Origin of the sequence: Lactiplantibacillus dongliensis, from assembly GCF_005405105.1 — a bacterium.
Classification (GTDB): Bacteria; Bacillota; Bacilli; order Lactobacillales; family Lactobacillaceae; genus Lactiplantibacillus; species Lactiplantibacillus dongliensis.
Map to the genome: position 1 here is coordinate 1 of NZ_BJDK01000004.1, position 115,343 is coordinate 115,343.

A 115,343-nucleotide genomic window follows, 5' to 3' on the forward strand; every position below is an offset into this window, starting at 1 on the left:
CCGAATAGCTACTCGTTACGATAAGCTAGCGCACGTCTTTCTGTCAGCAGTATACGTTGCCTCAATTTGTATTTTACCTAGGGTCTGTTTGAAAACATCTTTTTTAGGTATAATCTTTGTAAAAACGAATTGAGGTTTTACCATGACAGTGCCTAAACGTTATGAACTTGAAGATGACCAGTGGGAACGCATTGCTTCACTATTTCCACCATATCGAACTGGACGACCATCCAAAATTGATGACCGAACTGCCTTTAACGCCATTCTCTGGGTTATGCGCAGTGGTGCGGCATGGCGTGACTTACCAGAACGTTATGGTGCTTGGCAGACAGTCTATAGTCGTTTCCGCCTCTGGGTTGAGTCTGGGCTCTTCGAACGTATCTTTGAAGAACTCATTGATGATCCAGATATGGAAAATCTTAGCTTAGATTCGACGATTGTTCGAGCTCATCAAAAAGCAACGGGAGCAAAAAAAACGCCAAGTGTCTGGTCGAAAATCAAGCCATTGGACTAAGCCGTGGTGGTCGTACGACGAAGATTCATGCGGTCGTGGATGGCTTAGGCAATCCGGTCCGCTTTTTACTAACAGGCGGTCAGGTACACGATAGTCGTGCGGCTAAAACCTTGTTGGAATCACTGGACCTGTCCGACTCTAATGTCATTGCGGACAAAGCCTATGGGACCACTGAGTTGCGACAATATATCACAGCGGAATCGGGGACCTACACCATCCCGCCAAAAGAGAATGCCAAAAACAAATGGGACTGTGATTATTACGTTTACTGTGAGCGCCATTTGATTGAGAACTTCTTCAATCTGTTAAAGAATTATCGCCGAATAGCTACTCGTTACGATAAGTTAGCGCATGTCTTTCTGTCAGCGGTATACGTTGCCTCAATTTGTATTTTACTTAAGTAGTTTTCAAACGGGCCCTAATATATTAAATTTAGAAAAGGGAACGAAGCAATATGCATTTTAGCTTTTAAAACAAGCCCTAGCCACTTACCCACCGATAATCTACAAAATGTCCTGGGTCTTGAAAATTTATCACACAGGCATAATTACCTACAGCCGTGGCATTTTTGGGTATATCTTTAGTAACAACGCTTCCCGCCCCAATGGTGACATTATCTTCTATTGTCACATGTTCTACAATGCAAACGTTAGGCCCTATATATACATTATTCCCTATTTTTGCTGGTGTTTCTGAATTTGAACCGATAGTTGTAAACTGACTTAAATTTACATTATTTCCGATAACAGTTCTACTATTCACAACTATTGGCCCTCCATGACCTATATATAATCCAAAACCGATATTCGTAGAGTAGTGTATTCGAACTATGTTATGTGTATAATCTAAATGCCATAATATTTTACCGAGTAAACCTTTCAAACCACTTGTGTGTCCCCAACGAATGGAACATTGAAATCTGAATGTTCCGTTAAAAATATAAGCAAATATAAAAGTACTTAATTTAGAATTACCATAACATCTGAATAAATCACTCTTAATATATTCATTCAAAACTTCTCCTCCTAACCCATTATTCTACACGTACGTTATACAAATTGGTGTTTCCACTTAGAAATTTGACTAAACGGAATCCTAATATCCATTTCTTGATCACTATTGATAAACTCTTGCACTTTGTCAATTTGCCGATAACTTATAGTTGGTAAATTAGTATCCTTAGCAATTTCTCGTGCTCGATTATCCATTTCTATAATCAATGTTCTTCTGCCATGCTGTAACGCTCTAATGCCTGCATGTAGTCTAGTTCCAATATAATCAACTGAGTCATCCAGTGCATCATCATATGACTGTAAATTTGGGGCAATAAACTCAACCTTACTACTATTTCCTAAATTTAATTTTTGAAATATTTCAATATCTCCAGGAGATTGAATCCATAGTTTTACTCTTGAATAATTTTTTATTAAATCTGTCATCAGACGTTCATACACTTTCATATACTCCGGAGTCTGGCAATATTCCGTCACAGTTGTAACTACGGTATCAGCCTTTCCTTTAGGTATTCTATTTAAATGATCCGGAGTTAATTCCCACATGGTTACACATGCAGTATTGATGGACTCAATACCCATGTCTTGCAGTCTCTTTTGAGTATACGAGTCACGAACCGAATGTAGAAACCGTGAACTAAGCGCATGCTTATAAATTTCCTTTTGTGCAACCTTTAAAGGTAAATCAATTAGTCTGTTTTTTCTCCCATATGACTGCCATCCTAAACCAATCCCAACTGAGCCTTCAACAGAGTAGTCTCTCACCCCGATATGCCATTGCGCATGATTTCTTCCCAGAAATCTATCTGTTAACAAATTCGTTCCTCCAATAAAGCTATATTCAGCTTTTTTCTGGATTGCTTTTGAATTTTTACCGATTGTATCATGTGTGCTCGTACTTACAAAGAAGCTATTTGGAAACATTTGCCTTAACTGCTTTTTTACTGCATCCATGATAATAAAATCACCTAAATTTCCAGTTGTCACACTAGTATCAAACAAGAAAACTGTATTATACATCTTTTCCTCCCAAAATTACTTTCTCTATTTACTCGTCAACCTTGCGTCAAATATTGGTCTAAGATTCACAAAAACAAGAATGATTTCCAATACTACCAACAGGCTATACATAACCAGTGAGTTTGTCCGACAAAAGAACTGTAATACCGACATTAAGAACAAAATAAATAGTGAACTAAATAATAATTGCCAATTTACATGTATGAAAATGTATTTTCTTATATCTCTCAATCTAATGAATGCCACAAAAGCGAAACCAAGTGCAGCACCAATTCCTGCACCTTGTAATCCTAACGTTGGTATTAATAAAAAGTTTAAAAATACATTGGCAATCATTCCATAGATTGTGGTTTTCATAATTCCCGCTGTTTTCTTAGTTGCCAAGTAAATTGTTCCCAAAAAACTAGATAGGTTTGAAAAAAAAGTAGCAAATAATAACGATGGAACTACCTTCCATGCAACAAAGTATGTGTTTGCTACATATACTGACATAATTGGTTTTAGAATTATCAGGATTCCTCCAATTATAACTACTGATAATCCAATATTAGCGTTAAATACATTTGAAAAGAATCTTTCATCACGATCGCTCTCATACTCTTCCACCGCTGATATCTGCCAAGCTTGTGAAAACACTGTATATAAAACGTTAATCATAGTAGGTAACTTGGTTGCAACTGCGTACAATCCGTTAGCTGCCAATCCTACAAATCCAACAATAAAATATCTACTTGCATCATTCGTAAAAAACCAGAAAAAAGCATTAGGAATCAGGGGAATACTATATCTAAACATACTTTTCAGCATATGCAAACTAAAGTTATTGAATCGGAAGTAGTGCCAAATTTTTGTTGTAAACACCATGAACGCAACAGAAATAGCAGCAGATATAATCAGGGCAACCAAATATCCTTGCACAGCGGTGTGCTTATAAACAATTAACCATGTACCTACGAACGCCATCACGACTGAGCTAACAAGCCCATTTATTGCAAAAACACGTACAAAACCAATACCACGAACAAAGTTTTGCAATAGGTTCTGAATTAAGCCTATGCTCAAATATAAAATAATATAAACAACATACGACACTTTAAAAAACAACAAAATAGGATACATTGCAAAAGTTATCAAAATCATAAACATAGTAAACAAAAATCCAGTAGATAACACTTCGGCCTGATTGATTCGTTTTTCCATTGCAAATCTAAATACTGCATCTGCAATACTCAGGGCTACCACAGGTAACAACATATTGACAGTGGTCGTAATCAAATCTACATGTCCAAAATCTGTCGTCGACATGTACCTAGTAAAAATTGGTATTAGAATAAAACTAATAAGTTTACTTCCTAAATTTCCAATTGCAAAAATTCCAATATTGTTTACCAACCGCTTAACCTTATTATTTAACATATTTAATATTTACCACTTTACTTTTCTACTAAAGTATTACTTCATTAACTGATCAATTGTGCTTTCCACTTGTCTGGTTGAATGTTCAACGTCAAAGCCAGCTTTAGCAACCTTTCCCTTCTCACTTTGACGACAAATTTTGCTCTCAGCTATAATTGTACTAGCCCACTTCTCTATTCCTTCATTTAACCCTAAAAATTGAACATTTCCAGTAATATCAGCTTCTTGTGAAATGTTACTGGAATACACACAGTGCAATCCTGACGCTTGCGCTTCAACTCCAGAAATCGGTAGTCCTTCAAATATAGAGGGTAAAATAAAAACATCCATCGCCTGTAAATACTCATTAACATTCACCACTTCACCCATAAACTTCACATTCGAAGTAATCTTCAATAATTCCGCTTTTTTTATCATATCTTTCTTGAGCGGACCTACACCAATAAGCACTAGTATTGCATTCGGTTGAGTTTTTAAAATTTCTTTGAATACATCCAATATAAACGTGTGATTCTTGGTCGTTGCAAAACGACCCACATGTCCGACAACTATCTGATTAGGCTCTATTCCTAATGCAAGCCTCATTCGTCCCCGTACGTTCCTATTGAAGTCATAGTCATCGATTTCCAGGCCATTTGTAATTAACTTATAGTCATGTTTTTGAGCATGCTTTTTCCCAAACATCCACACAGCTGCCTTATCCGAACATGCGAATTTTGCGCTTGCAATCAAATTAATTGCAACTCTCCCAAGGGCATTCATTACTTTTAAGAAATAGGTTTCATCATCTTGAAAGGAGCTGTGCGAATGTATAATAATCTTTTTTTGTCCAGCTAGTCTACAGATCAACGGGTATGTGAATATATCTGCAGGCTTATTTAGATTAAAATAGGCAATATCATAATTTTTTCTCACATTTTTGAAAACTCTTAATGCGAAAATCAATGTATTAATTTTTGCTGGCAATTTAGTATTAACTTTCATCAATGCTATCTTATGCCCACCAGCAGCCTTATATCGATCATCAAAAAAATCATGACTCATATATTTAACAATAAATTGCAAATTATACCTACTCTTATCTATATGTTCATACAGGTTCAAAGAATACTTTTCTTTACCACCACTACTCAATCCAAAAACTAGATAAAAAATATTTACCATTACTTACTCCTATTGTCATTATGCACTTAGCTATTAACGAATAATATATCAGCTCATCTATCACTGATACACTTTTTGATATTCCTCTGCCATAACTAAATCAGAAAAATATACATTCCAGTATTCTTCACTTCCCGGACACCATTCGATTACACCAGCATCAACTGCAAGCATGATTTCCTGAAGTTTAATTTCATCATCTATTCTAAAAAGACGATATAATTTTGAATCCAACAAACTTGCTATTTCTCTATGTGGACCGATGTCACTCAATATCAGATTACAATCAGCCGATAATCCTTCAATAATCGACATAGGCAACCCTTCAGACAAAGAAGCCGAAATCATCCAATGTGCCTTCTTAATATATTTTTCAGGATTAGCAACTTGTCCCGTAAAGTGAATCTTACTCGATTGAAACTTCTCACTAAGCTTCTCATATAGTGGTCCGTCACCTACCACGGTCAGTTTAAGACGACTTAATTTACTTTCCACTTTTGAAAAATTTTGAACAACATATTCAGTGTTTTTCCTGGTACTCAACGTTCCTAGACACAAAAGCTCAATCTTTTGATTTTTTTCTGGAACATCTTTCACACAATTGATCTTTCCAGTTCCATTATGGACTGTCAGTAGACATTCTTTACTTATCCTTAATGAAATTTGAGATTTTATGTAGCTAGAACAACAAGCTATTTTGTCCATCTTTCTCCAATAGCTAAATTGCCTTTTTGCCATACTTTTCCCAATGATGCGCCCATATGTAGAAACATAATCCACTTCAGGATTATTATGTGCAGTACTTACTTTTAAACAATTGGAGTCACATCCTGCAACCAACTTATCTGCCCTAATACCATGACTGTGAAGAACGTCAAATGAATTTGATTCAAGGTACCTTTGAAAATTCTCTTTTCCTTTATAAATAAACTCAATCCTAGAGAGGTTCAAACTTTCCACCACAATGGGTAGTGTAGAGAATTTTTTCCATTCGTTCCCATCAGTCTCTGGAGAGAGCGTGAGTACCCTAATGTTATTTACCTTACTCAATCTTTTACACAACGAATATAATACATTTACTGGGCCAGTATTCTTCAAGGTCGATATGACATACAAAATTTTCAAATGTTTTTCTCCTATATGTTCTCAATTTAACTCACTCTAAACCGATTTTTCATTACAAGATAAACAAAGCTACTTGGAAGTAAAAGCAGTATTGCGAACAACTTATTGGGCACTTTCCTAATTATAGTAAAAATGCTAACCTTATTTCTAAACGAGAAAATCATATATACCATGATAAATTTCAACTTCCAATACATGGGTGTTTCAATTGACAGCCTTTTTTCAGCCAGCTTCATGACCCCAATGGGATTATCCCACATTATTCGTTTTGAATTAAGCGTCAATCCATCCTCATCGTACTTAGTTGTATATATACCTTGTTGGACAAAAATTGCATCATATACCCTGCCGATATCAATCCATACATAGTCTTCTGAAAGAAACCTTTCATTTTTAAATTTTGGAAAGGCATGCTTTCTTAAAACACTCGTTTTGAATGTTTCCGCATAATCTCCCATCAATCCATTACCGTATCTATATGCGACCAAATTTGCGCGAACATTATCATGCGGAACTTTTCGTAAAGGAGTTCCATCACTGGAGAAACGTTCAAACACGATTATACCTAATTTTCGATCACTAGCTCGACCTTCAACTTTCCATTGTTGAATTATTCTACTGATCATTTTCGGATCAGCAACATCATCTGAATCAACAATAATTGTAATCTCACCAGCTGCCATTTGAACCCCATAATTCAATGCAATATGTTTTCCCGAATTTTGATGCAAATATTTAATTTTCCTTTTAAAGCCACAATTTGATGCCTCTATAAGCTCTAACCCTTCATAAGTATTATCATTGCTACTATCATCCACAATAATCCATTCGAAGCTTTCATTCGTTTGCTTTTCTAAACTTTGAAATAACCGAAGTATTTTATCTTTTCTGTTATAGACAGTAGTAATAATAGAAACAAGCATACTATTCACACCTTTCAACCTAAGATTGAATGATACGGAATAAAGACTTGTAATCCCGCATGTACAAAAAACAAATACCAAACTGCCATAGAGAATACACTGAAAGTGATTATTTGCATCATACCTTTAAACATTCTCTGAAAGATCAATGGGACAAGTATTATTTCAAACGTGTTTAAAACAGTGGATACACGCCCAGCAGCTGCTGGAAGCGTATTAAATAGTATTAATATAAGTGTACCAGTCAGGTAAACAACTATAACTTTTTGTACATTCTCGACAGAAGCTGTAATTCCCATAGTCTTTTGCTCTCCACTTTGAATGTTATGCTGGAAGAAAAAGTACAGACAAAGCATTCCAATAGCTAGTTGAAACCAAATCACTGGGTTTGCGAGTCCAGACCCACTTCCTGTAAACACTGTATTTGTCAAGTAATCTGAGTATGAATTAAATATATTCGCATGGCTTTGTAAGAAACCGCCTGCAAGTTTGGATAAAATAACAGCAAATATGGTAACAATTGGGAAACTAACTATATTTACTTTCTTTTTAAATACTTTCACTATTACGTAAGCCACAAAAAAGACCAACGCAACTTTTTGAAATAGGCTCGCAATTAAAGTTACAATTGCAAAATACACGAAGTGGTGCTTCAGAAGCAAATAAAACGCTAGTAAACATATCACAGCAGCGAGTGATGCACGTATCTGACCAAGATCTCGAGTAAAATAAAATCTCGAAAAATAATATAAGAGCGCCATTGATCCCAACTGTGGCTGCTTCAAAAGCACCAAAAATAATGTGAACAGGCTAAAAGTAATCAGACTAAAAAAAATCAGAAATCCATTAAAGCTCAATGAAAGCTGTACTGCTATCCAATTTAAAATTAAATACCCAATTTCAAAGTGTCCAATTGAAGATAAAGCAATACCATTTTGTATTTCCGCATACACATCCTGATAACTAGAAAAATCGAAGCCAACCTGTACGCGCATTCCCGCAAATAACGCTAATACAACTCCAGCTAGAATCATAGGAATATAGGACTTAAAACTCCAACTAAGAATGGTCAAAATTACAACAACCGCAAAAATTGAAAGATATACTGGCATCTAAACTCTTCCCTTTCTTAGCAAATTATTATAAATAAATTGCCGCAGCCAAGTTGGACTAATACCTACAACAACTGCAGATAAAACTCCAATACAAAAACTCTGCCTATCAATTAAACCTCCCTTAAGAAAATGTACCCGTGCGTGGTAATTCTGTTTAATATATTTCAATCCCCCACGTCGTTTTTGTAAAGAAACAACTCTTGCAGCAACCAATGGGATAGAAATATTTGCAATAGATTTCTCATCTGCCTGTAGCGCTCTTAACCATAAATCATAATCTTCAAAACCTATCACTTCACGGTAACAACCAATTTTCTGCACAAAACTTTTTTTAAACATTACGGTCATATGATTTAGAGGATTTCTTTTCTTGGCAAACTTTTTTATTTGGTTTGGATCAGTCGGAACTACACGGTAATCAATTACATTTTCCCAGTTAGTGTTAAATTCTTGTATAACACTACCAACTATTTTCACATCATGATGTGTAGAAAAGAACGCTGTTTGTAACTCTAATCTATTTGGAAGTGCATGGTCATCACTATCCATCCGAGCTACTAACGGCGCCTTACAATACTGTATACCTTTATTTAGAGCATACCCAAGACTTCTCAATGTCTTAACTAGAACAATAGTTATCTCAAAATCATCACTATGCCTATCAACAAAATTTCTAAGTGTTGTTTCTAAAGATTCTGTAAGTGGACCATCTTTTACCACCACTACCTGTCGCGGTAATTGTGTTTGAGTAGCAATACTTTCCAAAGCTTCCTGAAAAAAAAGGGGCTTTTCTTTATGGTACACAGAAATTAATACTGACACGTCCAATTCATTCATCTTGCACCATCTCCAGTGCAAACTACTTTTATAGTTCCACACAGCATTTTTATATCAAACCATAGAGAGTAGTGTTCAATATAGTAGTTATCTAACTGACACTTTATGTCAGGTGTAATATCATACCCACCATTAATTTGAGCATAACCCGTTATGCCAGGAATAATTCGTAATCGTTTGGGGAAATCTTTAAACTCTTTGCTGAACTCTTCTGTTAACATTGGCCGTTCAGGTCTAGGACCAACTAGACTCATATCACCCTTAAGCACATTCCAAAACTGCGGTAATTCATCAATCCGGGTTTTCCGCATGAAACGACCAACCGATGTAATCCGACTATCATGCTTCTGAGCCCAAACTGCACCAGTCTTAGCTTCTGCATCTTGATACATTGAGCGTAACTTAATAACCATAAACGACTGACCCATCAGGCCGACACGTTCCTGCTTATAAAAAGCCGGGCCAGCCGAAGTAGCTTTCACCAGAACTGCAAAAACCAGTACTAGTGGGCTACTAATAATTGTCCCTAGTAATCCCACTAACAAGTCAAAAATACGTTTAACAATGAGCCCTCTACCCGAAACCGGCGTTCCAATCTGATTGACAAAACTATATGTCGGCTTAACTGGTACTGCTTTTATCATCATTTGCTCATCTTCTGCTTCAATTTGTCGCATGTCGCGCCCCTTTCCAGTATTGACCCAGTCCTTTTTTCAAAGACCAATGTGTTGAATATCCTAAGTTAATTAACTTACCTATATTAGCAACAGAATGTTTCACTTCGCCTTCGCGACCAGCAGCCATTTGAACATCTAGCTGGTGACCAGCGACTTTTTCATAAATTTCAATAATACTATTCAGACTTAATTCATGACCGTTAGCGATGTTAAAGACTTGATGATTGGCTTGTTTAGTCGTAATCAACCACAAAGCTTGAATCACATCCTCAACGTAAATAAAATCACGGGTCTGTGAACCATCACCGTACAATGTGAATGGCTTATTATCTTCCAAACAACTTGTTAAAATAGACAGCACTCCGGAATATGGCGAACTGGGATTCTGACCAGGTCCATAGACATTAAAGAAGCGTACACATACGGTTGGTAAATCATATAGTTTCCCATAGGCGAGCACATACCGCTCCGTCGCATACTTATCAATTGCATACGGTGATAGCGGATCAACTCGCGAATCTTCTCTTTTAGGCAACTCAGGTAAATTCCCATATACTGCTGCTGAGGAGGTAAATAAGAATTGTTTAATTGGTAACTTAGCTGCTCGAATAAATTCAAGGGTACTTAACACTGCATTGTGATTGATGGCATGCGTCTCTCCAGGACGCTCAATCGAATCTGCAACGCTCGCAACTGCCGCTAAGAAGTAAATATAATCAAAATTCTCTTGCTGCAACAGTTGTTGCATAAAGCGCTCATTGCGAACATCTTCAATATAAATCGTCACTAAATCACGATTCTTAATATTCTCAACATCACCCATTGATAAATCATCCACAACGACCACATCAATCCCTTGCCGGACCAAATGATCGACCAAGTGCGAGCCAATAAACCCCGCACCACCAGTTACCAAAGCTTTCAATTATATGACACTCCTTTTTAAAGCAACCAAAACTTTCGTTTTTTTCGTGGTACTTCGATAGTCTGCACACTAACGTTGCCACCATTCAACAAATCCCGCGCATTGGTTGCAAATTGCTCGGAAAGTATTGGATCAATTTTTGTTAACTCATGATAAGCAGCCGTCATTGCAAATTGACGTTTCGGAAGATGATGCGCATCCGAAGCGACCACTTGTACGAGACCGCATTTAACCAACTCTTTTGCCGTTCGTTGGACTTGCCGACCAAAAGTACCGACTAAGCTTGTCGCTGTTACTTGCGCTAGTGCGCCTTGCTTTATAAGCTCATATAGGCGCTGAGGCTCAGCGATAATCTGAGCATTTCGCTCAGGGTGAGCAATCACTGGCGTAATCCCTTCACATGATAATTGAAAGATGACTTCGTCAACATAACTAGGTACCATTTCATGTGGTAGTTCTAGTAATAAATAACGACGTCCAGTATCAATACCTAATAAATCGTCCAAATGATCCATTAAATGACCATTCAAATGAACTTCCTGGCCAGGAAAAATTTTTAAAGCAATCTGTGCACGATCAAGTTCGGCTTGAAACGTTGAAACAGCTTGTCGAACTGTTTCAGCCGAATTAACATAGTGCCGGTCAAGATGATGCGGTGTCGCCAAAATATAGCCAATTCCATCCAAAACCGCTTGGCGTGCTAAATCCAATGACACCGCTAGTGATGCCGAACCATCATCTAATGTCGGTAAGATGTGACAATGCAGATCTACATAATTAGCTTTCATCACTGTAGTACCCATTACTATATCCGTAATAACCATTTTGATGATGCTTACTTTGTACATCATTCAATACAGTTCCCAATATCGTGGCATGCGCCTGCTTTAACGCTGCCACAGCATCACGAACTGCCACTTTTTGCGCAACATTTTGTCGGACTACCAACACCGTGCCATCAATCTTGTTAGCCAATAACTGTGAATCGGTTACTGGCAAGATTGGTGGGGCATCAACAATCACAACTCCAAACTGTTCACCGGCAGCTTTCAAAAAAGCACCCATCAACTTACTTCCTAGTAACTCGGCCGGATTCGGTGGCTTAGGGCCGCTTGGCATCACAAACAAATTACCTACAGCAGGATGAATCGCTTTATTCACATCTTGAATCTGATGACCCAGCCAAGAACTCAAGCCACGCTGATTTGAAATGCCAAACGTTTTATGAACAGTTGGTCGACGTAGATCGGCATCGACTAACAGCACCTTCAACCCTTCGTTAGCATATTCAACGGCTAAATTTGCACTAACCGTTGATTTTCCTTCACCTAATGTTGCTGACGTCACCATTAAAGTTTTTAACTCTTGGTCAGTCGCCGCAAAATTAATATTGGTTCGTAACGTCTTAATCTGTTCTGTTATGACAGAACTTGGATCATTAATTGTTGTTAAATTAATTGGTGCCGTTAATGTTGTTTTTTTTCGTTTAAACATCTGAAATCACACCCGCCTTTCAGCTGACTCACGATGATGTTCACGTTTTTTTCGTGAATTTTGGCTAGTCTGTATATTTTCAATCTGATCATGGTGCCGATGATGATGCTGATGATTGACTTGACCAAGATTTGTCAAACCAAGTTCATCCGTCAAAAAGTCGCTATCATGAACCCGCCGGTCAGTTAACATCCTGATACTGGCGTAGAGAAAGCCTAGTAATAAGCCAACAACTAGCCCTGCTGCTAAATAAATTGGTTTCCGTGGCGAAACGGCATTAGTAGCCGGAACCGCCGCAGATACAATCGTCACATTATTAACTTTAATAATTTCTTTTACTCGCTTTTTAAACGTCTGGGCTATTTGATTAGCAATCATCGCAGCCTGTCGTGGATGGGAATCTGACACATCAATAGAAAAGACTTGCGAATTCTGTGTACTAGAAACACTGACTTCGTTTTTTAGCATTCCTAACGTACCGTCATAACCCTTATATTTAGCTAAAGCTCGCTGGGTAGGCTTTAAAATCACCTGATTCGTAATCAGTTCTTTATAAGTGGTGATCATCTGAACATCCGCCTGTTGAGTCGCATACTGGATTGCCGCATTTTCGCTATGGCGACTGACTAATATCTGAACACTCGCTTTATACTTCGGCGTTACTACAAAGAAAGCTAAACTACCGGCAACTAATACTCCTGCGATGGTCCACAGTATGATGCCGCGCCAATACTTTCGAACTAATCGAACAAAAAAAGTAAAACTCACTGCCTGATCCATCATTCACGCTCCACTCAGTTTCTTTAAACGACACTTAACAGATTCAACTGATACATATATAAAGTATTAATGTCACCTTTTTGAAAAGAATCGTTCCATAATAAGTGTTTTGCTGTTAGTTAAAGACTTACTCCAAATAAAATGGGACGAAATATGACAGTTATATAACAATTTTATGATTCTATATTGACAAACATCACATTCATGGTAGGTTTGAATATAGATTTATTTATAAAACGGCATTATTTTTTTCAAAAAAGTGCCGTTTTATTTTATTGAGATCGACGTTAAAATCAAATTAAAGAAATTTAGTTTCGCTTGATAAACTTTTCATATCATATAAAATTTAAGTGTTGGCATTACTTTATTAGCATTAAATTTGAAAGCAGGCATTTTACATGCAATACAATGTAGAACCACTACGTACAAGCCAAGATATAGACACTTTTTTACATCTGGCTATGACTGGTACTCATGGCGCAAGAAACCAGTTATTGATCTTAATTGGGTTAAATACAGGGCTACGTATGAGTGATATTTTAGGTTTGACGGTCGGTCAAGTTAAAAATGATGACCTGATCGTTATTATTGAGAAGAAAACAAAGAAACGACGATTAGTTCTCCTAGCTAAACTACGGTCTCAAATTAACAACTACATTGTCGATTTAGATGAATCGGACTACTTATTCACCGGGAAAGATACAACACGTCCACTTAGCGTCAATGCGATTTATAAAGTATTTCAAACAATTGCACGTAAAATGCATCGCACGGATATTGGAACCCATACACTTCGAAAAACATTTGGTTATCACTACTATCAAGAGACCCATGATATCGCCACATTAATGATGATCTTCAACCATTCTAGTGAAGCCGTCACCAAACGTTATATAGGACTCAATCAAGATGTCATCCTTAAAAGTCTAGCTAACTTCTCTTTAGGATTAAGTCCGGATTAAATTAATAAACAATCAACCACTACTTGACTAATGCCAATCAATTCATTCCAACCAAATCATTTTATTACAATTAATTACTGCGTTATGTATCATACTGTAGCTAATATAAGCTACATTCAGTTAAAAACTGATACTCCCCAATTCTACTAATCTGACTTAAATCCATAACCACTACTATACCGATAATATTTATTAGACAACTCTTTACTTTGAACATCATTTAAAACCGCGCCTAAAATGACCGCATGCGACCGTTCCAACGCCGCAACAGCTTCACGGGCAACGGCTTTTTGCGTCATATTTTGACGAACAACTAAGACCGTCCCATCCATTTTATTCGCTAACAATTGTGAATCCGTAACCGGCAAAATCGGAGGTGCATCAACAATGACAATGCCAAATTTTTCACCAGCTGCGGCTAAGAACGACGTCATCAGTTCACTGCCCAGTAGCTCGGCGGGATTCGGTGGTTTCGGGCCGCTAGGCAATACATAGAGATTGCCAACTGCCGGCTGAATAGCCTGATTAATATCCTTAATTTGATGACCTAACCAAGAGCTAAGCCCTCTCTGATTAGTAATCCCAAAAGTTTTATGCACCGTTGGCCGCCGTAAATCAGCATCAACCAGTAGTACTTTCAACCCTTCATTGGCGTACTCAATGGCTAGATTGGCACTAATAGTCGATTTACCCTCACCCAAAGTTGCTGATGTCACCATAACAGTGTTCAAATCACGGTCAGTGGAAGCAAAATTAATATTCGTTCGCAAGGTCTTGATTTGCTCAGTAATCACCGAACTGGGTTCATTAATCGTCGTTAAATCAATGGCAGTCGTCGCATTTTTCGTCTTTCGTTTAAACATAAGGCCCTCCTAAATACGTTTGGGAGTTCGATGAACGTCCAGATTGCTAGTTTGCTTAGATTGTAAGTGTCTGAGCTGCTTATCAACGTGTAAATGTTTTGTTTGATGATTAACTTGCCCTAGATTGTTCAATTTCAATTCATTGGTTAAGTCATAACTACTATGAATGCATCGGTCAGTTAACGCCCGCATACCCGCATAAAACAACCCCAATAATCCACCAATTAACAGACCAGCAGCTAAGTACACTAATCGACGCGGTGAAACGGCACTTTGGGCTGGGGTCGCCGTCGAAACAATCGTGACATTATTAACCTTGATAATATCCTTAACACGATCTTTAAAAGTTTGCGCAATCTGATTAGCAATCTTAGCTCCGCGTTGTGGATTCGTATCCAAGACATCAATTGAAAAGACCTGAGAATTTTGATTACTCGTGACACTGACCTCATTCTTTAACAACCCTAAAGTACCGTCATAATCAGACCCAGCCGCCAAAACTTCTTGGGCTGGCTTTAAAATAACCTGATTCGTAATTAATTCTTTATAAGTCGTAATCATCTGGACATCCGCTTGTTGCGTCGCGTATTGCGTCGCTGCATCCTGCGCATGGCGACTAACTAAAATCTGAACACTAGCTTTATACTTAGGCGTAACGACATAAAAAGCCAATGCACCAGCAACCAAGAGTCCCCCGATAGTCCACAATAGAATACCCCGCCAATATTTACGGACAAACCTGATAAAGAAAGTGAAATTTACTGCTTGATCCATTACACACGCTCCACTCAGTTACTGTAAGTTCCAACCGACCAAATTATTTGACTTAAAAGTGACTACATACTAATCAAAAACGATTTTCAGAAAACGTTTTAGTAGTTTCTTTCCAGATATGTACATTTCCAATAATAAATAAGCAATTTGCTTGCACCTATAATCACCATTAATTTCTAGTCTGCCTTTTTATTTCAAGTTATACTAAACCAAATTCTCAAAGCCATGTCAATCAGCGAGTTTCAAGCCTTTTAGCAGTTTTTTTATATTTAAAAATTGATTTGTGCAAGCTCTAAATTAGTCCAAATTGATTAAATATAAACTTTTTTTGTGCCTCAAGTACCCCTGGTTAGTTGACATAAATAATCAACATGAATATTTTTGTATCAAATCTTTTAACTGATTTTGAAACTGAGTCCGCCTGTTTTCATAGTTCAATCTATTAACTCGCTATAACAATACAATCAATAAAAGGGACAACTTCAAAATTTATTTAACATTTAAAAATAGATTTTTTATAGCAAAATTCACTATTACTTTATAATCCAAAACTATTTTTGCATTCAGTTCTTATAACTAATCAGGCTTGAAACCACAAAAAAGCAGGTTAAAATAAATTTCAATCTGCTACTATCCTTCACTATTAAATTGTCTATCAGATCAATCAAATTAAGTCAGATCACGTAAAAAAGCCAGCTAGGAAAATAGCTACTTTCCAAGCTGACTTTTTTACTAACAGCGTCCATAAACCCGCCGCTATTAATTACCGAATCCCTTTAATACTAACTTTCTTAGTGTAAACCCGTTTAGCCTTCTGATGCATCGCCATATTAAACTTAACTTTTTTCGGCGCATAACCAACCCCAATACTACCAGTATACAAGGCCGCCTGTGATTTGCCTTTTACCTTATAAGTACCACGTTTATAGCTCATTGCCATGTTACTTTGCGTCCAGTCCATCGTATACCAACCATGCTGATGCCGTTCAAGGATCACGGCATTAGCTTTATTAAAATTAGTCGTTAACGCATACCGCGTCGTGCCTTGCGACTTGCCCCGATACCAAGTCGTTAGCTTAATCGTCTTTTTAGTAATGACCGTTTTATGTTGATAATGATCATGATCACGATAGTACCAAGTCCCCCGTAAAGCTTTCGGCATACTTGTTATCTTGTGACTGGCTGCTTGTGCGCTTGTTGTCGTCATTGGTATTCCAACTAATAACACTAACGCCACCATCAATCCAACCCGTAAAATTAGCTTGTTCTTCATTATAAAATTCCTCCAAAAATAAATCATGCCACCACATCATTCCCTATTTACCCAATTCAACATTCGTGGCCTGCGCAATCCGATTAACTAACCGAATCCCACTAACTTCATCTACGTCATCATTCGTATAAATCGCCAGCAAGTAACCTTGGCGATTGCCCGTAGCTTCAACCACATGCCCGACACTATTCACGGCCCAATGACCGGCATCGTCAGCATCCAACCAGCCATTCTTCAACTCAAAATGCTGCGCCCCTTTTGAGACACCCCAAGCTTGATCACTCGCCACCGTTCCCATCAAGCGCTGGGCATATTGACGTGACGCTGAAGAGAGATAATGATTCGGATAGAAGATTACTTTCAATAATTGCAATTGATCCGCTGCCGTTGTCGTCGACAAACCCCAATTAACCGGCGCAGCGTGGCTATGGGTCATGCCCAGATTTTGATATAAGCTGACCAAGGCTGCACTACCACCTAACCGGTCAAACAACAAATAATCGGCCGAATCATTATCGCTTTGTTGAATCATCTGTGCAGCCTGTTGCTGGTCATTGCCCGACAACGTCACGACACCTTGGTCACGCTGATGTAATAATTGCACTAAGATACCCACTTTAATCGTACTAGCCGCACAATACGTCGTGACGTGGCTTTGATTCGTATAGTGATACGTCTGCTTAGTTGCCGGCGCATACACCGCAACATCAACTTTAGGCTGCTTAGCTGGGACGGCGGTTTGCCAGCGATGCGTTAAGCGTTTTTGTAAACTCACTGGGCGCACTTTCTTAGCCACCTTAGTGACTTTAGCATGGCTTGCCCTAATCGTCTGCTTGGCCGTTTTTTGACTCGCCTGGCTTTGGGGATTTTGCCACAACCAGACCGCCCCGCCACCAACAATGACTGCAATCACCACACCAATCGCCCACACTTGCCACTTTAATTGTCGTTTTACCTTCAAGACCTGCACCTCTTGACACCTGACCCCAACGCATCCCCCAATCCGTCACTTAGGCATTTTCATTTTTTATCTATCAATAAGCTTAGCATAAATGTTCATTTATTTGTTAACTTTATTTTCACTAAAATCAACCAACAAAAAAACACGACCTGACCATTTGGCCAGACCGTGCTTTCAGCAAGTCCGTGAATTACTGCATCCCGCCATCATCGGCTAAGAAGGTATTCAAGACTTGTTCAACCATATCCCATTCATCATCGGATTCGATCAACTTCAATTCACCGTTGTCACCATCATCGGGATCGAAAATGTAGGCTTGAATGTCCACTTCTTCATCCGCAGCGGCGTCAGCTGGGTAAATTAAAATATATGAATGACCGAAGTCTTCAGAATCGAACGTAAATAAAATGTTAAATAAGGTTTCATTGCCGTCATCATCAACTAAGGTGATCACGTCATCTTTTTTATTTGGTTTTTGACTCATTGATTAGTTCCTCGCTATCCTTGTGTGAGTTTGCCGTGGCGATCCAAGTAGTTTTGCAAGATTAGACTTGCGGCTAACTTATCGATCACCTTTTTGCGTTTCTTTCGGGACGTATTCGCTTCTTCCACGAGCATTCGTTCAGCTTCAACCGTTGTCAAACGTTCGTCTTCAAAGTCAATCGGTAAATGGAACCGTTCCGTCAGTAAGTCGCCATAATGCTTAGACGCCTCTGCCCGCGGACCTAAGCTATTGTTCATATTCTTAGGCAATCCGAGGACAAAGCCACCGGCATCATGTTCTTTAACCAGCTCGGCAACGCGGTCTAACCCGAATTCTTCTTCATCTTCATTGATGCGAATAATTTCCACGCCTTGCGCTGTCCAGCCGAATACGTCACTAATCGCTACGCCGACTGTTCTGGAACCAACATCCAACCCCATTAACTTCATGCATTAACATCCTTATCTGCCTTCAAATAGGACTTGACAAGTTCTTCAATAATTTCGTCACGCTGGTGCTTACGAATTAAATTCCGAGCATCCTTTAAACGCGGGATATACGCCGGGTCTCCAGATAGTAAGTAACCGACAATCTGGTTAATCGGGTTGTACCCCTTTTCTTGTAGCGCTTCGTAGACCGTCGTTAACGTGTCATGGACATCTTTAACATTGTCATTATCGAAGTTAAAATACATTGTTTTGTCTAACGTACTCATAAAAAAGCACCTCCCGCTAGTTTCCGCTTCTAGTCCATTCTACTAAATGCTTATATGAAGTACAATCAATCCACTTTGATGTAACACATTCGTAATAAAGGGACGCAACTGATAACCTACTTTTCAGCTAACCAAGTATGCGCAGCTTTTAACGCGGCTGGCAACCCAGCGGGCTTCTTCCCACCAGCTTGGGCTAAGGTTGGTCGACCGCCACCGCCGCCACCAACTTGCGGAGCAATTGCTTTGATCAAGTCACCAGCTTTAATGCCGGCCTTAACTTTAGCATCGCTGACCGCAACTAATAAGTTAACCTTATCGCCGACGACAGCGCCAAGTACTAGCACATCTGAATATTGCTTGGTCTTCCAAGTATCCGCCAGTTGCCGTAATTGATCCATCCCCGAAACTTGGACCGCAGCCGCAATTAAGGTTGTCCCATTAATATCAGCCACATTTTCGAAAACGGCGCCCGCTTGTTGACTCGCTAACTTGCTTTCTAAGCTAGCCGCTTTTTGTTGGGCCGCTTTCAAGTCTGCTTGGAGTTGGCTAACCCGATCAGTAGTTTCAGCTAATTTTGGTGCTTTAACTTGGGCCGCAATCGTCTTTAACCAATTTTCTTCATGTGATAATAATTCGAAGGCTTCCTTAGAGGTAACGGCTTCAATCCGCCGAACACCCGCGCCGACCCCGGCTTCAGAAACAATCTTAAAGAGCCCGAGTTCGCTACTGTTCTTAACGTGGGTCCCACCATCGAATTCGATTGAGTAGTCCCCAATTGAAACGACCCGGACAATCTTCCCGTATTTCTGCGTGAAGACCGCAATCGCGCCCATCTTATGACCCGTTTCTTGGTCGGTTTGAATGGCACTAACTGGCAAGGCCGCCCAGATCTTATCGTTCACGATCTGTTCAACTTTTGCCAATTCTTCGTCAGTCACTTGACCAAAGTGCGTAAAGTCAAACCGCAAGTAGTCGGGTTCAACTAATGAGCCAGCTTGTTGCGTATGGGGTCCTAATACATCGCGTAAGGCTTGATCCAACAAGTGGGTCGCCGTATGGTTCTTTTCGACCTTCGCATGGAAGGCTAAGTCAACGTTTAAGGTGTAAGTGGCGTCTTTATGCATTGGCTTTAAGACTTCAACCGTATGCAAATGCTGCTTATTTGGTGCATTTTGCACATCCGTCACCTTAGCGACCGTTTGACCATCGGCATCTAAGATCACCCCACGGTCAGCCACTTGGCCACCCATTTCGGCATAAAATGGCGTCTTGCTGAAGATCATTTCAGCCGTTCCACTCGCTACATCATCAACCAGCTTTTCATCAACAATGATGTCGTTTAAAACCCCTTGTACATCAGTTAACTCATCGTAGCCCACATAGTCACTCGGGGTCTTCAAGTTGATCAACAAGCTTCGTTGTACGCCCATTGATTTGGCATTACTCCGAGCATTCCGGGCCCGGTCACGTTGAGCTTTCATCTCAACTTCAAAGCCAGGTTCATCGACTTTTAAGCCTTCATCGCCCGCATATTCCTTCGTCAATTCGAATGGGAAGCCGTACGTATCGTATAACTTGAACGCATCCACGCCTGGTAAGGTATCTTGGCCGGCTTGCTTCGTATCCGCAATTAATTGGTTCAATAGGCTCAGCCCATCGTTCAAGGTTTCGTTAAAACGACTTTCCTCAGAACTGACAATTTTGGCCACGTAATCGGCATTTTTCAAGACGTCCGGATAATGGGACTTCATGATTTCCCCAACGATTGGGACTAATTGGTCCAAGAACGCATCCTTTAAGCCCAACTTTTGTCCGTGTAAAATAGCCCGCCGAATCAAACGGCGAATCACATAGCCGCGGCCTTCATTTGATGGTAAGGCACCATCACTAATAGCAAAGGTAATCGTCCGGGCATGGTCAGCAATGACTTTGAATGACACGTCGTCTTGTGCGTTATCGCCATAATGCTTACCAGCACTTAATGCTTCCGTCTTATGGATAATTGGTAAGAATAAGTCGGTTTCAAAGTTAGTTGGCGCATTTTGGAAAATGGAAACGACCCGTTCGAGCCCCATCCCCGTATCAATGTTTTTCCGTGGTAGGGGTTCGTAAGTTCCTTCCGGCGTATGGTTAAATTGTGAGAACACGATGTTCCAAACTTCCAAGTAGCGTTCGTTTTCCCCGCCAGGATAATTTTCAGGATCGTCGTCAGCTAAGTTATTGAAGCTTTCGCCCCGATCGTAGAAGATTTCGGAATCAGGCCCAGAAGGTCCTTGACCGATATCCCAGAAGTTATCTTCAACCTTGATAATATGGTCCGGTTTAACCCCAGTGGCTTCCCATTCTTTGATGGCATCGGTATCTTTAGGGTAGACCGTCATATAAAGCTTTTCTGGATCCCAGCCAAACCATTTTGGTGAGGTCAATAATTCCCACGCCCAAGCAATGGCTTCTTTCTTGAAGTAATCGCCCACTGAGAAGTTCCCGAGCATTTCAAATAACGTATGATGCCGCGCTGTCCGTCCAACATTTTCAATATCGTTGGTCCGAATACTCTTTTGCGAGCTGGTCATCCGCGGATTATCAGGCACAACGGAGCCATCAAAATACTTCTTCATCGTGGCAACTCCAGAGTTAATCCACAATAACGTGGGATCATCGACTGGGACTAATGACGCACTGGGCACGATGGTATGGCCTTTTTCATGGAAAAAGTCCAAGTACATCTGCCGAATTTCACTACTGCTTAATTTTTTCATGTCACCTATGGCACCCTTTCTAAACTGTCGTTTTAAGGCAAAAAAACACCGTTGCTAGTAAAGACGCTGTTAACGCGGTACCACTTTACTTGCAACGATGTGTTCGTTTACCTCTTAAGCTCATTAACGCTGAGACACGGACTGGTTAGCCAGTCATTGAGTCATTCGGTAGCATTTTATCGACACCGCACTTTTCACAGCGACCAAAGTGTTTCTGAACTGATATGGCGATAAAATATATCCTTACTCTGCAAAGTATAGAAAAATTAAGGCGCCTTGTCAACTGCTAACGCGCGTTAACTTAACCTTTCCGATCTTTACGGGCTTTGCGGGCTGAGGCTCGTTGTTCAATCCGTCTATCCATCCGCGCCTTATCCGAAATCTTCGTCCGAATCCGGCGTTTGTAACCTGGTTTGACTTTCTTCTTGGCATTCTTCACGTAACTAATCAGACTAGGATCTAGCTTGTCTTGATGTTGTTTCCGTTTGTCACGCCGATTCCGGTCATAACTATCCACGATTTCACCATCACGAATGGCTTTCGGTTTGAACTTAATCCCTAAGGCTTCAACGGCACTGACCTTGTCTTCTTCACCGGGACTATAAAGCGTGATCGCCGTCCCCGGCATCCCGTTCCGACCAGTCCGGCCAACCCGATGAATAAAGAATTCCAAATCAGTTGGAATATCATCATTGATGACGTGTGAGACCCCTTCAATGTCAATCCCCCGTGAGGCCAAATCAGTCGCCACCACGAATTGATACTTCAAGTTCTGGACGTCACGCATGACCCGTTTTCGTTCCCGGGGCTTAATATCACCATGAATCATTGCAACGGTCAAGCCTTGACCCTTCAAGTAATGGGCAATTTGTTGGACCCGTTCCTTAGTATTGGCAAAGATCAAGACCAAATAAGGCTCCCCAATCGTCAATAAGCGATAAATAATACTATTCTTATCATGACTCTTGGTCGAAATCAGCCAGTTGTCAATCGTTGGACTAATCACCGACTCAACTGGAATTTCTTCCATCACCGGATTATTCATATACTTCTTCAAAAATGGCGTCAGCTTTTGCGGCATTGTTGCTGAGAAGACTAACATTTGTAAGTCTGCTGGCATCCGGCCGGCAATCTGATCAACAACATTTAAGAAGCCTAAATCTAACGTCATATCGGCTTCATCGACAACTAATTGCGTAGCCGTATGAATATTCAACGCTTGAGCGCGGATCAAGTCTAAAATCCGACCTGGTGTCCCAATCACTAATTGTGGTTGATGCCGATGTAATTTCGTCACTTGTTCTTGCTTGTCGGTCCCACCAACATATAATCCAATATGAATGGCTTTCGGACTATGCTGAATCAACTGCTTAGCCGCCGCTTGAATTTGGTAAGCTAATTCACGACTAGGCGTCGTAATCACTGCTTGTACGCGACGTTCATCCGCATTCAATTGATTAATCATTGGTAATAGGAACGTATGCGTCTTTCCACTCCCAGTAGCGGATTGGCCAATCACACTTCGGCCAGCCGCAATCACTGGAATTAATTTCTCTTGCACCGCGGTTGGTTTGCGGAAGTTGATCTCCTGCAACGCCTGCATGATAAATGGTTGTAACTTAAAATCGTTAAAACTTGCGGTCATTATTAAACCTCTTTCTCGTAATCCCGGGCAACTTGGTCGAGTTCACGCACGACCGTTTCAATTTCGGCCTGGTCTTTAGCTTTGGCCCCGCTTGCCATTGGGTGGCCGCCACCGTCATGCAACTTAGCAACCCCGTTGATTGACGGCCCTTTGGAACGTAGCCGAATCCGGAAATCGCCTTCCTTTTGTTGCACAAAAATTGCCCAGGCTTTGACCGTATCAATCCGGCCAGGCAATGGCACGACCCCTGCCGTGCTGGCATCCCCAATTTCAAAGGAGTCCATGATATCGTTCGTTAAGATGACATACGCCGCCCCTGAATCTAATTGCGTCAGGTGCTCATAGACGTAGGCAGATAACCGGGCAACTGGCAACGTAATCGTATCTTCAATCCGGTTAACGGCCGTGGCATCCGCGCCAGCTTCCATTAACGCCGCCGCTGCTCGCAACGTACTAGGCTTAGTCGCATCGTATAAGAAACGGCCGGTATCGCCAACAATCCCCGCATACAGCAACTTCGCAGCATCGGCCGTTAAAGTCAATTCGGACTTAAAGGCTGCATAGAACTGATAGATCAGTTCACTCGTACTAGACGCCTCAACGTCGACCCATTGCGGATCGCCAAATGCATCATCATTCGGATGATGGTCAATCTTAACCAAGGCACTACCCGCCTGATAAAATTCACCGTCAATCCGTGGTTGGTTAGCCGTGTCTAAAACCATCACTAACGCATCCTGATAATCTGCTTCAGTCACAACATCCATTTGGCCGAGCCAGTCAAAGCCATGATACTGCTTTCCGGGTGCCAAGACTTTTTTATCTGGAAAACTAGCTTGAATAATTTCAGCTAAGCCCAATTGACTCCCAATGGCATCGGGATCAGGGCGTTGATGCCGTTGAATGATAATCGTTTTTGCTTGTTTGATTAAATTTAAAATTTCTGTTTGGACGGTCATAATAGTCCTTCCTGTTTGTTCAAAATTTGCTGATGGCTCAAAACTGCCATAGTACCCTAGTATACCGAAGTTTCTGCCGAACGCCAAATGAATTAGTGCTCGTGCGGATATAAAGGTAAGGTTAAGTTTTCAAAAGCCAGCGGGGCTAAGCCCGTTAAGGTAATTCCTAATAACCGAATCCCCGTCTCAAAATGGCTGTCGACGACCTCGTCAAAAATTTCTTCGGCATACTGATCAAGAATCACCGGGTCGTTAGGTAGAAATTCACTAAACGTCCGCCGTTTGGTAATCGTCACAAAGTCCCCATAACGCAACTTTAAGACTAACGTTTTACCATGCCGTTGATGAGCTTGCATCGTGGTACTGACTAATTTCGCAATTGTCTTTAAATGCGTGTTAACTTCCGTTTGGGTTTGTAGAAATGGCCCAAAAGTACGCTCTTTACCAATCGACTTACGTTCCCGCAAATATTCGACCGGCCGATCATCACTCCCCCGCACTCGGCGGTATAGGATATAGCCCAGCTTACCGAAGTGCTGAATCAAATCCATTTCGGTTTGCTGATAAAGATCCGCGCCCGTTAAGATGCCCAGATCATGCATCTTCGGCACCGTCTTCTTCCCAACGCCACGAAACTTTTCAATCGGTTCACGTAATAAAAAGGGCTCCGCGTCTTGTGGCAACACAATCGTCACGCCCGCTGGCTTCCGATAGTCTGAGGCCAACTTAGCAATAAATTTGTTGTATGAGATTCCCGTCGAGCAAGTCAAGTTGGTCTTATACCAAATCTCGCGCTGCAACTGGTGCGCCAATTGTACGGCACTGCGGATCTGCGGCTTATTCTCAGTCACGTCTAAATACGCTTCGTCAAACGCAATCGGTTCAATCTTATCGGTATACTCATGGAAAATCTCATGAATTTGCGCCGAAACTTGTTTATACAACGGAAAGTCTGGCGTCTTAAACACCGCCTTCGGACAAAGTTCCAATGCTTTTTGGGCGGGCATCGCTGAATGAACACCGTATTGACGCGCCACATAATTGGCCGTGGTCACGACCCCGCGGCCCCCAGTCTGGCGTGGATCATGCGCAATCACTAGTGGCTGGGTCTTATAGGCCGGGTGCTCGCGTTCTTCAATCGACGCATAAAAGGCATCCATATCCACATGAATAATTTTTCGACTAGTATCAATTTGAATCGGCGCTTCAATGATCGATTGAGCCATCGCGCAGCACTCCCTTCATTCGTTTCATTAAACTTAATTATAACTGAACATACGTTCATTAAGCAACTCTAACGCCGTTGATAGCTATTATCGATTGATGTTCTTTGCCACTCTGGTTGGTCCATAATCGGCTGGCGTTAACTGACCGCCAACTCACCAATTTAACCAACCAACTTAACTGAAAATGACCCCCTCATCAGCGCAATTAACTTTCCAATCCTAGTATTGGGGTTCATGAGTAATAGCTAACACGCTGCAGTGCTTCCTTTAGTTGCTAGACACCACCGTAAATCAACAAAGACGACCTCAGTTAATGACAACTTAAGCCTAAAAAATAAGCTCAAGTCCACATTGGACTCAAGCTTATGATTAAGGCATTATTTTGCTTCAGAATCAGCACTATCAGCTTCGCTAGTGACTTCCGCATCAGCACTCGTGGCACTTTCAGCATCAGTACTAGTGGCAGCAGCGGATTCAGCCGCAGCCCCACTAGCAGGTGCGACCGTTTGGCCAGCATCGGCCGGCGTTACTTTAGCTAAAGCGGTCATATCAAAGACCAAGTAAATCCCGTCACAGTCTAAGGTAACAGTCTTTTCAGCTTCGTTGACTTCATCAACGACCCCATGCAAACGGCCAATCGTGGTGACCTTGTCGCCGCGCTTAACTTTGCTTAACATGTTTTGGTGTTGTTGTTGTTGTTTCCGTTGTGGCCGGATCATGAAGAAGTATAAGAATGCAAACATCACAACGATGAATACAATCGACATGGTTTGACCGCCAAAAACGCCGGCCCCTAATAAAATGTTCATTTAAGAATCGCTCCTAATCTATGTTTGACTATCTTTAACTTTAACAAATTACACTAAAAATTACTAGTATTGCTAGAAGTTTTTGGCATTTTTCTCGTTAAAGCCGTACATTTCGAAAAAGTTTTCGCGGAACTCTAGCAGGTTATCGTCCATAATGGCTTGTCGAACTTGCTTCATCAGGTGCAACAAGAAATATAAGTTATGATAACTAGTTAACCGTAATCCGAACGTTTCATCCGCTTTGATCAAATGCCGAATATAAGCTCGGGTGTAATTGCGACAGGTATAACAATCACAATTTTCATCTAGCGGGGTAAAGTCATGCGCGTATTTGGCATTCTTCACCACTAAGCGACCATGCGACGTCATACAAGTACCGTTCCGAGCAATCCGGGTCGGCAAGACACAGTCAAACATATCCACCCCACGAATAGCCCCGTCAATCAAGGCGTCAGCTGATCCAACGCCCATCAAGTAACGCGGTTTCGTCTCAGGCAATAACGGCGTCGTAAAGTCAAGCACGTGGTTCATCTCAGCTTTAGATTCACCAACCGATAAGCCCCCAATGGAATACCCGGGAAAGTCCATGCTGACTAAGTCCTTAGCGCTTTGTTCCCGCAAATCTTTAAACCCAGCGCCTTGGACGATTCCAAACAAACCTTGATAATCCGGATGCTGATGGACTTTCAAGCCCCGTTCGGCCCAGCGACTTGTCCGGGCCACTGATTTCTGCACGTAATCGTAACTTTCAAAGAATGGCGGGCATTCATCCAAACTCATCATGATATCGGGACCCAGATCATTTTCAATCTGGATGGCCTTTTCTGGTGATAAGAAGCGACGGTCACCACTCAAATGATCCTTAAAGTGAACGCCTTCTTCAGTGATATCGCGATTCTTAGCCAATGAAAAGACTTGGAAGCCCCCTGAATCGGTTAGAATACCCTTTTTCCAATTCATAAATTGGTGTAACCCGCCAGCTTCTTTAACGATCTGTTCGCCAGGTCGTAACCAGAGGTGATACGTATTCGATAAGATCACGCCAGCGCCCATTGCATCCAGTTCTTCGGGTGCTAATGATTTGACACTCGCCTGCGTGCCGACTGGCATAAACATCGGTGTTGGAAAAGTGCCGTGCGGTGTGATCAGTTCACCCAACCGCGCACCAGTGTGTTTTTCTTTTTTAATCAAGCGGTATTTAATTGCCGGTTCCATATAATTCCTCCGTTGTGTCCGTTTTGCTTTGAATATGATAGCACGAAATCTACCCATGAGCTAGCGTTGACCCTAGGCTAGTCCGCAGGTTGGATAATAAAAGAAGACCAGCACTAAGTCTGATCTTCCCACGTACTGGTCTAATTAATGGATAAACATCGCATCGCCAAAACTAAAGAAACGATACTTTTCGTCAATGGCATGTTGATAAGCCTTTAAGATCATATCACGTCCGGTAAAGGCCGCCACCAACATCACTAACGTTGATTTTGGTAAATGGAAGTTGGTAATAAACGCATCGACCACTTTCCATTGATAGCCCGGCTTAATAAAGATATCCGTCCAGCCAGAATCCGGCTTGATCTCACCATTAAACTTCGAGCCAATCGTTTCCAGCGTCCGAATCGAGGTCGTCCCAGTTGCGATAATCCGACCACCGTTAGCGCGAACCTCATTGAGTGTCTTCGCCGCGTCTGCATCTAACCGATAAAATTCACTGTGCATTTTGTGGTCTTCGATGTTATCTTCTTCCACTGGACGGAAAGTCCCTAAACCAACGTGTAAGGTCAAGTAGACTAACTTAACACCCTTATCTTGGACTTTCTGCAATAAATCCTTCGTCCAGTGTAAGCCCGCAGTTGGCGCAGCGGCCGAACCATTTTCCTTCGCATAGACGGTTTGATAACGGTCAGGGTCATCCAACTTAGCCTTAATATAAGGTGGCAATGGTGTTTCGCCAAGGCTCTCCAAAATTTCCATAAAAATACCGTCATAGTGGAATTCAATCAAGCGAATCCCGTCTTCTTTTTCAGCCGTCACGGTCGCTGTCAATTTGCCGTCACCAAATGAAATCACGGTACCAACATGGGCCCGTTTGGCTGGCTTCATCAAGGTCTCCCATTCGTCGCCTTCGGTATTATGCAGTAATAAAACCTCCGCGTGGCCGCCAGTTTCGGGTTTAACCCCGTATAACCGGGCCGGCATCACCCGCGAATTATTCATGACAACCGCATCGCCGGGGTTCAATTGGTCGATAATATCGTAAAAATGCTTATCTTGCATCTCACCGGTGTGGCGGTCTAGTTCTAATAACCGCGATGTATCCCGTTCCTTGATTGGGGTTTGGGCAATTAATTCATGGGGCAAATCATAGTCAAAATCTTCAAGTGTTAAACTCATTTCTGTGACCTCTAATCTAGTTTATTTCTGCTCTGGGTAAGGCACGCCCAGATGTTGATACCCTTTAATCGTGACGACTCGACCGCGTTGCGTACGCTTTAGATAGCCAATCTGTAACAGATACGGCTCAACGACTTCCGCAATCGTATCGGTTTCTTCACCAATATTAGCCGCAATCGTCGCTAAGCCCACGGGACCGCCGTCGTAATAGTCCAGCATGGTCCGTAAAAGCTTGTTATCCGTTTCATCCAAACCAGCCTCATCCACTCGTAAGTAAGTCAACGAGCGACTAACAATCGCTTCATCAATCGCATTTTGATCCGCAACTTCGGCAAAATCTCGAATCCGTTTGAACAAGCGGTTCGCAATCCGCGGCGTTCCACGGGACCGCCGCGCAATCTCATGCGCCCCGGATGGCTTAATCGATGTTTGGAAAATATCGGCAGTTCGCTTAACAATGGCTTCCAAATCATCAACGTCGTAATAAGCCATGTGTTCAACGATGCCAAACCGATCCCGTAATGGCGCCGACAGCATCCCCGCGCGCGTGGTGGCCCCAATTAAGGTAAATGGTGGCAACGGAAAATGCACGGGATGTGCAGTCGGCCCTTGACCAACCACGATATCGACATAGAAGTCTTCCATTGCGGAATACAACATTTCTTCAACGATTTTAGGCAGTCGATGAATCTCATCAATAAATAAGATATCACCTGGTTGCAATTCATTCAAGAGTGCCACCAAATCGCCGGGCTTTTCAATGGCCGGACCACTAGTCGTCCGAATCTGAACCTGCATCTCGTTAGCAATCACCATCGCCAACGTCGTCTTCCCTAAACCCGGTGGGCCATATAGTAAGACGTGATCGAGGGATTCTTCACGTTTACGGGCCGCTTCAATATAGACCCCTAATTCATGCTTAACCCGATCCTGACCGATATATTGTGCCAGTCGTTGTGGACGCAGCGACTGTTCAAGTGACGCTTCCGCATCATCGGTCTTGTCACCGGATAATATGTTGTCATCGGCCAATTAAATCCCTCCTACTTCGTTAATAATCGTAACCCTTCACTCAATAATTGGTTCGTATCTGCGGCATTGGCAGTCGCAAACGTCGTTAACTTCGGCGTGATGCGTTTGACATCCCGCGCAGCATAGCCCAACGCGGTTAACGCTGCTAGTGCATCAGCTAAGGCCCCATCAGCGACTGGCGCCTCAACACTCAAGGCAGTCTGACCAGTCACATCAACATTCAAATCTTTTAATTTATCTTTCAAGTCTAACACGATTTGTTGCGCAGTCTTCTTACCGACCCCTGGAAAACTCGTCAAATACGTGGCGTTACCTTGATTAATAGCTTGGATCAAGCCGGAATGATCGTTATTGGCTAAAATAGCCAAAGCTGATTTCGGACCAATCCCGGAAACGTTTAGCAACTTTTCAAATAACGCTTTTTCATCGGCATCGTAAAAGCCAAATAACGACATCCCGTTATCACTAACCGCCTGATGAATAAACATCTTAACGGCAGCTTGGCCGACTTCATACCGATACGGATTAGCGGTTAACACCTTGTAACCAATCCCAGCCACTTCAATCACCACAAATGCTGGCGTAACATCCGTAATCTGGCCTAAGAAATATTCATACACAGTCATAAACTCCTTTAATAAAACGTATGTTTGCTCGCTAAATTGTACCATAAAACCCGGGTCACTTAATAGATTAGGGTAACAAAATCCCTTTGATTTTTAATAAAAAGTCATCGTCATCGCTTGCTGATTCAGTCATAGGCATGCTATGCTCATCTTCTGAGGAGTTGAACAATCATGCAATTAAAGCCTTTTACCGCGATCTTACCCACGACTAGCGGCCTTAAAAAAATTACCAGCGGGACGACGACTGACTGGACAGCCGCCGATGAACAGCTACAAACTACCCCTGCCTACTATTGGTATGAACTAACAAGCCACGGGATTCATCAGTGGCGCTTACTTGCCAACTGGACTGCGCCAGCGACGGTCACGACCATGGCGCCAGCAGCCATCAATACCGTCTTATATCCCCAACAGCCCGTCATCGAAATGTTGATCGATGATTGGGTCGGCCATTTTCCCAAAGCTTGTGACGTCACCGATCCAGCGGGAACGACCCACCGGCTGTGGCAGATCACCGATGCGGATGTGCTAGCCGATATCACGGAAACAATGGCCGCCATAACACCGCGGAAAACATGGTTAACGACTACGCCCACCCCGTTAGTCATGCTAGTTGCGGAACCCGAATGGACTAAATTCGATCAGCCGTTGACGATGCCAGCACATTTGATTCGCCTGGGCTAACTTTAGTCAGTTCAAAAATCTAAAATGGTCGGGATGACTTGGTGAAAGACCAAATCATCCCGACCATTTTTTAATTGACTAAAACTTAGTGCGATCGCCGTTTCAGCGGTCGGCGCCACCAAGCTAAACCAGCCGTCACAACTAAGCTTAAGACTGTTAAACTCCCGCCTAAATCTAAACCAGGCGTGCGATACCGCAACTTAATCGTGTGCTGACCGGCTGCTAACCGGGCCCCCACGAAGCCATCATTGACTTGCTGCGTTTTAACCCGGTGCCCATCAACTTGTAATTGCCAGCCCGTCGAATACGGAATCGACGTTGTCAAAACGGTTGGCCGCTGACTCGTCGTAGTCTGACCAGTCACTTGGTTATTAGTAACCTTTAAGTTGGTCAATCCCTGCTGCTGTAAACGTGCAGTTTCAGCTTGATAAATTGACCCAAATGGCACCGCAACCAGCTTGGCATGTTTAAAATGCAGGCCTTGCATATTGGTAAAGTCCAACGTAATCGTCTTACGTAACCGATTACTATAGCCCAAATTAAAGACCGCCGCGTGGCGCTGCTCATAATCAGACATATTGGTCGTCCCTAATTGATCGAAATCGACCGAGTTATCAACCGTTTTAGCCGTTAACGTATACCCGCTAGCGCTCAAGCTATCCTTAAGACCATCCCGCAATTGATTAACTTGATCTAATTTCGTATTCGGCCGTGCATTAAAGACCGTACTAGCAGCACTTGTCTGCAGGCTTTGCCCAATCGACGACCGATCATAAGTGATCCCAGTCAATGATAAATACAATTCTGACTGACGATACTTTTCAGGCTGTTTTATTTTTAGCTGATAAGACAGTTGGTTGCCCTGCACATCACTTGTCAGACTCGTTAGCCGGCGCTGATTCGCCGTCGTCGTGCGATCAACGATTATTTGATTGGTTTTAATTAATCGCTGAACTGCTGCTGATGGCCGCGTCATCTTGGTCGCCGGCGCTAAGGCCTGACGTTGCTTGGCCGTTAAAGTCGTGGCATCGGCTGCAAGCCCCGAGACGCCATTCGACATTCCCGTCGCATGCTGCATTCGATAAATCATGACTTTATCAGTCGTATCCAAGACACTGCTGTCGTCAACTTGCACTTGGTAGGCCACTGGCTGACTACGCTTGACCGGCGTGATTGTTGGCACGCCAGCCAGCTTAGTCGTCGTTAAAGCCCCTTGTAACAAAGCTTGTTCCCGATCAATCGGTGATAATTGCTGATAATCAGCCGTAGAAAACTGCTGCGCTTGGGTATAAGCAAGCGGTAACGTTTGATTCGACTTCAAAATTACCGTCCCCGTATGATTGCTCAAGCCGTACACAAATTTATCTGGATAAACCTTAACGTGACCGTTAGCAGATTTAACAGGGGTATACCCCGCTGGCATCGCTTGATTAGTTAGTTGATCCGCCCGGGCAAATAAATACTTGACGCCTAACAGACTGTTTAAGGTTGTCCGTTCATTTAAACTGCCTAACGGGGCGTTCATGGCATACTCGACGTTACCAACCGACTGACTCAACCGACCAAGGGCTGCATTTTGAACCGAGAAATAAGAGCCAACGGTGTGCGTGCCTAAAACCATCGGAATATTATTGCCGGCTGAACGAATCGTATAGTAATTGGGCATTAAATTTGTCCGATAAAACCCAGTTTTCGGTAACCCAGTCTCGGCATCGTCCAAATAGTGCTTAACCCAAGTTAAAGCTGTGCCGCGGCGAATCTGTTCACTAGCACCGGAAGTCGTATTAATACTGAGCCAACCGAGCCCATTAGTTAGCAGATTAAGCATCACTAGTCCCATCAGCAGCCCATGATACTGGCGCGGCGACAAGATAAAGATGCGTTGCAATAACACAAAGATCACCAATGCCAATACCACTAAAAAGGTCGCAATATCATGTTTACGAATATTTAAGTAAAAGCCATTGACGATCCAGATGATCGCGATCAAGCCCAAACTAATCCCCGCTAGCCACTTCAAATCATCACGCGTTAAAGTCGGCAACTGATCCACCAAGACCATTGTGACATAGGCGAACACAAGCGTCGCCATCAATAACCAGCGATTAGACGGTGAGGAAAAGACGTTGAAGACTGCTGCAAAAGCCGGGAGCAAGATGCCAATTGCCATGCCGACGATGATCACATTGACATAGAAATACCGTTTAAAATGCCGCAAGCTGTAAATCAGTCCGAGCCAACTAATCCCGCTTAACCCTAAAGTAACCCAATACTGCACCCCACCGCCATTCGTCAGCAAGCGGTTCGGCAGATTAACGTAATAATTAATCGGATACGTCCACAGACCATTGGCAAAATCAAAGCTGGTCCGGGTTGCGTGTAACATCGCCAATAGCGTCGGTACCAAAATCACCCCCGCCATTGCAACTCCTAGTCCCACCGCCAGCAAGAACCGGCTGAGTAAGACTTTAAACGCCGGTAATGGCTGCTTTTCAGCAGTTAATTGCCAATAACGGATGCCGGCGTAGATTAAACTACCTAACGCTAGTAAATACGCAAAATAAAAGTTGCTCATAATGACAATGCCGGTTAGCAACGTCAACGGCCACCAAGCCCGACCATGCAAAACCCGTTCAATCGTCCAACATAACAGTGGGAACCAAATCATTGGTAACAAGAAAAAGGGATGGTGCATACTGACATAGAACGTGTAGGCCGTAAACGTATACGTTAAGGTCCCAATCAAGCGACTGAAGCGGCTAAACTTAAACTGACCACTAAAGCCTAAGAATGCTAAACCAATCGTATAAAAGCGCAACAAAATCAAGCCTTGATAGCCGGCTTCTAGTTGCGCATGCGGAATCAAAGCGACGAGATAATTAAACGGGTCACCGACCACATAATACGCAAAGGTCGTCAGTTGATCCGCACCCAAGCCGAGGTTCCAAGACCAGCTAAATAAGCCTTGTTGGCTCGGATGCTGTAAAATCTTTTGAAATTCAACCAAAATTGGAAAGTGTTGGGCAATCCCGTCAACTTCCCAAATCAAAGTCCGTCCCGCCAAGAATAAACTGCCAAAGGTGATCGTCACAATCATGACAAACCCCAGCGAGTACCAGCCCCATAGCGGTAGTTTGCGTAATTTAGTCAACTGAACCCCCCTCTTTTTTGGTGGTTACCCACCAGTCCCCATTAATTTCTGAAAATAAGTATAAAAGTATTTTACCATGAATCCACCCGTTAACTGGGCTTCATCACTAACCTTTAACCTAACTTTGTCAATTTGTTACTTAATATTTACACAAAGCTAAAAAGTCTGCTAACAGTTACACACCGTTAACAGACTTTTTACAATAAAATGATTTTTAGTTAATTAACTCGCCCAACGCAACGCTAATTGTGACTTTGCGCCGTATGGCTATCTTGAATCCGCTTGAACATCTTTTCCATATCGGAGTTCGTGAAATGGACCGTCACCGGGCGACCATGTGGGCAATTAAACGGATTTTCACAGGTGGGTAACTTTTTAAGTAACGCCCGAGCTTGCTGATCATCTAAATGGTGGTTCGCTTTGATAGCACGTTTACACGACATCATAATCGCCGTTTTTTCTCGAAATTGCGCCACGGTTAATTTATCGTCATTCAAGACCCAATCAATCATCTCTTTAATCGTGTCTTCTTCTTGGCCGGCCTTAAACCAGGTCGGATGCGCATGGACAATAAAACTATTGCCGCCAAATGGTTCTAAGTGTAAGCCTAATTCAGCTAACAACGGCAATTGCTCTTTGATCTTCAAAACATCACTTGTCGGATAATCCAGCACAATTGGCACTAACAAGTTCTGTTGATCCGCACTGACCTCACCAATGGCTTGGCGATAATACTCATAGTTAATCCGTTCCTGTGCCGCATGCTGATCCAAGATATACATCCCATCATCAGCTTCCGCCAACAAGTAGGTCCCATGCATTTGACCCAAATAACGCAAAGTTGGAAAGCGCTCGGCCGATTCAGCCGGGGCCGCCGCTGGTTCGGCTTGAATGGCAACTCTAGTCGGCTTAGCGGCGGGTTTGCCAAACGGTAACGCCGACACTTCATGTTGATACTTTGCATCAAATTCAGCAATCATCGGCGTCTTTAACTCGTTACGAGCTGCAATCATAATCGGTTCAGTAGGTGCCGTACTGGGCTGTTGATCAGCTAAATGAGTCGCCGGCTTAGTAGTTGGCTTAGCGGTTGAATCAGGCTTCCCTGCAGTAACTGGCGTTGCCATCGAGGCCGGGGTCGCTTTGGTCACCGTTGGATCAGTTGACAACGGTTGATGCTGTACTGACGCGGCATTTAAATCCATCGCCAGCTGATCAGTATTCAACCGTTCCCGTCGATGACTACCGAGATTAGTCAAAGCCGATGGAATCAAGTTAACATTGGCTAGCCGTTCCGTAATGGTCGTACTGATCAGCTTGGCCAACTCAGGTTCCTTGCTTAACCGAACCTCTTGCTTCGTTGGATGCACGTTGACATCAACTAATAACGGATCCATGTGAATCGCCACGACCGCAATCGGATACCGACCGACCATTAACTTTGAGCCATAGCCTTTAATCACGGCTTTGGTCAATTGTTGATTTTTAATAAACCGACCATTGATCAAAAGTGAGATGTACTGGCGACTCGCGCGCGTTAACTCAGGCAACGCCACGTAACCCGTCACTTGATAATCAGCTGATTCACCAGTAATGGCCACCATCTTGCGGGCATTTTGCACCCCGTAGATACCAGCAATGACTTGCTGCAGATCACCACGACCGGCCGTTTTCAGTAATTCCTTATGGTTATGGACTAACCGAAACGCGACGCCCGGGTAACTTAAGGCTAGCCGATTGACGATATCCAAAATATTAGCTAGTTCCGTTTGCGCTGACTTTAAATACTTGAGACGAGCCGGCGTATTGAAGAATAAGTCGGTCACACTAATATCGGTCCCTTTCCGTAAGGGCGCCGGTGCTTGCTTCAATAATTTACCGCCACGGTAATGAATACTCGTGCCGGTCGTCCCGTTACTGGTATTCAAGACGACATCGGCTACTGAGGCAATACTGGGCAACGCTTCACCACGAAAGCCCAACGATTGGACCCGAAACAGATCGGCTCGTGAGGTGATTTTACTAGTAGCATGCCGCTTAAAGGCGATCAAAACGTCATCGTCGGCAATGCCATCACCGTCATCAATCACGCGAATCGACTGAATACCGGCTTCCGCGACCATCACATCAATCTGGGTGGCGTGCGCATCGAGCGCATTTTCAACCAGTTCTTTGACGACGGACGCTGGCCGTTCAATCACTTCACCTGCTGCAATTTGATCCGCTAATACGGATGATAATTCATGGATTTTACTCATCACGTTCAGCCTTTCTCACTTAAACCTTACTTCGTTAACTTTTGTTGCCATTTGTAGAGTTGGTTCATGACATCCATCGGGGTCATTGCCATCAAGTTCAATTGTTTCAACTGTTGGATAACCTTTTCACCTTTAGGATCGGTCACAGTCGGTTCTGCAAATAACGACAGTTGTTCCTCCGGCGCGGGAGCCGCGGCAACGGTTGCTGGCGTGCTGGCAACGTTATCCGGTGTTTCAGCGGGTTCCGTTGCTTCAACCGGTTCAACCGGTGTACTTGCTGATGAACTAGCTGGCGCCACCTGCGTCGAAACGGTACTCCCCTGTGCTTCTAAACTTGCTAAAATTTTATTAGCCCGGGCTAACAAGTCCGCCGGCATCCCAGCTAACTTCGCCACATGCACCCCGTAGGACTTATCGGCGGCACCCGCTTCAACTTTATGCAAGAAGACAAGCTCACCATTTTGTTCTGTCGCCCCCACATGCACGTTTTGTAGACCAACTAATTCTTGATCTAACGCGGTTAATTCATGATAGTGGGTTGAGAACAACGTTTTGGCATGGATATTATTATGCACAAACTCAATAATCGCTTGTGCTAACGCCATCCCATCGTAAGTTGCGGTCCCGCGACCGATTTCGTCAAACAAAATTAGACTGTTAGCCGTCGCGTGCTTCAACGCATTATTGGCTTCTTGCATTTCGACCATGAAAGTACTTTGACCCGAAATCAAGTCATCTGTAGCCCCAATACGGGTAAAGATCTGGTCAAAGATGGGTAACTGCGCTTTTTTCGCGGGCACAAAACAACCGATCTGCGCCATAATCACCGTTAATGCCAATTGCCGCATATAGGTACTTTTCCCAGACATGTTCGGTCCCGTAATCAGCATGACCGTCTCATCCGGTGCCATCTTCACATCGTTGGGCACATAGCTCTGATTACCCATCACCTTTTCAACAACCGGATGCCGGCCATCAATCAGCTCTAAATCATGAGACTTCGTTAAAGTCGGCCGCACAAACCGGTAATCTTCACTCACAACCGCAAAGCTTTGGAGCACATCAATCGCAGCGACCGCCTTAGCTAGCGTTTGAAGCCGCTTAATAGCCGCTTTAACCGTTTCTCGCACCTTGGTAAATAAGGTATACTCCAATTGGGTAGAATGGCTCTCTGCTTCTAATATCAAGCTTTCATGCTCTTTTAGCTCAGGCGTACTGAAACGTTCGGCGTTCGTTAACGTTTGCTTCCGTTCGTACCGCTCCGCTGGTAATTGGGCCAGATTGGTTTTGGTCACTTCAATATAATAGCCAAAGACGCGGTTGAAACCGATCTTCAAGTTCTTAATCCCCGTCACTTGGCGCTCCTGCGCTTCTAAAGCAGCAATCCACTTTTTCCCATTGTTCATGGCGTCGCGATACTTATCAAGCTGCTCATCATAGCCATCCTTGATGACCCCGCCATCCGTTACCGATAACGGTGCTTCGTCAACAATCGCCCGGTCGATCAGGTCCGCGACATCTTCCACGGGATCCAACCGGCTGACTTCGTCTTTAAACACTTCGGGATCCAGCTCCGCTAAGATATACCGCAACTTTGGCACTTGGCGCAAGGACGTCTTTAATTGAATCAAGTCCCGGCCGTTCACGCTGCCAAACGCCACTCGGCCGGCTAAACGTTCCAAGTCATAAACTTTAGTCAGTTCTTCTTGCAAGTTACTACGTTCAAAATAATGGGCTAATAACGCGGCCACTTTATTCTGCCGAGTTTCAATATCAGCTTTTACAATCAATGGCCGATCTAGCCATTGTTTTAAGAGGCGCCCACCCATGGCAGTTTTGGTTTCATCCAACAGCCATAATAACGTGCCTTGCTTCTTTCCCGTCCGAATCGAACGCATTAATTCCAAATTATACTTAGAATTATGATCCAACTTTAAAAAGTATGATGGTTCATACGCAATCGCCTTTTGTAAATGCGCCAGGCTCCGCTTTTGGGTCACGTTGACATACATCAACAAATGTTCAACCACTTGCTGCTCCAAAGCAACCGTCAAATCTTGTGTTAAATAACTGAGTTCGGCTTGCGGTTCAACGTTATTTTGTTCCGAAATTAAGATACCGAGTGCTTTGATTTGAGCCCGCAACTCGGCGGATACCGTCGCATCGACCACGATTTCTTTAGTTTGCAAACTCGTTAATTCATTAATCAGCGCATCGTTAGTCGTCAACAAACTCGTTTTCAGTTCACCAGTCGATAAGTCGGCATAAGCAAACCCATACTGACCAGCGTCCTGAACTAACGCCGTCAAGTAGTTATTGGACTTAGCTTGTTCGGCCCCACGTTCTAAAGTCGTCCCGGGTGTCACCAACTGGATAACCTCGCGTTTGACCATGCCTTTAGCTAACTTCGGGTCTTCCATCTGCTCACAAATCGCGACCTTATAGCCTTTATCCACTAAAATATCAATATAATTTTGAACCGCTCGATGCGGCACCCCACACATGGGAATCGGATTAACAGCGGAATGATTCCGCGTCGTTAACGTTAGTTCTAAAAGTTGCGCGCCTTTAATGGCATCGTCAAAAAACATCTCATAGAAATCCCCGAGCCGATAAAACAAGAACGCATCGGGGTATTGATTTTTGACCGCAAAATACTGCTTCATCATTGGCGTTTCTTTTGCTTTTGTTGACACTTTGGTTCCTACTTTCTATGACCTAAATTAATCGTCAAAATAAGGGTGGTCCGGGTTAATTAAGACCCGTTGAATCTTCTTGGCATGCCCAGTCTTACCGTCTAAGTCAATGACACAACCGGATAAAACAGCCGGGCTATCTTCTTGCACATTGAACCGCGTTGGCATTTGGTCTAAGAAGCGACTAATGACATTTTCACGTGTCATCCCTAAAATACCGTTATACGGCCCCGTGAAGCCCACATCCGTTAAGAAAGCAGTTCCACCAGGCAAGACCCGGTTATCACTCGTTTGCACATGTGTGTGGGTTCCTACGACCGCACTGACCTGCCCATCTAAATACCACGCGAGGGCTTCTTTTTCACTAGTCGTTTCGGCATGCATATCAATAAAGATATTCGACGTTTGGGCGCGTAAGGCCTTGACAACTGGCTTGACCGTCGTAAACGGATTCGCTAAGTTTTGACCCATAAAGACGTTCCCCTGCAAGTTAATTACGGCTAACTTTTCCGCATTAACATTTAAAATCGTATAGCCGACACCTGGAGTCGTTTCAGCTGGAAAGTTCAGTGGGCGGACTAACTTCTTCGCGTCCCCAATAAAATCAAAAATTTCATTGTTATCCCAAGTATGGTTGCCCATCGTAATCACATCGGCCCCAGCCGTTAAGAAATTCTTATAAACCTCTTGATTAATCCCGCGGCCCCGGGTGGCGTTTTCACCATTCACAATCGTGACCTGTGGCTTATAGCGCCGTTTCAGCTTAGGTAAGTACGTCGCAATGGCATCTTGGCCAACGTTACCCATGACATCACCAACAAATAAAATTCGCATATGTTCTCCCTTGTTTGACTGTTATAACAGTTATTTTAGCATTAATCGTCTGAAAATGCGGTGTCCGGCTTGGCATTATTTTACTTAACGAATCCAACCAGAGCCCCAATCGTAAAAAAATAAGCCTAAGACTTTTCAGTCCTAAACTTATCTTCTGTTTATTTAGCGTAGTCAACTGCTCGAACTTCCCGAATGACGGTAACTTTAATGTGTCCAGGATATTCAAGTTCATTTTCAATTTGCTTTTTAATATCGTGGGCCAAGACGGTAGCCTGTAAATCAGACACGTCTTTTGGCTTAACGATAACCCGAATCTCACGACCCGCTTGGATAGCATAACTCTTCTTAACGCCATCTTCCGCATTCGCAATCGTTTCAAGTTTTTCAAGTCGATGAATATAATTCTCCAACGACTCGCTCCGAGCACCTGGCCGAGCTGCGGATATTGCATCTGCAGTTGCAACCAAGACGGCAATAATGGATTTCGCTTCAACATCACCATGATGTGACGCAATCGTATTGATTACCACTGGGTTTTCTTTGTACTTCGTTGTTAATTCCACGCCAATTTCAACGTGGGAACCTTCGATCTCGTGATCAACGGCTTTACCAATATCGTGTAATAATCCTGCGCGTTTCGCGACAGTAACATCTTCACCAAGTTCAGCGGCCAAAACACCCGCCAACTTCGCAACTTCAATTGAATGATTTAAGACATTTTGCCCATAACTAGTCCGATAATTTAAGCGACCGACTAACTTGATCAAGTCAGGATGCATCCCGTGCAATCCTAAATCAAAGACCGTTTGTTCACCGGTTTCGCGAATCTTTTCGTCCATCTCTTTACGAGCTTTTTCAACCATTTCTTCAATCCGAGCCGGATGAATCCGACCGTCTTGAATCAACTTCTCTAACGCAATTTTAGCGATTTCACGCCGAATTGGGTCAAAGCCACTCAAAACGACCGCTTCCGGGGTATCATCAATAATTAAATCAATCCCAGTCAGCGTTTCTAAGGTCCGAATATTTCGACCTTCACGACCGATAATCCGGCCCTTCATGTCGTCATTCGGTAAAGAAACCACTGAAACGGTGGTTTCGGATACCATATCCGCGGCACTTTGTTGGATGGCTTGAACGATTAAGTTCTTCGCTTCTTTTTCAGATTGCGACTTAACCTCGTCCGTACTTTCTTTGATCATCACGGCTCGCTCATGCGTTAATTGATCCCGCGTTTGCGTTAAAATCCGTTCCCGCGCTTGATCTTGCGATAAGGCGGCGACCTTTTCTAATTCAGCTTGACGTTGCGTGATTAGTGAAGCTGCACTTTGTTGCTGTTGTTCCACACGTTTTTGCTCGTTGGCAATTTTGTCTTCCTTTTTGCCTAAAGCATCTTCGCGTTTTTCAAAAGTATTTTCCTTATGATCCAAAGTCTCTTCGCGTTGTAACAACCGGTCTTCTTGCTTTTGCACTTCATTCCGGCGTTGCTTTAACTCGTTTTCAACCTCAGTTCGGTAACGGTGACTCTCTTCTTTTGATTCAAGAACCTTTTCTTTCTTGTGAGTCTCCGCTTGCTTCTTGGCTGAAGCAATAATACCCTCAGCTGTGTGCTTGGCCGCGTCCAATTCCTTTTCATGGACATTCTTACGAACGACATAACCAATCCCATAGCCGACAACAATTGCGATGACTGCGAGGATTATACCGAAAACATTCATGTTTCCACCTCCGCATCACCTAAATCCAGTTAACATAAAATCAACTACAAATTTTCAGATGTTATATTTTGATTACTTACACACTTGTTATTCTAATGTTTGAAACTAGTAGTGTCAACTTAAAGTCTTATGTGAAGCCCATCGTTAGCCATCAAACGTCCCTTAAATTATGCAAAAAATATGTATAAAAACGCCCAAAACCACCGTTTTGGACGTTAACGATCATTTATTTATCTTTTTCAGTATCACCTAAATCTAATTCACTAGGATCAGTTGTTGGGGCCGCTGAATCGGCTTCAGTATTAGCTTCATCATCATCGGCGCCGTCCATGCCATAAGCATCCCGAACCTTTTGTCGAATATCCGCCATGACATCCGGATGATCTGCCAAGTATTTCTTCGCATTCTCACGGCCTTGACCAATTCGATCTTCGCCGTATGAGTACCAAGACCCACTCTTCTTAACGATATCCTTGTCCGCTGCCATATCAACTAATTCACCAGTTTGAGAAATCCCATAACCGTACATGATATCAACTTCGGCCCGCTTGAATGGCGGCGCAACCTTGTTCTTGACCACTTTGATACGAACTCGGTTCCCGATAATATCGGTGCCGTCTTTGATTTGTTCCGCCCGCCGGACTTCCAACCGGATCGTCGCGTAGAACTTCAAAGCCCGACCACCAGGCGTCGTTTCAGGGTTACCAAACATAACCCCAACCTTTTCACGAATTTGGTTAATAAATAACGCAATCGTCTTCGTTTTATTTAACGTCCCGGAGAGTTTCCGTAGCGCTTGTGACATCAGTCGTGCTTGGAGCCCAACGTGCGCGTCACCCATTTCGCCTTCGATTTCAGCCCGCGGTACTAACGCCGCCACGGAATCGACAACTAAAATGTCGACCGCCCCACTGGAAACCAAAGCATCGGCAATTTCCAAGCCTTGTTCACCAGTATCTGGTTGTGAGAGCAATAAGTCGTCAATATTAACACCTAAATGTTCAGCATAAACGGGGTCCAAAGCATTTTCAGCATCGATATAAGCAGCCGTTCCGCCTTGCTTTTGCACTTCAGCGACAGCGTGCAACGCAACGGTTGTTTTACCGGAACTTTCAGGACCGTAGATTTCCACGATTCGGCCGCGGGGATACCCGCCAACACCAAGCGCGTCATCTAAGGCTAAGGAACCACTTGAAATGGTCGAGATCGCCGTATTAGCGGCATCCCCCATTCGCATAATGGAGCCTTTACCGAAGTTCTTTTCAATCTTTTTTAAGGCAGCATCTAGTGCTGCTTGCCGTGCATCAGCCAAATTATTTCCTCCTTTGGGTCTCGCTCTTAATATCATAGCTGTTCACCTTCAGAAATGCAAGCAAAAAGCGAACAAAAGTTCGTGCTATTTTTTGATGGCAGTATCTGCCACTAATTTACGGCGTAACCAATCGAGCCCCGCCATCACGCTACGCTCCCGAATCCGTTGCCGATCACCAGCAAAGTGATACAAGCGGCCTTCAGTTGGCTGATCGCGATACGCCAGCCCAATCCAAACGGTCCCCGCTGGTTGCCCTTCAAGTGCGTCCGGACCGGCAACCCCCGTGAAGCTTAAGGCCGTATCGGTTGCTAGCTGTTGGCGCGCCCCGTCAGCCATGGCAATTGCCGTTGCTTCCGAAACGACCCCGTCATGATCAATTGTCGCTTGCGGCACGTTGACCAATTGATGCTTAGCAGCATTGGCATAGGTCACAAAGCCGCCAGGGAAAATGGCAGAAACACCGGGGACTCCACCAATCGTACTTTGAAACAACCCTGCCGTTAAACTTTCAGCGCCCGTGATGCTAAGTTGCCGTTTGATCATTGTGTTAATGACCACCGCTACTAATGAATTATCATCACCATAGCCATACAGATAGTCCCCAACCTGGGCTTTAATCTGAGCTTCCACGGTATCTAAAGCCACGGTTGCTTCAGCTTGGGTTGCGGCCTGAGCGCTTAAGCGTAACGTCACTTCATTGGTCTTGGCATAGGGCGCAATCGTCACCGCCTGTTGATCGTCAATCAAGGTTTTAAGTTCCGTCACCAATTGCGACTCGCCGATACCAAAGAACCGCAAGACCCGTGAATAAATCTGGGCTTGCTGGCCATACGCCGCTTGTAATTGCGGCTTAGCTTCAGTATCAAACATCATGGTCATTTCCCGGGGTGGGCCTGGCAATAATAAGAAGTCAGCTGAATCTGGTGACTGGTAAAAGGCCCCGACCGCTAAGCCATTATGATTCGTCAACGGGGTAGCCCCCGCCGGATATAAGGCCTGTAACCGATTATTGGCCGTCATCGTTTGCTGCGTCTGCGTAAAGCGGTCAGTGATCACCTGCATCGCAGCCGGATCTTCAACCAAGGGAACATTGAGATAGGCCGCGAGTGTTTGCTTCGTCAAATCATCTTTAGTCGGCCCTAAGCCCCCTGATAAAATGACCAAATCGTTACGTTGCGCTGCAATCTCAATCACAGTTGCTAACCGTGCGGGATTATCCCCGACAACGGTCTGATAGTAACTATCAATCCCTAATTCGGCTAAACCTTGTGCAATGTGGGTACTATTCGTGTTCGTAATCTGACCGAGTAAAATCTCGGTCCCAACGGCAATAATTTCTGCTTGCATGCTGAATGACATCTCCTTGTAACTTGCTGCGCGTTACGTTAAGTATATACGAAAACAAATTGTTCAAGCACTAAAAAAGTTCCGCCAATTGGCAGAACTTTTTTAAGTTATTTAAATCCATCTGAAAAGACGTTGCGATTTTGCACGAAGTAATCAACCCCCGAGTAAATCACGAAGAAGAGACAGATGTACAACATGATGCTGGCAAATGGTACGTTAATCGCCGCAAACAACACATTGTTCAATAGTAAAAAGATAATCGCAATCATTTGCGTGGTCGTCTTAATCTTACCTGGCATGGCCGCCGCCATCACTTCACCGTTATTTTCAACGATTAAAAGTCGTAACCCAGTGACCGCTAGTTCCCGGCACATGATAATTGCCACGACCCAGTCTGGCGCCATATTCAGGCGCACCAAGATAATGAACGCCGTCATGACTAACATCTTATCAGCTAACGGATCAGCAAACTTGCCGAAATTCGTTACTAGATGTTGGCGCCGAGCAATCTTCCCATCGGCTAAGTCGGTCAGTGACGCAACCGCAAAGATCAGTGTCGCCACGAGCTGGGTTACGGGAATCGTTGTGCCAGCCCAAACCACTTGGCCCCAACTCAAAGGTAAGACCATAATCAGTAGAAAGACCGGAATCAAGATAATCCGAAACACCGTTAATTTATTAGGTAAATTCACAGCTATAACTCCTTTACAACGTTATTTAATGGTCAACGTAATCGTCCGAACTTGGCTGGTGCTGTTCTTCGGATTGAAGTCAAACTTCTTGCCATTAATGGTTGCACTGGTTGCTTTAGCGTTCCCAAACTGGAATTTGACCGTAGTGGCATTGCTTGGCAAAGTGACGGTATGTGACCCGTTCGCCGTCAACGTTCCTTGCCAAGTCTGCGTGCCATTAGTTGTCACGGACGTCCAAGCAGCACCAGTTGCCTTTAAGACAACCTTGTTCTTCTTAGCCCCGTTCGTTAGCGTATAAGCCGTATCGCTAGTGCCATCTGCTTTAATCGTTTGGTTCGTTTTCTTCTTATCAGCAGCTTTTTTCGAACTAGCTTTGGCAGCACTGCTGCTAGCGGCTTTCTTGGAGCTAGCGGCACTACTGGTTTGCTTAGAACTCGAGACTTGCGTACTTGAGCTGCTGGCGCTAGTGGCCGAACTTGACCCAGTATGGGTCCGGACAGCCATGAACCAAATAAATAACAGAATTAAGACCACAATCGCCGTAATAATAATCGTTGGCAAATAGTTGCGAACCCGACTCGTGGGACTGCTAGGCCGTTCCCGGGTTGCGGCCCGGGTTGGCTGGGTGTCATCGACATTTTGAACATAGGTCTCTGCATGGGTTGCAGGTAATTGGTCACTGTATTCTTTCAGTAACGCATCCCCATCGAGATCAACCGTGTCAGCATATTGCTTCACAAACGCCCGCACATAAAAATCACCAGGCAGCTTATCGAATTGCTCATCTTCAATCGCGATCAAATACCGCTTTTGAATCTTGGTGATCTGTTGTAAATCATCAATGGTTAATCCTTTGGCGGTTCGCGCAGCTTTTAGACGCGCGCCAATGGTACTTTTTTCTTCATTTTCACTCATTTGACTTTTTCTCCACCCTAAGTCTATTTTCAAAATCTTTCGATTCATAGTATATCACAGCCGACCTAGTGTCGGTACTGGTGATATGAACTTAAAACTTCCTTAATGCTTACTAGTTGGTCGAATCTGATACTCACTAATCGCTTGTGAGGTTAACAGTTGTTGCGCGATGGCTTTAATATCATCCAAGGTCAAACTTGCAATCGTCGCTGGTTCATCAAACAGCGTCGTATTGCCAAATAACCGTTGATCATAACGATTGGCGATGGCTTCTAGTGAGTTCGCCATAAAGACACAACGCCCAATCATTTCTTTTTTCACCATCGCTAATAAGTCAGCTTGACCTTCGACCGCTTGTGACCAGTTCTCTAGAACCGCAATAATCGCCGCATCAAATTTTTCAGGTTGGTTAGTTTCCCCACTAAACGTGACAAAATTAAATCCATTTTGTAATTCAAAATCATAACCAAAGGTATCGTCAATAATACCCTCGTCATATAACCGTAAATAATTCTTAGACGTATCGCCAAATAAAAGTTCTAATAAGACATTCACACCTGCACGATATTTTAAGGCGGCCGGACCAGCTTCAATCGGCGCTAATCCTTTGACCCCAATAATCGACTTTGCCCGGCTGACCGGCATATCAATCATCCGATACGGCATAATATCATGACCGTCCGTCACTGTGGCTGGAATCTTGCGTTCAATCGGTTGAAACGCATCAAAATGTTTGGCTGCTTGATTGGCGGTCACCCAGTCCAAGACCTCATCTGGATCTAACTTACCGACCACAAACAGCGTCATATTCTCTGGATGATAAAAGGTCCGATAAGCCGCATACAAATCATCGGCCGTGATCTTCGCAATCGACTCCGTGGTCCCGGCAATATCATACTGTAACGGATGATTTGGGTATAAATTGCCAATCATGCCAAAGTATAAGCGCCAACTCGGATCGTCGTTATACATCTCGATTTCTTGCCCAATAATGCCCTTTTCTTTTTCGACCGTGGCCGGCGTAAAGTATGGGTCTTGGACAAAATCAAGTAAGGTCTCCAAATTCTCACGTAAATGCTGCGTCGCTGAGAAAAGGTAGCTCGTCCGCGTAAAGCTGGTAAAGGCATTGGCACTCGCCCCGTACTTACCGAACGTTTGGAACGCATCGTGGTCAGCCTTTTCAAACATCTTATGTTCTAAAAAATGGGCAATACCATCAGGAAACCGCCGCATCTCCGTCTCACCAGCAGGGACAAAAGTATTGTCAATGGAGCCATAATTAGTTGTAAAGACCGCATACGTTTTATGGAAGCCTGCTTTAGGCAAGAGGGTGACCGTTAGCCCATTATCAAGCTTCGTCTGGTAACTAGTTTCATTAAATTGTTCATATTGTTTCACTTGCATGTTAAGCCGCGCCTCCGTTCAAAAAGAAGCCATCATTCAAGGTGACCAGCTGAGCCACTGCTTGAATCTGTTCCCGCGTGACTGCTTGAATCTGCTGTAACCACTCATCATCACTCACTTGACGTTGAGTCAGATCATCGATCAAAGCCTGAATGGCAAACGTCCGTTGGCTATCCAAACTGGATTCAAAATCATTGATTAACCCTAATTTCAGTTGGTCAACCAGTTCATCGGTAAACTCACCGTTTTTAATCGCGGTCAACTGGTCATCAATAATTTGTAAGACTTGATCGTGATTCTTACCGTCAATCCCGGCTTGCACTTTCAAAACGCCGCGGAATGTATCCAATGAGCTGCTGGCATAATAAGCCAAACTGGCCTTTTCACGCACATTCATGAATAACTTTGATAAGGGCGAGCCGCCAAATAATTCATTAAACACTAAGGCCGCATAATAATGATTATCCCGATAGAAGACGGGTAGATCATAGCCCAAGTTCAACTTGGCTTGACTCAAAGCTTGTTGTTCACTGGTTTCAACGTAATGACCAGTATTTTGATGCTGATAAAAAGCCGTTAACCGATCAGTCGGCCGGTCTTTGAACCCGACTTGTCGCCATTGCGTGGTCACCGCTTCTACATCAACATCACCCATGACAATAATATCAATCTGATTAGTTGCTAAGACCGTCTGGTAGTACGCATATAAGTCGGTTGCTGACAGCGTGCCTAAGTCAGCGACGGTCCCAAAGCTTGGCACTTGTTGTGCCGCATCGGCCACAAATAAAGCTTCATTTAACTTTTGCGCCGCATAGTACTGCTTATCATCCGCCAATGATTCAATCGAGGCTTGTAAGTTGGTGACTTGCCGATCAAAAGTAGCTTGATCGAATTGCTGATCTTTAACCAATGGGCGATAGATAATCTTTTGTAAGAAATCAATTGCACTCGCAGTTAAAGCCTGATCAGTGGCCAAATAACGCTCATTGGGTACTGTAATGGCTAATTGTAGACTATGCGTTGGTCCCTTGCGACTAACGCCGGCACCAAAGGCCGCCCCGAACATGGCTGCTAACGCATGCGCTAACGCCCGTTGATCAGGATAATCGGCTGAACTTGTTTCTAATAAATTCGATAATAACGCTCGTTTCGTAATTTCGTCCCGCTTCAGCGGTGCCCGAAAATTAACGATAATTTGGTTGGTTTTGAATTGATGACTCGTAACGGTCGTCAATCGAACCCCTTTTGCTAACTGAACTTGCAAATTACATCCTCCTTGCACTATGTATAAATAATAAGCGAAAGACTATGTTGACGCAACTTTACACGTCGCATCAACCTATAAACCATTTTCCGGTCAGTCACAGTTTGACGAAAACGTTATAAAATGAGATTCCGCTGAGGTCACATTAACATTGCAAACTCGCGGTTTGTCTGCTATTCTTTTCAGTATTGATAAATTGAGGAGCGATTTAATGTGAAAGTAATTAAATTTGGTGGCAGTTCGCTTGCCAGCAGTACCCAACTACAAAAAGTACTGTCGATCGTCAAAGCTGACGACCAACGGAGAGTTGTGATTGTTTCCGCGCCAGGTAAACGGTTCGCTGGTGACACCAAAGTGACCGATTTGCTCATCCAGTATGCTCGTCAAACGATTCACCGTCAAGACACGACGGCCATCGTGGACACGATCATCGACCGTTATGCCGAAATTGGCCACGGTTTTGGGGTGCCTGATGATCAACTTGAACCCATTTTTGACATTATTCGGAACTTACCGAAACAACCTTATGCGGATAACACCTATTTAATGGCCGCCTTTAAAGCTCATGGTGAACGGCTCAACGCCCAATTAGTGGCCGCTGTCTTCCAAAAGTCAGGCTTAAATGCCCGCTACTTGGACCCCAAAGAGGCCGGTATGGTCGTTACCGATGTCCCCGACGACGCCCAGATTATCGATAGTAGTTATCAAAATCTGGCTAAATGGGCTAACAGCGATAAAATCTTAGTCATTCCAGGGTTCTTTGCTTATAACCGCAATGGCCAGATTTGTACGTTCTCCCGTGGTGGTTCCGATATTACCGGCGCCATTCTCGCACGCGGCGTCAATGCCGACCGTTATGAAAACTTTACTGACGTTGACGCGATCTATGCCGTCAACCCATCATTAGTCGCACAACCAGCCGCGATCGCCGAGATGACTTTCCGGGAAATGCGGGAACTTTCTTACGCTGGCTTCTCCGTATTTCACGACGAAGCCTTGATCCCTGCTATCCAAGGTAACATCACGGTGAATGTTAAGAACACGAACCATCCAGAAGCTCCTGGGACCTTAATTCAGTCAACTAAGGCCACCAGTACAAAATATCCCGTTACTGGGATTGCGAGCTCCTCAAGCTTTTGTTCCTTATACTTACGAAAATATCTCTTAAACAAAGAAGTTGGTTTTGGCCGCAAAATCTTAACGATTTTAGAAGACCATCATGTCAGTTATGAACACATGCCATCTGGGATCGATGACTTGACGATTATCTTTGATGAACATCAACTGACCCCCGAACTGGAAAAGGAACTGACGGCTGAAATTTCTGCCGCCGTTCATCCTGACGAGCTCTACTTCACCCACGATTATTCCATCTTAATGATTGTTGGTGAAAATATGCGTAACCGGGTCGGAATCATGTCCCGTGCCGCCACGGCTTTAGCTGATAATAACATTAAGTTGATTATGGTCAACCAAGGGGCCTCCGAAATTTCCATTATGTTCGGAGTACACGACCGCGATGCTGATCAAGCAGTCATTGCCTTGTATAATGAATTTTTTAAATAACTAAACAAAACCACGCTAACAACTGACATCATCGTCAATTGTTAGCGTGGTTTTTTATTGTCGTCTCTAGCGTAAGCCAATTGTCTTGTTTAACTTACCACTCTGGTTGGCCCAGAATCGGCTGGAACGTGGTGGCCGCGTTTGTGAGCCGAAGTACGGTCTCACAAGCCGGGCTTTATCTAAGTCGCAGAACCACGACTAAGATAAACGACACCACTGAGCCAATTCTGGTCCGCCCGTCGTTAATGACCGGATGATTGTAAATGATTCATGATTTACATTTAACCAATTACCTTAATTGAGACGTTGCTTTCAAAATGACTCATAGTGTCCAACGTTTTAAAAACTAACCGGTAGATGGTAATCTCTACTAACAACAAACGTGCTAAATATTACTACCCTATCTGGGCCATAAAATTAGCTAGTCAACTGTCGTCCCTAAGGCTATTGCATAGTTTTGTAACATCGCAGTTGTTGGCACAGTATCTAACCGTTCAAAAGCTAAAAATTCAGTTGTTGTCATCTGCATCCGCTGTGCCATTGTTCCTACTGGAAGCTGGTGTGTAATTCGAAATGCATTTAACTGTGCTAGCTGTCTAATTCGTTTCAACTCATCCGGACTGATGGTTGTTAATGTTGCTTCAAAGTCATCCCAAGTTGTCATTTTTAAACACCAGCCAATTACGAGCCGACGAGAGTGGCAAATTCCATCTAACTAGAATGACAATCAAAAAGGCGATGCCACCACAATTAAGCAGCGTCACCGTCTTGGTTAGCTATTCTGATATTGAGTCGCTTAGTTTTCAACCTGCTGATTACCAAACCACTTCTTATTAATCTTCGCTAACGTTCCATTTGCCTTTAACGTCTTCAAACCAGCGTTAATCTTGGCTTTCATCGTCGTATCACCTTTACGCAAACCAACCGCAAAGTCTTCGGAGTCGAAAGTCCCTTGCGATTCTGTATAAGCGGCGGAATTGGCTTCATGCTTGATGTAATAGTTCGCATAGACGCTATCAATCAATAACCCCTTAATCCGACCAGCATTCAAGTCTAAGAAAGCATTCGTGAAGGTGTCATATTGAATCGGCGTTTTCCTGGCAATCTTGTCCTTAAGTAACTTCGGATTATTCTCTAATGATTCGTAACCAGAAGACCCGGATTGCGCCCCTAAAGTCTTGCCGGTCATATCATTAAATGAATTAATGTGATTCTTCTTTAACGAAACCAAGACTTGCTTGTTCTTCAGATACGTATTACTGAACGCCACCACTTTTTCCCGTTGCGGGTTCTTCGTATACCCATTCCAAATCAAATCGATGGTGCCGTTACGCAGTTCGGTCGCATTCATCGACCAGTCAATGGTTTGGAAGCTAACCTTGACGCCATACAGCTTAAACACCGCGCGCGCCAGGTCAATATCATAGCCGACTAATTTACCGGACTTTTCACGAAATCCCATGGGAACGAAGCTATCATCCAGCCCCACAACGACGGTGCCGTGCTTCTTGATTTTCGTCCATGTATCTTGAGTATCGGCGCGGGTCGTGACATTCTCACAGCCACTAAGCGTTGTCGTCAAGCCGACTAAAACTAAGCTGAGTAGCAATAATGATATTAAGCGTTTCTTCATCCTGCCACCCCCTATTTGGTCTGGTTCGGTTCAACGTGTAGCATCTCATCAGCAATATTCTTCGCAAAGGTCAAATCATGGCTAACCACAATTTGCGTCATTCCATCCGCCTTTAACCCAAGGATCAGCTTTTCAACTTCTTGCCGTAAATTTGGATCCAACGCCGAGGTTGGTTCGTCATAACATAAAACGTTAGGCTTCATCGCTAAGGCCCGCGCAATCGCGACCCGTTGTTGTTGCCCACCGGAGAGTTGGTAAGGGTACTGGTCCCCGTGGTCACCGAGATTCAAGCGGTCCAATAATTGTTGGGCAGCAGCTTTAGCATCATCGGCACTTTCTTTTAAGACCATCGTGGGCGCCAACGTGATGTTTTGTAACACTGTTAAGTGTGGGAATAATTCAAAGTTCTGGAACACGACCCCAATCACACTGTCATTCGTCCGGTTCGTATAGGGATCAAAAGCTTGGCCGTCCACTAAGAATTGACCGCTATCCACTTTTTCTAAACCAGTAATGCAACGTAATAAGGTCGTCTTCCCAGCCCCAGAAGGACCGACGATACTTAGAATCTCACCGTCTTTAACCGTTAAGTTTAAATCTTTAATGATGGTCCGGTTACCAAAACTTTTGGTCATATTTTTAAGTTCTAACATCGGCGTTCCTCCTTATTTCCAGTAACTATAACGTTTTTCAATCTGTCGTAATACGAACGTTGTGACGGCGGTCAACAATAAGTAGAGCACCGCAACTAAGACTAATGGGACTAACGTGACATCCCGCGCCGTAGCTACGTTGCCGGCTCGTAGTAAGTCGCCTAGGCCGATAACATAAACTAACGACGAGTCTTTAATCAGGTTAATCACTTCGTTACCAACCGATGGCAATACGATCTTGACCACTTGTGGAATCACAATCTTACGAATGGTTTGCGCGTAACTCAACCGCAATACCCGGGCACTTTCATACTGGCCATTATCAATCGATTGTAAGCCACCACGGAAGATTTCAGCGAAGTAAGCCGCGTAGTTTAAGATAAAGGCGAATAACGCCGCTTCATACCGCGGAAAGACCAGCCCAATCAGTGGCAAGCCATAAAAGACGAAAATCAATTGTAGTAGTAACGGCGTCCCCCGCATCAACCAAACGTAAAAATTAATTAACCATTGCAAGGGTTTGATATTCGAAATTAAGCCTAAACTTAAAATCAACCCTAACGGTAACGACCCCACGAGCGTCCATAAGAAAATCTGTAGCGTCATGCCGGCGCCGGATAATAATGATGGCAAAATCTCAGTAATATAATGCATAAGCGTTCCCTCCCAAATTCGTTAACAGCAACAAAAAAGTCCCCTTGAGACATAATCTCAAGAGGACGATTCGACGCGGTGCCACCTCAGTTCGCAGCAGCTTCACAGCTACTGCCTCAGGGAGTTTAGTGATAATAAAAAAATCGTCCCTAGGTCTAAAACCTAAGAGGACGATTAATATCGCGGTGCCACCTCATCTTCATCAATTACTCACGTAACTGAACTCAGCGAGTTTATCACTAAACTCCGCCGCTAACGAGGCCAACCGGAACAGCTTACTTCATTCAGCCATTCAACTCACAGATGTGGTTCGTCATTTAAACGTGATTGGCTTTCCAGCACCGCCAATTCTCTGTCCAACGTCTAATCAACTACTCTTCTGTTCCCTGTCTTTTTTAATGTTGCTCTCATAATAACCAAAAACCGGTTACTCGTCAAGCGCTTTTTACTTATTTCGGTGAAAAATACTAGTAATTCGCGACCAAACGCCGACCTTTTGATGCTCAATGTTCATCAATGGCACGGTTTCGCCTTCGATTCGCCGGGCAATATTTCGATAACCCTGGGCCGCTGGATTCTTAGGATCTAAGACAACCGGTTCCCCGTTATTGGATGTCCGAATAACGGCATCGTCATCGACCACGATTCCTAATAGATCAATGGATAAGTGATGGGTAATTTCATCAATGTCCATAGTTTCGCCATCTTGCATCATCCGTTGCCGGATCCGATTAATAACTAATTTAGGGGCTTCAGCTAATGGGTATTGTTCCAATAAACCGACAACCCGATCCGCATCGCGAATTGCTGAAATTTCAGGTGTTGAAACGATAATGGCCGCATCGGCACCCGCAATCGCATTCATAAAGCCTTGTTCAATCCCAGCTGGGCAATCTAATAAGACATAGTCAAAGTCCGGCTTAAGTTCATCGACCACGGCCCGAACTTGATCCGGATTCAATGAATTCTTATCCGCGTTTTGAGCAGCTGGCAATAAGTAAAGTAAGTCATCAAAGCGCTTATCTTTAACTAAAGCTTGCCGTAATTGCGCGCGATTTTCAACGACATCCACAATATCATAGAGGATGCGGTTATCGAGGCCTAAAATGACATCTAAGTTGCGTAAGCCGATATCAAGGTCAACTAAGCAGACTTTTTTGCCCATTAAGGCCAAAGCCGTCCCTAAGTTGGCGGTCGTCGTTGTTTTACCGACACCCCCTTTACCAGAGGTGACGACAATTGCTTTTCCCATCAAATATGTCCTCCATTCTGAATAAATAATTTAGGTCGTACTCGTTTTAATTGATTTAAAGGTTGGTAATCTAAAGCTTGAATGTCATTGATATACACGACATTCGACCCGGTTGCCGTTTTGGCTGGATCTACTAACTCTAACAGTTCACCGACTCGTACCCGGGGAACCGTCGTCAAATCACTGACAATGACGGCCTCATTATGATCAGGATACCCTGCTTCTAAGGCGCCGGCAACGTCACCCATCACAAAGATACTGCCAGTTGCCCGTAGCACCCCGCCTTCATGAATCTTACCAAAGAACAGCACATCTCCAGTAATCGTCACGACTTGACCATTACGAATAATCTGATTAATTAGATGGACGGTATCGCGTTCAATCATCGTCATGGCATCCGCCGTCAAAATCACGTCCGCGGCTAACTTATGAATGCTAAACAACGCATAACGCTGAATCAACTGCGTCACTTGTTGCGTTTGTTCGGCCGTCAATAGCCGGCCCTCCGTACTAATATCAAATGCAATCTGTTTGTCAGTCGTATTGTCAACTTGCAACCGATCGAGCAAGGTCTTTAAATCGACCATAATTGTCTCGAAACTGGCGGCTTGCCGAAAGATTAATTCATAGCCATCATTACTGGCCTTTAAAACCACACTTTGCTGCATGTCTGAATTCCTTTCCACCGACTAACTCACTTTAAGATATAACTGCCGTACCGGATAATACAAAATCACAAACAACGCCAAGTTGACGGCAATCGTTGGGCCTAACGTATAGACCGCAAAGTCGGCTAAATTACTCGTCATTACTTTACCAATCAAATACCAAATATACACAAATGCTTCGACGATCGTTAAATTAATAATATAGACCATTAGCATCGTCAAGAAGTTCAAATCAAGCCACGGCTTAACCTGACGACTCAAGTAAACCACTAACGGTAGGGCCACCATATAGACACCCAAAATTCCCGTATAGTACCAATCAAACACTAGCCCCGCAAAAGCTGACCAGATACCGATTGATAAATCATTACGGTCATCCAAAAAGACGGCAAAAATGATCCATAGTAAGACTAAATGTAAGACACTGGAATAAGGATACTTAAATAAATGCGCTGCAAACACATTTGACAAGGACCCATCTAAAAACAAGGCTAAAAATAACCCGACTGGGAAGATAATTCTTAAACGTGATACTCTCACAATCATTAGCCTCCCTTATTGTACCGCTACCGTAACCACGGTTAAGTCAGTTAGGTTAGCTGCTGGTGTAATTTCAATTTCGGAAGCCAGCCCGTAATCATCTTGTTTGACCTTGGCAACAGTCCCGACGTATAAGCCTTTAGGCGTCACACCGCCCAAGCCACTCGTCACCACTTTGTCACCTTTTTTGATCTTCGTCTTAGACGTTACGGAACCCATTTCGATCAAATTAGTGCTCTTGTCATAGCCCGTCACAATCCCATTAACGGTACTACCGGCCTTGTTCGTCACTTGAATCGCAAATTTATCGGCTGACGAACTCGTGCTCGAAATCAATTCAACCTTAGAATTAGTCTGATTAACTTCAACCACCCGACCAATCAACCCTGATTGTGACATGACTGGCATATTCTTCTTAATCCCAGCCGTGGCCCCTTTAGAAATCACCAACTGGTTCATCCATGAAGAAGGTGTCCGCGTTAAAACATTGGCGGTCACTGCCGTGTAAGCCGTCAAAGAATTGTTTAACTTTAATTCTTTACGTAACTGTTTGTTTTCAGCAGTCGCGGTTTGCGCGTTGACCTTAGCTTGTGCTAATTGGTCAACTTGCTTTTTGAGTTTTTGGTTTTCTTGATACGTATTCAGGAGATCCGAAACCGAATTAGACGCCCCTTGCAAGCCATTCACCGGCCAAGCAATCACCCGGTCAACCGCACCAGCGACATCGTTCCCAAACTGCTGAAGCAATGGCGGGGTCGACTTTTTATTACGGACCGCAACTGAAACGCTCATCAAGCCGAAACTGATTATTAACACAATGATCACGATAACCAATTTACGGTTGAAAAAAAACTTTTGCATACTGAACCCCCGGTCGAAAATTCAATTATTTAACAATAAATAAGCGGGAAGTCATCTTCCCGCTCACCTGTTATCGCTTTTTCATAACATCGATGCTCTTGAGTGATTCCCCAGTCCCAACGGCCACACAATCAAGGGGTTCGTTAGCAATAAATACGGGTACTTTCGTCGCATCAGCAATGACTTCGGAAAGATTCTTTAATAAGGCGCCACCACCGGTCAAGACAATCCCATGGTCAATCACGTCAGACGCGATTTCAGGGGAAGTTTCTTCCAAGGTTTCCTTAATTGCCGAAATGATTTCTGAGACGATTTCTTGAATCGCTTCAGCGACATCGACTGCTGAAATTTCAACTGTTTTTGGTAAACCGGATAATAAGTCCCGGCCACGAATGGTTGAGCTTTCAATGTCTTTAGCAGCTTCAAGCGAAGCTGAGCCAACATCGATCTTTAATTGTTCGGCCGTCCGTTCACCAATTAGTAAGTTAAACTTTTGCCGAACATGATAGATGATCGAGTCATCGATCTTATCACCAGCCATCCGGATTGACCGACTCGACACAATCCCACCTAAGGAAATTGTAGCCACATCAGTCGTCCCGCCACCAATATCAACAACCATGCTACCAGTTGGATCCATGACCGGCAAACCGGCCCCAATCGCTGCGGCAAATGGTTCTTCAATGACATAAGCATCCCGGGCGCCGGCAACTCGAGTCGCATCAATCACGGCTCGTTTTTCGACTTCGGTAACGCCGCTTGGTACACAAACCATGACATAAGGCTTACCATTAGAACGGCCTAATGTCTTTTGAATAAAGTATTTCATCATAGCAACGGTGGTATCGTAATCCGCAATGACCCCATCTTTCATTGGTCGAATCGCCACGATACTTGCTGGCGTTCTCCCAATCATATCCCGTGCATCTGAACCAACGGATACGATTTCACCAGTCTTCGTGTTCTTCGCAACTACAGATGGTTCTCGTAGCACGATTCCCTTGCCGTCAACGTACACAATTGTGTTGGCAGTACCGAGATCGATCCCGATATTCTTTGTCCCAAATCCGAACACTACATTCATCCCTTCATCATAAACATTTTAATTTTTTATATTAGTCATAATAGTTAGTATTATAGCATAATAGCCCGGCATAAAAAATCTGCCTGAATCCTAGCATACCGTAATATATTAAAAAATACAGTTCCACTATTTAACTTAGATAAAATTTAACAAAAAACGCGATTAAGCGGATTATTAATCCGTCCTAACCCCGTTATTTTACCACATTCTTTTACGATTCGATATTACAATTCAACAACCCTTGCTCCGCAAAACTAAAGTAATCGGTTTCACCAACCACAAAACTATCCAAAAGTGGTATACCCAATAACTCACCACAGTCTTGTAGCCGCTTGGTAAAGGCCGCATCCCGTTTCGACGGGGTCGCGTCCCCGCTCGGATGATTATGGGCAATCACCACGCGAGCCGTATTGGTTAGTAAGGCCGCCTGAAAAAGCTCCCGCGGATGAACCGGGCAGGCATTCAGCGTCCCCTGAAAGATCACTTGGCGTTTCACAATCTGATTCTTCGTATCTAAGCATAACAATAAGAGTTGTTCTTGCCCCAGACCAGCAAAATCATGTTGGAGTTGTGCGCCAGTCTGCTCACTACCATAAATTTGGCCTAATCGGACCCGCGGTTGTTGCTGCAAAAGTTGCCCGCAACGAATCGCCATTAACAAACTATTCCAAAGCGGATTAGGATTAACCTGTTCCGACCACTCATGCATCTGTGCTAACGGATAGCTCTGCTCAAAAGCCTGCGCCGCTTCATCCGCCGCACTGGGCGTCATAAAATCACCGAAAAAACGTTGGATCAAGTGCTGAATCTGATCCAGCTGATTATCACTCGTGCTCGTTACTAATAAACTCATCGAAATTTCCTCCCTACTCAAGAGGCAACTCCGTAAAGCTAATCCGTTTCCGTTTTAAAATATGCCCGCACATCCGAAATAAAGTACAGTGACCCCGTCAATAAGATGATATCGTCACTCGACATTTCGCTAGTGACCTGCACTAACGCTGACTGCCAATCATCAAAGACGGGCGCTGACATTCCGGCTGGCAATTCAGCTTCCAGCGTATCTGGAGCGGTCACCTGCCGCGTATTTGGCCCGGCAAAGCGTGTTAGTAACAAGCGCACATTTGGCAATTTAGCCAGCGTTTGAATCATTTGGGCATGTTGCTTGTCCGCTAAGACTGCCAAGATCAGGTACACCGTTTGTTGACCGAAACGCTGCTTTAAAGTCGCCGCTAATTCAGTCATTGCCGGTTCATTGTGCGCGCCATCGATCACAATCAGCGGTTCGTCATTCAACCGTTCCAACCGACCGGGCCACTGTGTCTGCGCCAAGCCTTGTCGGACATCCCGTGCTTGAATCGGGGTGGCCTGCAATTGATGATAAGTCAAATAAGCCGCAATCGCCACCGCCGCGTTGTCCACTTGATAGTCGCCTAGTAACGGCGTTGTTAAGTCCTTAAAATGCTGACTAATCCCATCAAAGTTAAATCGCTCCTGCCAACCTTTAGGCGGTAAGAGCTTCGTTGTGAAATCCGCTCCTAGTGTCAGTAACGGTGCTTGTTGGTCTTTAGCCGTGGCCACCATGACGGCTTGCGCTTCAGCTGGTAATTTACCGACAACCACCGGGACGTTTGGCTTAATAATCCCCGCTTTTTGGGTCGCAATCGCCGTTAACGTCCGACCAAGAATCTGCATATGATCGTAACCAATCGTTGTAATCACACTGACTTGCGGCGTAAAAACATTCGTCGAATCGTATAAGCCGCCTAAACCAACTTCAATCACGGCCACATCGATTGGCTGCGTGGCAAAGTATGTGAACATCATCGCGGTGATGATTTCAAATTCAGTGGGTCCGCCTGTCGGCAATTCAGCGTCTAACTTAGCAACAACTGGTTCAATCTGTTGGACTAACGCCACTAAATCAACGTCACTAATCGGGATGCCATCGACGCTAATACGTTCATTGAACCGGGTAATAAACGGTGAGGTAAAGGTCCCCACCGTCAACCCATCGGCCATCAACAAATCCCGCAAATCCGCGACCGTTGAGCCTTTGCCATTCGTACCGGCAACATGAATCCCATGGACTTTTAATTGTGGATCACCTAATTCTTTTAAGAAACGCCGCATCCGATCAAGGGTCGGAATCTTTTTAAACTTTGTTCGGCCATGGATAAACGCCAAAGCCTGATCATAATCTTGAATCACGTTGGTGGTACTCCTCTCTTATGAGCTGGAAATTTGCCGCTCCGGGTCGACTGGATTTGATGCTGGAACGTGGTGGCCGCGTTTATGAGCCAAAAAGCGGTCTCATAAGCCGGGCTTTGACTAGGCCGGGGATAATTCACCCCAACCAAGTCAAACGACACCACTGAGCATCATCCAGGCGCCCCTGCGCTAATGACTGTCTGTTCTTTAAAACTAGCATGTGAGTTAAAAAATAATCTAACTACTTAACAACGATTTTTCCAATAATAAGTCTGTTTCCTATTTTAGCCATTTCAAACCAACTACGCTACTCTCAATCACAACATTTTGATAGACACTACTTTTGGTGCTAGTTAAAATGGTCGCCTGCCAGTTGGTTGCTAAAACGCTCAGCTAAACTAACAATTTGAACTGTTTATAAATAATCACCCAATTAACGTCGGGCGGGCCAGCATTGGCTAAGTGGTGTCGTTTGACTTAGTTGAGTGACCTCTACTCAGCTTAGTCAAAGCCCGGCTTATGAGACCGCCCTTCGGCTCATAAACGCGGCCACCACGTTCCAGCCGATGCTGGCCCAACCAGAGTGACAACTCAATCCAACCTTAAGCGTAGCCAGACTGACTGACATCACAGATGCTTTAAAAACGTGGACTACTGGCTTCAATGTACACAAAAAAGCCTACCCCACAAATGTGTCAGGTAGACTTTTTAAAAAATTAAGCTTGGGCTTTAATGTCCGCTAAACGTTGCTTAGTAGCGGCAAGTTTCGTTTGGTTATCAGCGAGTTTTTCTTTTTCACTGTTAACGACAGCTTCCGGCGCATTGCCGACAAAGCGTTCGTTACCGAGCTTCTTAGTGGCCCGCGTCACTTCACTTTCAAACTTCGCTTGTTCTTTTTCAAGCTTTTTAATTTCTTCGTTCAAATCAACCAGTTCAGCTAACGGAATATAAACTTCCGCATCGCTAATTACCTGCGTCATCGATAACTTCGGTGCCGTCACATCCGCGCCAATGGATAACGTCTTCGGATGTGCAAACCGTTGAATATAATCTTCGTTGGCTTTGAAGACCGTTTGTAACCGGCTGCTGTCGGTCTTAATCAATAGATCAACGGCAGAGGACATCTTAGCGTTAGCTTCAGCCCGGATGCTCCGAACAGCCGTGATTAAGTCGATTAATGACGCCATATCAGCTTCAGCAGCGGCATCGTCGAATTCAGGATGATCGACTGGATAATCCGCAACGACTAAGGATTTCCCAACGTGTGGCATCGATAACCAAATCTTTTCCGTGACGAATGGCATGATTGGATGGAGTAACCGTAACGTTTGATCCAAGACATAAGCCAAGACATTTTGGGTATTGGCTTTAGCTTGGGCATCGTCACCGGTTAAGACTTCCTTACTCATTTCGATATACCAGTCACAGAAATCATTCCAGATAAAGTTATACAAGGCCCGACCGGCTTCACCGAAATCGAACTTATCAAAGAGTGCGGTCACTTGTTTAACGGTATCGTTCAAGCGACTTAAGATCCATTTGTCAGCTAAAGTCCAGTCAGCCTGCGCTGGTAAGGTTGGCTTGTCCATCTCGCCTAAGTTCATGATGACATAGCGGCTGGCGTTCCAAATCTTGTTAATAAAGTTCCAAGAAGAATCCATCTTCGTATAACTGAAGCGGACGTCTTGCCCAGCGGTAGAGCCATTGGATAAGAACCAACGTAAGGAGTCAGCCCCATACTTCTTGATAACATCCATAGGGTCAATCCCGTTACCTAAGGACTTACTCATCTTGCGGCCCTGTTCATCACGAATCAAGCCGTGTAATAAGACATTCTTAAATGGCCGTTCGCCAGTAAATTCAAGACTTTGGAACATCATCCGTGACACCCAGAAGAAGATGATATCGTAACCCGTGACTAAGGTGTTGGTTGGGAAATACCGCTTAAAGTCAGCCGCATTTTCATCTGGCCAGCCCATCGTTGAGAATGGCCATAGCGCACTTGAGAACCACGTATCCAACACATCGGGATCTTGTTCCCAGTTTTCAATATCCTTAGGTGGTTCGACATCAACGTAAGTTTCGCCGGTCTTTTTGTTATACCAGGCTGGAATCTGATGTCCCCACCAGAGTTGCCGTGAGATCACCCAATCATGGACATTCTCCATCCATTGATTAAACGTATCTTCAAACCGATCCGGCACAAAGTTAACTTTGTTGTCCGTCTTTTGATTCTTCAACGCTTGTTCTGCTAATGGTTGCATCTTGACGAACCATTGCGTGGATAACCGAGCTTCAACTTGAACCCCAGTCCGTTCAGAATGACCGACACTATGCACGATTGGGTCGATTTTGATCATCAAGTCTTGAGCTTGTAAATCTTTGACCATCGCTTTACGGGCTTCAAAACGATCTAAGCCTTCATACTTACCAGCATTAGCGTTCATTGAGGCATCTTCATTCATCGTGTTGATGCGCTTCAAATCATGACGATTACCCACTTTAAAGTCATTCGGGTCATGCGCGGGAGTAATCTTAACCATCCCAGTCCCAAATTCAGGATCAACATAGGCATCGGCAATAATTGGAATTTCCCGGTCAGCTAATGGCAAGATGACATTTTTGCCAACCAAATCCTTATAGCGATCATCACTCGGGTTAACCGCCACCGCCGTATCACCCATCAACGTTTCAGGACGCGTCGTCGCAATTTCGATGTAGTGTTTACCGTTGAACGTATAATCCTTATCAGCAAATGGGTATTTAACATGGTAGAATGCGCCTTGGTCATCTTTATGAATAACTTCAATATCAGATAACGCAGTCCGGGCTTGCGGATCCCAGTTAATAATGTATTCGCCACGGTAAATCAAGCCTTTTTTGTAGAGGGTGACAAAGACTTTTTTAACTGCGTCAGACAACCCATCATCCATCGTAAAGCGTTCACGTGAATAGTCGAGGGATAAGCCTAACTTAGCCCATTGTTGTTTAATAATTGAGGCATATTCGTCTTTCCAATCCCAAACTTGTTGGACAAACTTTTCACGGCCGAGGTCGTAACGACTAATGCCTTGTTCGCGCAACTTGGCTTCAACCTTCGCTTGGGTCGCAATTCCGGCATGATCCATCCCTGGTAACCAGAGCGTGTCATAACCTTGCATCCGCTTTTGACGAATAATAATATCTTGTAACGTGGTATCCCAAGCATGGCCTAAATGCAACTTACCAGTAACATTAGGCGGTGGAATCACGATGGAATAAGGTTTAGCTTTTTGGTCGCCCGAGGGCTTAAATAGTTCTTCATCCAACCAAGTCTGATACCGACCTTTTTCAACGGCGGTCGGATCATATTTAGTTGGCATATCAGTCGTTAATTCTTCTGACATGAAGGGCACATCCTTTCTTTGACTGGGTACTAAAAAATCCATTCGTGCTAGTAATTGGATTACTAGGACGAATGGATTCGCGGTACCACCTAATTTTAAAGAGTGGTCTGAAAGCCGGGAGCTACCGAGCACCGCCTAGCTAACTGGTGATGCGGCGGTTTTTCCGCATTAGCAGTTGGCGTAGCGCGCACAGGTTGCTGGCTTTCAGAGCACGTTTCGGCAAATTTGCCAAAACCTCTCTACACTTAAACATTATTGTTAACGAACGGCGCATCCGTCCGGTCAGCCCTACTGCTTTCAGGCTAACAGCTCACAAGGTACCTTCACCTAACCACCGGCAAAAACTTCCAGCACCGTTTTCTCTCTAAAACCGGTCAGTTAAGTTACTCACTTGCTCATCGCTTGAATGTTCCTATTGTAATGAATTTTTAATTAAACGTCAATTACTTATTCGAATTGTTTTAACGCATCTAAAGCAGCCACGTAGTTTGGTTCGTGGGTCATTTCAGGGACAATTTCATGATAAACAACCTTGCCATCCGCATCCAATACATAGATTGCCCGGGCTAAAGTCCCGTTATTCGGCAAATATAAATTCGTCGCGTAACCAAATGAGAGTTCTTCATCGGAAGCAACCGTTAAATTCTTGACGCCTTCTTTAGCACACCAACCAGCTTGATCGGCAATCGAGTTATTGGAGATGGCTAAGAACCGAACATGTGGATATTGGTCCGCTTGTTGATTGAACTTGCGCGTTTGAATGGAGCAGACCCGCGTATCGATATCGGGCATCACACTAATTAAGACTGGTTTGCCTAATAAATCCTTCGTTTTGAGCTTTTCGTTATGCGTCGTGAAGACTTTGAACTTTGGCAATTGGTCGCCGTCAGCGAGTGGTTCGCCAACCAAATCTAATTCTTGATCATGAAATAATACTTGCACGTCAAACACCCCTTCAAAGAATTAATATCGATTATCAGGCTAGCGCTTGCTAGCTTGTGTCAAATTTACCGCAAACTGGGGCCTACCGCAACTGATAAACTTTCAAATTGCCAGTTGCTGCGCTTGATAACGTCGCGCCGCTTGTAGGGCGGCGGCCGTTTGACCAGCGGATTGAATTAATTGCCACCATTGGGCCGCTAAAGTTTGTTCAGGGTGTCTTAACCGCGATTGCGCATGCTGCACACTGGATTGAAAGCTCGTGAGCTGTAGCCGATCGACTAATTGCGCCAACATCGCTAACAAGTCCGTTCCTTCGGCCAGTCGTAAAGGTGCCGACCACGGCGGTGTTAACGCTGTCGCTTGATTACGAGCCGTGCCGCTAGCAACCCACTGATCAGCCGCGGCCGTTTCAGGTAACATCAGCATCAAGATTAAAAAAAGCTGGACAAATCTCACCTGCTCAACCGTAATCCCGACCGGGGCCAAAGGATTCAAATCTAAATGCCGTAACTCTAAATACTGTACACCCGTTTTGGCTAAGTCGGTCATCTGATGACCACCACGCAAGCGAATGTGCCCATAAAATTCCTTAACCGCGCTCAACTGGCCAGTAGCGACCGCCGTCTGTAAATCAGCTAAATAGCGCGTTAACGAACCATATGAAACTTGGACCTGTGTCGCGTTCGTATAACCATAACGACTATTACGCAGACTACGCACCGGTTCTTGCGGACGATCCGTCGTGGTGAAAAAGCGTGCTTCGCTGACCGGCGTCGCACCAAATAAATACGTGATTAACCAGCGATAATGTAAATAATTACGCGCAATCTTAAAATACGCGGCATTTTTAAAATCCTGCCAAACCGCAAATTCAGTCTGATGCTGAAAGAGTTCCACCAACAATTGCGGGGCTAGTTCAATGTTTAGATGCACGCCACTCAGCATTTGCCGGCGTCGCCCATAAACTTTAGCTAGCTGTTGGCGATAACGAACGGCCAACGGATCGGCTAAGCGAGCAATCGGAATCTGATTAGTAGCAACTGGCAACGCAGGCGGCATGCTCAGTGGCCAGATCAATTCAGTTGGGGCCAACGTACGCTGGACAGTTGTTTGCAACTTTTGTAACGCCCCGATAGCCGCTGCAGCGCTAGTGGTGATTGGGGTTACCAGTTCCAGTTGTGTTTCGGCAAAGTCGCGTTGAATGGGACTCCCCGGATAATTAAACACTGCTGGAAACGCTGTGGATGCTAGCTGGCCCATCGACATCACCCGCTGGCCTTCCCGTTCCAAGCCAATGTTAGCGGCCACTAAATTCGTGGGTGTCGCATATTGATCTAATAAGGCTTTAAAGTCGATAGTCACCACTCCCCTACCGGAAAAAGATAAATGATTGGCATTATCTTAGCATAATTTTCCAGGACCATCACGCATTCCTCCCTGTTATGGGCCCAGCAGCTACCCTTGGCAAGCTGTCGCCGTAACGCCTGTCGTCATGGCTAGCCTGCAAAATACGTTTCCGGCACCCTCCTCAACCTAAATTCGCCGCCTTGAAAAGATCACTGCACCTACCCCGACAAAGAACAACGCCCATACAAGATTTCCGACACCCAACTGTTGAATCGTCAAATGGGTCACATTCTGCTGGTAGCTGGGATTGCCATACTCCTCCTGTAGGAAGAACATATTAAACGGATTCCATTTCATCACTGGCAGTAACGACTTAAACGACTGCAATAATAGACTGGACACACCCTCCCCAACGAAACAAACACCAACACCAATCGCAATCGCCGCTGCACTGTTATGACTGCAACTTGCCAGTAAGAAGACTAGCCCAACAATCATCACGCCGCCATACATATCCAATGCTGCATTTGTTACTAAATTAGTCAATAAGGATTGATGGTAAAGATAGATGTTCTGCCACGAGCAGTTTCGTCCACTGCTCCCTTTGAGTAATAGTGTCATGAGGATGACTACCCCATGGAGTAAGACGCTATAGCCAAGGACTAAGACATACTTCCCCACAAAGATCGTCCAGCGATGATTCACTTGAATCGCCAACTGCTTGATGGTCCCGTACTCAAACTCCATTGTCACACAGCTGGCGCCAATCACAATAATGAGTATTGTCAGCCATTGGAACCCGCCATACGCCGATGAAACATAAAATTTCTGATCACTGACCGATACCCCATGTGCCGTCATTGCCAATCCTGCCTGTAAAAGGACCAAGATGACTGGTGCGAGCCATGCCAATCGCTGATGTCTGAATTTAAAAATCTCCTGTTGCAATAATTGTCCCATGCACTATGCCTTCCTTTCTGCCAACAAGCGTAACAAGACTGTCTCTAAATCCTCCTGATACTGGTTCACCTTTAAAATCTGAATATGGGCATCGAGAAGGATGTGCAGTAAGGGCGTCAGCGCAACCGGCTTGCTCACAATTAAGTCGCTGCCCCGCTGTATCACTGGATAGTCCGCCTGTAAAAGCACCCGTAAAGCCCGCGCATTCTCCATCGTTCGTATCATCAGAGATTGCCGCGCCGATTCCTGAAACTGAGCCATCGTCCGTTGCAATAATACTTGTCCTTGATCAATTAGAATCACTGTATCAATGATCTTTTCCAACTCACTCAAAATATGACTGGAAATTAGAAAAGTAGTCCCTTCCCGTGCTAATTGAACGATCAAATGGCGTAATCGCTTAACTGACTGTGGGTCCAACCCATTCATTGGCTCATCCAATATGACTAACCGTGGTCGGTTCACTAATGCCATGGCAATCCCCAGTTTTTGCTTCATGCCTAACGAATACCGTTTGGCCGGCCGGTAGATATAATGTTCCATCTGAAAGACCTGCACGACCCACTTCATTTGTGCCACAGAGTTCGTTATCAATTGCAAATGTTGCCAGCCACTCAGAAAAGGATAAATCGCCGGACGTTCGATGAGCGCACCTACCTGTTGCGTCACAACTGTATGGGTAGTAACCGACACTGGCTGACTCAAAATCCGAATGTTCCCGGCATCCGTCGCCAGCAGTCCCAGTAATGCTTTCATAATGGTCGTCTTCCCCGCACCATTGGGACCGACTAAACCGACAATTTTGCCGGCTGAAAATTCAAAGTTCACATCATGTAAGACGGTTCGGCGGCCGAAAGTTTTCCGTAACCCGACTACTCGAACCATGCTCTCTTGTATGCGTTGCATTAGACATCGTCTCCTCTACTCCCTTTCAGCGTACCCGTTCAAACCGCCGGATGATACGGATGCTAGCGAGAATAGCTTGCTATTTTCTGCTGATTCTCTATGCTAGAGTTAACAGCAATTATTAAGGAAGTGAGGTGCCCCCATGGCATCGACAGAACTAGGCCCGCGTTTGAAACAGTTCCGGCAAACGCGACAATTAACCCAAACAGCATTGGCGGATCAGCTTCACGTCTCGCGCCAAACCGTTTCCAGCTGGGAGACCGGACGAAACCAACCGGACATCGCCACCATTACCCAATTAGCCACTCTATACGCTGTCCCAATAGATGACCTCTTACAGGGCACAGCAGCAATACCCGTAACAAAAACAGTTGCCGATCCAAGTCCCGTCCTATTAGTGGTCCTGTTCGGCATTCTCCTGGTGGAACGCATCACCCAGTTTTCAACCTTCCCCGGCCTCTACTGGATTGACTTTCTCATCCTCTTGCTGATTGGCCTGATGATTAATTTAGGCATTGCTCGTCACCACCCGAACATTTGGACAAATCGAGTACATTGGATCGGCTTGTCAGTGTTTGCCATACTTAGCCTCATTAGTGGGAGTATCAATGCTTTTAACATGGGTTTTGGCCTCATGACGACCTGCCAATTCAGCGGCCTAGTGGTTGTCATCGCACTAGTCAGAAAGTGCTGGCAATCTCGAGCAGTTAAGGTTAGACAACCCTAAGGTCATTCGGACATAAAGTTTAATTTTTTCGGCTCTCGGCGATATTTTGCCTGGAAAATCTGGGGATCATTCGGTGGGTGTTTAAATAGGCGTGATGACTAAAAAACAGCGGCGGCTAGTCAACCGAAAATGGTTGGCTAGCCGCCGCTGCTTTATTTTGTTTTGCTGAAACGTGTTCGGCAAAGCTGGGGACTCCGCTTGCTACGCCAAGTCAACAACTCGGAAAGATCACCGAGTCATTGACTTAGCTAGGCAATGCTCGACCCCAACCCGCTGTGCCTCACACTCTTATAATAGTTCCGCGAAAACATCTTCCTGAGCATTCATATAATTCTCGCCCGGTTTAATTTCGCTAATCTTGATTCCATCTAAGGCCCGTTGCATCAAGCCTTCAACGTCGATCCGTTCTTCATATGACCGTGACCGATCAAGCTTTGGATGCGTCTTCGGTGCAGGTGGGGCAAAGATTGTACAGCAGTCTTCGAATGGCATGATCGATAAGTTATACGTATCAATCTCTTCCGCAATCTTAATAATTTCGGTTTTGTCCATCGAAATAACTGGCCGTAAGACTGGTAATGTCGTGACATCATTGATGGCAATCATACTGTCCATCGTTTGTGATGCTACTTGGCCTAAGGATTCACCATTAAAGATGGCCTTACCATGCCGTTGCCGCGTAATCGCATCCATCAAGCGCATCATCAACCGGCGTTGGACCGTCATTAGATACCCTTCTGGCACCTTTTCCTTGATTTCTTCTTGGATTTCGGTGAATGGAATCTGAATAAACTTCACGCTACCCGAGTAACTAGCTAAAGTTGACGCCAATTGCTTGGCCTTCGCTAAGGCTTGTTCACTCGTGTATGGCGGACTGAAGAAATGGACCATTTCCATATCAACGCCACGCTTCATACCAAGGTAGCCGGCAACCGGTGAGTCAATCCCACCTGATAGCATCAACATTCCTTTACCAGCTGTGCCAACCGGTAACCCGCCGGCACCTTGGATGGTTTCAGAAGATAAGAAAATCCCATTAGTACGGACTTCAACCCGTAAAACGATGTCGGGATGTTTCATCTTAACTTGAATGCCATCAACGTGGTCTAAGATTTGACCACCGAGCATATCGTTGATTTCATTTGTATCATATTCATATTGATGATCTGAGCGCCGAGTATAAACTTTAAATGTCATCCCGGGCTTGAATTGCGCTTTCATCATGGCAATCGCCGTTTCATAAACGGCATCCATGTCTTGCGGGACCCGAATACTTGGTGAGAAGTTTTGAATCCCAAAGACTAATTTCAAACGATCCATGACTTTTTGGGCATCGTCGCCATTTAGTGCGATGTGCATCCGGTCACGATCAGCATGAACTTTGAGTTCAGTAAAATCGTGCAAAGCTTTGCGGACGTTACGGCCTAAACTATCAATAAAGTTCCGTTTGTTCTTCCCTTTAGTTGAGAGTTCGCCGTAACGCACCATAATTTCAGTGTATTGCATGAACAGGTTTCCTTTCAGTTAGACGTCAGCGTTGATTTTTGAGAATTTTTGATACAACTTATCAAAAACTCGGTTAAATTCATCCGCTTCAGCTAAGGTGTTGTTTTCATCGAGACTAATCCGAATGGCACTCGTCGCAATCGCTTCCGGCGTATGCATCGCCGTTAACGTGCTAGAGGCGGCATGTTTTTTAGACGAACAGGCACTGGTCGTTGAGATATAGATGCCTTGATCTTCAAACGCATGCACAATGGTCTCGCCCCGCACGCCATTAATCGTAAAACAGAGAATGTGCGGTGCAAAGCCATCAGTCGGTTGACTAAAAATCGTGACCTTATTGAAGGTCTTAATGTGATCATAGACCCGTTGCTTAATGGCCCGTTCACGTGCGACTTTTTCATCTTCATCAGTTAATAATAATCGTAAGGCCTTGGCCATCCCAGCAATTGCGGGCACATTTTCAGTCCCAGAACGCAAGTTGCTTTCTTGCCCACCACCAGACATCAGTGGCGCTAACTTCCGACCGGTCCGAGAATAAATAAACCCAATCCCGCGGGGCGCATGGAACTTATGCCCCGAGAAGGTCACAAAGTCCACCCGATCGTTCATAATCATCGATTGAATGCCCTTACCAATCCCTTGGACCGCATCAATATGAAAATGAATCTTCGGATATTGCTTCAAAACTTCGGCCACTTCAGTCAGTGGTTGAATCGTGCCGATTTCATTATTAACGGCCATCACGGATACTAAAATCGTATCTGGACGAATTGCTGCCTTTAAATCATCAACCGAAATTCGGCCCTCTTTGTCAACTGGCAAATAAGTAATGTCGAAGCCTAAATCTCTGAGTTGTTCCATTGAATTATGAATTGCCGGATGTTCAACGGCAGTCGTAATCAAATGCTTGCCAAAAGACCGCTTTTCAATCGCAGTGCCTTTCACGACCCAGTTATCACCTTCCGTCCCACCAGACGTGAAGAAAATTTCCCGGGACTTCACACCCAATAACGTGGCAATCTGATGACGGGACTGTTCCAATAAATGGAAGGCCGTTTCACCAAAGTTGTGCAAACTAGACGGATTTCCCCACACTTGTTGAGAAACCTTCGTATACGTCTCTAATACTGATGGTGCAGCTTGCGTGGTTGCACTATTATCAAAATAAATCATCTTGAGCCTTCACTTTCCTAAAAAGCAGCACAGCATGCTTACTTTCGATAAGAATTCTTTGCAATTATACCAAATATTAAGGTTGAAACAAGTTTTTTTGTTTTCAAGCTGGCGTTTTCAGCCTATTTTGACCGTGACACAGCAACTTTATTTAAACTAGCTGCTAATTGGCCGTCTCCGTTGACCAGCAAGTTCGCGGTGGGGCAGACCTGCAGCCAAAAAACGGTCTGCAGGGCACTTGTTAGCCGAAAAAACACGTCTAACAAGCTGGCCCAATCACTAAGACCGGCAAGTCACCGGTCAAGTGATTCGACACGGCGAACTTACTGGTCACTACGACTAAAACTAGCCATGACCATACCATCAATTAACGAAATATTCTGAACGTGATCAACTACAAAATCAACTAGTTATTTAGCGCAGGGCGGGCTGGATGATGCTCAGCGGTGTCGTTTGACTTAGGTTGGATGATTTTTCCAGCCTTAGTCAAAGCCCGGCTTGGAAGACCGCTCCTTGGCTTCCAAACGTGGCCACCACGTTCCAGCATCAATCCAGCCCAACCGAAGCGAAAAGTATCGCCTATCAAAAAAACGATACCCTCATTGGCATCGTCTTTCATTGATACTATTCAGCATCGTCTTTCTTCTGACTATAATAACTGTCTTCAATCCGCTTGTAAGACCCCGGATTGACTTTATCGACCGCCGACGCAATCACTTCTAAGCTGCGTGCATAATCGAAATCCTCATTGAACAAGCGTTGTGCTTCTTCGCTGGCTGCCTGTACGTCATCATGACTGTTCTTATAACGGTTAGCATACTGCAACAGTTGTTCCGACAAGACCGCCGCATCTGTCAAATCAGTCGTCTTTTCCTTTAACGTGGCCATATCAGCTTGAATCACAATAAGCTGCTTGGTGATATCTTCCATATTAATCACTAGCTTATTAATATCATGATCCAACTTTTCGATTTCTTTACCGACCACCATAAAGTAATCCAAATAGTCTTTCGGCAACCCTGGTAAGTTCATATTCTCAACTTGCCGCTTAATCGCATGGATCTCAAAGTCAAAACGTTGCAACGTATCATGGGCTTTGGATTCTTCCGCTGCCAAGCCGGCCACACCGTCATTAATTCCGACCTGTTCTTCTTCGATCCCTTTTAATTGCTTATCTTGGTCTTCATAATGGGCCGCAATCTGACTGTAAACGGCTTGTTTGCTCGTCAAGGCGGTCATATCGGCTTGATAGATATCTTGAATATTCTTTAATTGCTCATTGAGTTCACGAGTCCGCTCAATCTCGTGGTTATTCAAAGTATAACTCTGGGCCAACCGATCTAGTTCCACTTGTAACCGGTGATTTTGGTTCATCGCATGCGTTAAGAACTTGCTGATTTCGTCTTGGCGCGCATCCACAACTTCTTTAGCATCGATTTCTGCTTGCATCACGTCATATAAGTGGTCAATCCGCTTTTCAATCGCGTGATTGCCATTTTGGGCTGCTTCAACTTTTAAGTTACCTAACAAGTCTTTATTATCGTCGATGGCTTTGTTCAATGACTGAATCTCCGGTTCAATCGTAGCCACTTCAAAGTGAAAATGCCGGTCAATCAACTGATGATACCCAGATTGTAGTTCGGTTAATTGGTCTGGAAAACCACTCACCAAATCTTTATAAATTGGTGGAATCTGATCAATATCGGTCTCTAAAGCACTCGTATCATGCCGGAGCTGATCCAAAACTTTTTCCGCCGCATCATGGTCACCAGACTTCGCTAATTGGGAGAAGTTATCAAAGTCACTCTCTAAGTTAGCTAAGCGGTCTTCCAACTTATCGATACTGGGGCCAAATGAAAAGTTTTGTGATAACAAGACTTTGCGTAAATCTTGATATTTCTTTTCCAAACTAGCCACGGCCGCGCGATGGGCTTGGTCCGCATCGTCTAAAGCATCTAATCCCGCTTGGACATCCCCAAGTTGGGCTTTGATTGCCGCTAACTTGGTATCCACTTTTTTTAAGTTCTGCCGCGCATCGACAAACTTAACACCATGCGCCTGTTGTTTGATCTGCGTCAGTTGTTCACTAACCGCGGGTAATTGCTCGTTTTGAATGGCCTTGGCCGTCGCCTGCAAGTCTTCGAACTTGGCTAACGAACCACCGGTCAAACTTAATTGTTCAATTTTTTCAAAATCAGTCGCCTGAGCTTGATCGACAATGGCTTGTTGGCGGTCCGCTAATTGCTGAACCTGCTTATCTATGTATTTTTGGAAGCCAATAATCGCAATGTAAATCACGACTGCGACGATCACAATACCGATTGCTACTTGCATACGAATACCCCTTACTTATTAAATTGCTTATTTTTTTGCTAGTGACAGCGATACCTTGCCGAACCGCTGCCTTGCTTTTTCTTGAATTTCCAATTAAAATCTAACCTAAATTATAGCATAGTCGCAATTATCAGACAGTATCAATTTGCTAACTTTCTAGGAGGAATTTCAGATGTCAGAGACCCAAACTTCACTGATGAACCAGCAACTCGACGCCCTACTCTATCAAGAAACTAATTTGGTAGCTAACTTAGCAAACGCTAGTGCGCTGATCAACGATACATATACCGACCTTAACTGGGCTGGTTTTTATTTATATAATTCAGACACCCAAGAACTCGACTTGGGCCCCTTCCAAGGCAAAGTCGCCTGCATGCACATTAAGGTCGGCGCCGGCGTTGTCGGGACCGCCTTTAAAGATCAACAAGCGCATCGTGTGGCTAATGTTCATGAATTTCCTGGACACATCGCTTGTGACAGTGCCAGCAATTCCGAAATCGTTGTGCCTTTAACTAAGGGCGACCGTCAAATCGGGGTACTGGATATTGATTCCCCATCATTAGATCGCTTTACAGCTGAAAATGAAGCCGAATTAGTCGAATTTGCGAAAATTCTCGTGCAACACATTGACTAAACTAGGTTTTCCATGCTATGCTACTCTTTGTGTAAAATAATGCAGCAGTGAGTGGGTAAGCTCGTCAACAGATTGGTGCCACTTATTGGTCAGTTAGTAACCTGCGGCTGCAATGGCGAACCCTGCAGTTCAATCTGAACGAATATCGAACTCACATCGGATTATTTTACTCCAACTAAAATTATTGGAGGATACAACATATGTCTCGTTATACAGGTCCAAGTTGGAAGATCTCCCGTCGTTTGGGAATGTCTCTTTCAGGTACTGGTAAAGAATTAGCTCGTCGTCCTTATGCACCTGGTGATCATGGTCAAGGTCGTCACAGTAAGCTTTCAGAATACGGTACACAATTACGCGAAAAGCAAAAGTTACGGATGATGTACGGTTTAACTGAACGTCAATTCTCTAACTTATTTATCAAAGCTGGTAAAATCCGCGAAGGTAAGCATGGTGTTAACTTCATGATCTTACTCGAACGTCGTTTAGACAACATGGTTTACCGTTTAGGTTTAGCGACTACTCGTCGTCAAGCTCGTCAATTGGTAAACCATGGCCACATCACTGTTGATGGCAAACGTGTTGACATTCCTTCATACGAAGTTAAAGTCGGCCAAGTTATCTCAGTTCGTGACAAGTCTAAGAAGTTAGTCGTTATCACCGGCGCTGTTGAAGCCGTTGTTTCACGTCCTAACTTCGTTCAATTCGATGCCGACAAACTTGAAGGCTCATTGATTCGCTTACCAGAACGTGAAGAACTTGAAGCAGATATCGACGAATCACTTATCGTTGAATACTACAACAAACTTTAATTTCCGGTTTATTAAAAAGTCGCTTGCATTTGCAGGCGGCTTTTTTTGTACGCTCAATTTGATTAATCAATCTGGAATCGGCTCAGCTTACCAGCCGATTCCAGCTTTCTTATTTTAATCCCAACCCCACTACTAATCTTCATTCAACCAGGCGGCCATAATTGGTTGGTAAATTGGCATTAGCTTTTCAAACGTCGCAAAAATATACGCATTTAATGCCTTGGGGTTCGCAAATAACTCATCATCTGCCATAACCGCGCGCCCCGCCACCAGCTCGCTATGCTTGTACTTGTCAAACTTTGTCATCGCCGCCTCAATATTGGCCAGCGTCGCAGGTTCAGTCTGTGGTACCCCATGATTGTTGCTGATCACAAAATCTGCTGGTAACTGCTGATACAGCCGCTTCAATTCAACTGGTGACACCGCAGCTTGTACCGCGGCTTTACTTTCATCCAAAATATCGAAATAAATAAACAAGCGATCCGGCCAAAAGCCGAGTTCAAAGTGTGGTAAGGCTTTGTAACTACGGGCGTTCTCACTAAACGCCACCCAGGTATCTACCGGTGGATTCTTAAAACGCCGCAAATGTTTCGCCACATGCGCATAGAATTGATGGGCCGGTGGTGTACTCAATTGATCAATGATGGTCGGCGCAATGGCGTCAAACTTCGGATCAATCACCGTTTTGATCAAGTGCATCCGCCCAGCTAACGTTGGCTCATTAAAAATCTCAAAATCACTTTGCGTAAACATCCCGTCACGTCCTTATCCTAAATTATCGTTTGAAAATCTTAGCGCCATAGTTCACCTGCGCATAATAGACCTTAGCACTACTCTTCTTCACTTTACTGAAACGCCATGTATATGTTCCCACACCACGCATATGCAGCCGCAAGATATTCTTCTTAAACGTCGTGCGTTCATGGAAGCCCCCTTCCGTTCCAGAAGCCGTGTAGTACCAAGTATGCCGCCGAATCGTCTTTGGTAGATACGTCGTCTTGGCATTAGCGGTAGCCGTTGACCAGCCTAGGCCCACCACCTAAACTCAATAAAGCCAGTAGCACCCAAATTTGCTTTTTCATTTTACCACGTCCCTCTCCGTTCAATTAACATGCCTCAAGTATAGATGATTCCTCACTTACTGACCAGTTGTTAAACAAAATTATCAGGGTGGGATTGCGCAGGACTTTCATCGCCTTTCCACTGAGAACATGCTACAATTAAGTGATTACCTGAGAAAGGATGTTTTCAATGGCTGACACAGAAAAGCAACCCGTTGATCGCCTACAAACTGCCATGCATGGGACGCCTAAGTTGCATCCCGACGAGCAGCGCAAGTATCTCGGCACCTTTCGTGAACGGGTCGAAGTTGCCGTGACCGTCTATCAGATCAAACGCCACCACTACGTCGATGAGCTGAATCGCGCGTTTGCAGCGCATCCAGATTACCGCTTACTCATCAACGGCAATTTGGACGAAGATATTCTCGGCCCGTACATGGCGGCGGTCGCTAAAGCGGGCGTCCAATTCACTTTAAAGACCGATAACATGTATCACACTGGTGATGACGACTATGCGCTGGTCTTTGCGACCAACACGGCGATTAATCAAGACGTGATTGATATCGAAAAGCGGTACCAACCAACTGTTGACGCTACCGCCAAGCCTAAGAAGTCAGGCGGTTTGTTTGATAAATTAAAAAAATTATTCTAACTACACTTGGTGCTAGCTGGTTTGAATTGCCACTCTGGTTGGGCCAGAATCGGCTGGAACGTGGTGGCCACGTTTTCGAGCCATAGTGCGGTCTCGAAAGCCAGGCTTTATCTAAGTCGGAAAATCACCGACCAAGATAAACGACACCACTGAGCCAATTCTGGCCCGCCCGCCGTTAACTAACGGCTATTAAAAAATTAACGATTGATTATTTCCAGTTCAGTCATTTAGCCAAAAGGTTAGTTCCTAAAATGGCCCATGGCATTCCAGCGTTTTAGGAACTAACCGGCAGGCCGCAATTTCAACTAACACTAAGCATACGCTAACTAAAAAAGTTCTCTTAACCTTAAAACGGTCAAGCGAACTTTTTTAGATTACCTTATTTCACTGGAAATAATTGATCCAATAACTGTTGGGCAACCGGTTGAGCATCACCAAACATTGGGAATTGATGCGGGTACAAGAACGGTGCCGCGTGAACCCCAAGATAAATCACCATTTCTGGATGTTCTGGCGTCAGTTCGGCATAAAGATTCGGAATCATCACGTCAAAGCCAGCAACTGATAACTGTAGCTTGGCCGCCAAATCCTCCACCGCGTCGATGTAAGACTGATGCATGTCACTCGTCGCATCTAAGACATCCGCCCCATTGCCAAATGTCGCATCTTCTCGTAATAAGATCTGCGTGCCACGTCCCACCACAGAATCCAAATCCAAATGATAAGACTGGAGCCGGTAGCGTTCAATCGTGCCTAATTTTAATTCCGATTGAGGATAGGCAAACGCCGTGCCCCGCAATGTCCGGCCATTTTTACGGTCAAGTAACGTTTGAACCGTTGAACGACCGTCACCCACAATATTAGCTGGCAAGCGTTCCACGATTGCTTGCACCTTGCCACCAATCACTAAGAACCGATAACTGGAAGCCACAATCAGCTCCTCAGCCATCACACTGTTCGTTTGTTCAAAGAGCTGGCGCACCACTTGTTCAAACAACACGCGCTTGGGCATGATTCGAAATGCGACAACCGCTTGATTACGGTCAGTCGCTTTGAGGACAATGCCACCAGCCGCATACCGATCGTAATCATCAATCAGCTGGTTCGCTGAACGATACGTTTGTGAGGCGGGGACTTGCACGCCATGCTCAGCCAATACTTGTTTGGCCGCTACCTTATGCGTTAGCACACTCGTCAAGGCTTGAGGATTCAAGTCCGTTCCGCTCCCATGAACCACTAATTGGGCCTGCTGCTGGCGGGTTAAGCGTAAAATACTAGCATTTTCGTCAACAATATCGACCTTAAGCCCTCGTCTTAATGCTTGTTCAGCCAACAATTGACTGGATAAATCAACACCCGTAAAGCCCGGCAACTCGAACGGCTTAGCTAAAGCTGCGGTCTGATAGGCTTGGGCTTGTTGGTTCGCCCAAGCTAACGGTTCCGCTTGCTGAGCAACTTGGGCACTTAAAATCTGCTTGGGATCACTGACCCGCGTCTTCAAATGCGTCAACAATACCCCATCACTCGCCGGCAAGCCTTGCTTAGTGACGAAATCACGCAATGCATCCAAGACTTGTAAGGCCGGTTGGGCTTGGGCACTAGCCGTTGTTGGATTCTCCGTCGTCACCTGAGCGGTCAAGGCGGCTGCTTGGGCACTAACTTGGGCAACCATCGCAGCTGGCAAGGCTGGCATCATCACAAAGTAACTCGCTAACAACCGTAGGAACGCCACTGCATTTTGATCGACCCCCGTGGCGCTAGTCGGATCTAAATCAAGGCCGCGGAACTCTAAGTAATACACGCCTTGCTTGGCAAGATTAGTGAGTTCGCCTTGGCTCCGAAACCGGACCGGCCCATCAAAATCACTGATCGACAGCAGTTGATGTTTACGCACGGCCGCTTGTAACGCCGCCACATAAGCGTCAATCGACGTATAGTCACCAGTCACGGCACTATAGCGACCGGCCGGACTGTGTACACTACTGCGTTGCCGTTTTGCCTTAGTAGCTTGAATCGTTAACGTTGGCGTGGCCCCAAACAAATATTGAATCAACCAATTCATCCGGACAAAACCTTGAGCCACTTTCAAATAGATGGCGTTCCGGAACTCAACGTAACTTGAATATTGTTGATGGAACGTTTCCGTATATAAACGCGTAAATAATTGCTCATTAAAACTTAAATTAACGTGAGTTCCGGTGGTCATCAGCTTCGTTATATCATACTGCTTAGCCTGCTGCTGACGCCGCTTATTCCCAATTGCATCGGTATTGGTTAACGGAATCTGGGTCAAGTCGGCTGGTAACACCGGCGTACTAGCTAAGGGCCACAAATAATCACCGGTTGCCAATGCTCGGCGTGCCGTCGTCGTTAATCCGGTTAGATAAGCCATCAAAGCGGCCAAATCTGGCATGGCTGGCGTACTAATCTTTAGTTGTGTCTGGGCAAACCCATGATGAATTTGGGCATTTTTTCGTTGATCGCTGAAAGCTTGCGGCACTGGTTGGGTCGACAATGCGCCCTGGGCATCAACGCGCTGCATGGTGACCTCCAACCCTAAATTCGAGTGACTCACTAGTGGGACTAAGTGGTACTGCTGAATTGCTTTCCCAACTGCATCTAATTCCATGACTATCCATCCTTATCGTGACTTTAATTTGATACCGTTGCATGCTAATTAAACTCGCTACTGATTGCGTACAAGTCCGACTAACTAGCATCAACGGGTGACCTGCTTGCGTACTTAAACCGATTACTCGGTCCAACTCCTTCTAAATGCTATAATAGTTGGGACTAGTTTTGCAAGGGAGGAATTCAAAAACATGCAACAGCCATTAGCTTATCGCATGCGACCACAGACGATTGAAGAAGTCGTCGGCCAGACGCAATTAGTTGGTCCTGGCAAGATCATTGCGCGGATGGTCAAGGCTAAACGCCTGTCGTCCATGATTCTTTACGGGCCGCCGGGTACGGGTAAGACCAGTATTGCCAGCGCCATTGCCGGTTCAACCAAGTATGCCTTTCGCATGCTGAACGCGGCTACCGATAGTAAAAAGCAGCTGCAAATCGTCGCTGAAGAAGCCAAGATGAGCGGCACAGTCATTTTACTCTTAGATGAAATCCATCGACTCGATAAAACCAAGCAAGATTTCTTACTGCCACATCTAGAAAGCGGCCGGATTATTTTGATCGGCGCAACTACTGAAAATCCATATATTAGCATCAATCCGGCAATTCGTAGTCGGACGCAGATCTTCCAAGTTTATCCGTTACAACCAGCCGACATCGAGATTGCCGTTAAACGCGCCTTAGCCGACGAACAGCGTGGCTTGGGTTCCTATCAGGTTGACCTGGAGCCAGCCGCCTTACACCACTTATGTACGGCAACTGACGGTGATTTACGGAGCGCGCTCAACGGTTTGGAGTTGGCAGTCTTATCGACCGCGACGTCACCGACTGATCACGTTAAGATTACGCAAGCCATTATTGAAGAATGCCTGCAGAAAAAAGCCTTATCCGCTGACAAAGACGGCGATGCGCATTATGATGTCATCTCGGCATTCCAAAAGTCGATTCGAGGCTCGGATGCTAATGCCGCCTTACATTATATGGCTCGTCTAATCGAAGCCGGCGACTTAAAGAGTCTTATGCGGCGACTATTGGTCATTGCCTATGAAGACATCGGCCTCGCCAACCCGCCTGCTTGTACCCACGCCGTCGCCGCCGTCCAAGCAGCGGATCAATTAGGCTTGCCCGAAGCTCGGATTCCACTGGCGAATGCCGTGATTGAACTAGCGCTATCACCGAAATCCAATTCAGCGATGGCTGCCGTTGACAGTGCGTTAACGAAAGTTCAGGCCGGACATTTCGGTGATATCCCTGCTGATCTCAAAGACGCCCACTATGCCGGCGCAGCTAAGTTAGGACACGGCGTTGGCTACGACTTTCCCCATGACCATCCTGGCGATTGGGTCGCCCAACAATACTTGCCAGACGCCATCAAGGGGGCCGAATATTATCAACCTAAGGCTAACGGTCGCTTCGAAACGGCGTTAGGTGAACAATATAAAAAATTATTAAAAGCCAATTCACGAAACCGTTAACATAGTGATAACCGCGTGAATCATTGCAACTTTTATTTTAATATGCTAGACTAATAGTCGAAATTACTAAGGTGTGCGCATTGCTCTAAACAAAGTGTTGCCGAACAATTAATACTACTTTGGGACTGACTACAGGTAGTCATCATAACATGCCTTATCATTTGGTAGTTAGGAGGCTATACAGTCGGTCCCACCTGCCTTGAAGCGGGTCAATACTGAAGGGCGATTAACGGCACTACTAGTTTTTCCGGAAGCTTGCTTCCGTGAGTCAGGATTCTTCCTGGCTCTTTTTTTGTAGAGTGTGAGGCAAAGCGGGTTGGGGTCGAGCATTGCCTAGCTAAGTCAACGACTCGGTGGGCTTTCCGAGTGGGTGACTTAGCGTAGCAAGCGGAGTCCCCAGCTTTGCCGAACACGTTTCAGCCACAAAAATCACCCCACCAAAACAAACGGAGGTCCACATAAAAAATGATCACAGTCCTACTAATCCTATACACCCTAATCGCCGCTTTACTCGGCTATTATTTAGTTAGTCATCAGTCAAAACCATTTCTAACTTTCGACCCAACTAAGACCCCCGCCGTCCGCACCATTGCCCGCTATGGCGGCAGCTTAATGTTAGTTGTTGCGGTCGCCAGTGCCATCACAATTTTTGTGCAAAGTACGGCTTTTATCGCGCTAACTTTAGCGAGTGGGTGTATCATCATGATGGGCGTTGGCCTATTTTTAATGAGTTTTATGGGGGAATCGTAGAAAACGCTTTTTATTTTTTACGAAAACCTTTACAATATAGTTATAAAGTATTGAGGGGTGAGAATGATGTTACAACAATACCAACACATCTTAGTTCCCGTTGATGGTTCTTATGAAGCGGAATTAGCATTTAAAAAAGCGGTCGCCGTTGCCAAACGGAATGGCCCCAACGCAGCAGTTCATATGGTGCACGTTGTCGATACCCGGGCCTTCCAAAACATTTCAAGTTTTGATACGACCATGGTTGAACAAGTTACCGATACGGCCCAAAAGACTTTAGACAAGTACGTTGCCGAAGCCAAGAAAGACGGTCTCGCTAACGTCGATTACTCAATCGAATATGGCGCACCTAAGACGATCATCGCCCGCGATGTTCCTAAGGACTTGGGCATTGACTTGATCATGATTGGCGCTACTGGGTTGAACGCCGTAGAACGATTACTCATTGGTTCAGTAACCGAATACGTCACTCGAATGGCGGTCTGCGATGTTCTCGTTGTTCGGACTGATTTGGAAAACAAGCCAGCACCGAAACCTAAGAAAAAGTAAATAAGTGTAAACTAAAAACGCCACCTGCAATTTTTGCAAGTGGCGTTTTTAGTTTATCGAATTTTAGTTATTACCAGGTTCGTATGGGTTTTTGACCGTTGCTGTCTTATCCCATTGGTTTAAGGTCAAATTATATTGATATTGTGTATAGTTGTTATCCTTAATATTATACTGGAACCAATTTGCGCCTGATACATAGTCTTCGTGTTGGGATGTAATTCCAGGCTTAAAACTTGCTGCTGGCGCATAAATACTGAAATAATTGTTTTCGTCATCCTGCATCGTATCACCATCTGCAGGAACTTTGACATTAGCTACCTTCCAAGAAGGCGAGGGCACATCTTTTTCTTGTCCATTAACCGTTCCAACTAATTTTTGCTGATAAACATATGGATTAGATGTGTCATACTTGTAATGCATGTTAGTATATAGTTCACCACCATAATAAACACCTAATGAGTAAGTATTGCCTTGCCGCAAAAACGTATTAAAATCCTCTTCATAAATGATAATAGGACTACGCTTACCGTCATAACTTGTCCAAGCTGGGGTACTGTCACTAGTTGACGCATTGGTTGATGAATCAGCATTGTTGTTTGGTTCAGTAGTCGCAACATTATTAGTATTTGTTGTCGAACTTGCATTATCAGTAGCCTTCAAATAGCCATGCCAAGTCCAACCACTAACCTTCTTATCAGCACTTGTCACAAAGTAGTACAAGTATTTCTTACCAGCCTTATAAACATAACGTTGCTGCGTTTGCGTATAGTTTTCACCAGTCTTCAAAGCTTGGCCGTTACTGAATTTAATATACGTATTGTCGCCACTTAATGTGTAAACTTTACCTGCTTTAGATGGCGTATAAGTTGTAGCGGTCGCTGTAGTCGCAGTCGTTGCTTGGAAGTTTTTTCCAGCCTTTAGATACTTGCTGTAAACCCAACCAGTTGCACCATTGCGACTATTTCTAACGTAATAATATAAGTATTGCTTACCATTCTTAGTAACCGCCGTCTTCTTAGAAGCTTGCCAAGTTGTTTTCGTATAATTCTTTAAAGCATGGTTTGCTTTAAAAGTTAGCTTCTTAGCTGTGCCTTTGAATTGGTAAGTCTTCCCTGTTTGACGTTGCGAATAATAAGCTTTTGATGAAACTTTAGTGATTTTACCCCGTTTGTACGTCGTTGCGGCATTTGCAGTCAAAGTGGTTGCGCCCATTGCTAACGTTGCTAAGACAGTTGCTGATAAAATTAAGCCTTGATTGTGTTTCATAATTTTTCCTCCAAATTAAACCTAATTGAGTCATATATAGTTACCATATGTCTGTTATCATGTTTTTATATAAACGTTTTTCGCTTTATGAAACAGTTGTTTCATAGTTTAACTAAATTACATCAATAATCAATACTATCAACTTGATCCCACTGATTAGTTCTTAAATTATATTTCCAGAATGTTTTTGAACCATCCATACTGTATTGAACCCAACTAGGACCAAAATCTTTATATGCATCAACATTATTAGTCTGGTATTCTGTTTGTTTTTCTGGTGCATTAAAGCTCATAAAAAATGCTTCATCTTCAACGTATAGTGCGTCCCCGTCTGCTGGGACTCGATCACCCACCAATACACTTAGTTTACCGTCAACGATACCTTCTGGAACAGCATAATTTGAATAAGGGTTATTGGGATTAGGGCCATAAGTTACATCAGTTGCTAGAACTAGCTTCGCATCTCCAACAACTGAACTATATAAACCCAAAGTATATTTATGTCCTGATTTAATATACGCATCAAAATCGCTCATCGGAATGCCGACACGTGCCCGCTGTCCATCATCAGTTGCCCAAACTGGCGTACTGTCATTTACTGAGGAATCAGTCGCTGTAGAATCCGTATTGTTAGTACCAGTTGTGGTTGTATTATTAGTATTAGCCGTCGTTGATGATGCTGAACCAGTACTACTATCTGCCTTCAAATAACCGTGCCAAGTCCAGCCACTAACCTTCTTATCAGCACTCGTCACAAAGTAGTACAGATACTTTTTACCAGCTTTATAAACATAACGTTGTTGTGTTTGCGTATAGTTTCCACCAGTCTTCAAAGCTTGGCCGTTACTAAATTTAACGTATGTGTTGTCACCATTTAACGTGTAAACCTCACCCGCTTTAGCTGGCGTATAAGTTGTAGCGGTTGTCGCAGTTGGAGTCGTAGCTTGGAAGTTCTTCCCAGCCTTTAGATATTTACTGTAAACCCAACCAGTTGCGCCGTTGCGACTATTCTTAACGTAATAATATAAGTATTGCTTACCATGTTTAGTAACCGTCGTCTTCTTAGAAGCTTGCCAAGTTGTTTTTGTGTAGTTCTTCAGCGCATGGTTAGCTTTAAAGGTTAACTTTTTAGCTGTACCTTTAAATTGATATGTCTTCCCCGTTTGCCGTTGTGAATAATAAGCTTTTGATGAAACTTTAGTAACTTTACTCCGTTTGTACGTCGTTGCAGCGTTTGCGGTTAGTGTGGTTGCGCCCATTGCTAGCGTTGCTAAGACAGTTGCTGATAAAATTAAACCTTGATTGTATTTCATGATCATAATCCCTCCAAAATAAATTTAGTTAACCTCTACTTAAAGCTTTCCCATTGACCTTTATCCAAGTTGTATACCCAATCAGTATACGAACCATCTAAATTATATTGAAACCATCTTGGACCATACATTTTGTATGCATCTTTATCACCGGTAGCATACTGCGTAGTTACTTCTGGTTTACTCAAACTGGCAAATACTTTTGTATTGCCCATCTTTTGAAACAATGCATCTCCATTTTTGGGTATCAACTGCACAACGTCGTCTGAAGCTTCTACGACAAAATCACTCCCATTAGCTGTCCCTTGTAATACATCGTAACGTGAATACGCATTGTTTTTTTCTGGCCCATAGGAAATATCGCTAACCAATACTAATGGATCTGGCAATGATGGCTCATCTGACTCTTCGGCATACAAGCCACCATTATATTGATGACCAGCCTTCAAATAAGCTTTTAGATCATTCATTGGAATGCCGACACGTGCCCGCTGTCCATCATCGGTTGCCCAAACTGGCGTACTGTCATTTACTGAGGAATCAGTCGCTGTAGAATCCGTATTGTTAGTGCCAGTTGTGGTTGTATTATTAGTATTGGTCGTAGTCGTTGTTGAGGCCGATGTACTACTATCTGCCTTCAAGTAACCATGCCAAGTCCAGCCACTAACCTTTTTATCAGCGCTCGTCACAAAGTAGTACAAGTATTTCTTCCCAGCTTTATAAACATAACGTTGTTGTGTCTGCGTATAATTTTCACCGGTCTTCAAAGCTTGACCGTTACTAAATTTAACGTATGTGTTGTCACCATTTAAGATGTAAACCTTACCCGCTTTAGCTGGCGTATAAGTTGTAGTGGTTGTCGTAGTTGGAGTCGTAGCTTGGAAGTTCTTCCCAGCCTTTAGATACTTACTGTAAACCCAACCAGTTGCGCCGTTGCGACTATTCTTAACGTAATAATATAAGTATTGCTTACCATGTTTAGTAACTGTCGTTTTCTTAGATGCTTGCCAAGTTGTTTTTGTGTAGTTCTTCAGCGCATGATTAGCTTTGAAGGTTAACTTCTTCGCCGTGCCTTTAAACTGGTAAGTCTTCCCCTTTTGCCGTTTTGAATAATAAGCTTTTGATGAAACTTTAGAAATTTTACTCCGTTTATACGTCGTCGCAGCATTTGCGGTTAGTGTGGTTACACCCATCGCTAACGTTGCTAAAACTGTCGCTGATAAAATTAATCCTTGATTGTGTTTCATAGTCTTTCCTCCAAATTTAACTTAGTTTGAACGATAATAGGTACCACCGTTAACTTTAATCGAACGGTGATTACTGCTTAACTTCCAAGTAGTTGTGTAATGTCGATCATCATGTGGACAATACGCATGTGTCTTATACTTATTTTTACCTAACTTCTGATACTTAACATTAATCCAAGGATGAGAAGTTGCAACCCAGCCAACAGTCCGATCCCAGACAACTACATGGTTCCTATAAAAATGCCAACCATACATTTTATTAACCCATTTATGTCGCAATACTTTTGGCGTCCCAGTATGCCAAGCAGGCGCTTTGGCCAGTACAGTCTTGTGAGTTGGCAGTCCCGTATTATTATATTTAGTAAAATGACCACCATCTAACGTTCCAAACAACGCACTAATTTTCACGTATTTACCGTGTCGCACCAAAGTGAATGTGTCCTTACTTCTAGCACCCGGTAACGTTGTAATCACCGTGCGTTTAGCAGACTCAGATTTCAAATGTGGCAATTGTAACTCATAGCCATAGCCACCCCGCTTTAAAATCGACTTAGCTTGTTTAAACGAAATAGCTTTAGTTGCGGCTTGAGCGTTCATACTAGTTCCAATTGAACTAACAGCCGGTACTAATAAAACCACCGCAGCTGGTAAAACTAATCCCCGTCGCAGTCCTTTTAACCTTTGCATCTTGCTTCAAATCCCCCTTTATTCATTAATAATCACTATCAGTCGTAAAGTCGTACTTCACCTCCCCATCTTGGGTAGTGTAAAGAGAACGATCCGTATTTTCCGGATTCATAAATCGAACGCGAACGTCACGCAAATCAGTCGGCATCTTTTTAGACATTTCAGTTGAAATATCTTCAAAGTCGCTAACATATGATTTTAATCTACCCGCACTAGCATAACCATTAACGACATCATCAGCCCGGTCGTAAAGCGTTGTCCCTGAATTAGCAACTAGATCCAGTTCATTGTTTTCTTTACTATAATAGACCGTGACTTCATCCGCCCCTAAAATATCATCGGCAACATCACCACCGATATTCGCTAATTGTTGCTCCGTTAAATGATTTCGTTTATATGTTTGATAACCTTTTACTCCGAAGAAACCCACTAGCAACAAAATGATGAACCCAATCACAATCACAGTCATGCCACAACCGTCATTATCTTCAGCATCACCATCAGCCGTTTTCTCAGTTGATACTCGTTGTGCCTGGTTCACATCATCAGTTGCCGTTGTTTCATCAGTTGGCGCTTGACTGTCCATAGTCGCCGTAGCTTCATCATCAGTTTGTTCGGCGCCGCACCGCGTACAAAATTTTGTTCCTGGCGACAGTTGCTGACCACATTTGATACAGTATTTCATTCTCAACACCCCTAAAAGTTTTCTAACTTACGCTCCCGTGCGCAACGTTCGAATTTCACGTAGCCCCGCATTAATCAAGACCAATACCGTCACCCAGGCCACAATGATCAACAAACCGATTCGCACCCATTCAAATGGCAAGGGCATGTCCCAGAGTGCATGCAACACGATCGTTAACCCGAAGAACCGTAAAAATCGGCCATCACGAAACATCGGCCCTGCTAACGGTCGATCCCCTTTAACCATCACCAAGGCAGCGCCATTAATCGTGCCCCATAGTGTATGGGTTCCAAGTGAACTAATACTGCGCACTAACAACACTGACAGGCCCAAGTCTTGGGCATATCCAGCCGTTTCAAATGCTGCAAAGCCAGCCCCGATGGCCGCGCCAATCAGTAACCCATTTAAAATAAACCGGGCTTGAATTCGCTTAACATAGTACGCAATCATCACTAACTTACCGGTCTCTTCAATAAACGCCACTAGAATCGCCGTCAATACCGTTAAATTTTGAATACTCACTAATTGGTAAAGGACCATCGTCGTCAACACCGAGGCCACCCCGCCAACCATGAAGATCTTCGTCACTTTAAAAATACTGATATTTCGAAAGGTATTAATTTCAAAAAACATCATTAATAATGAAAACGGTACGGCTAAAGCACTCATAAAGATCAAACTGATATACATCTTTTCGCCATCGAACAGAAAATAGCTCCCTGCTAAAATGGCAATCGTTAAGGCAAAAATTAATAGCACCCGAGCGAATAGCCAAGGCTTGACCGGTGAATCGCTCACGGTTGCCAAAGACGGCGTTGTCGTTTGCGTCCCACCAATAAATAACTGCTCAGCTGCCGCTTCACTATGTGTCTTGAACACTTCACTAAACATACTACCTAACTTAAGCGGCACCTTCCGCCGCTGCCCCGTCCAACTATTTAACTGGGTCGTCGCTGAATCCAATAGATTCGGATTCACCGGTGCGGTTGATTTTGGACTGGGCTCGGCTGGTGTAACAGTCGGTTGCAACTGGCTCACATCAAACCCGCAGTGCGTACAAAAATGAACGCCCGGCGTTAAAGGTAAGCCACAATTTGGACAAAATAGAGTTGTTGGCATCGGTCTGTCCTAACCGAAACGATTGGCTTGAGTATCACCAGGTTTGCAGATTAAAATAATGAGATAAATCCAACCGATGACTGGTAATAAAACCCAAAAATAATTGGTGAATGAATAATTGCTATCATGCAATCGCCGACTAAAACTCGTTAAGCTTGGGACGGCAAAAACAAGCGTGACCAGTCCCATTAACACATTGCTATTGATTGACAAGTCGATGATTAGCACAGCCACATAAACAATCATATAGCCTAGATAAGCCCACCAGAAGTTGGCCCGGCTCATCCGGCCATTGAAACTAACATAGTTTTGAAAATATTGCTTCATGGCACCAATCAAGCCCAAATTACTCTGATAATCAATTGGCGCATCCGGAGCAACACTAGCTGTGGCAGCTTGACTACGCGTGGCAGTTGGCGTCACCGGCGTTGTGTTAGTTACTGTCTCATTGCTAACCGGTACCGTTTGGCTAGGTTGTGCCGTTGGCTGAGTAGTATCAGTCGTGGCCGATTCCCCCGCAGTACTGAGATCAAACCCACAACTAGGACAAAAATGGGCTGGCGCCTTAACCGCCGTGCCGCATTTAGGACAAAAATTCATATAAAAGCCTCCAAAATTTGTTTTACTTTTGTGAACAGTGCAAGATAAATAACCGGCATTAGTCATTAACATCGTCCAACGCCCCACTGTCACGCCTAAACGCGTCAGCGATTAATCAGAACCTTTGTTACCGATATGACAGTCTTATTCCAGCCTAAATTCACTAAACTTACTTAGCCATAAGTATAAGTCACCTGTTTTACTTTTGCAATCACTTTTAACACCGTTTAAACCCTGAATCCTAGGTGACACCGGGGTTTCGTTGCTATACTAGTTAGATACAAGCGGGGTGAAATCGATGCAAGAGGCAACATTTGGTGATAGTTTAAAAAAGATCCGACTTAGCAAGGGCGATTCTGTTCGTAAAGTTGCCCTCTACGCCGGTATCTCCGCTTCGTACTATTCCCAGATTGAAAACAACAAACGTCAGATTCCTAAACCAGCAACGCTACGTAAAATTGCGACCGGCTTACATATCTCAGAAACTGAAATCTTCAAATTAGCCAACTTAATTCCAGCCGAGTCATCAGCCGCCAAACCAGTTATTCACGTCAGTGGGCTAAGGATGCCAGCTGACGTCGATTTACCAGGACGCAAGCCGACTCAATCAGCCCAAGCTAATAAAATCGGCTTAACGAATTCACATCAACAGTTGCACTACCCACTCAGCACCCACGTTAACACGCAACTACCACCTTGGCAGGCTCAAGCTGAAACGATCCAGTGGCTTAAAATCACGGATACCAATCTCGTGATGCTCGGGATTTTAAAAAGTGACCTGGCCGTTATTAGTACCGCCGCGAAAGCTTGCCAACTCATCCCCGAGTCGCCTAAACTAATGGCATTCAACTTAACAACCGCCAAAACGACCGTCCGTCAAACCTTGATAACGACCGATCAGCAGGTGATGCTGACCACCGGCTTACCAACCGAAAAGCCATTATTCTTGACCTTGACCGAATTTAAACACCAATTGGCCGGTGCGGTAATCAATCTCTACCGCGACCTTCACTAAAAAACGCCCGTAGTCCTAGTCCTTAAGGAGACTAGTACTACGAGCGTTTTCATTTCATTTAGCTAAGCTTCCTTCGCCACTTGCAATGGCGCAATATGATAAGCCGCCATTTCTTTAATAATTGTTTGCGTTAATTTCGCGTTATGCGTCACCAGGCTCAGCGCATAAGCCACATAATAATGGTCATGGGCTGACTGTACATCGTTTAAGACGACTTCATTGGCTGCCTTTTGCGCATATAAGCGATCCAGCAAGTACAATGACTGACTATCCTGGGCCTTTTGTAACGCCAAGTCAATCAACTCTAAGGCTTCTTGGGGGAAGTTGATTTTTGCGTACAATTGAGCCGCGGACGCATAAATCAAAATCTCGTTTTGTAGGTAATCATCGTCACCCATCGGCAAGGCCTGGGCGTCCATCGCATGTAGCGTGCCGACCGCTTGCTTCACGAAGATCTCCGCTTTATCATACGATTGCTTGCGCTCATATGCTAACCCAGTGCCTAGCGTTGCTAGAATGGCATACATATCATGGCTCGACTTAACGAATTGGTTGAGCAGCATGCCAAAGTTGAAGATGGCTTCATCAGGATTATTGTTGAGTTCCAATTGAATGTAGCCTTCATAATAGAAGTACTGCTTTTTATCATTCGTACTCCGTAACTGCTTAGGCCGAATCTTCTCAAACACGGCCGCCGCCGCTTCTAATTGTTCATGTCGAATTAAGCTATCAATTTTTTTGAACGTCCGATATAACTGATCGTCATTTTCAATGATAACCTCTGATAATCGGATCCCCAAACGATTACAAATTTTCATCATAATCTTCATACTAGGAATTTTGCTTTTCTTTTCAATTAAGCTAATCGTGGCTTGCGTACAAATCCCCTCAGCGAGTTCTTTTTGTGACATGCCTTTGCGCTTCCGGAACTGCCGTACTTTTTCTCCCAATATTCTCATGTTAAACCCCTCTTTTTTATTGCCTGTTAAACCTAACCGCTAACTTAATCACCGGTCGACCCGACCCCACTCGCAAGCCGACCGTCGCTTGTCACCTAATCAATCCTCTCAAAGATCAAAATAATCAGTTGTCAACTATCAAATTGGACAATACCAATTACGCATATTATTATATTCAGATAAAACATAATACGCAAGAAATAAGATTAATTCTTATTTAATATTAAGTTATATCATGGTTTATAGTTCAGGTCACTCATTAATTATCAAGTACCCCGATTAGTTATGCAAACTAATTTAAGACCTGTAAGCTAAACCACTAGGGTCACTGAAATCAACCAAACCAAGGGTTCAAGCCAGTTGGTTCCCGTCAAGTAAAGCCACTTACGAATCTAATTGCCGCCGCTTGCTCACGCAAAAAGGCACAACCAATAATTAGTTGTGCCCCTCATAAAATTATAATAAATTAAACAACCAGTTAATAAGTTGAACAGTATAAACCTGACGTGTACGGGTCATTAATCGCCGCAATTGTCCCGGCTGATTAGTAATAATCCCGTCAACGCCCAGCACCGCTAACCGTTGCTGGGCCAACTTGCCATCTGGGGTCCAGACATAGACTGGCTTACGCTGGCGCGTCGCCGCTGCCAACTGTTCCCGCGTCAACGTTAAGGCTTGCAAGGAGTAAAAGTCGGCCGCATTGGCACTGAAGCTAGTTAGATTAAACGGTGTGATATAACCCACGCGTAATTGCGGATCATGCTGCTTTAAACGTGTCACCACTGCATAGTCTAAGGAGTGAACCTGACTTCCGGCTCGACGCAACGGTTGCGCATAAGCTTGACCAAACGGCGCCATTAAGTCTGCTGCCGGGCCGACCGCTTTAATTTCAACTAGTAATGGCTGGTGCAACTGGCGAGCGGCTCGCAGATACTGTTTAAACGTGCTTAATTGCCCGCGCTCGCCATTCTCCCATAGCGGCAGTCCAATTAACTGCTGTATCCGATAATCGCGAACGGGCCCTCGACGTTGGCTCAGATGACTTAGCGTTGGATCATGCATCACGACCCAATGCTTATCTAAGGTCGGTTGAATATCCATTTCGACCGCCGCCGGATGGGTGGCCTTAACCGTCCGTCTTAAAGCGCTCGTCGTGTTTTGGACGCCATTGTGGCCATCAACCCCACGATGCGCAATAATCGCTGGTGCGGTCGTTACCGTCCCACTGAGCCACCAACCTGCAAAGACTAGGCTAACTAACAATAATAGCCCGCTAACTAACCAAGCTGGCCGCTTACTGTTAGTTGGTCGCTGGATTGCCGTAGCCAGACCAGCTAATAGTAAAACGAGCAACTCCCACAACAATCCGGCTAAGACTAGCCAACTCGTTAGTTGACCAATCATCGGGTTTAACCGCTCAATACCAAATGTTAGGCCAACCCCGATTAACGCTGAGATCACCCAGCATCCTAGCCAGCGCAATAATTTAATCAACTGCCAGACGACCTGCCAAAAGGACTGGTGCCAGCCAGCTAACCACCACCGGCGCCAACTCGTCGGCTGTTTGAACTGCTGCCAAGTACTCGGTAACCATTTAAAGCTGCTTAACCAGAGTAACCCCCAGATGACCCCAACAGTCGGCCCCCATTGATAACGGGTCGTAAAGATGGCGTTCTGCAGTGGCGCCGATAACGTTAGTCCAGCTTGCAAGGTCGCCGTATAGCCACCCCAGCCGAATGGTAACCAAATGAGTCCTAACACTAGTTGTAGGCTCCAAATCAACCAGAACGAGCGATTGAATCGCCAACGGGTTACACTTAACGGCAAGCAGAGACTCAGCAGACCCAAGCCGACTAATGCCGACCAACCACCGAAAGCCACCCCGACAACTTTGACCAACAATGCTAGGCATACTAAAGCTAGCCACGGTCCTGTCAGTTGCCATTGTCCCCGCATTAAAATCTGCCAATACCGTTGCATCAATCTGCCTCCTCAAAATACGTTTCAATAGCTATTATATCGGAAATACCCACCGACTTAAAATCGACAAAAAAGCGGTGCAGATAGCTAACTATCCACACCACTACTAAACAATGCCTAACTATTCAGCGTCCAACGCCACAAAATCATAATGAATGGCGGTTTGCCGCTTATATTCATCAAAGCCTAATTCGATCAACTTATCAATCAAATCAGAATAGCCAATCCCTGAAACTTCCCAGAGTTTTGGATAAAGACTGATATTGGTAAACCCAGGCAACGTATTAATTTCACCCAAATAAGGTTCGCCATCTTCCGAAACTAAGAAGTCGACCCGTGCCATGCCTTTTAAGCCGAGTGCTTTAAAAGCACCCAGTGACATGTTTTGAATCCGTTTCGTTAAGTCCGCTGGTAATTCCACTGGCAATTCAAATGAAACGCCACTAGCATCAACGAACTTGTTGTTGTAGTCATAAAAGGTATCTGACTTCGGTACATCGATGGCCCCTAGCTTCGAAGCTTTAGCGTCTTCGTTCCCTAAGATCGAACATTCGACTTCCCGCGGATTGTCGATGGATTCTTCAACTAAGATCTTAAAATCATACTTGAAAGCATCGGCTAACCCATCTAAATAGTCCTGTTCGTTTTCAGCCTTGTGAATCCCGACTGATGAGCCTTGGTTCGCCGGCTTGATGAATAAGTGCGGCCCAACTTGTTCACTAACAGACGCATAGGTCATCTGATCACGGTTTTCTGGTGTGACAACGACGTACTTCGTGTTTTGAATATGATGATGCGTCAAAATTTGTTTGGTTATATCCTTATCAAAACTAGCAGCGGAGGCTAAAACCCCACTCCCAACGTAAGGCTTCTTAAGTAGCTTAAACAAGCCTTGTAACGTCCCATCTTCACCTAAATTCCCATGCACGACTGGATAGAAAATATCAATATCCTTAGCGTGGGCTAAGTTCTTGATTGGCGCCAATGGATCACGCATATCGATGGTCGGCATGACTTCGGCGACGACTTGATCTTCAGGTTCCCCCGCAAAAATGCGTTGGGTCGTAGCGTTATCTAATACTACCCCGTCTTTAGTCAACAAGAATAAGTCAACGTCATATTTACTTTTGTCCATGGCATCATAAATGTTGTGTGCTGAACGCTTTGAAACATCATGTTCCGAAGAATTCCCGCCAAACAACAAGCCAACGTGGATCTTTTTTTGTGTCTCCATTATTAAGTTCATCCTATCAAGATTTATTTCATATTACGGCTTATCTAATTCTACAATATCTCATCACAATTGGAAACATTTTTGCAATCTTGGTAACGCTTTTATCCATTAAATGGCGCGGTTAAGACTAATTTTCCAAGCATTTGGCCAGTTTCCACAATCTCATGAGCTTGTTTTAAGGTCTGCGCACTAATTCCGGTTAACACCCGTTGTGTGGTTGGTTTGATAATCCCGGCATCCGCTAACGCCGCGACCCGGGCCAACATCATTCCTTGAGTCGCCATCTCTGAGAGTTGATAATTAGCTTTAGTGAACATGAATTCCCAAGCAAAGTTCAAACTCTTCGGCTTTAACAAGTCCATCGGCAAGGGCTTGGCATTAGTCACCACCGCTGCAATCGTACTTAACGGCCGCATCAATGGTACAACTAACGGTAGATACAAATCAGTCGAATGTAGCAGTAACGCACTATCGACTTGCTTTATTCCCGCATCGGCCAGTTGGGTTCCTAAATCATCATGATAATCCAAGACAATATCGGCACCCAGATTCTTGACCCACGTCGTTGTTTCCGGACGGCCAGCCGTGGTCACGACCGTTAACCCCGCCCACTTAGCCAGCTGAATCGCAATCGAGCCGACGCCACCAGCACCATTGACAATTAACACGCTATGGCCACAGTTCGCATCTTTTTCAGGCGTCCAGCCTAACTTTTCGAACAACCCTTCCCAAGCCGTCAAAGCAGTTAGTGGCAGTCCAGCTGATTCAGTGGCCGCCCACTTTTTCGGTGCTAAGGCGACTAAGCGTTCATCGACCAACTGGTACTGCGCATCACTACCGGGCCGATCCACTGCGCCAGCATAATAGACGATATCATCCGTCATCACACTCGTCACCCGTTCACCAACCGCCAACACTTGCCCGACTGCATCAAAGCCCAGAATCCGCGGTGTCGCTGTTTTCGCTTGAACCTGGCGCTGCTTGGTATCAATGGGATTGACTGAAACCGCTTGAACAGCGACTAAGATATCGCGTCCCGTTGGTTGGGGCACCTTAACGGTTAAGTCTTGCAACGCCTGTGGCTCGCTAAGTGGTAAGCCTTGATATAATCCGACTGCTTTTGCTTCCATCCTAAAAAACTTCCCTTCGCCTAACCTAAAAATTCTAATTCTTCATCCAAGTAATCTGAAACAACGGTTGGAAAATCATCATGTAACGCCATCGCTTCTAATAACCGATTCCGATTAAAGATCCGGGTCCACATCAGGGAAGAATCGGGCGCTGGCTGCATGACGAGATCCTGATGCCAGTTTTTAAAGGCCATCAACAAGTAATCCGTATACAGCTCATCTTTACTCGTAATCATCGCTAAATAACTGGATAAGCGTTCCGGTTCTCCAAAGATCAGCGGCGTAGACAGACGTTCGTAACACTCAATCAAGGTTGCTAACATCATCAGTTTATCGGCCCGCGCCAACCGTGGCTCTTCACCAAGCTCGTCTAATAAATTGCTGACATGGGTATAGGCATGCGCCCAGCCATGGTCAGCGACGTAACCGCGGGTATCTTTTTCCATCACTAAATAAGCACACACTTGCTGTACCAATTGTTCCAAGCGCGCCGTCGTCATAAAGTGAAAGCCCGCGTGATCCGCATAAACTAACACCGATAAGATTAAGATTGAAAATGACCGTTTAAAGACAGCATCGTTCTCCGGTTCATCAATGTGGTCAAATAATTGGTCATCTTGAATCAAAGTATCAAAAATCAGACCAAGTTGATCTTCACTTAATAATTGTTGTTGTAACGCTTCATTTAATAAATAATAAACGCCATGGTCCCGAATATCGGGATCAAGCGACCCAATGTGGGCTAATAATTGCTTAATCTGTTCGTCAGTTACCGTGGTTACTGAACCGGCTTGAAAGCCATCCCGTAACCCTTTCACTAACGCTTGGACCTCCCCATCCGGCACATCGATGACCGTACTGGCGGGTACCCGGGCTTGCTGATCAATCAAATAGCCAATCCGCTGTGGCAATGATTGGTAGAGGTCACCGGCTCGCAAATGCTGGCGTAACGTCAACACGTCTGCTTTTAAAGTTGTTAATTTTTGTTTATCCATACGTGACTCCTATTGCTCAATTTAATCTCTATTTTAGCATGCTTAGCCTGACTTTCACATTGCTTACACACTCAACCAACGCAAAAAAACGGCGCCTGGCAAGCATTGGTCGCTCCCCAAGCGTCGATCTAGATTATTATTTAATTTTTAACTGGTTGTGGTAAGACATCCACATTCTTCTTAATAAACTTAGCTGAAGCCGTCAACGCGGTCTTTTCTGCCGCCGTTAAATCCAAATGAATCAACTGTTCAATCCCGTTTTTACCAATCACCGCTGGCATCCCAACGTACGTGCCATATTCAGGATCAAACGCCGAGACTGGGCAAGCGAGTTGTGCATCGGCACTAACCGCTTCGGCTAACCGGACCCCACAGGTGGCAATTGCAAAGTTGGTATAGCCCTTCCCGGCCATAACCGCAAATGCGCCTTGGCGAGCGTCTTCTTCTAATTGATCGAGATCCAAGTTTTGCTTAGCTTGGAAGTTCGCAATCGGTTCCCCATTGACCCGCACTGTTGACCAGGCCACGAATTGAGAGTTACCATGTTCGCCATAAACATAACCGTGCACATTTTTACCATTCGTTCCTAATGCTTGGCCAACGTACTTTTGCATCCGGGCCGTATCCAAGAACGTCCCGGTCCCAAAGACCCGGTTGTGTGGGAAACCAGTTAAGCGTTGTAAATAATCGGTCATGACATCGCAAGGATTCATAATATCAATTAAAATCCCCTTGAAACCAGAAGCCACAATCTTCGGCGCAATATCACGCACGATTGCCTGGTTAGAATCATATTCCCCAAACCGACCTTTGGAACTAGTCATATCAATCGCCTTAATATTGCCAGAAGCGACGATCAAGACTTCGGCATCGGCCAAAGCAGCATAGTCATTTAAAACAATTTTAGTGGTTGAGGCTAAGCGTGCCGACGCATCCTCCAGATCAATCTTCTGAGCTTGCGCCAAGGCTTCATTATGATCAATCAATACCAATTCATCGACCGTTCCTTGTTGAACTAACGTATACGCGACTGTCGCGCCCACTTGGCCTAAGCCAATCACACCATATTTACGCATGCTTACTAACTCCATTCTGAGATGTATTTAATCAGTCCGTTTTAAATGAGTCGTTGCTTGTCGCCGACCGGTTGGCCCCAGCAATGCTGGAACGTGGTGGGCACGTTTTTGAGCCAAAGTACGGTCTCAAAAGCCGGCCTTGACCTAACCTGAGCAACCCACTCAGCTAAGGTCAATTTCACCACTGAGCATTGCTGGGACCGCCCTCACGGCTAAAAATCAATTGATTCTTAACTAGCCGTGAGGTCATCGAAAAAAATACTCAGCCGTGTCGTTGGTCTTGGTACGGTGGTCTACCGGACCTAGACCAAGGTCAGTTTTGAAGACCGCTGTTTGGCTTCAAAATGACCCACCGCGTTCCAGTATTTTTTTCGATGACCGGTAGGCGAAAAACAACCATCCAATCCCACTGATTTAACCCTCAATAGCGTACCTTGCAACTGCTACAAAGTCAAGCAGGGCGCGGTCTCATTAGATTTTAATGTATTAAAAAAGCCAGCCATAAATCTGGCTGACTTTTATAAATGATAATCAGTTATTAGTTACCTGAAACTGGTAAGATGGCACCCTTGTACTTCTTCTTAATCCAAGTTTGGGTACTCTTTGAACGTAAGGCCTTCATTAATTTCTTAATGGCAGGTTTGTTTTGATCACCTTTACGGACCGCAATAATGTTAGCATATGGCGAGTCTGATTTTTCAAGGGTAATCGCATCTTTGCTAGGATTCAAACCAGATTGAACGGCGTAGTTGGCGTTGATAACGACCGCGTCCCCTTCGTTGTTCTTGTAGAATTGAGGCATTAACTTTGCTTCGTATGAATGCTTAAACTTCAAGTGCTTCTTATTCGTCTTGATATCATCAAAACTAGCAGCGGTTAACTTGGTCCCCTTCTTCAAGGTAATCAAACCAGCATCTTTAAAGATAGTTAAGACCCGACCATAATCAGCCACGTTGCTGCTGACCAAGACTGTCGCCCCATCTTTTAAGTTCTTCAAGTTCTTAACTTTCTTGGAGTAAACGCCGATTGGTTCCAAATGTACGGCACCGGCTGAAACTAAGGTACCGTGGTTTTCCTTGTTCCAGTTATCCAAGAATGGAATATGCTGGAAGTAGTTGGCATCTAATTCCTTAGATGCTAACGCTTTGTTTGGTAAGACGTAATCTTGGAAGACTTTGATCTTCAAGTTGACGCCTTCCTTTTTCAATTCCGGTTGGATGTGCTTCAAGATCTGTGCGTGCGGTACCGCTGAAGCGCCGACCGTAATTGTCGTTGTTTTACTTGATGATGACTTGCCACAACCAACTAACAAGAATGCAGTTGCTGCAATTGCTAATAACCCTAAAATTCCCTTTTTTCGCATTGAAAATGCCTCCTATGTGGTTTTGAATCCTAACTTAATTTAAGCGCGTTTATCAATATGCTTGACGGCTAAGTCGCCTAAGAATTGGAAGATAAACACGATGATCACAATAATAACCGTTGCGACTAAGGTAATCGCATTGTTGTTCGATTGGAACCCATCTTGGTAAGCCAAGTTACCAAGACCCCCAGCCCCAATCGCCCCGGCCATCGCGGTATACCCAATCAACGAAATCGTGGTCACCGTGATTCCGGAAACCAACGCCGGCATACTTTCTGGCAACAAGACCTTACGAATAATCTGCCAACGCGTCGCCCCCATTGATTCAGCCGCCTCCACGACTCCATGATCCAATTCATGGAAGGCTAATTCAACCATCCGTGCGTAAAACGGTGCGGCGGAGATGATCAGTGACGGTAACGCTGCGCGAGGACCGATAATCGTCCCGACTAGCTTCTGCGTAATCGGCAACAGTAAGACGATTAAAATGATAAATGGAATGGACCGAAACACGTTCACAAACAAGGCCACGACCCAGTTTAACAGCCGGACCAGCGGATTGTGACTGTCAGTGGTCTCGAATAATAGCAAGCCTAGTGCAATCCCTAGAATAGCGACCACAATCATTGACACAATCGTCAGCCACAAGGTCTCCCAAGTGGACGTCAGCATGTTACCCCAATCGACATTAGAAAATTGGAAATAAGAACTTAACCCTTGATCATTCACGATTGAGGACCTCCGTTTCAACTCGTAGTTTTTGTAAGTAAGCTAGCGCGCCATCAATATCAGCCGGATCGCCGGTAATTTGAATGTAAAGCGACCCAATCGCGCCTTCTTGCGTTTGATGAATATTACCTTCAATGATGTTCAAATCTAAATTGCCATATTGCTTCAACATCTCGGAAACAATCGGTAGTTTGGCTTGATCGCCGTGGAACGTCAACTGAACGATGGTGCCTTTCGGATATTTGGCCACCAACTGTTCAACGACCGCGGTCGTATCGTGCAACGATGGCGTCACTTCTTCATTCACGAAGCGCTTCGTCACGGCTTGCTTTGGTCGTTTGAAGACTTCTAAGACGGGACCTTGTTCAACAATCTTCCCATCTTCCATGACCGCCACGTGATCAGCAATCTTACGAATCACATGCATCTCATGGGTAATCAAGACGATGGTTAAGTTTAATTTCTTATTAATATCTAATAATAAATCTAAAACTTCATCGGTCGTCTGGGGGTCGAGCGCACTGGTAGCTTCATCTGAAAGTAAGATTTGCGGATCGTTGGCCAACGCCCGGGCAATCCCGACTCGTTGCTTTTGACCACCGGATAATTCTGATGGATAGGCTTGTTCACGGCCAGCCAACCCAACCAAATCAGCTAAATGTTCGGCTTTCTTTTGCGCAGCGGCTTTGCTTTGACCAGCAATCTCTAGCGGGAACATGATATTTTGTAAGACCGTCCGTGACCAGAGTAAATTAAAATGTTGGAAAATCATGCCAATCTTATGGCGCTGCTCGCGTAGCTTCGTCCCCGTCAACACCGTAATTTCGACGCCGTCAATATCAACGCTACCGCTAGTCGGGGTCTCCAGGCCGTTGAGCATCCGGACCAGCGTACTTTTACCAGCCCCGGAATAGCCGACAATGCCGTAAATATGACCGTCTTCGATGCTTAAATTAACATCTTGAACGGCATGGACCGCGCCTTGCTTGGTCGCAAATGTCTTGGTCACATCTTTAAATTCAATCAAGTTATCTCCTCCTTATGCACAAAAAAACTGCTCGTCGTATTAACAATAGTTTGCACTATCATCAATAGGACGAGCAGCTTGGTCTCGCGGTACCACCTATCTTTACAAGCTGTTCACACAACTTGTCTCAAGAGTTAGTTATAACTCCGCACGATAATGGGTGCACCCAAAACTGGCTAACTTACGCTCACCAATTTACATTGATTCAAGACCATCTTCTGTCGTTCGTTTAATCTCATTCCACCAACCTGAGACTCTCTAAATAAACAAAACCACATACTCATCTTTTCAAAATGACATTTTTTAATGATTTATTAATGTGTCGAGTATACCGAGCAGCTCACTAATTGTCAAGCGTTCACTAATTAGTCAACGTCGATTAACCAAGCAACCCCGTCTTCAACACTGTTCAACGCCGCACAATCCGCTTTTAAAGCCGGATTAACTGCCACGACTGTCCCGTTAATTGGACAGTTAAATTCTGAGACGGCCTTAGTCGCTTCAACACTTAGAAAGGCATCTTTTTGAGTGACTTTATCACCAACTGCTGGTAGTTCAACATACTTCACTTCGCCCAAAGCTTCGTGAGCGGCGGCCGTTAGCCCAATCCGCGTATGACCGTCAGTATCCTTAGTCCAAAAATAAGTTGCGTCTTCACTCATTGATAACACCAATCTTTCCTTGATTTTATTCGAACCGATCGTTTCGGCTGAACATGTAAGACTTGTAATGGAACCGCATCGACATCATTAAGCCAATCCCAGCCATATTGGCAATCAGCGCGGAACCCCCTTGACTAATAAACGGCAATGGAATCCCAGTCATTGGCAATAGCCCAATACTCATCCCAATATTTTCAAACACATGGAATAAGATCATCATAATGACCCCGGTGGAAATATAAGCATAAAATTCATTCTTGGTATCAAAGGTCACCCGGATCATTTGATAGATCAACAAGAAATATAACAAAACCACGATGGTACAGCCGATAAAGCCAAAGTTTTCCCCAATGACTGAGAAAATCATATCGGATTCACGCACCGGTACGGTCACGTGCGACACGTTAAACCCGCGACCGGTAATCTGCCCAGAACCGATGGCCTTCATACTTTGCCAAACTTGATAAGCATTATTTGACGTATCGGTCGATGGATTTAACCAAGTATCGATCCGCGCAAATTGATACGCTTTAAAACCAATAGCTTCCAAGATATGCCGACCACTTGTAGAAATCACTAAATATAGCGCTGTGCCGGCAATCCCGAAGACAATGGCAAACGTTGGGGCTAATAATTTCCAAGAAATCCCCGAAACTAAGATGACCCCGCCTAAAATAGCAAAGAACACCAACATCGTCCCAAAGTCATTTTGTAATTTTAACAAGACCGCCACTGGCACCATGTAGGCAAATAGTTTACCGATTAATAACCAGTCACTCCCCGGCGTATGTACCGGATTTTCCGTGTTGTGCATCGTGACGACTCGGCCCAGCATTAAAATAAAGGCTGGCTTCATAATTTCCGAGGGCTGGAAAGTCAAACCACCGACTGCAAACCAACTTTTAGCCCCCGTACTTTCAAACATAGACTTACTATACAGGACCAATACCGCTGCTAACAGGAAGATGCCGAACCAATAGGCAATCGGGGCGACTCGCCACAACTGTTCGGAATCAAACTGCATGATAATGATTGCTAACGCCGTCCCAATAATGAACCACATAATCTGGGTAATGACTTGTTTCGTGACATTCACGGAACTCGAATCATGACTCGCCGCGACATAGATCGACGCGAGGCCAATCAACCCTAACATCATAATTGAAAAGATGATACCGTAGTCAATCCGTGATTCAGCTGCTTGACTACGTAATCTGGATTCTTCTGCCACAATCAATTGCTCCTTATTTGCTTAAGATATCCTTGATTATACAACAACCTGGCTTCGATTAACGACGCCAGGTTGAAGGTTTACCAAAAATTAGCCTTTGTGTAAATGATATGCAGAAATGACTTCCTGCAAACTTTCGTCAAACGACTTAGTATGCGCAAATGGTTTTGAATCACTTACCATTTCAGCTTCATATCGTTCGCCGACTTGGGTGACTTGACCGATAACTTTTTTACCGATTAAAACTTCAGTCACCGTTTGGCCGTTAACTTGCGTTTCATTTAAATCAACCGAAACACTTTTATCTTTTTTTGACACGACTACTTTTCCTCCTCGGAGACCGGATTACGCCGCAGTGAAAAATGGTCGGGCACTGGATCAAAGCCGCCTTTAACGAGCGGTTGGCACCGTAAGATGCGCGCCGTCCCCATCAGACTACCTTTGAATGCGCCAAACCGATCAATCGCTTCGAGCGTGTACGTGGAACAGGTTGGCCAATACCGACAATGAGCCGGTGTTGCCACCGAAATCTTCCGTTGATACCAACGAATTCCGCGCATTAAGATTTGTCGCATGGTCACTTATTTCTTACCTGCTTTTTGCATATGTTCAAGTAAAATCCCAGCACCTTGTGCTACGTTGTTTAACGGATGTTCCGCTACCACAACGGGGACCTTTAAGTTTTCGCTGATCAATTGATCCAAACCACTTAATAAGGCGCCACCACCAGTTAAGGTAATGCCACGATCAATAATATCAGCCGCAATCTCAGGTGGTAAAGTTTCCATCACATGATGTGCGGTGCTGACAATTTGCATTAAGGTTTCATGAATGGCTTGTTCAACTTCATTGGAATCAATTTCGAGTGAACGTGGCATCCCGCTGACTGTATCACGACCACGAACTTGCATTTGCTTATCTGCATCGCCTTCTTGCTTGAAGACTTGCGCGATTTGAATCTTAACTTGTTCCGCACTGCGTTCACCAATCAACAGATGATGTTGATCTTTGACATAGTTGACGATATCTTGGTTCATGCGATCGCCGGCCATCCGCAATGAGCTGCTGGCAACAATATCGCCCAATGATAAGACGGCAATATCACTCGTCCCACCACCAATATCGATAACCATGTTCCCACGTGGTTGGAAAATATCCATCCCAGCACCAATCGCGGCAACTTTAGGTTCAACTTCCAAATAAACCTTGTTGCCACCAGACTTTTCAGCCGCCTGTAAAATCGCCTTGCGTTCGATTTCAGTGGTGTTCGTTGGGGTACAAATCATAATACTTGGCCGTGACATAATCCCACGGACGTTTAATTTTTTAATGAAATAAGACAACATTTCCTCGGTTACATCAAAATCCGAGATAACCCCGTCTTTCAATGGCCGGATTGCCCGAATGTTGCTAGGGGTTTTCCCAACCATTTGGTAAGCTTCTGACCCCACCGCTAAAACTTGATTCGTATTTGTGTCAATCGCGACAACGGATGGTTCGTTTAACACGATGCCCTTGCCGGACACATAAATCAAAACATTGGCAGTACCTAGGTCGATACCAATATCTAAAGCCATGTTTTTCTCCTCTCAAACATACAGTTATACGTTTAGTTAATCTGAATTCGTCACGTCGTTTGAACTGACAATTCCTCCTAAATACCAGCCAATAACTAGCTGAGGTTAATCATCATTATCACTGCACTAAACGTACCGATATACAACATTTAATTATAGCATATTCAATAATCGATTAGAACATGCGTCATTGCCGCTTCGGTTGAGCTGGATTGACGCTGGAACGTGGTGGCCGCGTTTGTAAGCCAAAGTGCGGTCTCACAAACCGAGCTTTCACTAAGCCGGAGAAATCACCGGCCAAGTGAAACGACACCACTGAGCATCATCCAGCCCAACCTGCGCTAACTAGCAGCCACGGTAGTTACTGTCTAACCAAAACGAGCCTGTTAATAACTATTTAACCGATACTCGGTACTGGTTAAAAATAAGCAGCTCAATATTTACAAACCGGTAATTAACGCCGGGCGGACCAGAATTGGCTCAGTGGTGTCATTTATCTTAGTCGTGCTTTTGCGACTTAGATAAAGCCCGGCTTTCGAGACCGCCCTGTGGCTCGAAAACGCGGCCACCACGTTCCAGCCGATTCTGGGCCAACCAGAGTGGTAATCCTCATCTAACTAACACCAAACATGATCAACCTAACGCACTAGTCGTCTTGACGCTGAGACCATTCATCAACTGTCAACGAATAGATGGCTTCATCAACATAATGATCGTTAATGAGTTCATTTTCTGGTAAGGTCGCATCCAAATGATATTGCCGGCGTTCCGCTACTGAACGGCTACGCGTATTCGCGACATCGGCCCCTAATTGTAATTTGTGCAGCTCTAGCTCAGTAAAGGCGATTTCTTCCAACCGTTCTAATGACTTGGTCATTACACCATGGCCTTCAAACGTTGCGCCTAACCAATAGCCAATTTCACCACGATGATTGGCTGCACTAATGTTATGAATATCAAGCATCCCCGCGACTTCACCATCAACGATAATCGTCGTCAAGAAGACTTCACCACGGGCTTGCTTCGTCAACATGCCTTCAATGAAGTGACTCTCGTCTGCGACAGTTGCGGTCGCGTCGACCCATGGCATCCAGGGCTTTAAATGTGTCCGATTTTGATCAACCAAATTAAAAAGCGGTTCGGCATCCCCAATTTCGGTTGGTTTCAATGAAATGTGTTTGTCAATAATATTAATGAACATAACGGTTCCTCCTGAATATCAGCTTTTTTCCGAAAAAAAACCTTCAAAAACGAGTTTATCGTATTTCGAAGGTTTTTGTTAGTCTAATTCACTAGTTTGGCCAATAATTTTCGTTATTCGGCTGCTTCATCTGCAAAATCGGGATTCAACGCATAGACAGATTCATCTGGTACGGAGATCCGTTTAATTTCAGCGCCTAATTTTGCCAGCTTGCCATGGAAATCAAAGTAGCCCCGATCCAAATACTTCAGATTGGTGACTTCCGTGTATCCGCGGCTCACTAAACCGGCAATCACTAACGCCGCCGCGGCCCGCAGATCAGTCGCTGCCACTTGGGCGCCGCTGAAATCAGTTGGCCCATACATAATCACGGACCGACCTTCAATCTTAAAATCAGCATTCATCCGTCGTAATTCCTCCAGATGCATGAACCGATTCTCAAAGACGGTTTCCGTCAACAAACTCGTCCCTTGCGCACAAAGCTGCAAGATGGTCATTTGTGGCTGCATATCAGTTGGAAATCCCGGATGTGGCATCGTCTTAACAGAAGTTGGCTTTAAATTGGTTGGTCCGATAATCCGAATCCCAGCTTCTTCTTCACGCACACTAACACCCATTTCACGCATCTTAGAGATTAATGGCTTGTTGTGTTCCGCAATAGCATCTTCGATTAAAACATTTCCTTGGGTAACCGCCGCAGCGACCATAAATGTCCCTGCTTCGATCCGATCTTGCACGATACTATGTTCACAACCATGTAAGGCCGGCACCCCTTCAATGCGAATGGTTTCCGTCCCTGCTCCCATGACTTTAGCACCCATCTGATTTAAGATGTTTGCCAAATCCACGATTTCTGGTTCACGCGCGACATTTTCCATAATAGTCGTACCTTCTGCTAAGGTCGCTGCCATCATGATATTTTGAGTGGCCCCCACACTTGGAAAGTCTAAATAAATTGACGCACCATGTAACCGTTCCGCTGAAGCTTCAACGTAACCATCATGGCGTTCAATCTCTGCCCCTAAGGCACTTAAACCCTTCAAGTGTAAGTCAATTGGCCGTGACCCAATCGCACAACCACCCGGCATCGCCACTTTAGCATGACCTAAACGGGCCAACAGTGGTCCCATGACCACAATTGAGGCCCGCATCTTCGATACATATTGGAACGGTGCTTCTGAAGATAAAGGATGGCTAGCGTCGATATCAATCGTTTTGTTAATCTCATCAAAATCGACTTCCGCATTCAAAAAGCGCAAGACGTTGTTCATTGTGAATACATCTGATAGAACTGGCACGTTGGTTAAATGTGTGGCTCCATCGCTGGCTAACAGTCCGGCTGCCAAAATCGGTAAGACCGCATTTTTAGCACCCTCAATATGAACCGTTCCTGTCAAACGTTGACCGCCATGAACTACAATTTCCTCCATGGATAAACCCTCCATCACAAACGATTATTAACGTACAAGATAAGTAAGATTTCGGACTGCATCGAAAAAGCTCCAGAAGAACTGACTAGCCGTGTAGCCAATAACAACCGCCAACAATACGATTAATGCTCGTGCTTGTTGCGGTGCTCTGGCATCCATTTTACGGTCAAGCCGCAATGGTTGTAATGCCCAGAAAGCAATCCAAATAAATAAAAATTGACTAACGAGGTTTAATAGCGCTTGAACTCCTAGACCGCGCATTAGCTCAACTCCTTGTTGGTTTCCTAATCATCATACCATAATTAGAATGCCGAGAAATATTACATTTTACAATTTCGTTACATTTTAAGCATTTCGTGGTTCGCTAATGGTTAGTTAAGTGAGAACTTAGTGATAGCTAGGCATTCAGTTGATTCACTGGATTAATTAGTTGACCGGTCTAATGATTGAAAATCAGCTTGATAATAACTTGTAAGTTTCATTTGTAAAAGTTTTGGCTTAGGATTTAGTTCAAGTCATTAAACCTTAGTCTTGCTGAAGTTGATCGTCTCCGCTGACTAGGACGATCGCGGTGGGGCAGACCTGCAGCCACACCCCGGTCTGCAGGGCGCTTCAAAGCCGAAAACCACGTCTTTAAAGTCGGCCCAGACACTAAGACGGGAAAACCACCCGCCCAACTGTCTCGTCACGGCGTTCATCCTAGTCGCTGCGACTGTGAATCGTGTGCTGATTTGAAATCAAGCGCAGTGCTATTTACAGGTAGATTACAACTGCTTACCTGATAGACAACCGCTTAACTAGTGTCACTCGCTTTGATATCTATTCTTGAATCAACAGTTACTATCCCCATCAGCTTACCAAAGTATTGAAACACCATGAACCATTGCGAAACCAACCTCACAACTAAGTTAACCAATGAAAATAATCGCTTATTCTTCTTAGATACCTGTTCATTAACGGCGGGCGGTCCAGAATTGGCTCAGTGGGGTCGTTTATCTTAGTCGTGGTTTTTGCGACTTAGATAAAGCCCGGCTTTCGAGACCATCCTGTGGCTCGAAAACATGGCCACCACGTTCCAGCCAATTATGGGCCAACCAGAGCGGCAGCGTAATCTACGCCCCCACACAAAATTAGTGTGTAGTCGGGGCCAGCCAGGGATGACCGCCGTGTCGAGTCAGTTAGCTGGGGTGGTTTTCCACAGCTTACTGACTGGGCCGACTTTACAGACGTGGGCTAGCGGCTGTAAAGCGCCCTGAAGACCGCTCCTAAGGCTTCAGGTCTGCCACCGCGGTCATCCCTGGCTGGCGGAGACGGAACTAAGGCTATCAAGCACAAAAAAAGCACCAACAACCATTTGAGTGGTTGCAGGTGCTTTTGCTGTTTTGCTTAGTTATTTGAACGTAGGTTGCGCTTTTGAAACGTGACTGATTCTGTCGAATCATCCACGCTAGTGATGCGCCACGTTCAACCGGTTCATCGCCCGCCGCAATGCGACACGTGCCCGGGCCAACTCAGCATCATCATGCTTTTGTTGGGCCGCTTGAATCCGGCTTTCCGCACGTTTCCGTGCGTTTTCCGCCCGCGCAACATCGATATCATTTTGACGTTCAGCACTGTCCGCCACGATAGTCGCGACGTTGTCACTGAATTCTACGAAACCACCGTTAACGGCAATTTCATCGTCTTCTTGATCAGTTTCGATTTGCTTGATACGGACCTCGTCAATTGCCAATGATGCAATCACGGGGATGTGATTAGGCAAAATCCCGAGTTCACCGTTAATCGTCCGGACGATCAACATCGGTGTCTTGTTTTCATAGACCTGACCGTCGGGAGTTACGATGCTAACGGTTAATGCAGTTGCGTTTTCCGCCATGCTAACCCCTCCTAATCAGTGACCATCGATTTCGCTTTTTCAACGGCATCTTCGATCTTACCAACTTGACGGAAAGCGTCTTCTGGTAGGTCATCGTATTTACCATCAAGGATATCTTTGAAGCCCTTGACCGTATCTTTGATTGGCACGTATGAACCAGGTTGACCCGTAAAGTTTTCGGCAACGAAGAAGTTTTGTGACAAGAAGAATTGAATCCGCCGTGCACGAGCGACAGTGGTCTTTTCTTCGTCAGATAATTCATCCATTCCTAAGATTGAGATGATATCTTGCAATTCACGGTACCGTTGTAAGACCCGTTGGACTTCAGTCGCAACTTCATAATGTTCTTCCCCAACAATTGAAGGGTCCAAAGCAATCGAAGATGAGGCCAATGGATCAACGGCTGGATAGATCCCTTGTTCCGTCAAAGAACGTTCCAGGTTGGTCGTCGCGTCCAAATGGGCGAAAGTCGTGGCAGGTGCCGGGTCGGTATAATCATCGGCAGGCACGTAAACGGCTTGAATCGACGTTACAGACCCCTTCTTAGTCGACGTAATCCGTTCTTGTAATTGACCCATTTCAGTAGCCAACGTTGGTTGATACCCAACGGCTGAAGGAATCCGGCCAAGTAAGGCTGAAACTTCAGAACCGGCTTGGGTAAACCGGAAGATGTTATCAATGAATAACAAGACGTCTTGGCCGGCAACATCACGGAAGTATTCCGCAATCGTTAACCCAGTCAAAGCAACCCGCATCCGGGCACCAGGTGGTTCGTTCATTTGACCATAAACCATGGCCGTATTCTTCAAAACACCAGATGCTTTCATTTCAAAGTAAAGGTCATTACCTTCACGAGTCCGTTCACCAACACCGGTGAAGACGGAAATCCCGTTATGTTCTTGGGCAATGTTATGGATCAATTCCTGGATTAAGACGGTCTTGCCGACACCGGCACCACCGAACAACCCAATCTTACCACCACGAACATAAGGTGCTAAGAGGTCAATAACCTTGATCCCAGTTTCCAATACTTCTGTACTGGTGGTTAATTCATCGTAAGCAGGCGCATCCCGGTGAATCGGGTTACGTTCTGCATCTGGACCGAATTCTGGACCACCATCAATGGTTTCTCCTAAAACGTTAAAAACCCGACCTAACGTTTCTTTACCAACTGGCACGGTAATTGAAGACCCAGTGTCTTCAACAGCCATCCCACGGCGTAAACCGTCCGTCCCATCCATCGCGACAGTCCGAACGACCCCATCACCTAATTCCAGCGAAACTTCAACCGTTAAGGTCTCGTCGCCGTCTTTATGGATGATTAAGGCGTTATTAATATCAGGTAACTTGTCGTTTAGAGAGAATTCAACGTCGACAACGGGTCCAATAACTTGTACAACTTTACCTGTACTCATTAGTCGTTAATTCCTCCCAATTCGTTATTCTTGCGCTACCAAGCCACCGGTGATTTCCGTAATTTCAGTGGTAATCGCAGCTTGACGCGCACGGTTATATTTAAGATTCAACTTATCAATTAAATCGCCAGCATTATCTGATGCCGCCTTCATCGCCGTTGACGATGACGCGTGCTCAGCAGTTTTGGCATCCAAAATGGCACCATAAACTAAGCTTTCAGCGTATTGTGGCAATACGGCCGACAAAATCGCGTCTTCTGACGGTTCCATTTCGTACTCAGGACCGACATCGACCCGGCTATCTTTGGCTTTACGATTATCCTGTTCACTTTGTTCAAACGTCTCTTCAGAGATCGGCAACATTTTAATTGCTCGGAAGCCTGAAGACAACCGGTTGATAAAGTGATTATAGAATACGTAAAGTTCATCGAAGACTTCGTTATGATACATCGAAGTCACCGTTTTAACGATTTCACGAACTTCTTTAAAAGTTGGGACGTCAGAAACGCCGCGGTATTCATATGCCACGTTTAACCCATTCTTTTTATAAAAGTCTGCGCCAGTACCACCGACCGCTAAGACGACTGCGTTATCAGCATTTAGCTCATGTTTTTGCATAAAGTCGTTCGTCTGTTTCAAGACGTTACTGTTATAGCTTCCCACTAAGCCACGATCAGACGTGATCACTAGTAACCCAGTCCGTTTAACGGGGCGTTTCGCCAATAATTCACTCACCGAAATGGTGTTGGAATTACTGTTAGGAACGCCGGCACTTGCTGACATCAGATGAGCTTTGGCAAGATGTGAAACGATACTTTCAACTTTAGAAGCGTACACCTGATACGTACTCGTATGCTTTTGGATCTGGTTCAACTTAGACGTTGAGACCATTTGCATTGCGGACGTAATCTGATGGGTCTTCTTGGTTGAGTCAATCCGGCGCTTGACATCCATTAATGATTCTGCCATGCACTACTCACCATCCTTTTCAGCCATCATTTACTTAGCAGCTGCAGCACTTGGCTGGAACTGTTGGGCAAATTCATCTAATGCACCATTGATTTGGTCAGCATCTGGTAATTTCTTCGTTGCGACAATTGCATCGAATAAGTCTTGATGATTTGAATGCATGTAGTCAAACATTTCCGTTTGATAACGGGCAATGTCATTAATCGCCACTTTGTCCAAGTAACCATTGGCTAAGGCATACAAAATCATAACTTGTTCTTCAACCTTTAATGGTGAATGAACAGGTTGTTTCAAAACTTCCACGATTCGTTGGCCACGGTTTAACTTCGCTTGCGTTGCCGCATCCAAGTCAGAACCGAATTGTGAGAATGATTCCAATTCACGGAAAGAAGCCAAATCCAAACGAAGCGTCCCAGCAACGGACTTCATCGCTTTGATTTGCGCATCCCCACCGACCCGAGAAACTGAAGCCCCGGCATCGATCGCTGGTCGAACCCCAGAATAGAAGGAATCACTATCCAAGAAGATTTGCCCATCGGTGATGGAAATCACGTTGGTTGGAATATAAGCGGCAATGTCCCCGGCTTGCGTTTCGATGATTGGTAAGGCCGTCATTGAACCGCCACCCAACTCATCGTTTAACTTCGCGGCCCGTTCGAGCAACCGTGAATGCAAGTAGAAAACATCCCCAGGATAAGCTTCACGACCTGGTGGACGCCGTAAGATCAATGATAATTCACGATAAGCGGTGGCTTGTTTTGATAAATCATCATAGACAATCAAGACATGCTTGCCGTTGAACATGAATTCTTCACCCATCGCAGCGCCGGCATATGGTGCCAAGTACAGCAATGGTGCTGGTTCAGAAGGCCCGGCAGTAACGACGATGGTGTAATCCATCGCCCCGAACTTCTTAAGCGTTTCAACTTGGGCCCGCACCGTTGAGTCTTTTTGACCAATAGCGACGTAGATACAGATCATATCTTGGTCTTTTTGGTTCAAAATGGCATCAATAGCGACCGAAGTCTTCCCAGTCTTACGGTCACCGATAATCAATTCACGTTGGCCACGACCAATTGGTACTAAGGCATCAATGGCCTTAATCCCAGTTTGGAGGGGTTCGCTAACGGATTGTCGTTGCATAATCCCAGGTGCTTTGTGTTCAATTGGCCGCGTATGGTCGGTCTTAATTTCACCTAAACCATCGATTGGTTGGCCTAATGGGTTAACAACCCGGCCAATCATGTTGTCCCCAACTGGAACTTCCATGATACGGCCCGTTCGTTTAACAGTATCGCCTTCGCGAATCCCGTCAAAATCACCTAAAACAACGATACCAACATCGTTGCTTTCAAGGTTTTGTACCATCCCGTAGACCCCATTACTGAATTCGAGTAATTCGCCTTGTAAGGCGTTATCGAGTCCGTGGGCCCGGGCGATCCCATCACCAACATAGGTGACAGTCCCGGTTTCAGCAACTGAGAGCTCAGTTTGATAACTTTCTAATTGTTGTTTGATTAGAGCACTGATTTCTTCAGATTTAATGCTCATAAAAGTTTCACCTCTTCGTAAAAGACTTTTCTAATTGTTGATGAGTGCTCGTTTTAAATTCATTAATTGTAGTGCGACACTACCGTCAAACGTTTGATTGTTTGACTTCACAATCACACCGCCAATGATTTCAGGGTCGACTCGTTGTGATAATTTCACTTGGTCGGCACCGACACGCTTGGCAAACGCCGCTGCGATGGCATTGGCTTGCTCATCTGACAACTTAACCGCTGACGTCACTTCAGCATGCACGATCTTATGACTCTCATCATAACGTTCTTCAAACGCGTCGATAATTGCTACTAAGTTCGCCATGCGGCCGTAATCATACAACATTTGAATAAAGTTTTTAATGTATTCTGAAGCATGGTCAGTCAAAGTTGACAGGGTCGCCTGCTTTTGATCAACCGGCAGCAATGATCCTGAAAGGACCTCTGCCAATTGCGGGTTATCAATAAAGACTTGCCGCAATTGTTTTAATTCAGCCAGGAAGTCGTCGGTCTGATCTTTTTCTGCTGCCAGCTCAAAGAGTGCCTTTGAGTACCGGTTAGCAATGGTAAGATTATCTAGACTCATGCTTTCCCAACCCTTCAATATACGAATTAATTAATGCTTGTTGGCCTTCAGGGTCTAATTGCTTCTTGATAATCTTTGAAGCAATCTGAACAGAAATGTCAGCAACGTCAGATTGGACGTTCTTTAAGGCATCCTGACGCTCCTGTTCAATATCCTTACGCGCGCTTTGCTTATACTGCGTGGCTTCGTTTTGAGCGTCAGCCACAATAGTTGCGCGTTGTTTTTCACCGCTCTGCTTAGCTTCAGCGACAATGCCGCTAGCTTCAGTACGGGAATGTGACAACGCATCACGCCGTTGGTCAGCTAAATCGCTGGCTTCTTTACGTGACTTTTCAGCCGTATCAATATCATTAGCGATCTTGTTGGCCCGTTCACCCATCATTTTCGTGATTGGATTCCATGCGACCCAAGCAATCAACGCCATCAAAATGATAAAACTAATCGCAATAAATAACATATCGCCGAGATATAGACCGGATGCACCGATAATTAAATGCGAGAGCATCTAATGACACCTCCTTCTTCCATTTTTATCAAAATGAATTGTCGATTAATGATTACTTGTTCATAACCATCAAAGCAACAACGAAGGAAATGATAGGCATGGCTTCAACTAAACCAACACCAATGAACATGTTAGTCCGTAATTGACCGGATAATTCTGGTTGACGGGCCATCCCTTCAAGCATCTTAGAAATAATCAAACCGTTACCAACACCGGCACCAATCGCGGCACCAAACATCGCAATACCTGCTGCTAGAGCTCCCATAATTTGTGTATCCTCCTTAAATTTAAAAAACAAAAATTGCTTTATTCCTCAGGCGATAATTGTCGAGAAATATAAACTGAAGCCAAGGTGACAAACACGAATGCTTGCACACTCCCGATAAAGACTGAAAATCCTTGCCAAGCTAACTCAACTGGCAACGAGTACAGATAACTGACCCAATTGTCGCTACTGGTTAACCCACTAATCAAAGTTAGTAACATTTCACCAGCGAAGATATTCCCAAACAACCGCAAACCCAAAGTTAAGAAGTTTGTAAATTGTTCGAAAAGATTAAGTGGCAAGAACAATTTAAACGGTGCCAAGTACCCTTTAAAATAGGCTTTAGCACCATTTTTAGCAATGCCGGCATAGTGTGCTAGCGCAATCGTCATTAACGACAACGTCAAGGTCACGACCGGATCAGCGGTCGGACTTTTAACATACGTATACTCCCCAACTTGGATATGAATGAACAACCCAATTTGGTTAGCAACGAAAATAAAGAGAAACAACGAGAATGCAAACAGACCGAAGTGGGATGCATCGTTCCCTTTAATTGAACCTTTGACAATGCCATTCGTGAACTCGACGAGCCACTCCAGCACATTTTGCCCACCCTTTGGCTTCATTGTAATATGGCGCGATAACAAGAAAACAAACAACAAGACGATCAAACAAGTAATTAAAATTGAAAGGTCGTTTGCCACATTAAATGTCAGGCCAAGGAACTTGACGGTAGGAACTGGATCACTCACTGAATATCACCTCTTTCCTTAAATTTCGGTGTTACGATAACCTTAACGTGTCCTATACATAACGTCAATTGTATCGAAACATGAAATAGTAAATTAGAGTTACCCCTAATCAAAATACAATGGTAATAATACCACCACCGCAATAAAAATTCAAAATAATTTCATCTTTTCTTGATTGGGTGAAAATCCCACGGCCGTAAGCTTTCATTTAGCTTTCAAGTCGCGGGATTTTCATCAAGTCGTCCTCATTTTCACCTTTTACCACTCAGTGTTGGCGCTTACTTCTCATTAACCGCCGCTTTTGGTAACACTAGGTTCATAATAATTCCTAACACTGTAGCAACCGCTAAACCACTAAATTGGAAGCTGCCTAACTGTAAATACGCGTTCCCAATCCCGATGACTAATACGGCTGAGGCGATCATTAAATTCCGCTTTTGATTAAAATCAACTTTATTATCAATCAGGATTCGCATCCCACTGGAAGCAATCACCCCAAACAAGAGGAAGCTGACTCCACCAATGACGGGTGACGGAATACTCTGAATTAACGCGGATAATTTACCAACGAAACTAAAGACAATCGCGAAGAACGCCGCGCCACCTAAAACATAAATACTGTGTACCCGGGTAATCGCTAAAACCCCAATGTTTTCACCATAAGACGTCACTGGCGGGCCCCCAACGAAACCAGCAATGATTGAGGCGGTCCCGTCACCAGCTAAGGTATGACTCAAGCCCGGATCTTTGAAGAAGTTTCGTTTGGTTAGCTTATTCAAGACCATGATATGACCCATATGTTCAGACATCGTGACAAAGGCAATCGGGGCCATACTGAAGATAGCGCCCCAATAAATCCCGGGATGATAGCTAATGAATGGTAACTCGAAGTCTGGCAAGACAAACCACTTGGCCGCCATAACGGGCGCAAAGTTCACGATTCCGAAGAGGACCGCAATCACATAGCCACAGACAAGCCCCAATAAGATCGGCACTAAGCTCATAAAGCCACGCAAATACATATTAAAGATAACGGTTAAAATCATCGTCAGCATCGCGACCGCAAAGAATCGTAGATCATAGTTATTACCATTCATCGTTGCATCTTTTGCGGCTGTCCCGGCTAAGGACAAACCAATGACCATGACGATTGGCCCAACCACGATTGGGGGTAAAGCCTTATCGAT

General features: G+C 44.4%; 106 protein-coding genes, 2 pseudogenes and 3 other annotated features (1 of these 111 running past the window's edge). Of the genes and pseudogenes, 12 read left to right on the top strand and 96 right to left on the bottom strand.

Features of this window, described 5'->3' with window-relative positions; translation table 11 throughout:
• The first annotated feature begins 142 nt into the window (after nt 1–142).
• Nucleotides 143–918, top strand: a pseudogene (locus FFM80_RS01465) (IS5 family transposase).
• A gap of 76 nt (nt 919–994) precedes the next feature.
• On the opposite strand, the gene FFM80_RS01470 reads toward FFM80_RS01465, so the two are convergent.
• The 13 genes from FFM80_RS01470 to FFM80_RS01530 are packed head-to-tail and all read right to left on the bottom strand — an operon-like array spanning nt 995 to nt 13,003.
• On the bottom strand, nt 995–1,528 hold the full coding sequence (locus FFM80_RS01470) for a serine acetyltransferase (RefSeq protein WP_137639201.1): 534 nt from the start codon (nt 1,526–1,528) through the stop codon (nt 995–997).
• A gap of 35 nt (nt 1,529–1,563) precedes the next feature.
• Entirely contained in the window at nt 1,564–2,547 is a 984-nt protein-coding gene (locus tag FFM80_RS01475) for a polysaccharide pyruvyl transferase family protein (protein ID WP_137639202.1), read from the bottom strand.
• Nucleotides 2,548–2,571: 24 nt separating this feature from the next.
• A complete protein-coding gene (locus tag FFM80_RS01480; protein WP_137639203.1) occupies nt 2,572–3,963 on the bottom strand; it encodes an oligosaccharide flippase family protein in 1,392 nt (463 codons plus the stop codon).
• Nucleotides 3,964–3,999: 36 nt separating this feature from the next.
• Nucleotides 4,000–5,127, bottom strand: coding sequence for a glycosyltransferase (locus FFM80_RS01485; RefSeq protein ID WP_137639204.1), 1,128 nt, complete (start codon nt 5,125–5,127; stop codon nt 4,000–4,002).
• A 60-nt stretch (nt 5,128–5,187) separates the two neighbouring features.
• Nucleotides 5,188–6,252 (bottom strand): glycosyltransferase, encoded by a 1,065-nt coding sequence (locus tag FFM80_RS01490; RefSeq protein ID WP_137639205.1) that lies wholly within the window; start codon nt 6,250–6,252, stop codon nt 5,188–5,190.
• Nucleotides 6,253–6,278: 26 nt separating this feature from the next.
• A complete protein-coding gene (locus FFM80_RS01495; RefSeq protein WP_137639206.1) occupies nt 6,279–7,175 on the bottom strand; it encodes a glycosyltransferase family 2 protein in 897 nt (298 codons plus the stop codon).
• A 14-nt stretch (nt 7,176–7,189) separates the two neighbouring features.
• The gene (locus tag FFM80_RS01500; RefSeq protein ID WP_137639207.1) at nt 7,190–8,287 is read right to left on the bottom strand and encodes an EpsG family protein; all 1,098 of its coding nucleotides are present in this window, start codon (nt 8,285–8,287) and stop codon (nt 7,190–7,192) included.
• Entirely contained in the window at nt 8,288–9,127 is an 840-nt protein-coding gene (locus FFM80_RS01505; protein ID WP_137639208.1) for a glycosyltransferase, read from the bottom strand. It abuts the gene before it with no gap.
• On the bottom strand, nt 9,124–9,774 hold the full coding sequence (locus FFM80_RS01510; protein WP_223877280.1) for a sugar transferase: 651 nt from the start codon (nt 9,772–9,774) through the stop codon (nt 9,124–9,126). The genes FFM80_RS01505 and FFM80_RS01510 overlap by 4 nt, the downstream gene beginning before the upstream one ends.
• Before the next feature lie 16 nt (nt 9,775–9,790).
• Nucleotides 9,791–10,729: an NAD-dependent epimerase/dehydratase family protein gene (locus tag FFM80_RS01515; protein ID WP_137639210.1), complete on the bottom strand. Its 939-nt coding sequence runs from the start codon at nt 10,727–10,729 to the stop codon at nt 9,791–9,793.
• Nucleotides 10,730–10,746: 17 nt separating this feature from the next.
• Nucleotides 10,747–11,517: a tyrosine-protein phosphatase gene (locus tag FFM80_RS01520; protein WP_137639211.1), complete on the bottom strand. Its 771-nt coding sequence runs from the start codon at nt 11,515–11,517 to the stop codon at nt 10,747–10,749.
• Nucleotides 11,507–12,223: a CpsD/CapB family tyrosine-protein kinase gene (locus tag FFM80_RS01525; RefSeq protein ID WP_137639212.1), complete on the bottom strand. Its 717-nt coding sequence runs from the start codon at nt 12,221–12,223 to the stop codon at nt 11,507–11,509. Before FFM80_RS01525 ends, FFM80_RS01520 begins: the two co-directional genes overlap by 11 nt.
• A gap of 6 nt (nt 12,224–12,229) precedes the next feature.
• Nucleotides 12,230–13,003, bottom strand: a complete 774-nt coding sequence (locus FFM80_RS01530) for a YveK family protein (protein ID WP_223877274.1) — start codon at nt 13,001–13,003, stop codon at nt 12,230–12,232.
• A gap of 398 nt (nt 13,004–13,401) precedes the next feature.
• Here FFM80_RS01530 and FFM80_RS01535 point away from each other — a divergent pair, with 398 nt between their 5' ends.
• The gene (locus FFM80_RS01535; RefSeq protein WP_137639214.1) at nt 13,402–13,965 is read left to right on the top strand and encodes a tyrosine-type recombinase/integrase; all 564 of its coding nucleotides are present in this window, start codon (nt 13,402–13,404) and stop codon (nt 13,963–13,965) included.
• Between the two features lie 146 nt (nt 13,966–14,111).
• On the opposite strand, the gene FFM80_RS01540 is transcribed toward FFM80_RS01535, so the two are convergent.
• From FFM80_RS01540 to ruvA, 16 genes are all read right to left on the bottom strand, one after another.
• On the bottom strand, nt 14,112–14,828 hold the full coding sequence (locus FFM80_RS01540; RefSeq protein ID WP_137639215.1) for a CpsD/CapB family tyrosine-protein kinase: 717 nt from the start codon (nt 14,826–14,828) through the stop codon (nt 14,112–14,114).
• A 9-nt stretch (nt 14,829–14,837) separates the two neighbouring features.
• Complete coding sequence (locus tag FFM80_RS01545; protein WP_137639216.1) at nt 14,838–15,602, bottom strand: YveK family protein; 765 nt, start codon at nt 15,600–15,602, stop codon at nt 14,838–14,840.
• A 763-nt stretch (nt 15,603–16,365) separates the two neighbouring features.
• Entirely contained in the window at nt 16,366–16,875 is a 510-nt protein-coding gene (locus FFM80_RS01550; RefSeq protein WP_137639217.1) for a hypothetical protein, read from the bottom strand.
• Nucleotides 16,876–16,918: 43 nt separating this feature from the next.
• Nucleotides 16,919–17,836, bottom strand: a complete 918-nt coding sequence (locus FFM80_RS01555) for a serine hydrolase (protein WP_137639218.1) — start codon at nt 17,834–17,836, stop codon at nt 16,919–16,921.
• Between the two features lie 190 nt (nt 17,837–18,026).
• On the bottom strand, nt 18,027–18,320 hold the full coding sequence (locus FFM80_RS01560) for a DUF1292 domain-containing protein (RefSeq protein ID WP_137634575.1): 294 nt from the start codon (nt 18,318–18,320) through the stop codon (nt 18,027–18,029).
• A gap of 14 nt (nt 18,321–18,334) precedes the next feature.
• Nucleotides 18,335–18,769 carry a Holliday junction resolvase RuvX gene (gene ruvX / locus FFM80_RS01565; protein ID WP_137634576.1) on the bottom strand — a complete coding sequence of 145 codons (435 nt, stop codon included), beginning with the start codon at nt 18,767–18,769 and terminating at the stop codon, nt 18,335–18,337.
• Nucleotides 18,766–19,035, bottom strand: coding sequence for an IreB family regulatory phosphoprotein (locus tag FFM80_RS01570; RefSeq protein ID WP_137634577.1), 270 nt, complete (start codon nt 19,033–19,035; stop codon nt 18,766–18,768). Before FFM80_RS01570 ends, ruvX begins: the two co-directional genes overlap by 4 nt.
• Nucleotides 19,036–19,151: 116 nt before the next feature.
• A complete protein-coding gene (gene alaS, locus FFM80_RS01575) occupies nt 19,152–21,794 on the bottom strand; it encodes an alanine--tRNA ligase (RefSeq protein WP_137639219.1) in 2,643 nt (880 codons plus the stop codon).
• 301 nt (nt 21,795–22,095) lie between these two features.
• On the bottom strand, nt 22,096–23,439 hold the full coding sequence (locus tag FFM80_RS01580; protein ID WP_137639220.1) for a DEAD/DEAH box helicase: 1,344 nt from the start codon (nt 23,437–23,439) through the stop codon (nt 22,096–22,098).
• Nucleotides 23,440–23,441: 2 nt separating this feature from the next.
• On the bottom strand, nt 23,442–24,398 hold the full coding sequence (locus FFM80_RS01585; protein WP_137639221.1) for a DHH family phosphoesterase: 957 nt from the start codon (nt 24,396–24,398) through the stop codon (nt 23,442–23,444).
• Nucleotides 24,399–24,490: 92 nt separating this feature from the next.
• Nucleotides 24,491–25,624 (bottom strand): DNA polymerase IV, encoded by a 1,134-nt coding sequence (gene dinB, locus FFM80_RS01590; RefSeq protein ID WP_137639222.1) that lies wholly within the window; start codon nt 25,622–25,624, stop codon nt 24,491–24,493.
• Between the two features lie 377 nt (nt 25,625–26,001).
• Nucleotides 26,002–26,433: a preprotein translocase subunit YajC gene (gene yajC, locus FFM80_RS01595; RefSeq protein WP_223877275.1), complete on the bottom strand. Its 432-nt coding sequence runs from the start codon at nt 26,431–26,433 to the stop codon at nt 26,002–26,004.
• Between the two features lie 72 nt (nt 26,434–26,505).
• Entirely contained in the window at nt 26,506–27,648 is a 1,143-nt protein-coding gene (gene tgt / locus FFM80_RS01600; protein WP_137634582.1) for a tRNA guanosine(34) transglycosylase Tgt, read from the bottom strand.
• A 144-nt stretch (nt 27,649–27,792) separates the two neighbouring features.
• Nucleotides 27,793–28,827 (bottom strand): tRNA preQ1(34) S-adenosylmethionine ribosyltransferase-isomerase QueA, encoded by a 1,035-nt coding sequence (queA, locus tag FFM80_RS01605; protein ID WP_137639223.1) that lies wholly within the window; start codon nt 28,825–28,827, stop codon nt 27,793–27,795.
• A gap of 21 nt (nt 28,828–28,848) precedes the next feature.
• A complete protein-coding gene (ruvB, locus tag FFM80_RS01610) occupies nt 28,849–29,859 on the bottom strand; it encodes a Holliday junction branch migration DNA helicase RuvB (RefSeq protein WP_137639224.1) in 1,011 nt (336 codons plus the stop codon).
• 11 nt (nt 29,860–29,870) lie between these two features.
• Complete coding sequence (ruvA, locus tag FFM80_RS01615; protein ID WP_137639225.1) at nt 29,871–30,479, bottom strand: Holliday junction branch migration protein RuvA; 609 nt, start codon at nt 30,477–30,479, stop codon at nt 29,871–29,873.
• Nucleotides 30,480–30,656: 177 nt separating this feature from the next.
• On the opposite strand from ruvA, the gene FFM80_RS01620 reads away from it, so the two are divergent.
• Nucleotides 30,657–31,169: a DUF1015 family protein gene (locus FFM80_RS01620; RefSeq protein WP_137639226.1), complete on the top strand. Its 513-nt coding sequence runs from the start codon at nt 30,657–30,659 to the stop codon at nt 31,167–31,169.
• A gap of 85 nt (nt 31,170–31,254) precedes the next feature.
• Here FFM80_RS01620 and FFM80_RS01625 read toward each other — a convergent pair whose 3' ends face one another.
• From FFM80_RS01625 to yfmF, 11 genes are all read right to left on the bottom strand, one after another.
• Complete coding sequence (locus tag FFM80_RS01625) at nt 31,255–34,320, bottom strand: YfhO family protein (protein ID WP_137639227.1); 3,066 nt, start codon at nt 34,318–34,320, stop codon at nt 31,255–31,257.
• Nucleotides 34,321–34,562: 242 nt separating this feature from the next.
• Nucleotides 34,563–36,575 (bottom strand): DNA mismatch repair endonuclease MutL, encoded by a 2,013-nt coding sequence (mutL, locus tag FFM80_RS01630; protein ID WP_137639228.1) that lies wholly within the window; start codon nt 36,573–36,575, stop codon nt 34,563–34,565.
• 26 nt (nt 36,576–36,601) lie between these two features.
• Nucleotides 36,602–39,271: a DNA mismatch repair protein MutS gene (gene mutS, locus FFM80_RS01635; RefSeq protein WP_137639229.1), complete on the bottom strand. Its 2,670-nt coding sequence runs from the start codon at nt 39,269–39,271 to the stop codon at nt 36,602–36,604.
• A 27-nt stretch (nt 39,272–39,298) separates the two neighbouring features.
• Entirely contained in the window at nt 39,299–40,105 is an 807-nt protein-coding gene (locus tag FFM80_RS01640) for a TIGR00282 family metallophosphoesterase (RefSeq protein ID WP_137639230.1), read from the bottom strand.
• Between the two features lie 158 nt (nt 40,106–40,263).
• Nucleotides 40,264–41,823 (bottom strand): ribonuclease Y, encoded by a 1,560-nt coding sequence (rny, locus tag FFM80_RS01645; RefSeq protein WP_137639231.1) that lies wholly within the window; start codon nt 41,821–41,823, stop codon nt 40,264–40,266.
• A 226-nt stretch (nt 41,824–42,049) separates the two neighbouring features.
• On the bottom strand, nt 42,050–43,135 hold the full coding sequence (recA, locus tag FFM80_RS01650) for a recombinase RecA (RefSeq protein ID WP_137639232.1): 1,086 nt from the start codon (nt 43,133–43,135) through the stop codon (nt 42,050–42,052).
• Between the two features lie 84 nt (nt 43,136–43,219).
• The gene (locus FFM80_RS01655; protein ID WP_137639233.1) at nt 43,220–44,482 is read right to left on the bottom strand and encodes a competence/damage-inducible protein A; all 1,263 of its coding nucleotides are present in this window, start codon (nt 44,480–44,482) and stop codon (nt 43,220–43,222) included.
• A gap of 107 nt (nt 44,483–44,589) precedes the next feature.
• Entirely contained in the window at nt 44,590–45,174 is a 585-nt protein-coding gene (gene pgsA, locus FFM80_RS01660) for a CDP-diacylglycerol--glycerol-3-phosphate 3-phosphatidyltransferase (protein ID WP_137639234.1), read from the bottom strand.
• Nucleotides 45,175–45,195: 21 nt separating this feature from the next.
• A complete protein-coding gene (locus FFM80_RS01665) occupies nt 45,196–46,089 on the bottom strand; it encodes a helix-turn-helix domain-containing protein (RefSeq protein WP_137639235.1) in 894 nt (297 codons plus the stop codon).
• A 102-nt stretch (nt 46,090–46,191) separates the two neighbouring features.
• Entirely contained in the window at nt 46,192–47,493 is a 1,302-nt protein-coding gene (gene yfmH / locus FFM80_RS01670; protein WP_137639236.1) for an EF-P 5-aminopentanol modification-associated protein YfmH, read from the bottom strand.
• A 1-nt stretch (nt 47,494) separates the two neighbouring features.
• Nucleotides 47,495–48,757 (bottom strand): EF-P 5-aminopentanol modification-associated protein YfmF, encoded by a 1,263-nt coding sequence (gene yfmF, locus FFM80_RS01675; protein ID WP_223877276.1) that lies wholly within the window; start codon nt 48,755–48,757, stop codon nt 47,495–47,497.
• A gap of 213 nt (nt 48,758–48,970) precedes the next feature.
• On the opposite strand from yfmF, the gene FFM80_RS01680 reads away from it, so the two are divergent.
• Nucleotides 48,971–50,323, top strand: a complete 1,353-nt coding sequence (locus FFM80_RS01680; RefSeq protein ID WP_137639238.1) for an aspartate kinase — start codon at nt 48,971–48,973, stop codon at nt 50,321–50,323.
• Between the two features lie 421 nt (nt 50,324–50,744).
• Here the strand turns inward: FFM80_RS01680 and FFM80_RS01685 are convergent, their stop codons facing one another.
• The 16 genes from FFM80_RS01685 to FFM80_RS01760 form a co-directional block, all read right to left on the bottom strand.
• Nucleotides 50,745–50,987, bottom strand: a complete 243-nt coding sequence (locus FFM80_RS01685) for a hypothetical protein (RefSeq protein WP_137639239.1) — start codon at nt 50,985–50,987, stop codon at nt 50,745–50,747.
• 132 nt (nt 50,988–51,119) lie between these two features.
• Nucleotides 51,120–51,956, bottom strand: a complete 837-nt coding sequence (locus FFM80_RS01690; RefSeq protein ID WP_137639240.1) for an amino acid ABC transporter substrate-binding protein — start codon at nt 51,954–51,956, stop codon at nt 51,120–51,122.
• A gap of 11 nt (nt 51,957–51,967) precedes the next feature.
• A complete protein-coding gene (locus tag FFM80_RS01695; RefSeq protein ID WP_137639241.1) occupies nt 51,968–52,609 on the bottom strand; it encodes an amino acid ABC transporter ATP-binding protein in 642 nt (213 codons plus the stop codon).
• A 12-nt stretch (nt 52,610–52,621) separates the two neighbouring features.
• A complete protein-coding gene (locus FFM80_RS01700) occupies nt 52,622–53,263 on the bottom strand; it encodes an amino acid ABC transporter permease (protein WP_137639242.1) in 642 nt (213 codons plus the stop codon).
• A gap of 163 nt (nt 53,264–53,426) precedes the next feature.
• Nucleotides 53,427–53,659, bottom strand: a binding site (T-box leader).
• A gap of 49 nt (nt 53,660–53,708) precedes the next feature.
• Nucleotides 53,709–54,515: a septum site-determining protein MinD gene (gene minD, locus FFM80_RS01705; protein ID WP_137634604.1), complete on the bottom strand. Its 807-nt coding sequence runs from the start codon at nt 54,513–54,515 to the stop codon at nt 53,709–53,711.
• Complete coding sequence (locus FFM80_RS01710; protein ID WP_137639243.1) at nt 54,515–55,183, bottom strand: septum site-determining protein MinC; 669 nt, start codon at nt 55,181–55,183, stop codon at nt 54,515–54,517. The genes minD and FFM80_RS01710 overlap by 1 nt, the downstream gene beginning before the upstream one ends.
• Before the next feature lie 21 nt (nt 55,184–55,204).
• A complete protein-coding gene (gene mreD / locus FFM80_RS01715; RefSeq protein WP_137639244.1) occupies nt 55,205–55,723 on the bottom strand; it encodes a rod shape-determining protein MreD in 519 nt (172 codons plus the stop codon).
• 15 nt (nt 55,724–55,738) lie between these two features.
• Nucleotides 55,739–56,584: a rod shape-determining protein MreC gene (mreC, locus tag FFM80_RS01720; protein WP_137639245.1), complete on the bottom strand. Its 846-nt coding sequence runs from the start codon at nt 56,582–56,584 to the stop codon at nt 55,739–55,741.
• Between the two features lie 70 nt (nt 56,585–56,654).
• On the bottom strand, nt 56,655–57,659 hold the full coding sequence (locus FFM80_RS01725; protein WP_137634660.1) for a rod shape-determining protein: 1,005 nt from the start codon (nt 57,657–57,659) through the stop codon (nt 56,655–56,657).
• A 220-nt stretch (nt 57,660–57,879) separates the two neighbouring features.
• Complete coding sequence (locus FFM80_RS01730; protein WP_137639246.1) at nt 57,880–58,521, bottom strand: JAB domain-containing protein; 642 nt, start codon at nt 58,519–58,521, stop codon at nt 57,880–57,882.
• Nucleotides 58,522–58,559: 38 nt separating this feature from the next.
• The gene (locus FFM80_RS01735; RefSeq protein WP_223877277.1) at nt 58,560–59,879 is read right to left on the bottom strand and encodes a bifunctional folylpolyglutamate synthase/dihydrofolate synthase; all 1,320 of its coding nucleotides are present in this window, start codon (nt 59,877–59,879) and stop codon (nt 58,560–58,562) included.
• Nucleotides 59,880–60,595: 716 nt separating this feature from the next.
• Nucleotides 60,596–63,265: a valine--tRNA ligase gene (locus FFM80_RS01740; RefSeq protein WP_137639247.1), complete on the bottom strand. Its 2,670-nt coding sequence runs from the start codon at nt 63,263–63,265 to the stop codon at nt 60,596–60,598.
• A gap of 60 nt (nt 63,266–63,325) precedes the next feature.
• Nucleotides 63,326–63,673 (bottom strand) — a binding site (T-box leader).
• A gap of 39 nt (nt 63,674–63,712) precedes the next feature.
• On the bottom strand, nt 63,713–64,207 hold the full coding sequence (gene tpx / locus FFM80_RS01745; protein WP_137634610.1) for a thiol peroxidase: 495 nt from the start codon (nt 64,205–64,207) through the stop codon (nt 63,713–63,715).
• Between the two features lie 102 nt (nt 64,208–64,309).
• Nucleotides 64,310–65,569: a hypothetical protein gene (locus FFM80_RS01750; protein ID WP_171001014.1), complete on the bottom strand. Its 1,260-nt coding sequence runs from the start codon at nt 65,567–65,569 to the stop codon at nt 64,310–64,312.
• Nucleotides 65,570–65,740: 171 nt separating this feature from the next.
• Entirely contained in the window at nt 65,741–66,514 is a 774-nt protein-coding gene (locus FFM80_RS01755) for an ABC transporter permease (RefSeq protein WP_137639249.1), read from the bottom strand.
• Nucleotides 66,515–66,517: 3 nt separating this feature from the next.
• Complete coding sequence (locus FFM80_RS01760; protein ID WP_223877278.1) at nt 66,518–67,420, bottom strand: ABC transporter ATP-binding protein; 903 nt, start codon at nt 67,418–67,420, stop codon at nt 66,518–66,520.
• 142 nt (nt 67,421–67,562) lie between these two features.
• On the opposite strand from FFM80_RS01760, the gene FFM80_RS01765 reads away from it, so the two are divergent.
• Nucleotides 67,563–68,147, top strand: a complete 585-nt coding sequence (locus FFM80_RS01765; protein ID WP_137639250.1) for a helix-turn-helix domain-containing protein — start codon at nt 67,563–67,565, stop codon at nt 68,145–68,147.
• 288 nt (nt 68,148–68,435) lie between these two features.
• Here FFM80_RS01765 and thiI read toward each other — a convergent pair whose 3' ends face one another.
• The 3 genes from thiI to ezrA form a co-directional block, all read right to left on the bottom strand.
• Nucleotides 68,436–69,653 carry a tRNA uracil 4-sulfurtransferase ThiI gene (gene thiI / locus FFM80_RS01770; protein WP_137639251.1) on the bottom strand — a complete coding sequence of 406 codons (1,218 nt, stop codon included), beginning with the start codon at nt 69,651–69,653 and terminating at the stop codon, nt 68,436–68,438.
• An 18-nt stretch (nt 69,654–69,671) separates the two neighbouring features.
• Nucleotides 69,672–70,826 carry a cysteine desulfurase family protein gene (locus FFM80_RS01775; protein WP_137639252.1) on the bottom strand — a complete coding sequence of 385 codons (1,155 nt, stop codon included), beginning with the start codon at nt 70,824–70,826 and terminating at the stop codon, nt 69,672–69,674.
• 624 nt (nt 70,827–71,450) lie between these two features.
• Entirely contained in the window at nt 71,451–73,160 is a 1,710-nt protein-coding gene (gene ezrA / locus FFM80_RS01780; RefSeq protein ID WP_137639253.1) for a septation ring formation regulator EzrA, read from the bottom strand.
• A gap of 172 nt (nt 73,161–73,332) precedes the next feature.
• Between ezrA and FFM80_RS01785 the strand changes: the two genes are divergently transcribed.
• Nucleotides 73,333–73,794, top strand: coding sequence for a GAF domain-containing protein (locus FFM80_RS01785; RefSeq protein ID WP_137639254.1), 462 nt, complete (start codon nt 73,333–73,335; stop codon nt 73,792–73,794).
• A gap of 200 nt (nt 73,795–73,994) precedes the next feature.
• Nucleotides 73,995–74,603: a 30S ribosomal protein S4 gene (gene rpsD / locus FFM80_RS01790; protein ID WP_137634619.1), complete on the top strand. Its 609-nt coding sequence runs from the start codon at nt 73,995–73,997 to the stop codon at nt 74,601–74,603.
• Nucleotides 74,604–74,735: 132 nt separating this feature from the next.
• On the opposite strand, the gene FFM80_RS01795 is transcribed toward rpsD, so the two are convergent.
• Nucleotides 74,736–75,356, bottom strand: a complete 621-nt coding sequence (locus FFM80_RS01795; RefSeq protein ID WP_137639255.1) for a DUF1054 family protein — start codon at nt 75,354–75,356, stop codon at nt 74,736–74,738.
• Nucleotides 75,357–75,378: 22 nt separating this feature from the next.
• On the bottom strand, nt 75,379–75,639 hold the full coding sequence (locus FFM80_RS01800) for a hypothetical protein (protein ID WP_137639256.1): 261 nt from the start codon (nt 75,637–75,639) through the stop codon (nt 75,379–75,381).
• A 215-nt stretch (nt 75,640–75,854) separates the two neighbouring features.
• Here FFM80_RS01800 and FFM80_RS01805 point away from each other — a divergent pair, with 215 nt between their 5' ends.
• Entirely contained in the window at nt 75,855–76,316 is a 462-nt protein-coding gene (locus tag FFM80_RS01805; protein ID WP_137639257.1) for a YueI family protein, read from the top strand.
• A gap of 379 nt (nt 76,317–76,695) precedes the next feature.
• Here FFM80_RS01805 and gshAB read toward each other — a convergent pair whose 3' ends face one another.
• Nucleotides 76,696–78,945, bottom strand: coding sequence for a bifunctional glutamate--cysteine ligase GshA/glutathione synthetase GshB (gene gshAB, locus FFM80_RS01810; RefSeq protein ID WP_137639258.1), 2,250 nt, complete (start codon nt 78,943–78,945; stop codon nt 76,696–76,698).
• Between the two features lie 193 nt (nt 78,946–79,138).
• On the opposite strand from gshAB, the gene FFM80_RS01815 reads away from it, so the two are divergent.
• The 3 genes from FFM80_RS01815 (at nt 79,139) to FFM80_RS01825 (ending at nt 81,718) form a co-directional block, all read left to right on the top strand.
• Nucleotides 79,139–80,419 carry a replication-associated recombination protein A gene (locus FFM80_RS01815; protein ID WP_137639259.1) on the top strand — a complete coding sequence of 427 codons (1,281 nt, stop codon included), beginning with the start codon at nt 79,139–79,141 and terminating at the stop codon, nt 80,417–80,419.
• A 465-nt stretch (nt 80,420–80,884) separates the two neighbouring features.
• On the top strand, nt 80,885–81,169 hold the full coding sequence (locus FFM80_RS01820; protein ID WP_137639260.1) for a hypothetical protein: 285 nt from the start codon (nt 80,885–80,887) through the stop codon (nt 81,167–81,169).
• A gap of 66 nt (nt 81,170–81,235) precedes the next feature.
• Nucleotides 81,236–81,718 (top strand): universal stress protein, encoded by a 483-nt coding sequence (locus FFM80_RS01825; RefSeq protein WP_137639261.1) that lies wholly within the window; start codon nt 81,236–81,238, stop codon nt 81,716–81,718.
• A gap of 63 nt (nt 81,719–81,781) precedes the next feature.
• Here FFM80_RS01825 and FFM80_RS01830 read toward each other — a convergent pair whose 3' ends face one another.
• The 8 genes and pseudogenes from FFM80_RS01830 to FFM80_RS01860 all read right to left on the bottom strand — a co-directional run bounded on the left by FFM80_RS01830 (nt 81,782) and on the right by FFM80_RS01860 (nt 88,635).
• A complete protein-coding gene (locus FFM80_RS01830; protein ID WP_137639262.1) occupies nt 81,782–82,984 on the bottom strand; it encodes a hypothetical protein in 1,203 nt (400 codons plus the stop codon).
• A gap of 122 nt (nt 82,985–83,106) precedes the next feature.
• Entirely contained in the window at nt 83,107–84,297 is a 1,191-nt protein-coding gene (locus FFM80_RS01835; protein ID WP_137639263.1) for a hypothetical protein, read from the bottom strand.
• A gap of 35 nt (nt 84,298–84,332) precedes the next feature.
• Nucleotides 84,333–85,544: a hypothetical protein gene (locus FFM80_RS01840; protein ID WP_137639264.1), complete on the bottom strand. Its 1,212-nt coding sequence runs from the start codon at nt 85,542–85,544 to the stop codon at nt 84,333–84,335.
• A 21-nt stretch (nt 85,545–85,565) separates the two neighbouring features.
• Nucleotides 85,566–86,231, bottom strand: a complete 666-nt coding sequence (locus FFM80_RS01845) for a hypothetical protein (protein ID WP_137639265.1) — start codon at nt 86,229–86,231, stop codon at nt 85,566–85,568.
• Nucleotides 86,232–86,256: 25 nt separating this feature from the next.
• Nucleotides 86,257–86,916, bottom strand: a complete 660-nt coding sequence (locus FFM80_RS01850) for a zinc-ribbon domain-containing protein (protein WP_137639266.1) — start codon at nt 86,914–86,916, stop codon at nt 86,257–86,259.
• Nucleotides 86,917–86,943: 27 nt separating this feature from the next.
• Nucleotides 86,944–87,945: a PrsW family glutamic-type intramembrane protease gene (locus FFM80_RS01855; RefSeq protein WP_171001012.1), complete on the bottom strand. Its 1,002-nt coding sequence runs from the start codon at nt 87,943–87,945 to the stop codon at nt 86,944–86,946.
• A 15-nt stretch (nt 87,946–87,960) separates the two neighbouring features.
• Nucleotides 87,961–88,035, bottom strand: a pseudogene (locus FFM80_RS14790) (zinc-ribbon domain-containing protein); the annotation flags it as partial.
• A 9-nt stretch (nt 88,036–88,044) separates the two neighbouring features.
• Nucleotides 88,045–88,635, bottom strand: a complete 591-nt coding sequence (locus FFM80_RS01860; protein ID WP_171001017.1) for a DUF805 domain-containing protein — start codon at nt 88,633–88,635, stop codon at nt 88,045–88,047.
• Between the two features lie 298 nt (nt 88,636–88,933).
• Between FFM80_RS01860 and FFM80_RS01865 the strand changes: the two genes are divergently transcribed.
• The gene (locus FFM80_RS01865) at nt 88,934–89,650 is read left to right on the top strand and encodes a helix-turn-helix domain-containing protein (protein ID WP_137639269.1); all 717 of its coding nucleotides are present in this window, start codon (nt 88,934–88,936) and stop codon (nt 89,648–89,650) included.
• Between the two features lie 62 nt (nt 89,651–89,712).
• Here the strand turns inward: FFM80_RS01865 and FFM80_RS01870 are convergent, their stop codons facing one another.
• From FFM80_RS01870 to FFM80_RS01995, 26 genes are all read right to left on the bottom strand, one after another.
• Nucleotides 89,713–90,609, bottom strand: a complete 897-nt coding sequence (locus tag FFM80_RS01870; RefSeq protein WP_137634634.1) for a helix-turn-helix transcriptional regulator — start codon at nt 90,607–90,609, stop codon at nt 89,713–89,715.
• Between the two features lie 456 nt (nt 90,610–91,065).
• Nucleotides 91,066–92,589: a glycerophosphodiester phosphodiesterase family protein gene (locus FFM80_RS01875; RefSeq protein ID WP_223877279.1), complete on the bottom strand. Its 1,524-nt coding sequence runs from the start codon at nt 92,587–92,589 to the stop codon at nt 91,066–91,068.
• Between the two features lie 121 nt (nt 92,590–92,710).
• On the bottom strand, nt 92,711–93,823 hold the full coding sequence (locus FFM80_RS01880) for a D-alanine--D-alanine ligase family protein (protein ID WP_137639271.1): 1,113 nt from the start codon (nt 93,821–93,823) through the stop codon (nt 92,711–92,713).
• A gap of 101 nt (nt 93,824–93,924) precedes the next feature.
• Entirely contained in the window at nt 93,925–94,953 is a 1,029-nt protein-coding gene (locus FFM80_RS01885; protein ID WP_137639272.1) for a zinc-binding alcohol dehydrogenase family protein, read from the bottom strand.
• Between the two features lie 20 nt (nt 94,954–94,973).
• Entirely contained in the window at nt 94,974–95,948 is a 975-nt protein-coding gene (locus FFM80_RS01890) for a DUF2785 domain-containing protein (RefSeq protein ID WP_137639273.1), read from the bottom strand.
• A gap of 140 nt (nt 95,949–96,088) precedes the next feature.
• Nucleotides 96,089–97,024 (bottom strand): L-lactate dehydrogenase, encoded by a 936-nt coding sequence (locus tag FFM80_RS01895; protein WP_137639274.1) that lies wholly within the window; start codon nt 97,022–97,024, stop codon nt 96,089–96,091.
• Nucleotides 97,025–97,562: 538 nt separating this feature from the next.
• Nucleotides 97,563–98,387, bottom strand: coding sequence for a MetQ/NlpA family ABC transporter substrate-binding protein (locus FFM80_RS01900; protein ID WP_137639275.1), 825 nt, complete (start codon nt 98,385–98,387; stop codon nt 97,563–97,565).
• A 39-nt stretch (nt 98,388–98,426) separates the two neighbouring features.
• On the bottom strand, nt 98,427–99,116 hold the full coding sequence (locus FFM80_RS01905; protein WP_137639276.1) for a methionine ABC transporter permease: 690 nt from the start codon (nt 99,114–99,116) through the stop codon (nt 98,427–98,429).
• The gene (locus FFM80_RS01910) at nt 99,109–100,143 is read right to left on the bottom strand and encodes a methionine ABC transporter ATP-binding protein (RefSeq protein WP_137639277.1); all 1,035 of its coding nucleotides are present in this window, start codon (nt 100,141–100,143) and stop codon (nt 99,109–99,111) included. Before FFM80_RS01910 ends, FFM80_RS01905 begins: the two co-directional genes overlap by 8 nt.
• A gap of 62 nt (nt 100,144–100,205) precedes the next feature.
• Nucleotides 100,206–100,444 (bottom strand) — a binding site (T-box leader).
• Nucleotides 100,445–100,508: 64 nt separating this feature from the next.
• Entirely contained in the window at nt 100,509–100,805 is a 297-nt protein-coding gene (locus FFM80_RS01915) for a glycine cleavage system H family protein (protein ID WP_137639278.1), read from the bottom strand.
• 25 nt (nt 100,806–100,830) lie between these two features.
• Nucleotides 100,831–102,036 (bottom strand): FtsW/RodA/SpoVE family cell cycle protein, encoded by a 1,206-nt coding sequence (locus FFM80_RS01920; protein WP_137639279.1) that lies wholly within the window; start codon nt 102,034–102,036, stop codon nt 100,831–100,833.
• 90 nt (nt 102,037–102,126) lie between these two features.
• On the bottom strand, nt 102,127–102,354 hold the full coding sequence (locus FFM80_RS01925; RefSeq protein ID WP_137634644.1) for a DUF2969 domain-containing protein: 228 nt from the start codon (nt 102,352–102,354) through the stop codon (nt 102,127–102,129).
• Between the two features lie 2 nt (nt 102,355–102,356).
• Nucleotides 102,357–102,611 carry a membrane protein insertion efficiency factor YidD gene (yidD, locus tag FFM80_RS01930; RefSeq protein ID WP_137639328.1) on the bottom strand — a complete coding sequence of 85 codons (255 nt, stop codon included), beginning with the start codon at nt 102,609–102,611 and terminating at the stop codon, nt 102,357–102,359.
• A 6-nt stretch (nt 102,612–102,617) separates the two neighbouring features.
• The gene (gene mreB, locus FFM80_RS01935; RefSeq protein WP_137639280.1) at nt 102,618–103,613 is read right to left on the bottom strand and encodes a rod shape-determining protein; all 996 of its coding nucleotides are present in this window, start codon (nt 103,611–103,613) and stop codon (nt 102,618–102,620) included.
• Between the two features lie 646 nt (nt 103,614–104,259).
• The gene (locus FFM80_RS01940) at nt 104,260–104,814 is read right to left on the bottom strand and encodes a GNAT family N-acetyltransferase (protein WP_137639281.1); all 555 of its coding nucleotides are present in this window, start codon (nt 104,812–104,814) and stop codon (nt 104,260–104,262) included.
• Between the two features lie 113 nt (nt 104,815–104,927).
• On the bottom strand, nt 104,928–106,244 hold the full coding sequence (gene murA / locus FFM80_RS01945; RefSeq protein ID WP_137639282.1) for a UDP-N-acetylglucosamine 1-carboxyvinyltransferase: 1,317 nt from the start codon (nt 106,242–106,244) through the stop codon (nt 104,928–104,930).
• Nucleotides 106,245–106,271: 27 nt separating this feature from the next.
• Nucleotides 106,272–106,505 (bottom strand): DUF1146 family protein, encoded by a 234-nt coding sequence (locus FFM80_RS01950; RefSeq protein ID WP_137634649.1) that lies wholly within the window; start codon nt 106,503–106,505, stop codon nt 106,272–106,274.
• A gap of 1,186 nt (nt 106,506–107,691) precedes the next feature.
• Nucleotides 107,692–108,120: a F0F1 ATP synthase subunit epsilon gene (locus tag FFM80_RS01955; RefSeq protein ID WP_137634650.1), complete on the bottom strand. Its 429-nt coding sequence runs from the start codon at nt 108,118–108,120 to the stop codon at nt 107,692–107,694.
• 11 nt (nt 108,121–108,131) lie between these two features.
• Nucleotides 108,132–109,535: a F0F1 ATP synthase subunit beta gene (gene atpD / locus FFM80_RS01960; RefSeq protein ID WP_137634651.1), complete on the bottom strand. Its 1,404-nt coding sequence runs from the start codon at nt 109,533–109,535 to the stop codon at nt 108,132–108,134.
• 24 nt (nt 109,536–109,559) lie between these two features.
• Complete coding sequence (locus tag FFM80_RS01965) at nt 109,560–110,504, bottom strand: F0F1 ATP synthase subunit gamma (protein ID WP_137639283.1); 945 nt, start codon at nt 110,502–110,504, stop codon at nt 109,560–109,562.
• A 30-nt stretch (nt 110,505–110,534) separates the two neighbouring features.
• Nucleotides 110,535–112,055 carry a F0F1 ATP synthase subunit alpha gene (gene atpA, locus FFM80_RS01970; protein WP_137639284.1) on the bottom strand — a complete coding sequence of 507 codons (1,521 nt, stop codon included), beginning with the start codon at nt 112,053–112,055 and terminating at the stop codon, nt 110,535–110,537.
• A 30-nt stretch (nt 112,056–112,085) separates the two neighbouring features.
• Entirely contained in the window at nt 112,086–112,631 is a 546-nt protein-coding gene (gene atpH / locus FFM80_RS01975) for an ATP synthase F1 subunit delta (RefSeq protein WP_137639285.1), read from the bottom strand.
• Nucleotides 112,618–113,136: a F0F1 ATP synthase subunit B gene (gene atpF / locus FFM80_RS01980; protein ID WP_137634655.1), complete on the bottom strand. Its 519-nt coding sequence runs from the start codon at nt 113,134–113,136 to the stop codon at nt 112,618–112,620. Before atpF ends, atpH begins: the two co-directional genes overlap by 14 nt.
• Before the next feature lie 52 nt (nt 113,137–113,188).
• Nucleotides 113,189–113,401 carry a F0F1 ATP synthase subunit C gene (atpE, locus tag FFM80_RS01985; RefSeq protein ID WP_130845638.1) on the bottom strand — a complete coding sequence of 71 codons (213 nt, stop codon included), beginning with the start codon at nt 113,399–113,401 and terminating at the stop codon, nt 113,189–113,191.
• 41 nt (nt 113,402–113,442) lie between these two features.
• Nucleotides 113,443–114,156 carry a F0F1 ATP synthase subunit A gene (gene atpB, locus FFM80_RS01990; RefSeq protein ID WP_137639286.1) on the bottom strand — a complete coding sequence of 238 codons (714 nt, stop codon included), beginning with the start codon at nt 114,154–114,156 and terminating at the stop codon, nt 113,443–113,445.
• Between the two features lie 278 nt (nt 114,157–114,434).
• A protein-coding gene (locus FFM80_RS01995) for a uracil-xanthine permease family protein (protein ID WP_137639287.1) crosses the window boundary here: on the bottom strand, nt 114,435–115,343 show its 3' portion. It continues 372 nt past the right edge of the window; the window shows 909 of its 1,281 coding nt (coding positions 373–1,281); its start codon lies beyond the right edge, outside the window; it ends in the stop codon at nt 114,435–114,437.

Coding starts and splice junctions, on each gene's coding strand:
- gshAB (WP_137639258.1), bottom strand. CDS start 78,945: ATGGAATTAGATGCAGTTGGGAAAGCAATTCAGCAGTACCACTTAGTC.
- mutL (WP_137639228.1), bottom strand. CDS start 36,575: ATGAGTAAAATCCATGAATTATCATCCGTATTAGCGGATCAAATTGCA.
- minD (WP_137634604.1), bottom strand. CDS start 54,515: ATGGGAAAAGCAATTGTCGTCACCTCTGGTAAAGGGGGTGTCGGTAAA.
- FFM80_RS01805 (WP_137639257.1), top strand. CDS start 75,855: ATGGCTGACACAGAAAAGCAACCCGTTGATCGCCTACAAACTGCCATG.
- FFM80_RS01545 (WP_137639216.1), bottom strand. CDS start 15,602: ATGGATCAAGCAGTAAATTTCACTTTCTTTATCAGGTTTGTCCGTAAA.
- FFM80_RS01890 (WP_137639273.1), bottom strand. CDS start 95,948: ATGGATAAACAAAAATTAACAACTTTAAAAGCAGACGTGTTGACGTTA.
- FFM80_RS01475 (WP_137639202.1), bottom strand. CDS start 2,547: ATGTATAATACAGTTTTCTTGTTTGATACTAGTGTGACAACTGGAAAT.
- FFM80_RS01520 (WP_137639211.1), bottom strand. CDS start 11,517: ATGAAAGCTAATTATGTAGATCTGCATTGTCACATCTTACCGACATTA.
- yidD (WP_137639328.1), bottom strand. CDS start 102,611: ATGCGACAAATCTTAATGCGCGGAATTCGTTGGTATCAACGGAAGATT.
- FFM80_RS01825 (WP_137639261.1), top strand. CDS start 81,236: ATGTTACAACAATACCAACACATCTTAGTTCCCGTTGATGGTTCTTAT.
- FFM80_RS01915 (WP_137639278.1), bottom strand. CDS start 100,805: ATGAGTGAAGACGCAACTTATTTTTGGACTAAGGATACTGACGGTCAT.
- FFM80_RS01860 (WP_171001017.1), bottom strand. CDS start 88,635: ATGAATTTTTGTCCTAAATGCGGCACGGCGGTTAAGGCGCCAGCCCAT.
- atpD (WP_137634651.1), bottom strand. CDS start 109,535: ATGAGTACAGGTAAAGTTGTACAAGTTATTGGACCCGTTGTCGACGTT.
- FFM80_RS01850 (WP_137639266.1), bottom strand. CDS start 86,916: ATGAAATACTGTATCAAATGTGGTCAGCAACTGTCGCCAGGAACAAAA.
- FFM80_RS01535 (WP_137639214.1), top strand. CDS start 13,402: ATGCAATACAATGTAGAACCACTACGTACAAGCCAAGATATAGACACT.
- queA (WP_137639223.1), bottom strand. CDS start 28,827: ATGAGTTTAACACTTGAAGATTTTGACTATGATTTGCCCCATGAATTA.
- atpE (WP_130845638.1), bottom strand. CDS start 113,401: ATGGGAGCTCTAGCAGCAGGTATTGCGATGTTTGGTGCCGCGATTGGT.
- alaS (WP_137639219.1), bottom strand. CDS start 21,794: ATGAAAAAATTAAGCAGTAGTGAAATTCGGCAGATGTACTTGGACTTT.
- thiI (WP_137639251.1), bottom strand. CDS start 69,653: ATGCAATACACTGAAATTATGGTGCGTTACGGCGAACTCTCAACTAAA.
- FFM80_RS01835 (WP_137639263.1), bottom strand. CDS start 84,297: ATGAAATACAATCAAGGTTTAATTTTATCAGCAACTGTCTTAGCAACG.
- FFM80_RS01840 (WP_137639264.1), bottom strand. CDS start 85,544: ATGAAACACAATCAAGGATTAATTTTATCAGCGACAGTTTTAGCAACG.
- FFM80_RS01880 (WP_137639271.1), bottom strand. CDS start 93,823: ATGGAGACACAAAAAAAGATCCACGTTGGCTTGTTGTTTGGCGGGAAT.
- mreB (WP_137639280.1), bottom strand. CDS start 103,613: ATGGCTTTAGATATTGGTATCGACCTAGGTACTGCCAATGTTTTGATT.
- FFM80_RS01760 (WP_223877278.1), bottom strand. CDS start 67,420: ATGCAACGCATACAAGAGAGCATGGTTCGAGTAGTCGGGTTACGGAAA.
- ezrA (WP_137639253.1), bottom strand. CDS start 73,160: ATGCAAGTAGCAATCGGTATTGTGATCGTCGCAGTCGTGATTTACATT.
- FFM80_RS01700 (WP_137639242.1), bottom strand. CDS start 53,263: ATGCATTATATTACTGAGATTTTGCCATCATTATTATCCGGCGCCGGC.
- FFM80_RS01965 (WP_137639283.1), bottom strand. CDS start 110,504: ATGGCAGAATCATTAATGGATGTCAAGCGCCGGATTGACTCAACCAAG.
- FFM80_RS01530 (WP_223877274.1), bottom strand. CDS start 13,003: ATGGATCAGGCAGTGAGTTTTACTTTTTTTGTTCGATTAGTTCGAAAG.
- FFM80_RS01795 (WP_137639255.1), bottom strand. CDS start 75,356: ATGTTTACGCAAAGTGATTTTGAGATTTTTAATGAGCCAACGTTAGCT.
- atpF (WP_137634655.1), bottom strand. CDS start 113,136: ATGCTCTCGCATTTAATTATCGGTGCATCCGGTCTATATCTCGGCGAT.
- FFM80_RS01580 (WP_137639220.1), bottom strand. CDS start 23,439: ATGACCGCAAGTTTTAACGATTTTAAGTTACAACCATTTATCATGCAG.
- FFM80_RS01755 (WP_137639249.1), bottom strand. CDS start 66,514: ATGGGACAATTATTGCAACAGGAGATTTTTAAATTCAGACATCAGCGA.
- rpsD (WP_137634619.1), top strand. CDS start 73,995: ATGTCTCGTTATACAGGTCCAAGTTGGAAGATCTCCCGTCGTTTGGGA.
- FFM80_RS01510 (WP_223877280.1), bottom strand. CDS start 9,774: ATGATGATAAAAGCAGTACCAGTTAAGCCGACATATAGTTTTGTCAAT.
- FFM80_RS01830 (WP_137639262.1), bottom strand. CDS start 82,984: ATGAAACACAATCAAGGCTTAATTTTATCAGCAACTGTCTTAGCAACG.
- FFM80_RS01480 (WP_137639203.1), bottom strand. CDS start 3,963: ATGTTAAATAATAAGGTTAAGCGGTTGGTAAACAATATTGGAATTTTT.
- yfmH (WP_137639236.1), bottom strand. CDS start 47,493: ATGCAAGTGAAACAATATGAACAATTTAATGAAACTAGTTACCAGACG.
- FFM80_RS01500 (WP_137639207.1), bottom strand. CDS start 8,287: ATGCCAGTATATCTTTCAATTTTTGCGGTTGTTGTAATTTTGACCATT.
- FFM80_RS01640 (WP_137639230.1), bottom strand. CDS start 40,105: ATGCGAATTTTATTTGTTGGTGATGTCATGGGTAACGTTGGCCAAGAT.
- tgt (WP_137634582.1), bottom strand. CDS start 27,648: ATGGAACCGGCAATTAAATACCGCTTGATTAAAAAAGAAAAACACACT.
- atpH (WP_137639285.1), bottom strand. CDS start 112,631: ATGAGTCTAGATAATCTTACCATTGCTAACCGGTACTCAAAGGCACTC.
- FFM80_RS01900 (WP_137639275.1), bottom strand. CDS start 98,387: ATGCGAAAAAAGGGAATTTTAGGGTTATTAGCAATTGCAGCAACTGCA.
- dinB (WP_137639222.1), bottom strand. CDS start 25,624: ATGGCTCAATCGATCATTGAAGCGCCGATTCAAATTGATACTAGTCGA.
- FFM80_RS01665 (WP_137639235.1), bottom strand. CDS start 46,089: ATGAGTGAAAATGAAGAAAAAAGTACCATTGGCGCGCGTCTAAAAGCT.
- FFM80_RS01875 (WP_223877279.1), bottom strand. CDS start 92,589: ATGCAACGGTATTGGCAGATTTTAATGCGGGGACAATGGCAACTGACA.
- mreC (WP_137639245.1), bottom strand. CDS start 56,584: ATGCAAAAGTTTTTTTTCAACCGTAAATTGGTTATCGTGATCATTGTG.
- FFM80_RS01895 (WP_137639274.1), bottom strand. CDS start 97,024: ATGCGTAAATATGGTGTGATTGGCTTAGGCCAAGTGGGCGCGACAGTC.
- FFM80_RS01495 (WP_137639206.1), bottom strand. CDS start 7,175: ATGCTTGTTTCTATTATTACTACTGTCTATAACAGAAAAGATAAAATA.
- FFM80_RS01505 (WP_137639208.1), bottom strand. CDS start 9,127: ATGAATGAATTGGACGTGTCAGTATTAATTTCTGTGTACCATAAAGAA.
- atpA (WP_137639284.1), bottom strand. CDS start 112,055: ATGAGCATTAAATCTGAAGAAATCAGTGCTCTAATCAAACAACAATTA.
- FFM80_RS01765 (WP_137639250.1), top strand. CDS start 67,563: ATGGCATCGACAGAACTAGGCCCGCGTTTGAAACAGTTCCGGCAAACG.
- FFM80_RS01525 (WP_137639212.1), bottom strand. CDS start 12,223: ATGTTTAAACGAAAAAAAACAACATTAACGGCACCAATTAATTTAACA.
- FFM80_RS01730 (WP_137639246.1), bottom strand. CDS start 58,521: ATGAGTTTATTAGTAACGAGCACGAGTGATAATCAGCTGGATCAGATT.
- murA (WP_137639282.1), bottom strand. CDS start 106,244: ATGGAGGAAATTGTAGTTCATGGCGGTCAACGTTTGACAGGAACGGTT.
- FFM80_RS01820 (WP_137639260.1), top strand. CDS start 80,885: ATGATCACAGTCCTACTAATCCTATACACCCTAATCGCCGCTTTACTC.
- FFM80_RS01865 (WP_137639269.1), top strand. CDS start 88,934: ATGCAAGAGGCAACATTTGGTGATAGTTTAAAAAAGATCCGACTTAGC.
- FFM80_RS01690 (WP_137639240.1), bottom strand. CDS start 51,956: ATGAAGAAACGCTTAATATCATTATTGCTACTCAGCTTAGTTTTAGTC.
- FFM80_RS01775 (WP_137639252.1), bottom strand. CDS start 70,826: ATGATTTATTTTGATAATAGTGCAACCACGCAAGCTGCACCATCAGTA.
- FFM80_RS01940 (WP_137639281.1), bottom strand. CDS start 104,814: ATGTTCATTAATATTATTGACAAACACATTTCATTGAAACCAACCGAA.
- rny (WP_137639231.1), bottom strand. CDS start 41,823: ATGAATGTTTTCGGTATAATCCTCGCAGTCATCGCAATTGTTGTCGGC.
- FFM80_RS01550 (WP_137639217.1), bottom strand. CDS start 16,875: ATGAAGAACAAGCTAATTTTACGGGTTGGATTGATGGTGGCGTTAGTG.
- FFM80_RS01685 (WP_137639239.1), bottom strand. CDS start 50,987: ATGACAACTTGGGATGACTTTGAAGCAACATTAACAACCATCAGTCCG.
- FFM80_RS01785 (WP_137639254.1), top strand. CDS start 73,333: ATGTCAGAGACCCAAACTTCACTGATGAACCAGCAACTCGACGCCCTA.
- FFM80_RS01560 (WP_137634575.1), bottom strand. CDS start 18,320: ATGAGTCAAAAACCAAATAAAAAAGATGACGTGATCACCTTAGTTGAT.
- FFM80_RS01885 (WP_137639272.1), bottom strand. CDS start 94,953: ATGGAAGCAAAAGCAGTCGGATTATATCAAGGCTTACCACTTAGCGAG.
- FFM80_RS01585 (WP_137639221.1), bottom strand. CDS start 24,398: ATGACCGTCCAAACAGAAATTTTAAATTTAATCAAACAAGCAAAAACG.
- FFM80_RS01870 (WP_137634634.1), bottom strand. CDS start 90,609: ATGAGAATATTGGGAGAAAAAGTACGGCAGTTCCGGAAGCGCAAAGGC.
- FFM80_RS01955 (WP_137634650.1), bottom strand. CDS start 108,120: ATGGCGGAAAACGCAACTGCATTAACCGTTAGCATCGTAACTCCCGAC.
- FFM80_RS01570 (WP_137634577.1), bottom strand. CDS start 19,035: ATGAGTACGTTAGACAAAACAATGTATTTTAACTTCGATAATGACAAT.
- FFM80_RS01740 (WP_137639247.1), bottom strand. CDS start 63,265: ATGTCAGAAGAATTAACGACTGATATGCCAACTAAATATGATCCGACC.
- FFM80_RS01620 (WP_137639226.1), top strand. CDS start 30,657: ATGCAATTAAAGCCTTTTACCGCGATCTTACCCACGACTAGCGGCCTT.
- ruvX (WP_137634576.1), bottom strand. CDS start 18,769: ATGAAGTTAATGGGGTTGGATGTTGGTTCCAGAACAGTCGGCGTAGCG.
- FFM80_RS01695 (WP_137639241.1), bottom strand. CDS start 52,609: ATGTTAGAACTTAAAAATATGACCAAAAGTTTTGGTAACCGGACCATC.
- FFM80_RS01710 (WP_137639243.1), bottom strand. CDS start 55,183: ATGCAGCAAAGTGTGGTTTTAAAGGCCAGTAATGATGGCTATGAATTA.
- yajC (WP_223877275.1), bottom strand. CDS start 26,433: ATGAACATTTTATTAGGGGCCGGCGTTTTTGGCGGTCAAACCATGTCG.
- FFM80_RS01485 (WP_137639204.1), bottom strand. CDS start 5,127: ATGGTAAATATTTTTTATCTAGTTTTTGGATTGAGTAGTGGTGGTAAA.
- FFM80_RS01815 (WP_137639259.1), top strand. CDS start 79,139: ATGCAACAGCCATTAGCTTATCGCATGCGACCACAGACGATTGAAGAA.
- FFM80_RS01655 (WP_137639233.1), bottom strand. CDS start 44,482: ATGCAAGCAGAAATTATTGCCGTTGGGACCGAGATTTTACTCGGTCAG.
- FFM80_RS01950 (WP_137634649.1), bottom strand. CDS start 106,505: ATGCGCGGTCTAGGAGTTCAAGCGCTATTAAACCTCGTTAGTCAATTT.
- FFM80_RS01540 (WP_137639215.1), bottom strand. CDS start 14,828: ATGTTTAAACGAAAGACGAAAAATGCGACGACTGCCATTGATTTAACG.
- FFM80_RS01845 (WP_137639265.1), bottom strand. CDS start 86,231: ATGCAAAGGTTAAAAGGACTGCGACGGGGATTAGTTTTACCAGCTGCG.